73 protein-coding genes and 3 pseudogenes (1 of these 76 only partly in view) are annotated in these 97549 nt (G+C 50.6%); 68 read left to right on the plus strand and 8 right to left on the minus strand.

Annotated features, from left to right (window positions below):
- The 11 genes and pseudogenes from J2X61_RS15635 to J2X61_RS15685 form a co-directional block, all read left to right on the plus strand.
- A pseudogene (locus J2X61_RS15635) lies at positions 1–629 on the plus strand (ABC transporter permease) (its annotated part extends 127 nt beyond the left edge of the window); the annotation flags it as partial.
- 15 nt (positions 630–644) lie between these two features.
- On the plus strand, positions 645–1562 hold the full coding sequence (locus J2X61_RS15640; protein ID WP_310188948.1) for a carbohydrate ABC transporter permease: 918 nt from the start codon (positions 645–647) through the stop codon (positions 1560–1562).
- 290 nt (positions 1563–1852) lie between these two features.
- A complete protein-coding gene (locus J2X61_RS15645; RefSeq protein ID WP_274467643.1) occupies positions 1853–2161 on the plus strand; it encodes a hypothetical protein in 309 nt (102 codons plus the stop codon).
- Positions 2162–2163: 2 nt separating this feature from the next.
- Complete coding sequence (locus J2X61_RS15650) at positions 2164–3942, plus strand: ABC transporter ATP-binding protein (protein WP_310188951.1); 1779 nt, start codon at positions 2164–2166, stop codon at positions 3940–3942.
- Positions 3902–5764: an ABC transporter ATP-binding protein gene (locus J2X61_RS15655; protein WP_310188953.1), complete on the plus strand. Its 1863-nt coding sequence runs from the start codon at positions 3902–3904 to the stop codon at positions 5762–5764. Before J2X61_RS15650 ends, J2X61_RS15655 begins: the two co-directional genes overlap by 41 nt.
- 192 nt (positions 5765–5956) lie before the next feature.
- On the plus strand, positions 5957–7777 hold the full coding sequence (locus J2X61_RS15660; protein WP_310188955.1) for a cache domain-containing sensor histidine kinase: 1821 nt from the start codon (positions 5957–5959) through the stop codon (positions 7775–7777).
- A 52-nt stretch (positions 7778–7829) separates the two neighbouring features.
- Positions 7830–9050 carry an ABC transporter substrate-binding protein gene (locus J2X61_RS15665; protein WP_310188957.1) on the plus strand — a complete coding sequence of 407 codons (1221 nt, stop codon included), beginning with the start codon at positions 7830–7832 and terminating at the stop codon, positions 9048–9050.
- 5 nt (positions 9051–9055) lie between these two features.
- Positions 9056–10222, plus strand: a complete 1167-nt coding sequence (locus tag J2X61_RS15670) for a response regulator transcription factor (protein WP_310188960.1) — start codon at positions 9056–9058, stop codon at positions 10220–10222.
- Between the two features lie 125 nt (positions 10223–10347).
- Positions 10348–11655, plus strand: a complete 1308-nt coding sequence (locus tag J2X61_RS15675; RefSeq protein ID WP_310188962.1) for an ABC transporter substrate-binding protein — start codon at positions 10348–10350, stop codon at positions 11653–11655.
- A gap of 94 nt (positions 11656–11749) precedes the next feature.
- A complete protein-coding gene (locus J2X61_RS15680) occupies positions 11750–12631 on the plus strand; it encodes a carbohydrate ABC transporter permease (RefSeq protein WP_274467650.1) in 882 nt (293 codons plus the stop codon).
- Positions 12632–12729: 98 nt separating this feature from the next.
- Complete coding sequence (locus tag J2X61_RS15685) at positions 12730–13515, plus strand: carbohydrate ABC transporter permease (protein WP_396135456.1); 786 nt, start codon at positions 12730–12732, stop codon at positions 13513–13515.
- Between the two features lie 87 nt (positions 13516–13602).
- Here the strand turns inward: J2X61_RS15685 and J2X61_RS15690 are convergent, their stop codons facing one another.
- The gene (locus J2X61_RS15690) at positions 13603–13779 is read right to left on the minus strand and encodes a hypothetical protein (RefSeq protein WP_310188971.1); all 177 of its coding nucleotides are present in this window, start codon (positions 13777–13779) and stop codon (positions 13603–13605) included.
- A gap of 109 nt (positions 13780–13888) precedes the next feature.
- Positions 13889–15550 carry a cache domain-containing sensor histidine kinase gene (locus tag J2X61_RS15695; RefSeq protein WP_310188973.1) on the minus strand — a complete coding sequence of 554 codons (1662 nt, stop codon included), beginning with the start codon at positions 15548–15550 and terminating at the stop codon, positions 13889–13891.
- Between the two features lie 74 nt (positions 15551–15624).
- Here J2X61_RS15695 and J2X61_RS15700 point away from each other — a divergent pair, with 74 nt between their 5' ends.
- The 7 genes from J2X61_RS15700 (at position 15625) to J2X61_RS15730 (ending at position 24616) form a co-directional block, all read left to right on the plus strand.
- Positions 15625–17010: a response regulator transcription factor gene (locus J2X61_RS15700; RefSeq protein WP_274467654.1), complete on the plus strand. Its 1386-nt coding sequence runs from the start codon at positions 15625–15627 to the stop codon at positions 17008–17010.
- Between the two features lie 163 nt (positions 17011–17173).
- A complete protein-coding gene (locus tag J2X61_RS15705) occupies positions 17174–18655 on the plus strand; it encodes an ABC transporter substrate-binding protein (protein ID WP_310188975.1) in 1482 nt (493 codons plus the stop codon).
- Positions 18656–18748: 93 nt separating this feature from the next.
- Complete coding sequence (locus tag J2X61_RS15710) at positions 18749–19690, plus strand: carbohydrate ABC transporter permease (protein WP_310188977.1); 942 nt, start codon at positions 18749–18751, stop codon at positions 19688–19690.
- On the plus strand, positions 19687–20526 hold the full coding sequence (locus J2X61_RS15715; RefSeq protein WP_274467657.1) for a carbohydrate ABC transporter permease: 840 nt from the start codon (positions 19687–19689) through the stop codon (positions 20524–20526). Before J2X61_RS15710 ends, J2X61_RS15715 begins: the two co-directional genes overlap by 4 nt.
- Positions 20527–20553: 27 nt before the next feature.
- The gene (locus J2X61_RS15720; RefSeq protein WP_310188979.1) at positions 20554–22032 is read left to right on the plus strand and encodes a sulfatase family protein; all 1479 of its coding nucleotides are present in this window, start codon (positions 20554–20556) and stop codon (positions 22030–22032) included.
- Between the two features lie 216 nt (positions 22033–22248).
- A complete protein-coding gene (locus J2X61_RS15725; protein WP_274467659.1) occupies positions 22249–23208 on the plus strand; it encodes a bile acid:sodium symporter family protein in 960 nt (319 codons plus the stop codon).
- 40 nt (positions 23209–23248) lie between these two features.
- A complete protein-coding gene (locus J2X61_RS15730) occupies positions 23249–24616 on the plus strand; it encodes an MFS transporter (RefSeq protein WP_274467660.1) in 1368 nt (455 codons plus the stop codon).
- Positions 24617–24680: 64 nt separating this feature from the next.
- On the opposite strand, the gene J2X61_RS15735 is transcribed toward J2X61_RS15730, so the two are convergent.
- Positions 24681–26516: a PAS domain-containing sensor histidine kinase gene (locus J2X61_RS15735; protein ID WP_274467661.1), complete on the minus strand. Its 1836-nt coding sequence runs from the start codon at positions 26514–26516 to the stop codon at positions 24681–24683.
- 263 nt (positions 26517–26779) lie between these two features.
- On the opposite strand from J2X61_RS15735, the gene J2X61_RS15740 reads away from it, so the two are divergent.
- The 8 genes and pseudogenes from J2X61_RS15740 to hisD all read left to right on the plus strand — a co-directional run bounded on the left by J2X61_RS15740 (position 26780) and on the right by hisD (position 33769).
- Positions 26780–27724 carry an aldo/keto reductase family protein gene (locus J2X61_RS15740; protein ID WP_310188983.1) on the plus strand — a complete coding sequence of 315 codons (945 nt, stop codon included), beginning with the start codon at positions 26780–26782 and terminating at the stop codon, positions 27722–27724.
- Positions 27725–27747: 23 nt separating this feature from the next.
- Positions 27748–28644: an aldo/keto reductase gene (locus J2X61_RS15745; RefSeq protein ID WP_310188984.1), complete on the plus strand. Its 897-nt coding sequence runs from the start codon at positions 27748–27750 to the stop codon at positions 28642–28644.
- Between the two features lie 73 nt (positions 28645–28717).
- Complete coding sequence (locus J2X61_RS15750) at positions 28718–29230, plus strand: GrpB family protein (protein ID WP_310188986.1); 513 nt, start codon at positions 28718–28720, stop codon at positions 29228–29230.
- A 166-nt stretch (positions 29231–29396) separates the two neighbouring features.
- Positions 29397–30422, plus strand: coding sequence for an ROK family transcriptional regulator (locus tag J2X61_RS15755; RefSeq protein WP_274467665.1), 1026 nt, complete (start codon positions 29397–29399; stop codon positions 30420–30422).
- Between the two features lie 51 nt (positions 30423–30473).
- Complete coding sequence (locus J2X61_RS15760; protein ID WP_310188989.1) at positions 30474–31694, plus strand: MFS transporter; 1221 nt, start codon at positions 30474–30476, stop codon at positions 31692–31694.
- Positions 31695–31794: 100 nt separating this feature from the next.
- Positions 31795–32034 (plus strand): annotated as a pseudogene (locus J2X61_RS15765) (integrase core domain-containing protein); the annotation flags it as partial.
- A 43-nt stretch (positions 32035–32077) separates the two neighbouring features.
- On the plus strand, positions 32078–32458 hold the full coding sequence (locus tag J2X61_RS15770; RefSeq protein WP_310188991.1) for an aldo/keto reductase: 381 nt from the start codon (positions 32078–32080) through the stop codon (positions 32456–32458).
- A 23-nt stretch (positions 32459–32481) separates the two neighbouring features.
- Positions 32482–33769: pseudogene (gene hisD / locus J2X61_RS15775) on the plus strand (histidinol dehydrogenase).
- A gap of 399 nt (positions 33770–34168) precedes the next feature.
- On the opposite strand, the gene J2X61_RS15780 reads toward hisD, so the two are convergent.
- On the minus strand, positions 34169–34525 hold the full coding sequence (locus J2X61_RS15780) for a hypothetical protein (protein WP_310188994.1): 357 nt from the start codon (positions 34523–34525) through the stop codon (positions 34169–34171).
- A gap of 145 nt (positions 34526–34670) precedes the next feature.
- On the opposite strand from J2X61_RS15780, the gene J2X61_RS15785 reads away from it, so the two are divergent.
- The 32 genes from J2X61_RS15785 (at position 34671) to J2X61_RS15940 (ending at position 75008) form a co-directional block, all read left to right on the plus strand.
- Entirely contained in the window at positions 34671–35153 is a 483-nt protein-coding gene (locus J2X61_RS15785) for a DUF2975 domain-containing protein (protein ID WP_274467668.1), read from the plus strand.
- A gap of 10 nt (positions 35154–35163) precedes the next feature.
- Positions 35164–35379 carry a helix-turn-helix domain-containing protein gene (locus tag J2X61_RS15790; protein ID WP_310188997.1) on the plus strand — a complete coding sequence of 72 codons (216 nt, stop codon included), beginning with the start codon at positions 35164–35166 and terminating at the stop codon, positions 35377–35379.
- 11 nt (positions 35380–35390) lie between these two features.
- Positions 35391–36635, plus strand: coding sequence for a DUF4153 domain-containing protein (locus J2X61_RS15795; RefSeq protein WP_310189000.1), 1245 nt, complete (start codon positions 35391–35393; stop codon positions 36633–36635).
- Positions 36636–36886: 251 nt separating this feature from the next.
- Complete coding sequence (locus tag J2X61_RS15800; protein WP_310189003.1) at positions 36887–41380, plus strand: S-layer homology domain-containing protein; 4494 nt, start codon at positions 36887–36889, stop codon at positions 41378–41380.
- Between the two features lie 121 nt (positions 41381–41501).
- Positions 41502–42071 (plus strand): CBO0543 family protein, encoded by a 570-nt coding sequence (locus J2X61_RS15805; RefSeq protein ID WP_310189006.1) that lies wholly within the window; start codon positions 41502–41504, stop codon positions 42069–42071.
- A 173-nt stretch (positions 42072–42244) separates the two neighbouring features.
- Entirely contained in the window at positions 42245–43099 is an 855-nt protein-coding gene (locus tag J2X61_RS15810; protein ID WP_310189009.1) for an SDR family oxidoreductase, read from the plus strand.
- Between the two features lie 52 nt (positions 43100–43151).
- On the plus strand, positions 43152–43523 hold the full coding sequence (locus tag J2X61_RS15815) for an iron chaperone (protein ID WP_274467675.1): 372 nt from the start codon (positions 43152–43154) through the stop codon (positions 43521–43523).
- A gap of 314 nt (positions 43524–43837) precedes the next feature.
- Positions 43838–44065, plus strand: a complete 228-nt coding sequence (locus J2X61_RS15820) for a hypothetical protein (protein WP_274467676.1) — start codon at positions 43838–43840, stop codon at positions 44063–44065.
- A gap of 530 nt (positions 44066–44595) precedes the next feature.
- Complete coding sequence (locus J2X61_RS15825; protein WP_310189013.1) at positions 44596–46257, plus strand: sensor histidine kinase; 1662 nt, start codon at positions 44596–44598, stop codon at positions 46255–46257.
- A 38-nt stretch (positions 46258–46295) separates the two neighbouring features.
- Positions 46296–46925, plus strand: a complete 630-nt coding sequence (locus J2X61_RS15830; protein WP_310189015.1) for a response regulator transcription factor — start codon at positions 46296–46298, stop codon at positions 46923–46925.
- A gap of 391 nt (positions 46926–47316) precedes the next feature.
- The gene (locus tag J2X61_RS15835) at positions 47317–48060 is read left to right on the plus strand and encodes a YveK family protein (protein ID WP_274467679.1); all 744 of its coding nucleotides are present in this window, start codon (positions 47317–47319) and stop codon (positions 48058–48060) included.
- Complete coding sequence (locus J2X61_RS15840; protein ID WP_274467680.1) at positions 48044–48685, plus strand: CpsD/CapB family tyrosine-protein kinase; 642 nt, start codon at positions 48044–48046, stop codon at positions 48683–48685. Before J2X61_RS15835 ends, J2X61_RS15840 begins: the two co-directional genes overlap by 17 nt.
- 31 nt (positions 48686–48716) lie before the next feature.
- Positions 48717–49655 (plus strand): UTP--glucose-1-phosphate uridylyltransferase GalU, encoded by a 939-nt coding sequence (gene galU, locus J2X61_RS15845; RefSeq protein ID WP_274467681.1) that lies wholly within the window; start codon positions 48717–48719, stop codon positions 49653–49655.
- A complete protein-coding gene (locus tag J2X61_RS15850; protein ID WP_310189019.1) occupies positions 49624–50328 on the plus strand; it encodes a sugar transferase in 705 nt (234 codons plus the stop codon). Before galU ends, J2X61_RS15850 begins: the two co-directional genes overlap by 32 nt.
- A 23-nt stretch (positions 50329–50351) precedes the next feature.
- Positions 50352–51287 (plus strand): glycosyltransferase, encoded by a 936-nt coding sequence (locus J2X61_RS15855; protein ID WP_310189022.1) that lies wholly within the window; start codon positions 50352–50354, stop codon positions 51285–51287.
- A 5-nt stretch (positions 51288–51292) separates the two neighbouring features.
- Positions 51293–52633 (plus strand): O-antigen ligase family protein, encoded by a 1341-nt coding sequence (locus J2X61_RS15860; protein WP_274467684.1) that lies wholly within the window; start codon positions 51293–51295, stop codon positions 52631–52633.
- Positions 52633–53418 carry a WecB/TagA/CpsF family glycosyltransferase gene (locus tag J2X61_RS15865; protein ID WP_274467685.1) on the plus strand — a complete coding sequence of 262 codons (786 nt, stop codon included), beginning with the start codon at positions 52633–52635 and terminating at the stop codon, positions 53416–53418. Before J2X61_RS15860 ends, J2X61_RS15865 begins: the two co-directional genes overlap by 1 nt.
- Positions 53419–53467: 49 nt before the next feature.
- Positions 53468–54922, plus strand: coding sequence for an O-antigen ligase family protein (locus tag J2X61_RS15870; RefSeq protein WP_274467686.1), 1455 nt, complete (start codon positions 53468–53470; stop codon positions 54920–54922).
- Complete coding sequence (locus J2X61_RS15875; protein WP_274467687.1) at positions 54864–56231, plus strand: lipopolysaccharide biosynthesis protein; 1368 nt, start codon at positions 54864–54866, stop codon at positions 56229–56231. Before J2X61_RS15870 ends, J2X61_RS15875 begins: the two co-directional genes overlap by 59 nt.
- A gap of 27 nt (positions 56232–56258) precedes the next feature.
- Positions 56259–57095 (plus strand): glycosyltransferase family 2 protein, encoded by an 837-nt coding sequence (locus J2X61_RS15880; RefSeq protein WP_274467688.1) that lies wholly within the window; start codon positions 56259–56261, stop codon positions 57093–57095.
- Complete coding sequence (locus J2X61_RS15885) at positions 57079–58341, plus strand: glycosyltransferase family 4 protein (RefSeq protein ID WP_310189029.1); 1263 nt, start codon at positions 57079–57081, stop codon at positions 58339–58341. Before J2X61_RS15880 ends, J2X61_RS15885 begins: the two co-directional genes overlap by 17 nt.
- On the plus strand, positions 58310–59455 hold the full coding sequence (locus tag J2X61_RS15890; RefSeq protein WP_310189030.1) for a glycosyltransferase: 1146 nt from the start codon (positions 58310–58312) through the stop codon (positions 59453–59455). The genes J2X61_RS15885 and J2X61_RS15890 overlap by 32 nt, the downstream gene beginning before the upstream one ends.
- A 30-nt stretch (positions 59456–59485) precedes the next feature.
- The gene (locus tag J2X61_RS15895; RefSeq protein WP_274467691.1) at positions 59486–60586 is read left to right on the plus strand and encodes a glycosyltransferase; all 1101 of its coding nucleotides are present in this window, start codon (positions 59486–59488) and stop codon (positions 60584–60586) included.
- A gap of 4 nt (positions 60587–60590) precedes the next feature.
- The gene (locus J2X61_RS15900) at positions 60591–61922 is read left to right on the plus strand and encodes a UDP-glucose dehydrogenase family protein (RefSeq protein ID WP_274467692.1); all 1332 of its coding nucleotides are present in this window, start codon (positions 60591–60593) and stop codon (positions 61920–61922) included.
- 44 nt (positions 61923–61966) lie between these two features.
- Positions 61967–63337, plus strand: coding sequence for a sugar phosphate nucleotidyltransferase (locus tag J2X61_RS15905; RefSeq protein WP_274467693.1), 1371 nt, complete (start codon positions 61967–61969; stop codon positions 63335–63337).
- Between the two features lie 161 nt (positions 63338–63498).
- Positions 63499–64974 (plus strand): glycosyl hydrolase, encoded by a 1476-nt coding sequence (locus J2X61_RS15910; protein ID WP_310189034.1) that lies wholly within the window; start codon positions 63499–63501, stop codon positions 64972–64974.
- 19 nt (positions 64975–64993) lie between these two features.
- Positions 64994–67606: a discoidin domain-containing protein gene (locus J2X61_RS15915; protein WP_274467695.1), complete on the plus strand. Its 2613-nt coding sequence runs from the start codon at positions 64994–64996 to the stop codon at positions 67604–67606.
- A gap of 253 nt (positions 67607–67859) precedes the next feature.
- Entirely contained in the window at positions 67860–68813 is a 954-nt protein-coding gene (locus tag J2X61_RS15920) for an ABC transporter permease (protein ID WP_274467696.1), read from the plus strand.
- Positions 68814–68838: 25 nt separating this feature from the next.
- Positions 68839–69720 carry a carbohydrate ABC transporter permease gene (locus tag J2X61_RS15925; RefSeq protein WP_274467697.1) on the plus strand — a complete coding sequence of 294 codons (882 nt, stop codon included), beginning with the start codon at positions 68839–68841 and terminating at the stop codon, positions 69718–69720.
- A gap of 37 nt (positions 69721–69757) precedes the next feature.
- Entirely contained in the window at positions 69758–71263 is a 1506-nt protein-coding gene (locus J2X61_RS15930) for an extracellular solute-binding protein (RefSeq protein ID WP_310189037.1), read from the plus strand.
- A gap of 77 nt (positions 71264–71340) precedes the next feature.
- Complete coding sequence (locus tag J2X61_RS15935; protein ID WP_310189041.1) at positions 71341–72384, plus strand: glycoside hydrolase family 88/105 protein; 1044 nt, start codon at positions 71341–71343, stop codon at positions 72382–72384.
- Between the two features lie 356 nt (positions 72385–72740).
- Entirely contained in the window at positions 72741–75008 is a 2268-nt protein-coding gene (locus J2X61_RS15940; protein WP_310189044.1) for a helix-turn-helix domain-containing protein, read from the plus strand.
- 63 nt (positions 75009–75071) lie between these two features.
- Here the strand turns inward: J2X61_RS15940 and J2X61_RS15945 are convergent, their stop codons facing one another.
- Positions 75072–76877 carry an SgrR family transcriptional regulator gene (locus tag J2X61_RS15945; RefSeq protein ID WP_274467701.1) on the minus strand — a complete coding sequence of 602 codons (1806 nt, stop codon included), beginning with the start codon at positions 76875–76877 and terminating at the stop codon, positions 75072–75074.
- Between the two features lie 228 nt (positions 76878–77105).
- Between J2X61_RS15945 and J2X61_RS15950 the strand changes: the two genes are divergently transcribed.
- Positions 77106–78539, plus strand: a complete 1434-nt coding sequence (locus J2X61_RS15950; RefSeq protein ID WP_310189048.1) for a DHA2 family efflux MFS transporter permease subunit — start codon at positions 77106–77108, stop codon at positions 78537–78539.
- A gap of 51 nt (positions 78540–78590) precedes the next feature.
- Here J2X61_RS15950 and J2X61_RS15955 read toward each other — a convergent pair whose 3' ends face one another.
- Positions 78591–79169, minus strand: coding sequence for a TetR family transcriptional regulator (locus tag J2X61_RS15955; protein WP_274467703.1), 579 nt, complete (start codon positions 79167–79169; stop codon positions 78591–78593).
- A 149-nt stretch (positions 79170–79318) separates the two neighbouring features.
- Here J2X61_RS15955 and J2X61_RS15960 point away from each other — a divergent pair, with 149 nt between their 5' ends.
- The 4 genes from J2X61_RS15960 to J2X61_RS15975 all read left to right on the plus strand — a co-directional run bounded on the left by J2X61_RS15960 (position 79319) and on the right by J2X61_RS15975 (position 90365).
- Positions 79319–80170: an SDR family NAD(P)-dependent oxidoreductase gene (locus tag J2X61_RS15960; RefSeq protein WP_310189051.1), complete on the plus strand. Its 852-nt coding sequence runs from the start codon at positions 79319–79321 to the stop codon at positions 80168–80170.
- A 1305-nt stretch (positions 80171–81475) separates the two neighbouring features.
- The gene (locus J2X61_RS15965; RefSeq protein ID WP_310189054.1) at positions 81476–83962 is read left to right on the plus strand and encodes a hypothetical protein; all 2487 of its coding nucleotides are present in this window, start codon (positions 81476–81478) and stop codon (positions 83960–83962) included.
- Between the two features lie 16 nt (positions 83963–83978).
- A complete protein-coding gene (locus tag J2X61_RS15970; RefSeq protein ID WP_310189057.1) occupies positions 83979–88733 on the plus strand; it encodes a pectinesterase family protein in 4755 nt (1584 codons plus the stop codon).
- Between the two features lie 12 nt (positions 88734–88745).
- Positions 88746–90365: an S-layer homology domain-containing protein gene (locus J2X61_RS15975; protein ID WP_310189060.1), complete on the plus strand. Its 1620-nt coding sequence runs from the start codon at positions 88746–88748 to the stop codon at positions 90363–90365.
- A gap of 82 nt (positions 90366–90447) precedes the next feature.
- Here J2X61_RS15975 and J2X61_RS15980 read toward each other — a convergent pair whose 3' ends face one another.
- Positions 90448–90921, minus strand: a complete 474-nt coding sequence (locus J2X61_RS15980) for a GNAT family N-acetyltransferase (protein ID WP_310189063.1) — start codon at positions 90919–90921, stop codon at positions 90448–90450.
- Positions 90922–91479 carry a PadR family transcriptional regulator gene (locus tag J2X61_RS15985; RefSeq protein WP_274467709.1) on the minus strand — a complete coding sequence of 186 codons (558 nt, stop codon included), beginning with the start codon at positions 91477–91479 and terminating at the stop codon, positions 90922–90924.
- A gap of 177 nt (positions 91480–91656) precedes the next feature.
- On the opposite strand from J2X61_RS15985, the gene J2X61_RS15990 reads away from it, so the two are divergent.
- From J2X61_RS15990 to J2X61_RS16010, 5 genes are all read left to right on the plus strand, one after another.
- Positions 91657–92016 carry a hypothetical protein gene (locus J2X61_RS15990; protein WP_274467710.1) on the plus strand — a complete coding sequence of 120 codons (360 nt, stop codon included), beginning with the start codon at positions 91657–91659 and terminating at the stop codon, positions 92014–92016.
- 156 nt (positions 92017–92172) lie between these two features.
- A complete protein-coding gene (locus tag J2X61_RS15995) occupies positions 92173–92922 on the plus strand; it encodes a stalk domain-containing protein (RefSeq protein ID WP_274467711.1) in 750 nt (249 codons plus the stop codon).
- A 289-nt stretch (positions 92923–93211) separates the two neighbouring features.
- Positions 93212–94096, plus strand: a complete 885-nt coding sequence (locus tag J2X61_RS16000) for a carbohydrate ABC transporter permease (RefSeq protein WP_310189066.1) — start codon at positions 93212–93214, stop codon at positions 94094–94096.
- Positions 94093–94974 (plus strand): carbohydrate ABC transporter permease, encoded by an 882-nt coding sequence (locus J2X61_RS16005; protein ID WP_310189069.1) that lies wholly within the window; start codon positions 94093–94095, stop codon positions 94972–94974. Before J2X61_RS16000 ends, J2X61_RS16005 begins: the two co-directional genes overlap by 4 nt.
- 32 nt (positions 94975–95006) lie before the next feature.
- A complete protein-coding gene (locus tag J2X61_RS16010) occupies positions 95007–97043 on the plus strand; it encodes a beta-galactosidase (RefSeq protein ID WP_310189073.1) in 2037 nt (678 codons plus the stop codon).
- The last annotated feature ends 506 nt before the right edge of the window (positions 97044–97549 follow it).

The following is a 97549-nucleotide window of genomic DNA, read 5'->3' on the forward strand; positions in this document are numbered from 1 at the left end:
TCTGTCTGGTCGAGCTAACGAGCAGACGACTGTCCAGGATGTATCAAACGGCGATGCTCATGCCTTATTTTTTATCCTGGATTATCGTAAGCTACTTCGTTTTCAGTTTTCTGAGCTCTAGCAAAGGCTTGCTGAATCAGCTTATGAGATGGTTAGGGTTGGAATCCATATACTGGTATAACGAACCGAAATACTGGCCGTATCTATTCATTATCATTTATTTATGGAAATTTGTCGGATATAACAGTGTGATGTATTTGGCTGCCATTATGGGGATTGATCGTTCATTGTACGAAGCGGCCATGATTGACGGGGCCGGGAAATGGAAGCAAATTCTTCATATTACGCTCCCGCAGCTTTCCACACTGATGACGATTTTAACGCTGCTGGCCGTCGGAAAAATATTTTACGCCGATTTCGGGTTGTTTTATCAAGTACCGCGAAATTCCGGATTGTTGTATTCAACGACGAACGTTATCGATACATTCGTTTATAGAGGTTTGAAAACTACGGGCGAAATCGGTATGAGCACGGCGGCTGGATTCTACCAGTCGGTTGTTGGTTTTGTGCTTGTCTTGTTGTCCAATAACGTCGTCCGCAAGTTGAACAAAGACAACGCGTTGTTCTAGGGAGGAGGAGATCGTATGAATTCGAAGCCGATGAACATCCGCAGCGTTCATCAAGTATCGCCAGGGGTTAATATTTTATTGCATGTATTGGCTGCTATAATTGCCACTGCTTGCGTGTTCCCCTTCCTTTTCGTCATCATTCTTTCCTTCTCGGATGAGCTCACGTTGGCTCGCAACGGCTATCGGATTTGGCCGGGCAAGTGGAGTTTGGAAGCATACCGCTATATTATCCAAACAGGCGAAGCGCTGCTTCGGTCTTATGGCGTTACGATCTTCGTTACCGTCACAGGTACGCTGATCGGCGTGGCGATGACTACGCTTTATGCTTACGCGATAAGCCGCAGCAACTTTGCTTATCGCCGTTTTTTCAGCTTTTTCGCCGTTTTCACGCTGCTGTTCAATGGCGGCATGGTCCCGACGTTTATCGTCGTTACGCAGCTGCATCATTTGCAAAACACCGTCTGGGCGCTGATTTGGCCGATGGCGGTCAACGCCTTCAACATTTTAATTATGCGCACCTATTTCAGCACAATGGTGCCTGGAGCGATTATCGAATCGGGCAAAATCGACGGAGCGGGTGAATTTCAGATGCTAAGCCTGCTTGTGCTGCCGTTGTCTATGCCGGGGCTTGCGACGATCGCTTTATTCACGACACTCGCTTACTGGAACGACTGGTTTCATGCATTGCTTTATATTGAAGATCCCGAACTCGTACCGCTTCAATCGATGCTGATGCGAATTGAGACAAGCATGCAATTCATCGTGCAGAACGCTTCGAATTCTTCCATCAGTACGACGATTCTACAGAATATGCCTCAGGAAACGGCGAGAATGGCGCTGGTCGTATTGGCTACAGGGCCAATCGTTGTAGCGTATCCTTTTTTCCAACGCTATATCGTACAAGGTTTGACAATCGGAGCGGTCAAAGAATAACGCGCAATGGACGATTAATACGATGCAGGGAGCCGTTCACCATGAACTGCTCCCTGTTTCCATTCGGACTCTCATCCAAGGCTGCGCACATTGCGGCTATTTGTATGTACGTCACGCTATTTGAATAAACACATATTTTTGACGAAAAACACATGTGAATTTACGGGAAGTGCCAATATAATGGAGACTATCTCCCGACGGTTTTTTATATTGACATTTCGCATACAAATGTATACAGTGAAATTAAGTTTGATGTATACATTTGTATACGAAAAGGAGCGTGTGTATCCGTGAAGGATCCAGATGGCCGTATGAAAGGCGATAAGCATCGGGGTGGAGGCCATAAGGGGCGGCACCATCACCATGGTGCGCAAACTTTCCGCCGAGGCCGGGCACTCGAGTTTCTTGAACGGCTGAAAGTGAATCGTGCCACGATCAAGCAGCAGCTCGATGCGGCGGAGTTTCAAGAAATCAGGCCGATACTGCTTGGCGAATTAAAGGCAATTGAGAGTGTTATTGATCAGTATACGCAGCATTTTGAAATTCGAGAAATCGAAGGCGAAGAGGGTCAAGCTGAGGAAGAGGAAGGAAACCAATAGCCATGTGGGGATTAAGAGCCTATATCAAGCCGTATTGGAAGTTTATGATACTGGGGCCGCTTTTCATGATCTTTGAGGTGTTTTTTGATTTGCTGCAGCCTCGCTTAGCTGCACATATTGTGAACTTCGGGGTCGTCGAGCGCGACTTCGGCGTCATCGAACGCACAGGAATCACGATGTTTGTGGTGACGCTGCTGTCGCTCATCACAGGCGTAGGGTGCAACCTGTTTGCAAGCCGCGCTTCCCAGAATTTCGGAGCGGATATTCGTGAGGCTCTATTCACGAAAATCCAGTCCTTCTCGTTCGAGAACATGGATACGTTCAAGGCGGGATCGCTCATTACGCGCATGACGAACGACGTCGTTCAAGTGCAGAACTTGATGCAAATCATGCTCCAAGGTTTAGTCCGCTCGCCGAGCCTGCTCATTGGCAGCGTAGTGATGGCGATGCTGATGAATATGCGTTTGGGGCTAATTCTGCTGGGGACATTAATCGTCCTGAGCGCGGTCCTCTTCGTGCTCATTCGTTATTCCTCCCCGCTGTTTGCGAGTGTGCAAGCGAAGCTCGATGCCGTCAATACGAGAATTCAGGAAAATTTGGCGGGCATTCGGGTTGTGAAAGCTTTCGTCCGATCGGATTATGAGACGGAGCAATTTCAAGAGGTTAATGGCGCATATACGCATATTTCGATCAAAGCGGCGCGGTTCATCGCGCTGAATTCACCGATCGTGACGCTGATTATGAATGGCTGCCTGGTTATTATTTTGCTCTACGGCGGCAATCTGGTGTGGAACAGCTCTGTTCGGGTCGGCGATTTGGTCGCTTTCGTCAACTATGTGGCTCAGGTGCTCGCCTCCTTGCTGATGGTCAGCGGGCTGCTGATGAACGTCTCCCAAGCCAATGTGTCCGCTCGCCGGATTCAAGATGTATTGAAGACACAGCCGCGTATTGAGAGCGTGGAACAAGAAGACGTCACGTCGATTCCAGCGAAGCAAGTGACATTCCGCGATGTCTCGTTTTCCTACTCGGGGACGCCGGACGCCAAGAGCCTGGTGCTGCAGGGCATTCATTTGGAAGCCAAGCAAGGGGAAACCGTCGCCATCATTGGAGCGACAGGGTCAGGTAAATCTTCGCTCGTCCAATTAATCCCGAGGCTGTACGACGTGACGTCCGGTGCCATTGAGGTCGACGGACGGGATATCCGCGACATTCCGCTGAAAGCGCTGCGGAGCAGCATCGGCATGATCATGCAGGAATCGCTGTTGTTTACCGGCTCGATCCGGGATAACATCGCCTTCGGCAAGCCTGGCGCGACGCAGGAGGAGATTGAAGCAGCTGCGACAATCGCGCAGGCGCACGAGTTCATCGCGAAGCTGCCAAGCGGATACGACACGATGCTCGGGCAGAAGGGCGTTAACTTGTCCGGCGGGCAGAAGCAGCGCATCTCTATCGCGCGGGCGCTGCTCGTGAAGCCGTCGATTCTCATCATGGACGACAGTACAAGCGCATTGGATCTTGCAACCGAGAAGCGCCTGCGCACGGCGCTGAAGAAGCTGACTCAAGACAGTATCACCTTCTTGATCGCGCAGCGAATTTCGTCGGTCACGGAAGCCCAGAAGATCGTGGTCATCGATGAGGGGGCTATTGTGGGCAGCGGATCCCACGAGAAGCTGCTTGCCACGTGCGGAGTTTATCAGGATATATACAGATCGCAATTCGGCAGAGAGGAGGCGTCCGACTATGGCTATCGGTCAACCATCCGAACCTACACCAGTGAATAACGCGCGGGCGAATTTCGAACAAATGGGCTTCCGCCAAGGGCAGGGGCCGCATCATGGAGCGGTTCCCAAGGTGAGGTCCCACAACACCAAGGGCACATTGCTGCGGATTTGGGGTTATTTGAAGCAGCAGCGCCGGGCGTTGTGGATCGTTATTGCATGCACGGCGTTAACATCCGTTTTCATGCTGTTAGGTCCTTATTACATCGGTAAAATCATCGATGAATACATTGTACCGCAACATTTGGACGGTTTGGCTCAAATGGGCTTCGTTTTGCTTGGCGTCTATGTGTTGGGGGCCGTATTCACCTGGATTCAGCAGTACGTGGCCTCCAGCCTCTCGCAGAACACCGTTCAAGCGATGCGCCAGGACTTGTTCGAGCAGTATCAGCGGCTGCCGCTTCCGTTTTTCGATCAGCGGCGCCACGGCGAGCTGATGAGCCGTGCCACGAACGATATGACGAACGTGTCCAATACGTTGAATCAGACGGTTGTGCAGCTGATTTCCAGCGTTTTGATGCTGGTGGGCAGCTTGGCGATGATGCTGAGCTTGAGCCTCTGGATGACATTGGTCACGGTATTGACCGTTCCGATCATCGCTTTTTTGACCAAAAAAATTACCAAGTACACCCGCCAATATTTCTCGGAACAACAGAAGCAGCTTGGCGAAGTGAACGGCTTCGTTCAAGAGAACATTGCGTGCCTCAAGGTGGTGAAGGTCTACGGCAGAGAAGCCAAGTCGATCGAGCAATTCCGCGAAATGAATGAGAACTTGCGCAGCATCGGCGTGAAAGCCCAAAGCTTGTCAGGGTCCATGGGACCGCTCATGAATTCAATGCGCAACTTAAGCTTCGTGGTGATTGCGGTGTTCGGGGGCATTTTTGCTTATCATGAGATCATTACGATAGGGATTATCGTCAGTTTTTTGAACTATGCCAACCAGTTTAGCCAGCCGATCAACCAGCTCGCCAACCAGTATAATTTGTTTCAAGCCGCTGTGGCAGGGGCCGAGCGAGTGTTCGAAGTGCTGGATATGGAGCCGGAAACGATGGTGGATGCTGCAGGCGCGCGGGTGAAACCCATTCAGGGCGAGGTTATATTTGATCGCGTGAATTTCGGCTATAAACCTGATGTGGCGGTGTTGAAACAGGTCTCGCTTCACGCCAAACCGGGTCAAATGATCGCGTTGGTTGGGCCGACGGGGGCGGGGAAGACGACAATCATGAATCTGTTGACGCGATTCTACGACATTCAGTCGGGGCGCATTCTCATCGATGGGGAAGATATTCAGCATATGAACAAATCGGCGCTGCGCCGGCAGATCGGCCTGGTGCTGCAGGATGCGTACGTCTTCTCCGGGACGATTCGGGACAATATTCGGTACGGCCGTCTGAACGCCACGGACCAAGAGGTGGAGAAGGCCGCATGGCTGGCGAATGCCGACGCGTTCATCCGGAAGCTGCCGGCCGGGTATGACACCTATCTGCATGCGGAGGGCAGCAATTTGAGCCAGGGACAGAGGCAGCTGCTGACCATCGCCCGCGCGGTCTTGGCGGATCCGTCCATCCTGATTCTGGACGAGGCGACGAGCAGTGTGGATACCCGCACCGAGCTTCACATCCAAGAGGCGATGAAAACTTTGATGAAAGGCCGAACGAGCTTCGTCATTGCCCATAGGCTCAGCACCATCCGCGAGGCGGATCGGATTCTCGTGATCAACGACGGCGAGATCAAGGAGCAGGGGACGCACGAGGAGCTGCTCACGTTGAACGGCTTTTACGCGGGATTGTATCAGCATCAGTTCGCACAAGGAGAGGCAGGCTAGCACGCATATAGACGAATGAAAGCACTCAGTCTGAGTGCTTTTTTCTATCGAAAAAAATCGAATAAGGCAGTTATTCGTCGAAGGACTAGTTCGTAAGACGGATTTTGGCGAGTCCAGAAAGGGGATGGATAGAATCGGTAGAAAAAGGTAAATGACAATTTATTTTACACTTGAAGAATGGAGGTAAGCGCATTGCTGTGTCGCCCCGTTCCAATTTTCATTCAGCTGTTGGCCGGCATGTTCCTGATTGCCGCTATGGCGATCGCTCTTACGAACTTGCTCAATTACAGAATGACATCGCAGATCGTCCTCAATCGAACCGCAAGCTATACCCAAGAATCCGTGGAGCAGTTATCCGCCAAAATTGATGTTCTCCTGCGTCAATATGATCAAGCTTCGCAGATGGTCGCGTTCGATGAGAAAGTGCTGACGGTATTAAAAGCGGCGCAGGGAGCCGAACCCTCGGCTTCGATGGAGCTGAACCGCTATTTGGCTGAAAAGATACGCTACATTGCAGGGGACATGCTCCTGCATATCTTCGATCTGAACGGACAGGCCTACTCTTCGAATGAATCGCTGCAGCTCTTCTGGCGGCAGGCGGACGATGTAGGTGCGGTAAGCTGGTACAGCAAAATGGAAGCGCTTGACGGACACATGCTATGGGTGTATGGACCCGCCTGGCGTGACGGGGAGATCCCGGCGATCATCGGGGCCCGCAAATTAATGGACCCGTCACGGCTAACGCCGATCGGGGATGTGTTCGTGGTGTTTCCGGTCGATAAAATCAATCGCATGATCGGCGAAATGGGCCAGCGCATCGAACGGAAGGTGCAGGTGATGGATTCCATCGGCAACATCGTGTATTCAACGGTCCCGCGCGAGATCGGCACCGCTGCGGATGTAGGACTCTTCAGCAAGTTCGGAATGAATGCCCAACCGTTCTTCGAGTGGAAGACAAGGGAAGACCAGCGCCAGGTACTCGTGACCTATGCCAAGTCTTCTTACAGCGGTTGGACGACAATTGCTTACTTCAAACCGGAGGCCGTCAACAGCGATGCTTCGCAAATCTGGACGCATGCCTTGATCACGATGGGCGCAGGCATCCTCATTGCCCTGGCGTTCGTGACCTATTTCACCTGGACGCTGACGAAGCCGATCCGGCTGCTGGCCGACGGGATGAACCGCTTGCGCAAGGAGGGGGTCAAACCGATCGACAAGCCCTTCGCCAGCCGCGAAATCACCCGCCTGTACGCCAATTACAACGCATTGGTCGAGGAACTGGAAGAGGTCGTGGAGCGGCTGTCCGAACAGCAGATCACCGCCCAGTGGGCTCAGCTGGTCGCGCTCAAAGCGCAGTTCCGGCCGCACTTTCTATACAATTCGCTGAATCTGATTTACTGGACTATTGAAGACGAACGGTCGGACCAGGCGCAGACCATGACGCTTGCACTCAGCGAACTGCTCCGATATAGCGTTCACCCTTCTACGGATCTCGTAAGACTGGGAGAAGACTTGGAACAGCTGGATCGTTACTTGCTCTTGCAGCGTGCGAGGTACGGCCAGAAATTCCAGGTGAGCATTGAGGTCGAGGAGGGACTGGAACAACAGCGTGTCATTCGGCTCATCCTGCAGCCGCTTGTCGAGAATGCTTTCCATCACGGCTTGGAGCAGCAAGCGGAGGGCGGCTGGCAGATCCGGGTGCGGATCTACCGGCATGACGGCATGATGGTGTGCTCGGTCGAAGATAACGGCGTAGGCATGACGCAAGAAGCGCTCAAGGCGTTGGAATTAAGCATCCATCAAGAGAACGGCTTCGAGAAGAAGGGAAGGGGGATCGGGCTGATCAACCTGCATAAGCAGCTGCAGGCGTTTTTCGGGCCGAATAGCGGTATCAGCCTCTCCATAAGCTCTATGGGCGGGCTGCAGGTCATGCTGCTGCTGCCGCTTCACGCCTCGGAGATGGTTCCGGTGCCGCCGATTCTTTCCAAAAGAGGGGGTGACGGCGCTGCTTAACGAACGCTTTGCGCTTGCTATTCGGTTCATGACGTTGCTCTTGAGTTTCCTTATGCTAACCTCATGCGTCCCTGTAACGGCTATGCCTAATATAGGCGAAAGCACGTCCAAGGTCGTTAAATTGCGGATATGGCTTTGGCCTGGCAGCGGACTGGAACGGCTCGTGAAAAAGTATACAGCGGAGCATCCTGAGGTGGATGTGGAAATCGTCACATTTCAAATTAATGATATTATGCCTGGACTCATGACGGCATTCGCAACTAAATCGGATACACCGGATCTGGTTCTGCTAGAAGCGTCGCAGCTGAATCAAGTAAAGCGCTTCCAAAGTAAATTTAACAATCTCTATGATTACGGTGATGAGAGGGAGCACTTCCTGGAGTGGAAATGGCGTCAAGGGGAAAGCAAGAATGGCGGCTTCCTCTTCGCGATGCCGGTCGATATCGGTCCGGTCGCCCTGGCGTACCGCCGTGATTTGTTCCAGGAGACGGGGCTTCCGACAGATCGGGAGGAGGTCGCCAAGCTGCTGGATAGCTGGGAACAATTGGAGCAGGCAGGCTTGCTCATCAAACAGAAGACGGGCGCTTACCTGTTCGATAATTTGGCCAACATGTTTATGAGCTACTTGAATCAGTTCGACGGTCATTATTTGACACCTATGGCAAGCGAACTCGATCCGCATGTGAAAGAGGCATGGGACCGTGCCGTCCATGTCCACAAGCTGGGGCTGAACGCGGGCGTTCAATCGCAATCCTCCGCTTGGGCGGAAGCCGCAGTAAAAGGCAAATTTGCCGTCGTTCTGGCACCTTCCTGGCTTCATGGGACATTTAAGAAAATTGCACCGGCGACTGCGGGTGTCTGGGACTTGACGCGGGCTCCCGGTCTGCCCTCGAATTGGTCGGGATCCTGTTTGGCCGTTCCCCAGACGAGCCGGAATCCGCAGGCGGCGTACGAGCTTGCACAGTGGTTGACGGCACCGCCTCAGCAGCTGGACAATTTCATCGGCAGCGGGAATTTCCCTTCTACGCCGGAATCTTACTCGTCGAGAGAGTTTCTGGAAGTGCGGGACCCTTTCTTCAACGAAGCGCCTGTCGGCCAAATTTATTCCTATACGGCACTTCGCTACCAAGCGGCGTATGATGATTTCGAATATGCCGGGATCGAACGTTTGATTAAGGACGGGCTGCGGCATGTTGAAGCCGAAGGGGCCGATCCGGAGCTCACGTGGAAGAACATCGTCCGCCAATTCGAAAAGATGCGAACAGAAAGGTGATGTGGATGTTTACAGTACTTGTAGTCGATGATGAAGCCAATGTGCGCCAGCCCGTATGCCGGACCCTCGCTCGCTTCGATGGGATCGGTGAGGTGCTGGATGCCTCGAACGGAGTTGAAGCGATGACCGTGCTTACGGAGCGGAATGTCCAGCTCCTCATTACAGATATCCGCATGCCGACGGCGGACGGCTTGCAATTGGCGCAATTCGCCCGGGAGCATTCTCCGGAGACCGATGTTTACGTATTGACGGGACATGCGGAGTTCGATTATGCGCAAAAGGCGATGGAGCACGGAGTAACGGCCTATTTGCTCAAGCCGTTGTCCAAGGCCAAGCTCCAGGAGGTGTACGCCGCCTCCTATGAGAAGCACCGCCGCCGGTTAGCCTCCGAACAAGTTAGCGTCATTCGGGAACGAGCGCTTCTGGAGAAGCGTCTGCACGATCTGCTCCAAGGCGTTCCGGTTCCAACCTTCGACGCAGGGTTAATTCCACCCTATGAGAAGGTGATGCTAGTATCCTTCTCAACGAAGGACTTAAGATCGCTGGGAGAAGCTTCCGTGCGCTATTTTATTCGGGAATGCGCGCACGAAGCATTCAGCCGTCTGGGAACGGCCGCCGTTTGTCTGGAAGACCGTCTTGTTACGGTGGTGCTCTTTGCAGAGAAGTGCGATCAGGCATCTTGGGAAAGGGAAGTGCAGGAGACGGCCAAATGGATGGCGGCGAAGCTGCGGATCGAGGTGAAGACGGGGTACGGGGGTACGACCAAAGACATCGGGGATCTCAGCTTGATGTATATTCGCAGCATGATGAGCCTGGGCTTCACCGAAATAACGCGCAAAGAAAGCGGCGGCGAATCGTTCCCGCCAATCATCCGGGCGCTGCTCGGGTATGTTCACAAGGAGTTTGCGGGAGCTGCGAACCTCTCTGATTTTGCCCAGCAGTACCAAATCAATGCGAATTATTTAAGCAATCTGTTTCACCAAGTAACCGGGATGACATACACTCAATACTTGACCCAGTACCGGCTGACGGAAGCCAAGAGATGGCTGCGGGAAACGAATTTGAAAGTGTACGAGGTGTGCGAGAAGGTGGGCTACAAGGATCCGGCCTATTTCAGCCGTATTTTCAAAACATGTGAAGGCGTAGCCCCGGGTGTCTATCGAGAACGTTGACGGAACTTACCTAATTTAAGTCCAAGAAATCGAAGATGTGTTACCTATACGGTACGGCTATCCCTGTTTATACTAAATGTAAGGGCTTTCTTGATAGGCTCGAAATTTGAAGGGAGCGTTTGTCGATGAAAAACGTATCAAAGGGTAAGGCCATAGGTATGCTAATGGCTTCCGTCCTCCTTCTTAGTGCTTGCAGCAGTGGCGGAGGAACGCCGGATGCAGTCAAAACGGATGCGAAAGCAAACGATGGCAAAAAAGTACAGCTGCAAATGTGGTTTTGGCAGGGGGCTTCATTCGAAAAAATCATCCCCGAGTTCAATCGCACACATCCGAACATCGAGATTATTCCGCAAATTTACAAATGGGAGGACGCTCATAAAAAGCTTCTGACCGCTATGTCCGCCGGATCGGGGGCTCCTGATATCGCGATGATCGACATTTCGCAGATGGACCAGTTCTTGAAATATCCGGATAAATTTAACGATCTGAATACATTTGGCGCCAAGGATTTGGCGAAAGATTACCTGGAATGGAAGTGGAACCAATCGAAGGTTGGCGATAAGCAGCTCGGGCTGCCTACGGACATCGGTCCTATGGTGCTTTATTACCGCCAGGATTTGTTCCAGCAAGCCGGATTGCCCTCAGAGCCGAACGATGTTGCGGCCAAAATCAAGACATGGGACGACTTCCTGGCTGCCGGCAAAACGCTTAAGGAGAAAACGGGCGCTGATATTTTGTCCAACCCTAATGAGTTATTCGGCGCTATCCGCGACCAAGGCGATGAATTGTACTTCGATAAGGACGATAAGCTAATCATCGAAACGAATCCGCAAGTGAAGAAAGCGCTGGATTATTTCAAGAAGGCTCGCGATATGGGGATCGCCGGCACTTATGACCAGAAAAATGCGCTGCAGGAATATTCCGCCGCCCTGAACTCCGGCAAAATCGCAACTTACATATCGGCGGCGTGGGGCCGTGGGCACGTCGAGACGCGCGCACCTGATACCAAAGGCAAATGGCGGGCGGCCAAAATCCCGGAAGGCACAGGCAACATGGGGGGATCGTTCCTCCTGATTCCGAAAGAGTCGAAATACGCGAAGGAAGCTTATACCGCCATCACATGGATGCTTTCTCCGCAGCAGCAGCTTGAAGTTTTCAAAATATCCGGTAATTTCCCGTCAACCCCTTCCATTTATGGGGATAAGGCTTTCACGGAGACAGGCTATGAATTCTGGGGCAACCAGAAATTAGGCGTGCTGTACTCCGAGGTGGCAAAGGACGTGAAGGTGCAGCGGAAAGGACCGAATTATCAAACGGTTGCGGATATCATAGGGGACGGCATGCAGGCCGTAGCGGTGGATAAAACGAAGGATCCCGATAAAGAGTTCTGGGCGCTTGTCGAGAAGGCCAAGACGAAGCTCAAAAATAAATAGCAGCCGGCAGGCGGCAAATCGGTTATGCCCGGCAGGGTGATAGGAGCCCATTTGCCGCCTTATGGGATACTCGAACAGGATTGGAGTGGAGCCGATGAACAAATTCAAAGCCCATCTGGCGCCCTACGTAATGATTTCTCCGTTTTATATTCTTTTTATCGTGTTCAGCCTGTTTCCCATCTTATTTTCGCTGTATCTGGCTTTTCATTCATGGGACGGGCTGGGACCGATGGAATTTGTAGGGTTCCGTAATTTCCGTAATTTGCTGACCGATGATCCGGAGTTCTGGAAGTCGGTAGGCAACACCTTCATCATTTGGTTTCTTTCCACCGTACCGCAGCTTTTCGCTGCACTGGTGATCGCATTTTTGCTTAACGCAGCTTTCATGCGGTTTAAGGACTTTTACCGGGCGGTTTATTTCCTCCCGAATATTACTTCGATCGTGGCCGTTGCGATTATTTTCGGCTCGTTCTTCGGCAGCCAATTCGGTCTTATCAACGGGCTGCTGCAGGCCGTAGGTCTGCCCCGGATCGAATGGATCAATGATCCGTTCTGGGTGAAGGTGGCCATCTCGCTCATGGTCATTTGGCGCTGGTCGGGTTATAATGCCATCATTTATTTGGCCGGTCTGCAGAGCATTCCGAATGATTTGTACGAGGCGGCTACCATTGATGGCGCCAGCCGGACGCAACAGTTCATCAGCATTACATTGCCGCTGCTGAGGCCGATCATCCTGTTCACCGTGATCCTCTCGACTATCGGCGGGATGCAGTTGTTCACGGAACCGCTGATCCTGGTCGGCAATACGGGCGGAGCGACCAAAGAAGGACTGACGCTTGTGCTTTACCTGTATAATCAAGCTTTCGGCAATCAAATGTTCGGATATGCTTCAGCCGTTGCATGGATGCTCTTCTTGATCATCGGCATCTTCTCATTCGTGAACTGGAAATTCGTCTCAAGAGGGGAGGGAGTCTGATGGTTGGGTCGTCTTCCAAAGTGTCCATCGGTCAAGTAATCACAGCAGCATCCGTGAAGAAGACAAGGGCGCCAGGCACCTTCTGGCTCCATTGCGCGATGGGGATCGGGGCGCTTCTCTCTCTATTCCCTTTCTACTGGCTGCTCGTCATGTCGACGGCGACGACTGCGGATATGTTCCGTTTCCCGCCTCGGCTTCTGCCAGGAGACCAATTGCTTGTGAATATTGGGAAGGTTCTCGATCATGTAGGTTTTTTCCGCTCCTTCGGCAACAGTCTCATCGTCGCAGGCGTACATACGCTGCTGGTTCTGTTTTTCTGCTCCTTAGCGGGGTTTGCCTTTGCCAAGTTTCAGTTTCCAGGCCAAGCGCCATTGTTTTTCTTTCTCTTGGCCACGATGATGGTGCCCCAGCAGCTGGGCTTAATCCCACAGTTCATTATTATGCAGAAGCTGGGCTGGATCAATGATTTGAAAGCACTCATCGTCCCAGGGGCGGCCAGTGCATTTGGGATCTTCTGGATGCGGCAGTATACGGCCTCCGTCGTGCACGACGAGCTTATCAATGCCGGCCGCATCGACGGCTGTAACTCCTTCAATCTGTACTGGCTGGTAGCGCTTCCTGTGCTGCGGCCCGCTCTGGCGACACTCGGAATCATTACCTTCCTAGGTTCGTGGAACGATTACTTGTGGCCGTTAGTCGTGATCTCGGTGCAGGAAAAGTTCACGATTCAGATGCTGATCGCTTCTATGAACGGTGTTTACAGCACGGATTACTCAATGGTCATGGCAGCTACCTTGATGGCTACTTTACCGCTTATAATTGTGTTCTCCTTGTTCAGCCGTCAGTTTATTGCCGGGCTCATGCAAGGGTCCGTGAAGGATTAACGGGTTCATGTCCAAGAGGAAGCAGCGGCCGTTGCACGAGAAGAACCTCCGCCTACACAACCGTGTAGGCGGAGGTTCTTCTTCCTGCTATTCATTATTCACTATGGGCCCAAATGCGGCACGAATCAGCTCCAGCTGGCCGGGGATGCCGGTATCGATGAGAATGACGTCTTGCTCATCCCACAGGACCGTGGGGATGTAAGGATTGCTGTTGGTTGCCGCTCCTAGCGGAATCGTTGTAATGCCTGCGCCCAATTGAACCAAGTCGAACACCGCCTTATCAAGTTTGGTTACTCTCTCAATATTCCTCCGCTCCGGTGGAAAAACAAGCCCCTGTTGGCGGGAAGCGTTCGGCTAGTTGAACAATTTCAAGTTAGTTAGCATCCGCAAGGAGCGGAATTTGAAATTCCACGATCGTTCCTCCGTCAGACAGCTTGGAAACATGCATCCTTACCGAGTCGCCGTAGGAGAGCACGAGCCGTTGGTACACATTGAACACCCCGGTGTGCTCATGAAAATAAGGGTCGCCTTTGACGAGCTCTCCGCTAAGCATCCTGTTGAGCTTCTCCAAGTCCGCATCACGGATAGAGATTCCTGTGTTCGCAATGCGGACGACAAGCCCGGCGTCCTGCCGATGAATGTGAACGGCTAGTGTGAATTCGTCCGGCTTCATGGCTGGGGTCCAGCCGTATTTAAGGGCATTCTCGACGAACGGTTGGATCACGAGCTTCATAACCGGCACATCCATAAGCTCCGGGCTGACATGCCATTGGCACGGGACTTCAATGCCGTTACGGTAGCGGTGAATTTTCAAAAAGTGCGTAACAAACGCGATTTCTTCGCGCAAACTGGACCAGCCCTGGTCACTCCTCGCGTTATATCTCATCATGCGGGATACGCTCTGCACCATACTGCGGACCGCTTCGCCGTTCAGCTTCATGGCCAAGGATTCGATCGTTTCCAAGGTATTGAACAGAAAATGCGGATTGATTTGCGCTTGGAGCAGCAGCAGCTCTTTCTCCTTCTCCTTCACCTTGGATTCGTACAGTTGGTGTTCGACCCGCCGCAGACCGGAGATCAAGGGAAATGCAATGAAACAGGCGGCAACAATGCTGAGGAAAGCGATGAGCAGCGTCCACAGTCTGGATTCCTTCACGCCCTGCGCTATGGCATCGAAGGGGGTCAACAGCACCATCTGCCAGCCGGAGGGAAACATGTCTTGCGCGATAACCTCGAAGTGTTCACCCTGGGATTCAAACAAGAGCTCTTCACCCGGTGCTCCTCCTGTTTGAAGCGCAAGATGGAGATCGTCATGAAGCGCGCCGGGAAGCGGTTGTTTGGATATGATGTGTCCGCTAGCGGGATGGTATAATACAATTTGACCGTCGCCTGCCTCATAACTTCCATTCACGAGGGTTCGGAAATGCGAGGCTTTAATGTCAACGATTAACCATGCCTCAATTTCTCCGCTGATCAAGTAAGTGACCGGCCTGATCAGAGAGAGGCTTTCCTGCGGATTGCCCAGCGTATAATCGGTTGGATGAACCTGGCTCAGTACCGGCTTATTTACGGATACCGCTTGCTGAAATAGCGGATTCGAAGTAAAGTCATAGGTATAATTCATACTTTTCTGATTGGAATTATATAATATCTTACCTTCCCTATCATAATAGACGATGCCCTCAATTTCCGGATGGGATTGGAGCAGCGGGTCGAGCTTGGGCCGGAACGTCAGAATGCTGCCGGCTTGGCTGACGATATCGTCCTTGGGAATCTTGATGTACTTCTGGAAGCTCGAATCAATTAGAAGCGGATCCAGCGCTTGGTTGATTTCTTGAAGGGATTGCGAGACTTCTCTCGCAGCATAGCGGGCGAATTGCGATGATACCGCAGACGAATGAAGCAGGCTGGAGCGCACCATTTGGTAATGCCAGCTCAGACTGGCGAGCAAGATCGGGACGATCGTCATAATAAGCACGATCACTAGTATTTTGTATTTAAGCGAGAGCGGCAGAGCTCGGAGCGGGCTGCGCATCGTGCATTCTCCTTCCGGGGCATGAGATGTATTTTGTTATTTTACAATAAAACATACAGACAAGGTGGATTCATATGAAAATTTGCGTAGCGGACGATGAGCAGGAAGTTCGGCACAGCATCGTTGTGAAATTATCGGAATCGCACCCCCATGCGAACGTATTCGATGTAGGCTACGGGTTAGAGGCGTTGGAGCAAATCAAGCTTATACGTCCCGAGCTCGTCTTCCTGGATATCCGGATGCCTGAACTGGATGGCCTCGATATGCTGGCGAAGGTGATGCATGCGCTGCCCAAGACGAAGGTCGTCATGCTGACCGGCTACAGTCACTTTGAGTATGCGAAGAAAGCGGTGCATTACGGCGCCTCCGACTATTTGCTTAAACCCGCCGATGTCGATGAATTAAAGCAGCTCGTGCATACGGCCTATGACCGATTGTCCGAGCAGCTGGCCATTGAGCTGAGCGGCGCTCTGCAGGGCGGTGGCCAGGGGACAACGAAGATTCAGGGGACGTTCTTTGGTAACGTTTCTCCATGGTTTGATGACCGGGTGCCGAAGTCGATTGTATTTGAGGACGGCTCGAATCATACCGAATCGCATCCCAACGCCATATGCGGATTTGATTGCCAAGGGCAGAGAGTCCTGATTGTTCCGGCGGAGCCGGCTTACACAGGGGGGAGCTTCCGGGATTCGGGCGAGCTGTCCCGGATCTGGCCGGTGGAGTGGAAGGCCTGGGAGACGAAGCGCTTTTACGGGAACGGAGCGTTGCATAGCGGACGCTACAGGTCGAATGCGGATTCGGCAGGCGGCTGCAGGCTGAGTGTTGTCCGAGCGGTGAAGACAGCGGACCGGGAGAAGCTGGATGAAGCTTTGTCCGTATGGATGCAGGAGCTTCAAAGGCTTCAGGCCGATGTGGTTCGGGAGGAATGCGCGAAGCTCGTTACGCTGCTCGATTCGGACTTAACCGAAGGGCAGACCTTTCGTATTCTGGAGCACGGTCCTAAGGAGAGTTGGCTCCGGGAAGCGGAGCGCTTTCCGAGCTGGCAGGAGCTGAAGACCTGGTTGCTGGAGTGGGTGATGAGGCGGTTCGATCAATTGCATCCGGCCTCCGTCACGAGAGGCTCCGCGGACTGGTTCGATAAGGCGCTCAGTCTTCTGGAGCAGCGCGCCGATATGGACATCACCTTGGAATCGCTGGCGGCGGAAGCCGGTGTGCACCCGGTCACCCTAAGCCGAATGTTCAAGCAGCAAACCGGATTAAGCTTTATCAGGTACTTGACCAAGAAGCGCATGGAGAAAGCGAAGCGGCTGCTGGCATCCGGCGATCAGCCGATTACGAAGCTGGCCGAAAGCTTAGGTTATCAGGACCATCGTTATTTTACTACTTTATTTAAAAATGAGTGGGGGATGACGCCGGGGGACTTCCGCAAATTGCATGGTTCGGGCTGCGGGAACAAATAAACGGCTAAAAAATTCACCTGCGGGCTAAATTTTTCTCGCTGTTAACAGCTTACGGATGCCGTATGATGAAATTGCATTAAAACCAAGTATACCAATATGATTTTAATGGATGTCTACCGGAAAACCGGCGATGCAAAAACTTTTGTCGGAGGGGTTAGGATCTATGAAAAAAAGAAGATTAACCGGTTTGGCTTTGCTGCTAGCCGCAGGCGCGGCGATCAGCGGCTGCTCGAATAACGGGACAAGCGCGGCGGATCAGAAGATTGAAGGACCGAGCAAAGAGCAGGTTACGATCAAATTTTGGCACCGCTGGCCGGAGTCCCAGCAAGCCTTGGAGCAGGCGATCCAAGAATTCTCGCAAAAATACCCGAATATTAAAGTGGAGCTGCCGGCGATCGCCTCCTCCCAATATTCCACCCAGCTGCAGGCGGCTGTAGCGAGCAATGACCTGCCGGATATTTTCGCTAATAGCAACGCGGTTCCCGTCGATCAATTAAACCGTCTTGGCCTCATTCGCGATATTGACGATGCGGTACAGGGCTATAAGGATAAGTTCTATGAGGGCACTTGGACCGAGGGCTTCACCACGTTGAACGGGAAGGTGTATGCACTGCCTCATTTCACACCGCGCCGTTACGCTCACGTACTTTATTACAACAAGAATGTATTGAAAAACGCCGGCTTATCCGAGAACGACGTGCCTAAGAGCTGGGATGATTTCGTTAAGGTCGGGGCCAAAATCAAACAAAGCGGCAGCGACGTATATCCGTTAATTTTGGGCATTAAAACCGACTGGCTGGTGAGCGGTTATTTGGGGCAGATGGGGACGGCGATTAAGCCGGAGGTTGTTCCCAATGACGGCTTTAATCTGAAAACAGGACAATATGAATTCGATTCGCCTGGGTACGTGGAGAGCATTGAGTTTATTAAAAAGCTTCAGGACGAGAAGCTGCTTCATCCGAACAGTCTGGTCATCGATTACAGGGAAGCGTCCAGTCTGTTTGCCGGAGGCAAGGCGGCCTTCGTCATCGACGGCACATTCCTGTCCTCGGAGCTTCAGCAGAATAACAAATTTAATGATTTTGGCGTTGCACCGCTGCCGACGAAGGACGGTAAGCCACAATATTATGCGTTCCAGGGGGAAACGAAAGCGACGCTGCATGTAAGCAAGAACACGAAGCATTATGAGGAAGTCAAGCTGTTCCTGCAGTTCTACATGGATCGCTATTACGCCAAACAGCTGGAGCTTGGCATCGAGGGGTCACCGATTATTGAACAAAACAAAACGGTCAAGATCGACAACCCCCCATTCGTTGAAGCACAGAACATTCAGGATAAAACGTTTATTCTCTCGCCTCATCCGTACACGCGCACCCGTGCAGCGGTTCAAGTGAATACGGAGCTCAACGGGAAGAAGCCGAAGGAAACGGTCGGTAAAATTATGGAAGGATATTTGGCGGGGCAAGTGAAGGATGTGAAGGCCCAGCTGTCACAATTGACTGCAGGCTATAACAAAGCGCTGCAGGAATCGATCGACAAGGTGAACAAGTCCGGAACGCCCGTGCGGCAGTCGGATTACCAATTCCCTAACTGGGTACCGTTTCAGCCGTATTCGACAGAGAAATATAACGAGCTGAGCAAATAAGCGCGAGCCAGCAAGCAGGAGGGCAGCGGCAAGGCTTACGCCCGAGACTGCCCGAGAACTGCGGCCGGCTGCAGCCCGGAAGGAGGAACATCCGTGAGTCGCACTGCATCCATGATTCGATGGCCGGCTTCCCGGCGGACGCGAATCCGTTACCTGTGGGCCTACGTACTGATCGGTCCGCAGGTCATCTTTTTCCTTGCATTTACCGTGTATCCGATCGTGATGAGCTACGTGTATTCTTTCTATGAATGGAGCGGATTCGGTCCCCTCGAAAACTTCATCGGTTGGGATAATTTCATTAAGCTAGTCCATGAACATGCGTTCTGGAATGCGTTTCGCAACAGTATGATCTACATGACGGCCAAGACGTTGATTCTGATGCCGACTTCGCTCTTGCTCGCACTCATTCTGAACCGGGCTTTGTTCAAAGGTAAGGTCATTTACCGGACGGTGTACTTTTTACCGGTCGTAACGACCACGTCGACGGTGGGTATCGTGATGAAATTCATTTTCGGCAACGAAAATGCGTTGGTCAACGAGGTTCTGATAGCGCTGGGAGCCCTATCCGATCCGATCCCGTGGCTCGGTCAGGCCGGTACCGCCATGCTCGTTCTGATCCTCATCGGCTCGTGGAAATTTTTCGGCATGGTGCTGGTCTACTGGCTCGCCGGGCTGCAATCCCTGCCGAAGGACGTTTACGAGGCGGCGAAGACGGACGGGGCGAACGGACTGCAAACGCTGCGGTATATTACGCTTCCGCTGCTGGCGCCGGTCGCCGCCGTGATTCTTTTGCTGACGGTGGTCAACAGCATGCATGTATTCGATTTAGTCAAAACGTTAACGGGCGGAGGGCCGTTCTACGCGACCGAGACAGTGGATCTGTATATTTATAATTTCGCATTCAGCACAAGCGGCTTCCCGCAGATCGGCTATGCGTCGGCGGCGGGCATTGTATTTGGCGTTGCGATATTCCTGTTGACAGCGCTTCTCGGTCTCCTCGCGAAGCGGCTGCAGCGGTCAGGAGGCAGGGGATGATAACAAGACACAAAGCTCGTCTGGCGGATGGTTTGCTTCATATCGTGCTGACGGTCCTCGGCTTCATCTGGATTTATCCTTTCATCTGGATGATCTTCTCGTCTCTGAAGACGAATCAGGAGTATATCACTTCGGGGTTGAAGCTCCTACCCGCGTCTATGCAGTGGCTGAACTATGTGCGCGCATGGAAGGTTGGCCACTTCTCGGATTACTTCATCAACTCGGTCATCGTGACGGTGTCTACGGTCGCTATCGTTACGCTGCTGTGCATGTGGACCGGCTATGCGCTCGGGCGTGTCCAATTCCCGGGAAGGAAGCTGCTCGTGGTTGTCTTCAGCGCTACCATGTTTATACCTAAGGGATACACCATCATCCCGGTATATATGATCGTGAAGCAGTTGGGCCTTCTTAACACGATGCCCGGTATTATTTTGGCCGAATCGTCCGGCGCCCATGTGCTGTTCATTCTCTTGTTCATGGCTTATTTCCATGGCTTGCCCAAGGAGCTGGAGGAGTCCGCGGAGATGGACGGAAGCGGGTTTCTGCGGATCTTTTGGCAGATTATGCTGCCTCTGTCGAAGCCGATTATCGCGACAACGATCATTATGCAGTTCATATGGACATGGAATTCGTTTTTTGTGCCGCTCGTCTTTACATTGAATAAACCCGAGCTGCGAACGCTTGCAGTCGGTATGTTTTCGTTCGCGGGCGAGCATACGATCGATTGGTCCGGTATGGCTGCCGGCGCATCCATTTCGCTGGTGCCCGTCATCTTTGTCTTCATTGTATTCCAGAAATATTTCATCGAAGGTATTTCCGGCTCAGTCAAAGGCTAAACAATTTAACCAAGGAGGCTGCTCGATATGAAGAACAAACCGCATATTGTCATTTTCAATCCTGACCAGTGGAGGGGGGACGTCCTCGGTCATGTCGGGAACGCTGCGGCGGTAACGCCGGTGCTCGACCGGCTGGTCGAAACCGAGGCCGTTTCGTTCCGCAGCGCCTTTTGCCAAAATCCCGTATGTACGCCGAGCCGATGCTCGTTCATGAGCGGCTGGTATCCGCATGTCCGGGGGCATCGCACGATGTTCCATATGATGCAGCCGGATGAGCCGGTTCTGCTTCGCACGTTGAAGGAACAGGGCTACTCCGTATGGTGGGGCGGGAAGAACGATTTGGTGCCTGCCGAGAACGGGTATGACGATTACTGCGATATCAAATATAACCCAGAGAAGCAGCCGCGCCCGGAAACGAACCTCCATGGGCATGATGAGTGGAGGGGCGAGCCCGAAGGGGACAATTATTACTCCTTCTACGCCGGCAAGCTGGAGAAAGACCCGGCTGAGGAAGCTTATTATGACAACGACTGGGCGAATGTGCTGGGGGCCATCGAATTTATCAAGAATGCTCCTGCGGACCAGCCGATTTGTCTTTATCTACCCTTGCTTTACCCTCATCCGCCTTATGGCGTGGAGGAGCCTTGGTTCAGCCGGATCGACAGGCAGAAGCTGCCGCCAAGAATTCCTGCACCCGGTAACTGGGACGGCAAGCCAAGTCTGCTTAAGGGGATTTACGAACGGCAGCATCTGCAAGCGTGGACGGAGGAACGCTGGGACGAGCTGCGGGCGACCTATTACGGGATGTGCGCCCGGGTGGATCATCAGTTCGGCTTGCTTCTCGATGCTTTGAAGGAAGCCGGCATATATGACGATACGGCGGTGTTCTTCTTCTCCGATCACGGCGATTTCACGGGAGATTACGGGCTCGTGGAGAAAACTCAGAATACGTTCGAGGATACGCTAACCCGGGTCCCCTTCGTTATTAAGCCGCCGAAGCACATTCCCGTCGTACCGCGTGTCAGCGAAGCTTTGGTGGAGCTGGTCGATTTCCCCGCAACGGTCGAGGCTCTGCTTGACTTGAAGCCGGAGCATACCCATTTCGGACGTTCGCTTCTGCCGCTACTGGCCGGAGAAACGGATGAACATCGCGACGCGGTCTTCTGCGAAGGCGGGAGAATTCACGGCGAGACTCACTGCATGGAGAAGGACAGCGTCGCCCAAACGACGCCAACCGGCTTATATTGGCCCAGAGTGGGCTTGCAGCAAAGCGAAGGGGCGGAGCATACGAAGGCTGTCATGTGCCGCACCCAAACGCACAAGTATGTGAGGCGGCTATATGAAACGGATGAGCTTTACGATCTGGTAAGCGATCCGGGCGAAACGCTCAATCGGATCGACGATCCTTCCTATGCCGGCGTTCTTGCCGAACTGAAGGACCGGCTGCTGACCTTCTATCAAGAAACGGCGGATGCGGTGCCGCATAAGACAAATCGGCGCTTTTAGCAGCGGTACACAAGGAGAGTCTTGCACAGGGATGCAAGGCTCTTCTTATTTGGTGTAGAGTAGAGAGGAATAGGTATATAGGTGTTACCTATAAGGTCTATATCGATCATATATTAGACGAATAAAGCTTAGTTGTCTTATTATGTACTAATATTCATCCCGCGGCAGCGGCTGCAATATGAATTGTACATTACATCATAAGTGAGGACTGAAAGCATGAACACTGTTGCAAAAGTAAGTAGTTTTGTAGGAAGAACATTTTCGGTGTGGGTGATCGTTTTCGCATGTCTGGGATTTTTCTTCCCTCAGGTATTTATACCGCTAAAGGGTTATATCTCGATTTTTCTAGGCATCGTCATGTTCGGGATGGGGCTTACGCTGTCATCCGCTGATTTCCGTGAAGTATTCCGCCGTCCGCTTGAAGTGTTAATCGGCGTTGTCGGCCATTATATGATTATGCCCCTGCTCGCATACGGGCTGGCCATTTTGTTGAAGCTTCCCCCTGAAATAGCTGTCGGTGTCATTCTTGTCGGCTGCTGCCCAAGCGGGACTTCCTCCAATGTCATGGCGCTGCTGGCCAAAGGGGATGTCGCACTTGGCGTTTCCATCGCTTCCGTTTCCACGTTGATCGCACCTCTGGCAACGCCTGCGTTAATCAGCTTGCTGGCAGGCCGCTGGATGCCGATTGACGGCGGAGCTCTTATTAAAGACATTTTGATGGTTGTTATTTTCCCAATTATTCTTGGTGTTATCGTCAAAAGCTTGTTTAAAAAGCAGGCGGAAGCAAGTGTGCTTGCACTTCCGCTCGTTTCCACTGTGGCGATTGTCATTATCGTCGCAATCGTAGTTGGCGGCAGCAAAGCCAAAATTGTGGAAAGCGGATTGCTCATTTTTGCGGTCGTTATTTTGCACAATGGTCTCGGGTATTTGTTGGGGTACTGGTTCGCCAAGCTGTTCCGCATGAATTACAGCAAACGCAAAGCCGTTCTGTTCGAGACAGGCATGCAGAATTCGGGGCTAGGCGCTGCATTGGCATCGGCTCATTTCAGCCCGATCGCTGCGGTCCCAAGCGCCATCTTCAGCGTATGGCACAACATTTCAGGATCGCTGTTGGCGACCTGGTTTGCGCGCCGCGCTGAGAAAGCGGAGATGAAGGAAATGAACTCCGCTACGTAGAACATGTACTGCTTCAGTAGAGTAACCGGGAGGTAGGATCATGACTGTCAAAGAAACAGCGATGAAACGAAAAGAAATATTGCTTATTACTGCGGTAGCTCTCGGCACTCTGCTGAATCCTCTGAATACGACCATGATTTCGGTCGCTTTGGCCCGTTTGCAGGAAGATTTCCAGCTTACATTCGCTGATGTATCGTGGCTAATCTCCACTTATTATTTGGCCAGCGCGATCGGACAGCCGCTAATGGGCAAGTGGAGCGACTTGTTCGGCCGCAAGAAAGTGTTCATGCTGGGGCTGCTGCTCGTCACCTTATCGTCGAGTCTCGCTCCGTTGTCCCCCAGCTTCGGTTGGCTGATCGGATTTCGGATCATTCAGGCTCTGGGCAGCTCGGCATTGTTCCCATCCGGTATGGGCATGATTCGCAGTCAAATCACGTCCAATCAAGCGAAGGCGCTCGGCATACTATCGATATTCTCAAGCACTTCCGCGGCATTCGGTCCCTCGCTTGGCGGATTCTTGTTGCATTATGGCGATTGGCCGCTTATTTTCCTCTGCAACTTTCCTTTCATTATCGGTTCATTCGTGCTCGCCTGGAAACTTTTCCCAAGAGATCCGAAAACGACAGGACGTGCGGCGGATATGGATTGGTGGGGGGTAGCGTTATTCTCTGCAACGATCTTCATGTGGTTGCTGTTCTTCTTGTCTTTGGCAGACCGGGTAAGTATATGGGAACTCTTGGTTGGGGTAGGATTGTCAGTCCTGCTGTACCGGTATGAACGCAGGCATAGCAAGCCCTTCATCAATGTTACTTTCTTACGGAATAATATGACGGTCACCCGTATTTACGCCCAGTTCATTTTGACGAATATAGCCTTCTATTCCATTATGTTCGGTATTCCGTCTTATTTGCAGCGTGTTCAGAAGATGGACCCGCAGCAAACAGGCCTCGTGATGCTGTCGATCGCCGGCGTCAGCGTATTGGTTACGCCCTTGGTCGCCCGGTGGATCGACCGCTCCGGCTCGAAGCCGCCGCTAATCGCCGGCACAGCTCTGGTCGTTGGAGGAAGCCTGCTTCTGCTAGTCATCCAGGACCAGGCGAGCGCAGTGACGATCTTCCTGGTGTTATGCGTGCTGGGGATCGCAAACGGCTTTAATAATTTGGGGATGCAGACAGCGCTCTACCATTTCGTAACGAAAGAAGAAACCGGCATTGCCTCGGGGCTTTTCATGACTTCCCGGTTCATCGGTACTATTCTTTCATCCAGTTTACTCGCAGCACTCTTCGGCAAAAACATTACGACCCCTCATCTGCACAGCATGGCATGGACATGTGCGGTCCTTGGATTGCTAATGCTTGCCCTGACGGCGCGAATGCCAAGCGGGAATGTACACAAAGCGGTTGAATGACAGCAGCATAGAATAGTCAGAAACAGGGAGCAGATTGCCGCGCGGCAGCAGCTCCCTGTTTTTTTCAATTGGAGATAGGCAGGGTCACTTCAATCCTCGTGCCTTTGTTGATTTCACTTTCAACATGAATGTTCCCGGAGTGATTCTCGATGATTTTTTTACTCACCATGAAGCCCAATCCGGTTCCTTTTTCTTTGGTCGTATAGAAGGGTTGTCCTAATTTGGAGAGAACTTCCGGAGGAATTCCGCAGCCTTGGTCGGTAATACGGATCACAATCTCTTGATCATGATCACAAAAGATTTCAATCGTTATTTTACCGCCTTCCGGCATGGACTCGATGGAATTCTTGATAAAATTGATGAAAACCTGTTTCAATTGGTTTTCATCACAATACAGATGCGTAGCGCCCGGCTTGAATTCAAACGAAAATTGAATATTGTTAAGGTTCGCTTGCGAATCCAAAAGTGTCATCACCTGGCTTAATAACACCCGGATATCTTTTCTCTCATACTTAATCGATTGCGGTTTGGCAAGGATCAGCAGTTCGCTTAGAATCAATTCTATCCGTTCGATTTCGGAGGTGATGATATCATAATATTTCTGTTTCTCTCCGAATCCGGATTTCATGAATTGGATGAACCCTTTGATGGAGGTGATCGGGTTCCTGATCTCATGGGCGATCCCTGCAGCCAACTGCCCAGCTACCGTTAACTTTTCAGAATTTTGCAGGTGATCTTGGGCAATTTTCCACTCTGTAATATCCCTGATGGTGACGGACCACCCCAATTGATTCCCTTTACTATCGAGTGTAGGCGAAGCGGTTAAAATGACATTCAAAGCTTCCCCGTTTTTACGTTTACGGATCGTATCGACGCCGATGATCGGCTGTCCGCCTTTCACTTGTTCACGCAAATGCTTGAACTCGTCGACACGATCAGCAGGAATGAACGGAAGTTTATGCAATTCGGTGCCAACGACCTCTTCCTTAGACCACCCGAATATATGCTCGAATGCTTTGTTAACGCGTTGAACAACACCATCGGAGTTGAATAATAGAATGGCATCCGCATTATTTTCGATAAAAGACTCCAATTGCTCTTTTTTCGTTTGCAGCTCCTCTTCCGCACGCTGGCGATCCGTGACGTCCCGGCATATGCCAGTGATCCCGATAATCTCACCAGACCGATCTCGAAGCGGGGATAACGTCGCTTCTACCTGGATGAGAACTCCGTCTTTTCGCTCACGGGTGGTTTTCAAACCCACAACCGTTTCTCCCGCTTTTATATGCTGATGGACGTTGTCTATGGAAGCTTTGAGATGGTCAGGGATAATAGGCAGCTTCTTGCCTGTAATCTCTTCGGCAGACCATCCGAATAATGTTTTAAATGCAGGATTGACTTTTAAAAGGGTATCCTCTCTATCTATCATCCAGATGGCATCCGCATTGTTTTCAATGAAGGACTCCAATTGCTCTGTTTTCGCTTGCAGCTCCTCTTCGGCACGCTTGCGATCCGAAATGTCCCGACATATACCTGTGATGCCGATGATCGTTCCGGCACGATCGCGAAGCGGGGATAACGTGGCGTTCACATGGATGAAACTACCGTCTTTTCGCTGACGCGTGGTTTCCAAGCCCACAACCGTTTCTCCCGCTTTGATCCCTTGATGTATCTTATCCATTGAAGCTTGGAGAAAGTCAGGAATAATGGGCAGTTGCTGCCCCTTTATCTCTCCAGCAGTCCATCCGAACAGCGTTTCGAACGCAGGATTCACTTTCATAAGGATCCCCTCAATATCGATGATCCAAATGGCGTCCGCATTATTTTCAATAAAAAACTCCAATTGCTCTGTAGAATATTCGAATGCTTGAGACAATATTTCTGCTTGAGAGAAATCCAAACCAGACAGCCCCCTAATCTACACTAGTTTCCTTTAAATGAATTGGACAAAAGAAGTGAGATTCCTTTAAATGGACGGATGTGTCATTGTAATCGCCAAATCGCCAACCTATCGTGCAAGCAAGTGATAAAGTAAGTTACATCTAGGTAACTTACTTTCATTCTGGATATTATGTGAGAAATTTTTCACTACTTTCATTTAATCATATACGATTGCTATAATAGTAGAGCCTGAAATTGAAAATATTAGGAGGTAGCACCGAAATGAAATATCGTAAATTAGGGCTTTCCGGATTAAAAGTCAGTGAGATCAGCTTGGGTAGCTGGTTGACTTATGGCGGGTATGTAGAACGTGAGAATGCGGTCAATTCCATTCATAAAGCTTATGAATTGGGGATTAATTTTTTTGATACAGCGAATGTGTACGAGCGCGGTGAGGCGGAGAAGGTCGTCGGCGAGGTTCTGAAAGCGTATCCGAGGCACTCCTATGTGCTGGCGACCAAAGTCTTTGGCCAGATGGGCGATGGGCCGAATGACAGGGGGCTTTCCCGCAAACATATTTTTGAGCAGCTGCATGCGAGCTTAAAACGGTTGGATACGGATTATGTGGATGTATATTACTGCCACCGCTTTGATAAAGAAACACCGATCGAGGAAACGCTGCGTGCGCTGGACGACCTCGTCACACAAGGCAAAGTGCTCTACGTCGGCGTGAGCGAATGGACGGCAGCCCAAATGGCGCAGGCTTTGGCTGTGGCCGATAAGTACTTGCTGGATCGAATCATCGTCAATCAGCCTATTTATAACCTTTTCAACCGGTATATCGAGAAAGAAGTGATCCCGCTTGGCGAGCAGCAAGGAATCGGTCAGGTGGTTTTCTCGCCGTTGGCACAAGGCCTGCTGACAGGGAAATACAAGTCCGTTGCCGATATTCCGCAAGATAGCCGGGCGGCGAAGCTGGACAATTTCCGCAAAGGTCTCACAGAAGAGAACATCGCGAAAGTGAATCGGCTTGAAGCTGTGGCCGCAGAGCTGAACATGTCCATCGGGAACTTGGCGCTTGCGTGGATTTTGCGTCAGCCTAATGTGGCTAGCGCACTGGTAGGGGCAAGCCGTCCGGAACAGGTGGAAGAGAACGTGAAAGCCTCTGAGATCACCTTATCCGCTGATGTTCTGGAACGCGTAGAAGCGATAATGACTAATTCGTAAGCTGAAGGAAGGAGTCAGTCATCATGGACAAACGGGCTTATGGCAAGACGGGCATGCAGGTTAGTGTTCTGGGCTTCGGAGGCGCAGAGATCGGGTTCTCGGGTGCATCGCCGGACAGCGTGGATAAGCTGCTGGGCCGTGCGCTCGATGCCGGCCTTAACGTGATCGATACCGCGGAATGCTATAACATTAGCGAAGAGTTAATCGGTCAAGCGGTCTCGCACCGGCGTGACGATTACTATTTATTCACCAAATGCGGCCATGCGTCGGGGCTTGAGCTTCCGGACTGGGACCCGAAATTGTTGGAGCTGAGCATCGACCGCAGCTTAAAACGCTTGAGAACGGAATACGTAGACGTCATACATCTGCATAGCTGCTCGGAAGCCATCCTTCGGCGCGGTGAGGTGATCGAAGTGCTGCAGCGTGCGAAGGAACAAGGGAAGACGCGTTTCATCGGCTACAGCGGCGATCATAAAGCCGGCTTGTATGCGGTTCAATCAGGCGCATTCGATTCGCTGGAAACTTCCATTAACATTGCGGATCAGGAAGCCATCGAATTAACGATTCCTGCAGCCATGCAAGCAGGCATGGGCGTCGTTGTTAAACGGCCGATTGCCAATGCGGCTTGGAAGACGGGACAGAGGCCGGATAGCAGCTATCATCATACCTATTGGGACCGGCTGCAGCAGTTGAACTACGATTTTTTGCAAGGTGAGCTGAATGAATCTGTAGCCACCGCTTTACGATTCACGTTAACGGTACCGGGTGTCCACACCGCCATCGTCGGCACAGCGAATCCTGACCGGTGGTTGGCCAACGCCAAACTGCTTGAACAAGGTAATCTGTCTCAAGAAGCTTATCAGGCTATTCGCAGCAGATGGCAAGAGGTTGCCCAGGATGATTGGATCGGTCAAGGTTAGACGGCGAAGAACAGACCCGCGTGTTTGCGCGGGTTTTTGATGTGTGGCGAGTAAGGACCGGAGGGGACACGATATGGCCCAGGAAGTTACGATTCAAGAATATACGCCCAAATGGCTGGAAGCGTATGAACAAGAGCACAAGGAGATCCGCCTCGCTTTACAAGACAAAGCCGTTTCTATCGAACATATTGGAAGTACCTCGGTAGTTGGATTACCTGCTAAGCCCATCCTGGATATTGCGGTTGGCGTGAATCGGCTTCATGAAGCAGACTCTTGGATAGAACCGTTAAGTAAGCTCGGTTATGAATATGTTCCGAAACCGGAGTTTCCCAACCGCCGTTTTTTTCGTAAAGGCGAATGGAGAAAAGGGACACATCACCTTCACGTCTATGAGGTATCCGGTGTGGAATGGGCCCATAACCTGTTATTTCGTGATTACCTTAGAACCCATCCTGACAAATTATTGGAATATGCGAATCTGAAGAAGCAGCTTGCAAGCTTATATTCGGAAGATAGAGCGCTTTATACGGAAATGAAAGCACCTTTCATCCAATCCGTCATCGAATTGGCGAAGCAACTCCATTGATAGAGGCTAAGGCAACCGGCGATATCGGTTGCCTTTTCGCGTTTTAAACGGGATCTGTTGGGGATGGAGGCATTGCTCTCGGAGGCAACTTCTGCTAAGATAAACTAAACTTATTAAAATGCTTTAATAAGTTCGACACGTTTTTTGAAAAGAGGCTCTGATCGACATGACCAATACGTTTAAAACGCCGAAAGAGATGAGGGAACCGCTGATTTACCGTATCCGCGCAGGGCTTATCACAATGGGAAGCGCAACGAAAGCAGAACTCAGTCAGCGGTTGGGAATCAGCTTCCCCACGATCAGCAAGTTTATGGCTCAGATGGAGAAGGACGGAGAAATCCGCTATACAGGCGATGATGATTCCAGCGGAGGCAGAAGAGCCAAACGGTATGCGTACGATCCGGAATACATGTTGGGGTTGGCGGTTTTTATTGAGAAGAACGAGACGAATTATTCGATATTTAACTGTGTGGGAGAGGTTAAGGAGCAGGGAACGAAGCCAAGTGTCCTACAGCAAGATGCGGATCTGCTTGCGGACCTTATCGAAACGCTGATCGAGAAATATCCAAGGCTTCGTTCCATTGCGATCGGGGTGCCTGGCGCCGTGAACAATGGGAAAATTATTTTCATCCCGCCGTATCAGCATTTCGTTAACTATGATTTGAAAGAAGAGTTTGAATCCCGGTTTCAAATACCGGTCGTGGTCGAAAACGATATGAATGCCTCGGTGCTTGGCTATGCGTCGAACTTCGAAATCGAGAACGAATCGCTGATTTATTTGTATTTCGGGCAGAACGGGCCGGGCTCCGGCATTATGATCAATGGCGATGTCGTGCGAGGCAGCACATCTTTCTCGGGTGAGATATCCTTCGTGCCGCAGTACGATAATCGCTCCTTCGCTCAAGCTCTGCAGAGGGAAGCGGGCGATGGCCGGCTTGTCTTGGCCGGAGACAACCAGATCGATGCGGTCGCCCGCTTAGTTGCCGCATTCGCCGCCATCCTTAACCCTAGGGCGGTCGTTTTTTGCGATGATGAGGTGGATGAAGCGCTTCTGAACAGGATTGCGGACAGAAGTGCAGCCTATATTCCGCGAGAACATTTGCCATTGCTCCTGATGAGCGATTGGCGGCAGGACTACTTGACCGGTTTGGAGCAATTAGCGCTTAATCTGATGATTACGGATTGTTGCTAGAATTCAGATCTTAAGTCCAATCCCAATAAATGTCTGCGAAGGAGTGTTACAATGGCAACCGTGTTCTTAATCATCATTTATGCGGCATTCATTAGCCTGGGAATTCCGGATTCTCTGTTGGGTTCGGCGTGGCCTGTGATGCGGTCCGACATGGGAGCTTCCTTCGGCTTCGCGGGAGTCTTGTCCATGATTGTGGCCGGAGGGACCATCGTGTCCAGCCTGCTCAGCGGGAGTCTGGTGCGTCGAATAGAGACCGGTAAAATTACGCTGATCAGCTGCTGTCTTACGGCAGGCGCTCTGCTCGGCTTCGCTATGGCGCCGTCGGTGGTCTGGCTTATCGTTGCCGCCGTTCCGCTTGGCATCGGCGGAGGGGCTATTGATGCGGCGCTTAATCATTATGTAGCTGACAATTATAAGGCTCATCACATGAACTGGCTGCACTGCTTTTGGGGAGTAGGGGCTACGATAGGGCCCATCATCATGTCATTTTATATGCAGGAACATTACTCTTGGAGAGAGGGTTATACGGCGGTATCCATCATCCAGTTCTCACTAGCTGTCCTCTTGTTGGCTACACTTCCCCTATGGAAACGTGTTGCTGCAATCAGGAAGACGGAGCAGCCGAACAATGTGCCTCCGATAGGTGATGCCGGACCCGAACGGATAATTGAAGACAGTGCCCAACATGCTAACGTGCTCCGGATCAAAGGGGTTAAACATACGCTCTTCGCCTTCCTGTTCTATTGCGGGGTTGAATCCACGGTAGGATTGTGGGGGGCTAGCTATCTAGTCGGGGCCAAGCATATGACAGCCGAGACAGCTGCCGGGTGGATTGCATTGTATTATGGCGGCATCACACTTGGAAGGCTGGTAACCGGCTTTATTACCCTGAAAATCCACAATCGCGTGCTGATCCGGTCCGGTCAGATCATTGCCCTTGCGGGCGGTATCATGGTGCTGCTTCCTCTGCCTCAACTTTTCATGGCAGGGCTCATTTGTATCGGACTTGGGCTTGCCCCCATCTATCCCGGTCTGCTTCATGAAACGCCGGCGCGCTTCGGAAGGGAAAATTCCGCCAAGCTAATGGGATATCAGATGGCTGTCGCCTATACGGGAACCACCTTGCTGCCTCCGCTCTTCGGATGGCTGGCTGCTCGGACGGATATTGCTTTATTCCCGATTGTTGTGCTTGCTTTTACTGTTCTGATGATGATCTGTGCTGAGAAAGTAAATCGTCTTCTGAGCAAGCAAACGTATTCTGGCATCGGGTAATCTCCAACGTAACGGATCCGCAGATCGGCGGTAGAGCGTTCCGATGAAAAGCCATCTCGCGGCTGCTCTCCTGCCGCCATCCATACAGGCTAACACGAGTCAGTATGCGTCCATTACGTACCAGAAGCGTCTTCGTAGCTACAAGATGAAAGGAAGCATGAGTCGTAAGGGAAATTGTTACGACAACGCTTGCATTGAATCTTTTCATAGCATTTTGAAGAAAGAACTTATTTATTTAAACAAGTTCAAAACGCGGGCAGAAGCGAAATACAAGATCTTTGAATACATCACCTGTTTCTACAATGGAAAAAGAATACATTCTTCCATAGGGTACCGGACGATGCTCGGCCGCATGGCGAGAGCCGATGGTGCTCGACCGCCGGATGTTTGCGAACGGAACCTTCGCGCGGTTAAAGGACTCGAACAAGCGGTTATTCGTTCGCAGTATATATCTGCAGGGATTATTCTTCAAGAATCCGGCGGGGTTGGAGGAGCGGCTCAAGCCTGCGGCGCCTTGGCTTGCCCGGCTGCAGGCCTATGCCGAACAGGAAGGCATGACCGTGGCGGAGCTTGCTTTCTCCTACATTCACCATATGCCGGGGATTGCCAGCATCGTCTTCGGCGCAGAGTCGCCGGAGCAGGTTCACGAGAATATAGCACTTCTTCGCACGAAGGCCATTCGGGAGCAGACGCTGCAGGAGATGGCGCTTGCGTTCGCCGAGGTGCCGGACTACGTAATCACGCCGTCCCGTTGGTATAATTGAATGGAGAAATATGGGAGGTAACTATGGCGAAGTATGTGAAGCAGGGACAAGTTCAGGCCGGGTATACATGCATGGAAGATGCCGTCTATAAGACCGTTAGAGACGTCATTCAGGACGTCGCGGCCAACCAAGATGCGGCCGTCCGCAAGCTGTCGGCGCAATTCGATCAATGGTCGCCGGAGAGCTTTCGCTTGAGCGAGGCACAAATTCAAACAATCATCGCCCGTGTGCCGGACCGGGTCAAGGACGATATTCGCTTCGCGCAGCAGCAGGTGAGAGGATTTGCGGAGAAACAGCTCGCAACTATGCAAGACCTGGAGGTCGAGACGCTGCCCGGCGTCATCCTCGGCCATAAACACATCCCGGTCAGCAGCGTCGGTTGCTATATTCCCGGCGGGCGCTATCCGATGGTCGCCTCCGCGCATATGAGCATCTTGACGGCGAAGGTCGCCGGCGTCCGGCGCGTCATGGCTTGCACCCCGCCGATTAAGGGGGAGATCCCGGCGGCGACGATTTGCGCGATGGCTTATGCCGGCGCAGACGAGATTTACGTGCTCGGAGGCATTCAGGCGATGGCCGCGATGGCGCTCGGAACGGAGACTATCGAGCCCGTCGACATGCTGGTCGGACCGGGCAACGCCTATGTCGCCGAAGCGAAGCGCCAGCTCTTCGGCAAGTTCGGCATTGACCTGATCGCGGGTCCGACGGAGGTGCTCGTTATCGCGATCATACCGCTGATAGCGAGATGGTGGCCGTCGACCTCCTCGGGCAGGCCGAGCACGTGCCGACGTCCCCGGCGGCGCTCATTACGACCTCCGAGGCGCTTGCGCGAGAGACGCTGGTCGAGATCAAGAAGCAGCTGCTGACACTCCCGACCGCCGACGTTGCGGGTGCGGCCTGGCGGGACTATGGCACGGTGCTCGTCGTGGATAGTAAGGAGGAAGCCGTTCGGGAAGCTGACAGGCTCGCATACGAGCATGTGGAGGTGCTGACGGAGGATCCGGTTTATTTCCTGGGGAATATGAAAAACTATGGCGCCTTGTTTCTCGGACCTGAAACGAATGTCGCTTATGGCGATAAGGCGATTGGTACGAATCACACGCTGCCGACCAAAGGCGCAGCCAGGTATACCGGCGGCTTGTGGTAGGCAAGTTTCTGAAACCTTGCACGTACCAGCGCTGTACGGAAGAAGTGAGTCACTTGGTCGGCTCGTACGTTTCGCGGCTGTGTGAAATTGAAAATTTCATGGGCCACAAGGAACAGGCGGATCTGCGGGTACGGCGTTATGGCGGCGGGCAGCAGATGGTGTAATTCCATATGGTGAGATGAGGACGACTGTTATTCCGGGAACGGGATAGCAGTCGTTATTTTTTTCGTATGAAGGGTAGAAGGGCTTTCAACGAAAGCCAGGATGCACGAAATACGATCCTAACCCATCACCCGTAACTGGAATTTCTCCTTTTAAAACTTCGAAAACCCCCTCTCACTGACGCGATAACTGGAAATTCTCCTGCTAATTCCGCCAAATTTGGCGCATTTATCCAACTCGTATTGCTTTTAACTGGAGACATTCCTGCTATTCCTTCTGCAAGAGAGTTAGGTTGCGGAATAACGGGAGTTTTTCCATGTATCGCTTGGCGGGGGGCGGAGTGCTGGATGGGTAATCCGTTTTGACAGTCGGCAGCCGATTTAAATTCCATAAGGTGGTAATTAGACGACTGTTATTCCGAGAACGGGATAGCAGTCGTTATTTTTTGTATGGAGGGTGGAAGGGCTTTCAACGAAAGCCAGGATGCTCAGGAAAGGAAGGAGCTCCTTACCTCGGATCACCCATAACTGGAATTTCTCCTTTTTTAAACTTCGAAAAACCCCTCGCTCTGACGGGACAACTGGAATTTCTCCTGCTAATTCCGCCCAATTTGCTGCATTTATCCAATTGGTGTTGTTTTTAACGGGAGATATTCCTGCTAATCCTTCTGCAACAGAGTTAGGTTGCGGAATAACAGGAGTTTTTCCATGTATCGCTTGGCGGGGCGGAGTGGTGGACGGTCGATCGATGGGTTTCACCTATGGAGGACGCGATACAAGCCTCTATGTTAGTTGGATTGCTTTTTATTGATAAAAACATAATTATATTCGGTAATTATTTATTGATAAACGATAAATAATATGTTAAATTAAAAATCGAAAATAACGATGTGAGGTGGTTTTAATGAAACGGGGAACAACTCTCTTTCTGAAGGCAGCGCTGGTTCTGATTGGTCTGCCGGTAATTGCGCTATGCATATTTGTAGTGCCCAAGATCGGAGAATTTGCGGCAGAATTGTATCCGGACATGGCGTATTTGAAATATCTCTTTTACATGGATTTGTATGCAACGGCGATTCCTTTTTTCTATGCGCTTTATCAAGCCTTTCAACTTTTGAACTATATCGACAAGAACAAGGCTTTCTCGGAGCTATCCGTACAGGCTTTGAAGAGCATTAAACACTGTGCCGTCGCATTCGGCATGTTGTATGTGGTGGGGATGCCGCTCCTGTATCTCCTTGCGGAGAAGGATGATGCCCCAGGTATCATCTTGATCGGATTGGTCTTGATTTTCGCGTCTATGGTGATTGCCGTTTTCGCCGCTGTTCTCCAGAAGCTTCTGCAAGAGGCTATCGATATTAAATCTGAAAATGATCTGACGGTCTGAGGTGAGTATAATGGCGATAATCATCAATGTTGACGTGATGTTGGCGAAGCGGAAAATGAGTGTAACGGAGCTATCGGAGCGGGTGGGAATTACGATGGCGAACCTGTCCGTATTGAAAAATGGAAAGGCCAAAGCCATTCGGTTTTCGACTTTAGAGGCGATTTGTAAGGCTTTGGATTGCCAGCCTGGAGATATTTTGGAGTACAAAATGGATGACGATGAATAGGGGGATCGCATATGGAAATTAGCCATTTCATTACGAGCAATATGGCCAATCCTCATGAATTGGAGCGAATGTTCAGGAAAGATCCTGAAAGTTTCAAAAAGTCATTCTCCAGCGTATGGGAACAAAATCCGGATTCGCAAGTTCTTGCCGTCTGGCATGAAAGACTGAATTTCAAGGAAACGAAGGCAGGGAAGACTTCTATCCTTCAAAAAGATTTCGTATCGATGGGCATATTGGCCGTTCTGGCCGGATTGGGCAGCAGGATTCTTTTTCAATTTGCCGAACAGCAAACGATTGCGCCTGTGAACCTTGTTTTTGGGATACTTCCCTTTATTGCCGCCTTTTTTGTATACAATAACCGGGCCGGCAAGCATGTGCTGTACACTCTTGTCTCGCTGTTCCTGGTCTCCGCTTTCTATTTAAATATGCTGCCATTAGAGCAGAAAGATAGTATTATTCTGGTTTACCTGCACCTGCCCGTTTTCCTATGGGTATTATTAGGCCTTGCATTTACGGGGAATGATTATGGCAGAGGAAGCACGAGACTTGCCTATCTGAAATTTAACGGGGAATTCTGCATCCTCTACGCCTGTATGGCTATCAGCGGAGCGCTGCTGACGGGCTTAACCATGCAGTTATTCAGATTTGTCGGAATGGATATATCCGAGTTCTATTTTCAAAATGTCGTTGTGTTTGGCGCTGCCGCTCTCGCTGTTGTGGCTGCCTATCTGGTATCGAGGAACCTCAAGCTTTATAAAAATATAGCGCCGTATATAGCCAGGATTTTTAGTCCTCTTGTTCTGGTGACCCTGTTGGTTTACCTAGGAACGGTGATCTGGGTTGGGAAAAATCCGTTCCTGGACCGTGATTTCCTTCTATCCTTCAACGGCATTCTGCTAAGCGTTTTGGCCGTCACCATTTTTTCCATTACGGAAAGCGGGACGGATGAGCGAAAAAGCATTTCGGATTACATTAACTTGGCCTTGATTATTCTTGCCCTGGTCATCGACAGCGTGGCTCTGTCAGCTATCGTGTTCAGGCTTTCGTCGTATGGGATAACGCCCAACCGGCTTGCAGTGTTAGGTATCAACATCTTCATCTGGGCGAATTTAATTTGGATTATGCTCGCCTATTCGCAGTATCTGCGGAATAGAACCGGACTTTCATCGGTTCAGGATGCCGTTACGAAATATTTGCCGATTTACGGACTATGGGCGGCGATTGTTACATTTATTTTTCCGTTAATATTTGATTAGCCAAAATGTCATTTCAGAACAGAGGCAGCCGATCTATGGATCGGCTGCCTTTTCTATTGAAGAAACTTGAGGGAATATGCCCTCTGTATCTTATCTTTTCACACACATATACGAAATTCTGCCCATGATATCGAATTAACCGCATTATGCAGACAAGCTTCATCTGATATACTGACGGAGCACGAGAATGAAAGGGGTTTCATAGGTGTATAAGCGATAAGAAGTTAAACAAAGAAGGAGGCAGTATGCTCATGTCAAAGCACAAAAAGTGGTTTCATGCAGTTGTAGCGTGTATGATGCTTGCAGGTTTTTTTCTTTCGCCGCTCTCGTTTAAGTTAACCGCGTCGGCAGAACCGGCCATCCAACTTGCGGCGGCGCCTGCAGCGATTTATCCGTATCAACAGCCTTCGAAATATGCGGCTTCGGCCAACTATAAGTTAAAGGCTAACGGAGTCGAGATCCCGGTTGTTAAGGCGTATAACGATTATGATTATGCGAATTTTTCGGCATCCGGGGGACCGATTACGTATGAATTGACGATTCTGAATACGGCCAAGGTTACGGAATATGCAATCACGCCTAAGAAGTTAGGGATCAAGGCCGATAAGGTCGAAGGGACAACGTTAACCTTCACGACTTCGAAGGATGAATATTTAATCGTCATGATGAATGGGCGGACAACCAAGATTGTCATTGCGGCAGATCCGGTAGAGACGGATGTTCCTGCCTCTTCGGGAGATGGCATTTATAATGTGACGCAAGCTCCTTACCGGGTAACAACGACAGGAGATAAAACGGGGGTAGCCGAGCGAACGGCAGCCATTCAGCAAGCAATCGACGATGCTAGCAGCTATGGGACAGCTCGTGGAAATGGCGTTCAAGGGATTGTCTACATTCCGGCGGGTGAGTACTATATCGGTAACTTGGTGCTCAAAAGCAATACAGCGCTTTATATGCAGCCGGGGGCAGCTTTCATCGGAACAGGGAAGACGGCTGACTATACGGAACATTGGTTCAAAGATTCGATGGGACGACCGGCGACTTGGTGGCTTTCTACGGCATTTGATTCCAACAATATTAAAATTTATGGCCGCGGTACGCTAGATGGGAACGGGGCCGCACTAGCAGCAGATAAAAGCACCAACAATAAAGGGATGATAAACAATCTGGTAGTGCCAATTGCTACTGCCAATTTCAAGATGGATGGCGTTCTCATTCGCGAATCTGCTGCGTGGGCTGTTATGCCCGTACGCTCGAACGATTTGGAATTCACCAATTTAAAAATGTTTAACAGCCTTGGTATGGGCGAAAATGACGGAATCGATATCGTTGAATCGCAAAACGCCGTCGTCAGGAACGCCATTGGCATTTCACTCGATGATCCGTTTTCGACAAAATCATGGAAAGAAGATACCGATATTGCGTCAGGAAAAGTACCTTGGCCTGGTAAACCGGAGCCCGTCAAGCATATTTTATTCGAGGACGCTATTGCTTGGACGGCGTGTTATGGCTTTAAAATAGGCCAAGGGGTTATGCAGGATCAAGAAGACATTACCTTTCGAAACGGAGTTGTGTATAAGGCTGCCGTTGGTTTCGCCATCCACCACAAATATGGAACAGGCGCAGTCCGAAATGTCACCTTTGAGGATATGGATGTCGAGGATATTAGCGGTAAAAATGAGGATAACAGCGCTTGGATGACATTGTTTACTGTGAATGGCGGAGACATTGGTGTCGGGCCTATTGATGGGGTAACGGTAAGAAACATAACCGTTCGCGATGCCGGTGAAAGCTTTGCGAAAATCAAAGGGCAGGAAGGGGCGCCGATTACAGGGCTTACATTTGAGAATGTGTATATGCCTGGGAGCACAACGCCGGCAAAAACGCTGCATGAAATGAATTTCCTGGATAGAGAGTATCAAAGCGGTGTCACCATTAAACCCGTGCAGGAAACCGAGCCTAGACCACGAACAAATTACGCATTAAATCAGCCGGCGGTCGCATCATCTAATGACACATCGGTAGATACGGCGCCACTGGCTTTCGACGGGAATTTAACGACGCGTTTCGGATCCAAGCGTGGAGTTGATCCGGGTTGGGTATACGTTGATTTGGGGGAAAGCAAACGAATCAATGAAGTTCGGCTCTATTGGGAGGCAGCTTACGGAACAAGCTATCAAATCCAAGTATCCGATGATGCTCAGAATTGGAGAGACGTCTACAGCACAACAAGTGGAAAAGGCGGCCTGGAGAAAATAACATTTAATGAAGCGAATGCCCGTTACGTGCGAATGTACGGTACGAAAAGAGCGACACAGTATGGATACTCGCTATGGGAATTCCAGGTTTACGGGCCAGAGGTACTAGCAGACAGTATTTCGCTTAATAAGACATTAAGTAAGATGTTAGTTGGCATGTCTGAGCAGTTGACGGCTGCGATACTTCCCGAAGATACAACAAACCAAAAGATCATCTGGAGCACAAGTAATGCCAAGGTTGCAACTGTGAACAGCCAAGGTCTCGTCACCGCGATCGGTGAGGGTACGGCTAAGATTACTGCTGCGACATGGAGTGGCGAATTAAAGGCGACTGCGGCGGTTACGGTAACGAAAATAGGTACTCCGCAATTGCAGTCTGTCATTGCCGGAGATGGGCATGCCTTTCTGAACTGGACGACGGTAGAAGGAGCGACGGGATATAAATTATACGCAAGCCCGATCCGCGGCTCGTATGGAGCGGAAGCAGCATCCGTCAGCGATGCCGTTTACAGCTATAAGGTTGAAGAGTTGACGAATGGCACAGCGTACTATTTTGTGGTTAAAGCCGTCTATCCGGCAGGGGAGAGCAGTGCTTCCAATGAAATAGGCGCAACTCCGCAGATTCCATTGCCTGGTGCTCCTACGCTTGCTTCAATTATTCCCGGCGATGGGCAAGCGCAGTTAAATTGGCTGCCTGTCGATGACGCAACAGGATACGTCATTTATCAAAGCAAGGCATCCGGTACCTACCAGACAGAGACAGCAACCGTAAGCAGCTCCGTCTATCGTTATGATGTTAGGAATTTGACGAATGGAACAACCTATTATTTTATGGTGAAAGCAATGAATGGGAGCGGAGAGAGTCCTGCCTCGAATGAAATCAGCATCACGCCGGCTGCTCCGATGAAGGCTCCGGGTGCACCGACAGGGGTTAACGCGGTAGCTCAGGATGGCCGAGCCATCATCACCTTCACTGCACCTTCGGACCATGGAGGCAGTCCAATTACGCGGTATGAGGTTACATCCTCACCAGGAGGGTTTACCGGAATCGGCGCAGCGAGTCCTATTACCATTCCAGGTCTGATCAATGGTACATCCTACACGTTTACCGTCAAAGCTTTCAATGAAGTGGGCGCCAGTCCGGACAGCCAAATTTCGAATGCAGTGATCCCCTCAGCGCCTGATGTAAAGGACAGTAAGGATAATGACTCGCCTATTGCTCCTGTAAACCCAAGGAATCCTGCTCCTGTTCCTCAGAAGGATACAGAGCTTGGTCAAGAAATAGCAGCCAATCTGAATGGTCAAACGATTACAACTTATGTCGTTGATGCTAAGCAATTGGACGAAAGGCTGGCAGCTGAGGGAGAGCGGGCACGGATAACGATTCCGGTGAGTGCGAAGTCTGATGTAATTGTCGGCGAGCTGGATGGCCAGATGGTCAAAATTATGGAGAATCAGCATGCCGTCATGGAACTGAAGACGGAAAAGGCTGCCTATACCTTGCCCGCGCTTCAGTTCAATATCGATGCGTTATCCAAAGAGATGGGCGAGAGCGTAGCTCTACAAGACATCAAAATACGTATCGAGATTGCCACACCGACAACGGATACAATGAAATTCGTGGAGGACACTGCTGCGAATGGGGGGTTCAAACTTGTTGCCCCGCCGGTCCAATTTCGTGTGAAGGCTCTGTATGGCGATAAAACAGTTGAGATTACTCAATTTAATGCCTATGTGGAGAGAATGATTGCCATCCCGGATGGGATTGCTCCAGACCGGATTCTCACCGGAGTTGTTATTGACCCGGACGGGAACGTACGGCATGTACCGACTAAGATTGTTTTGGCGGATGGCAAGTATTATGCCCTGATAAATAGCTTGACGAATAGTACCTATACCGTCATTTGGCATCCTGTTCATTATACGGATATAGACGATCATTGGGCGAAGGATGCTGTAGCCAGTATGGGGTCGCGGATGATCGTCACTGGTTTCGAGGATCAACAGTTTCACCCTGATCAGGAAATGACACGCGGGGAGTTTGCAGCTATCTTAGTTCGGGCTTTGGGCATCCAATTACCAAACTATGCGGGTTCTTCCTCCGATGTCGGACCATCGGATTGGTACAGCAGATACATTCAAGCTGCATACGCTTATGATTTGATCGATGGATATGAAGATGGTTCGTTCCGTCCGCGTGATACCATCACACGCGAACAAGCTATGGCTGTCATAGCCAAAGCTATGAAGATTACGGGAATCGGTGCGAAGCCTCTGAACGAGAATCAAACGGAAATTCTCCTGCAACCATATATGGATATGAAGGAGATTTCGGAATGGGCAGTGAACGGAGTGGCCGACTGCCTGCAAAAGGAAATCGTAGTGGGCAAGAGTCAGCACTCGATCGATCCCAAAGCATTTATCACAAGAGCTGAGGTTGTGGTCAGTATCCAGAGGCTTCTGCAAAAGTCAGAGTTGATTTCATAATTTAAGGTTGGCAATTAAAGGTGGTGATACATATTTTTGTTTAGCATGTTTCATAATAAGAAACATGAATTTAAGTTTGAAATGCATAGGGTGAATAGAGATGCCAAACGAAATAGAAGAAATGAACATCCAAGAACACCGGATGGAGCTGGACTGGTGGCTGCAACATGACATCTTCTCGTTTCAGTGGTGGATTATCGTCATTGTCAATGTGCTGTTTGTCGCGCTGCTGCTCATCTTTATGGATCGAAAAAGAACACTCCTCACAGCATTGGCATTCATGACCAGCTTTGTAATTATCGGAATGATCGACCAAATCGGCAAGTTTTTCGACTTGTGGAGATATCCGCATCAGCTAGTACCATTTACCGAGAACTTAAACACTGTTGATTTTTTCGTGGTACCTTGTGTCATGGCGTATATTTATCAGAAGTTTGGGGCTTGGAAGTCCTTTCTGATCGCTGCTCTCGTGGCTTCGCTCGTCATTTCGTACGTCGGCGAACCGATCTTTGTCGCTCTTGACATGTATGAGCTGGTGAATTGGTCCTATTGGAAGTCGTTCTTCGTATTGGTGCTTATTGCGATTCTTGCTAAAGGATTCGTTGATCTGTTACAAGGTAACAGGCTGCAGTTCAATGTCGACCGGGAATTGGTCATCGATTTTCAACATAGAAAGAAGAAAATTAGATAAATGGATGCAGGGCTGCCGGCGGGCAGCTCTGTTTTTATTGTAAAGCAAGATATAGACTGCTATGTAGAAAGTTTAATTATAGTGATTAACTCACTTGTGGCCCATGAAAACAAAGACTATGTTAAATCTATAACTCAAGTAGTTGAGAAAAATGAGTTGGAGGTGATCGGTCGGTGAAGATTATTGTAACAGGAGCAACAGGTCAATTAGGAAGCAGCGTTATCCAACATCTGCTTACCAAGGTGCCGGCAAGTCAAATTATTGCGGTTGCACGAAGTCTTGATAAAGCCGCAGCCCTTGCTGGACTAGGAATTGAAATTCGTCAGGCAGATTATAATATCCCTGACTCTCTTCACGATGCGTTAAGAGAAGGAACCAAACTGCTTTTTATCTCAAGTTCGGAGAAGGATGACCCGCTGCGCGTCGTTCAACACGCCAACGTTGTCAAAGCAGCCCGAGATCTTAATTTAAGGCATATTATCTATACAAGCTTCGCTTTCGCCGAGGATAATCCATATGCTTACGTTCATCTGGCTACGGAGTATGCGATTCGCACTACGAAAATTCCGTACACGTTTTTGCGTAATGGAGGTTATATGGAATTTTTCGTCAACCCGTTACTAAAGACTTACATGAAGAACGGATCAATCCTTACAAATGCTGGTAACGGGAAAGTGAATTCGGTTAGTCGCAGCGATTTGGCTCTGGCCGCGGCACATGTGTTGACCGAGGAAGGACATGAAAATAAGGAATACACGCTCGTTTCCAACGACCCGTGGAATTTTGATGATTTGGCTAACATCCTTTCGGAAGTCACTGGTAAAAGAGTTATCCATCAGTCGGTTTCTTATGAAGAAGTGAAAAGCAGGCTTGTTCATACCGGTATGCCGGAAGCTTTTGCTGAAGCATCGGCCTTTATTTACAAGACCATTGCAGATGGGAAGATGGAGAGAACAAGTGATGATTTGCAAAAGCTGATTGGATTTCACACACCACTGAAAGAACTTGTCCTTAAAGCTTTGCAATAAAAAATAGGGTGTGGTCATATAAGCTTCATATTTCTTGTAGGAGGAAACAACAATGGAAGTTTTCGCAGAATACTTGGCGCGTATCGATAATCCGCAGCATCGGACCAGAACGGAAGAGATTTTGACATGGGTATCTGAGAAATTTCCAACGTTAATGCCCAAAATTGCCTGGAATCAGCCGATGTTTACCGACCACGGCACATTCATTATCGGCTTTAGCGTAGCCAAACAACATGTGGCTGTCGCGCCGGAGAAGGCGGGCATGATTCATTGTTCGGCCGACATCGTACAAGCAGGCTATACGTACACCAAGGAGTTGGTGCGTATCCGGTGGGATCAACCGGTTGATTTCTCATTGCTTGAGAAAATGATCCGGTTTAATATTGCGGATAAAGCCGACTGTTCCACCTTTTGGCGGAAATAAACGGTATGCATAAAGCGAGCGGATAACCCTGATGCTGCAGCATGGGGTTATCCTTTTTTATGTACGCTGACTAACCTGCCAATATCTAAATTTCAATTTCTCATCTCTCCTTAATGGGTAATACTGGAATCATTAACCATTTTTATCCACATACTTGGACGCATGAAAAAGGAAAAAGTTTCTAAATATCATGATTTGTATTCATTAATTCCCAAAAGTAATTCCTGACGGACGATGGCTTAAGCCATAAAGCGCGAAGCGGAGCCGAATTACTATGTTAGCATCGAAATGAATCTAACTTGGGAGTGTAGGCTATGGAAGGTGAAATTAATTTGGCTTTGGAAAAAATCGAGCAGCTGAATACGAGAAGCCAAAGAGCGATGATGGAGTTAATACGCAAAAGTTTGAAAATGAACGATGACGAGTTTAATAAAGAGCTGTTGTTAGCCTATGCACATCAGAACCCGGTACATATTCTGGAGATTGCCATCGCCCTGAAATATGAAGAGATTATTAAAGCTTTGCCGGAGCAGTATGGTTAGAAGGGCATCCGGATGTCTTATCCCTCATAGGCTTAACAGTTCGCAACCGTCAGGGGCATCCTGACGGTTTTTGGCATGGAATTGCTTCATCTGCAGCCATGTTATCGGGCTCATATATTTTCTCATGGTGTTCCATGCATGTCATTAGGTTGAGAGGAGCTTTCTTGTAATCCTAAACGAGTAGGAGGCAAAAAAGGTTGCAGGGGAGGGAAGCGGAAGCTAATTTTTTTTCTTTTCAAATTTTCATAGGAATTTTATGGTTCTTAAGAATGATTTTCAATATGGTCTATCTAATCCCTTGTACAATTTTTTGGTGCATTTGGCTAGGACTAAGTAATCAAAAGACATAGACCGTAATTCCTGTCATTCGATATTTTACCTAATTAAGAGACACAAAACTACAAATGAAACGAACTGTATAGTCATATAGTGCACTTTTGACTGTAAGAATTTAACTGCTATGATTATGGTAAACTTGGGTATTGTTGAAGAGACCACATACAAATTTCGGTTAAAGGATGAATGCACAGATGGTAAAGATGTTCTCAGGTGAGAGTCGTGTCTTTTACCTGTACAGGTTTATTTCGCTTGCTGCAACTTCGTTCGTGTACGCCATCGAAGATCGCGGCCCACCGTTAGGTACCAAGTTCGGCATCATTCTGATGCTTTTCATCTTTGCTGTATGGGTGACGAACAGGTATATCCAGAGCGGCAAAGCCTCTCGCACAATTCAAATAACCGTAGGCTTGGAAATGGCAGGGATGATCGTCCTCCATCTTCTAAGCGGCGGTATGGACAGCCCGTTCCTGTGGTGCGTATTCAACCCAGTCTGGATGGCTGCCAGCCATATATCCTCTGCCATCTGCTGGTTGATGATGCTGAGCTACTTCGCATTCATGACCGCATATTCCTACTTTGTCACCAATGACCAAATGCATGCCTTAGACACGATGTTACTGAACGATCATCGGATGTATCTTGCACTATTGTTAATGACGCTTATCGTTCAGCTAGTCGCCAATGTCATCAACAGGTTGGAGGCGGCGAACACGCGGACGACAGAAACCATGGAACATATGAAATCGCTGTTTCAGATCGTGGAAGCGGCAACGCATAGCGATTCCGAGTATTTGAAGATTGTGTTTGCCGAATTCGCGTTGAAATTGACCAAGGTTAAAATGTCCTTCTTTTGGGATGCCGGCGGGAGCCAGCGGCACAACCGCCTAATCACGCAAGGTGTCACGCCCATAGTTACCGGTTCTTCTCTATCTGAGGTACTTGACTTGCACGAGATCAAGCTCAGACAGCTCGATGGCTGTTCAGGGATAAGTCTGGCGGAATATGGTGATTTCCTTGTCATTCCCGTTAAGTTGCCTACCCGGTTATGGGGAGTGATGGGGGTTACCATGGAGCAGTCCGGCTGGGGCAAGGACAAGGATGGGCATGGCGAACAGCTGAGCTTTCTATCTGAGCTATGTTCCGTCATTTTGGAGCGGCACGAGCTGGAGCGGATGGAACATCAAATGATGATTACCGAGGAACAGAATCGAATTGCCGATGAGATGCATGACAATGTTTCGCCGTACATGTTCGGAATCGTCTATGCCGTGCATTCGCTGAGCCGCAAATGGAAAGACATTACCAAGGACCAGATCAAGGAACAGCTGCAAATTATCCAAGAGTCTTCCGTAGCGGCCTCTCAGGAGCTTCGCTCCACGATTTATAGTCTGAGTACCCGGAAAAATGGGTCCGATGACTGGATGGCAACGGTCCGCTCTCACCTGGACAGCATGTCCAAACTGCACGCCGTAGAAGTGAAACTGCAAGTGACAGGAGACGCTCAATGTCTGCGCGTCCAATATCAGAAGGCGTTGTACCGAATCATTTCGGAATCCGCCGGCAATGCCATTCGACATGGACGAAGCACACTCATCCAGGTAGATCTCAGCATTAAGCCGGAGGAGGCGGAGCTTGCCATATCGGATAACGGAGTTGGCTTCAATGTGAGAGAACGGCTGTCAGAGCACAGTGCAGTCGGACTAGGTATCCATAACATGCAGCTGCAAGTTCAATCATTAGGCGGAAAGATCCGTATTCAGAGTACGGAAGGTAAAGGCACGCATATTCAATTGTCCCTCCCATTTCAACCACAGGAAGATAAGGCATACAGCGAGCTTGAGATGATGGGCTAACAAGATCAAGCAGGCTATTCCCATTCTAACGAAAGCAGGTGGAACCTTTGAAAGTTGTTATCGTAGATGATCATCCGTTGGTACGTAAAGGATTGTCAGCTGTGCTAAGGCTTGAAGCAAACATCGAAATTTCTGGTGAATCGGAAACGGTGGAGCACGCATTGGAGTTAATCGAGCAAACGAAACCGGATTTGGCTATAGTGGATCTGAAGCTGGGCAATCGCTCCGGTCTTGAAGTGGTTGAGAATATTAAAGATAAAGCATGCCGAAGCATCATTCTGACTTCATCGACGTCGGAGCAGGATGTGCGAAGAGCGGAAGCAGTAGGTGCGGACGGATATGTGCTCAAAGAAGCGCTGCCGGAAGAACTGCTCTTGGCTATTAAGTTGATTTTCAAAGGGAAGAAGTATTACGATCCGGGTCTCATGGAGATGTTGTTCAAGAAAGAGGAGGAAGACAACTTGAGCAAGCTAACACCGAAGGAGCGGGAAGTGTTAATCGGGCTCGGAGAGGGATTGTCCAATCAAGGCATGGCCAAGAAGCTAATGGTTACGGAATTTACGGTCAAGAAGCACGTCAGTCAAATTCTGAACAAGCTGAGCGTCAACGATCGTACACAAGCGGCTTTATTAGCGCAATCCAAAGGGTTGGTCAGCGGCTTTCAGTAAGCCGTTCCGACCCCCTCTGGTACCAAAGTATACCATCGCTTTATTACATATAGCCGCAGGTAGATACACCAAATATACCCCAAAAATTATAATATCGGGTAATATCATAATTCTGGGAATTCATTTAGTATTTGACTATAACCAAATAAAAGACAAAAAGCGGCATTCTTCATTCCTTTTCTGATGGTAGAGTGCTCAATTGGCTTGCATGCCAGGCTAACGCCATCGAATTGAGATTGCAGAATGCTCTGATTAAAGGAGTGATTGAATGTCGTTTCGATAGGTGGGGAGGAAACAAATAAAACGCTTTCATTACAAACATCTTAACTGAAAATTGTGACAAAAGCAAGACAATTTCTTGAGTGCGAACTATTATTTTCGGGAGGGTGCCATGGAGAAATCTATCCTAGATTACTTTGTGCTCATTCGCAAAAAAATGTGGATGATTGCGCTGTTCGTTCTTCTCTCGTGTCTGACCACCTTCTACGTCAGCAAAACTTTTGTTGAGCCTGTTTACAAGGCGAACACACAAGTATTGGTAAGCAGCACGTTTAAGAGTGAAGAAACGATTGATTTGAATGATGTGTCAATGAACGTGAATTTAGTTGAAAGCTATAAAGAAATTATCAAGTCGGATCAGATCGTTCGGAAGCTTCTGCAGAGTCATCCGGAATTCGGCATGACGCAGAAGGAGCTGCTGAAGAATCTGAAGGTGACCTCTACGGATAAAACGCAAATTATCAAGATCGAGCTCGAAGATCACAGCTACGAGAAAGCGGTGGCGGTGACCAAAGCTCTCGCAGACACATTTATCAGTGAAGTGCCGGCGTTGATGAATATGAACAATGTGAAAATATTATCCAGTTCGGATACGGCTGTTAAGCCTTTGCCGGCGAATTCGAGCATCGTAATCAACTTGGCGCTCAGTTTTATTATCTCGGCGATGGCAGCCATTGGCGTATTCTTCTTTTTCGAAAATATCAACGATACGATCCGCTCTGAGAAAGAGGCCGAGCTTGTTGTGGGGCTGCCGGTTCTTGCTTCGATCGGGACGATCAAAAAGGGCGGCGTAACCAGGGCTTCGAGGGCGCGTGGCAGAGAGGTAGGGGAACAAACCTATGTTACAGCTAAGTAATATGCTTGCGGCTGAATTGAATCCTCTGTCGCCGGTATCCGAGTCTTATCGCTCCTTGAGGACGGCGGTGCGCTTCAAGAAGGTAGTGCCGGCCGATCAAGGCATGGGCATGGTGCTGATGGTGGCATCTCCCAAGGGGCAAGAAGGGAAGACGACGACGCTTGCCAATCTGGCGGTGACTTATGCGCAGGAAGGCAAGTCGGTTGTGATCTTGGACTGCAATTTGCGCCAGCCGGCGCTGCATAGTTTATTCGGCATGAATAATACCAAAGGTCTGCTCCATTTCCTTCAAAAGGGGCTTGACTTGGACGATGTCATCACACCGACGGGGATCATCGGACTCGATCTTATCGTGGCTGGCGGCCAACCGGTAAACCCATCGGAATTAGCGGGCTCCGCCCAGATGACGGACCTGATGAACCAACTGAAGCGGCGGTACGAGGTTATTCTCATCGACTCGCCGGCAACGCTCGATTACACAGACGCCAGCTTGCTTGCGGAGTACAGCGACGGCGTACTGCTGGTCGCCAAGAACGGTAAAACGAAACGGGAATGGGCGAAACAAGCGAGAATCCAGCTCGAGCAGTCCGGAGCCCGGATGCTGGGCATGGTTTTCCAACAATAATTGAATACGTACTTCCAGGAGGATGAGAAGGATGAAAATGGTGAAGAAAGCAATTATTCCGGCTGCGGGGTTAGGAACGAGATTTCTTCCTGCAACGAAAGCGATGCCTAAAGAGATGCTCCCCATCATCAACAAGCCGACTATTCAATACATCGTGGAAGAAGCCATAGAGTCCGGCATCGAAGATATTATTATAGTGACCGGTAAAGGGAAGAGAGCGATCGAGGATCACTTCGACAATGCTTTCGAGCTTGAGAGCAAGCTGCTGGAAACCGGGAAGCTGGAGCTCCTGAAAGAAGTGCAGCGGTCGGCCAAAGTAGAAATCCATTATATTCGTCAGAAAGAACCCAAGGGACTGGGGCATGCCGTCTGGTGCGCAAGAAGGTTCATCGGGAATGAACCGTTCGCCGTGCTGCTCGGTGACGATATTGTCGCAGGGAAGGTTCCTTGCTTGAAACAGCTGATTCAACAGTTTGAATTATCAGAAAATTCAGTTATCGGTGTGCAGAAAGTGCTGCCGGAGCTTACGAATCGTTACGGTATCATCGATCCGGGCGAACAGAATAACCGCCTATACCAAGTGAAGGATTTTGTCGAGAAGCCGGCATTAGGTACGGCCCCGTCCAATCTTGCCATTATGGGGAGATATGTGTTCACGCCCAAAATCTTTGAATTTCTGGAGCTCCAGGAGAAAGGCGCCGGCGGCGAGATTCAACTGACGGATGCGATTCAGAAGCTTAACCAAATTGAGCGTGTCCTTGCCTACCAATTTGATGGCGTTCGTTACGATGTCGGTGAGCGGCTCGGCTATATTCTTACAACGATGGCTTTCGCATTAGAGAGTAAAGATCTTCGGCTGGATGTGTTGGAAGCCATGGCTTCGCTGCTGATTAAGGAGCAATATGCACCTGTATTGAAGCACTTGGGAGGTGAAGATTATGAGCTTGCGCGAACTGCCGGAGGAATATGAGTACGTAGGAACAAGATCTGGCTATTATTCTTCCGCCGCCACGAGATTGCAGGAACGGAAGCGGATAACCGCCTATTCCTTCATGAAGCGCGTAATGGATATTGTCCTCTCTCTGATAGGTCTAATCTGCTTGATGCCGTTATTTGCGGTAGTGGCCATTATGATCAAGTTGGAAGATCCTAAAGGCTCCGTCTTCTTCAAACAAAATCGGGTCGGCAAGCATGAAACCTTGTTTCCCATGTATAAATTTCGCTCGATGGTAGCTAACGCGGAAGAGCTGAAGCAGCAATTAATGAGCCAGAATGAAGTCGAAGGCGCCATGTTCAAAATGAAGAACGATCCACGCGTAACACGGATCGGCAGAGTGCTGCGCAAAACGAGCATCGACGAGCTGCCGCAATTGTGGAATGTGCTTCTCGGCGATATGAGCTTGGTCGGACCTAGACCGGCTTTGCCAAGCGAAGTTAGCGAGTACACATCGTATGACAAGAAGCGTTTGGCGGTAACGCCCGGCTGTACGGGATTATGGCAAGTGAGCGGACGAAGCAACCTAAGCTTCGAGCAAATGGTTGAGCTGGATTTGACTTATATCCGCGAGCGGAGCATTCTTTTTGATTTGAAAATCATGACGAAGACCGTTACGGTCCTTCTCGGCTCCAAAGACGCCTTTTAGACAAATAGGAAAGGAGTACCGCTATGGTGCATATTCAGCCGGAACCAAGGGTATCGATTGTCATCTGTACCTATAATCGCGCTGATTTGCTTCGGATCACGTTGGATGCGCTGCCTGCCTTGGCTGCAAGAGATTTGGCCGAGATTTTGATTGTGGATAACAATTCCACCGATCATACGAGCGATATCTCCATGTCGTTCGTGGAGCGGCATGCCGGGGTTATGCGCGTTCGCTATATTTTTGAACCGACCCAAGGCTTATCGGCTGCGCGCAATAGGGGGATTCGGGAGGCTAAAGGCGATATTGTCGCCTATCTCGATGACGATGCGGTTCCTTGTCTGGAGTGGATTCGCACGATTGTGGACACCTTCGATCAAAGGCAGGATGTTCATGCCATCGGCGGCATCATTCGTCCGAGGTTCGAAGGCGGGAGGCCGCCGTGGTTGATTCAAGCGTTAGAACTTCCCTATACGATTGTAGATCGGGGAGAAGCTGTACATGAATTTCCGGTAAACAAACATCCTTTCGGTGCGAACATGGCCGTACGCAAATCGTTTCATGAGGCCTATATATTTCCGACAGACCTAGGAAGGAAGGGAACGCTGCTGTTGTCCGGTGAGGAATCATGGCTTTTCGAGCAGATGAAGAAGGAAAGGAAGACGATTCTGTATCAGCCCGCCATGGTTGTCGATCACTTCATTCCCGCTAGCCGGTTAACGAAGGAATGGATCCTGCAGCGTTACTATTATCAAGGCGTGACGAACGGTTCCATACGTCAAGGTTGGTTGGGGCAGCTCAGCTTGCTCGGGAACGTTGCTTGCCGGATGCTCTATATCGCTGCAAGTGCTTTATTAGCACATACGGAAGGAAGTAAATTACTGCTTGCATGCCGCATGCAAAGTATTAAGGGGACACTAGCCACGATGCGTCATCGTGTGAAAGTGCGATTGACAGGGTGAAAATCATGATGCCGGATCGTTCCCTGCAGCTTCGGAAACCGTGGTATTACGCTGCGGTCTACGTGCTGCTTGCAGTGATGATGGGCATTGCAGCTGCCTATCAGCCTGTCATCAGCTTCTTGGGAGTAGGCTTGCTTGTGTTATGTTTGTATGCCGTCTACCAACCGGAGAAGATGAGTTATCTTGTCCTGCTCTCAACCGCCATATCTGTGAATTACATTGTGGAAGCGAATGTCCCCGGGTTGGAGATCCTTTCGCTCTACAAGCTTGGGATTCTCATACTGCTGGTTCCCGGCCTATTGCAGAACGGGCTTCGATGGAAGTTCGCCTCTCCGATTGTGGCGATTGCCTGCATGCTGTTCCTAACGCTCTTTTTCTCGGAATGGCATCCACGGCTGACACTTTCGATCACGTTGAAAGCATTCATCGGACTTACGCTTCCCTTCTTTTTTCTCATGATCAAATGGAAAGAAGCAACGGCGCAAAAGCACATCCGTATCATCTGCCTGCTTCCGATTGTCAGTGTGGCGACCGGGGCTATTCTTCAGTTGGCCCATCTGTATCCGTTTCTCAATGTGGAGTTCACGGGAGCGATTCGGGTGCAAGGGGCGAATATTGCCCCCCATTTGGCGATGCTGGCTTTTCTAGGCATTACCATTGCTTTAATGGAAACCAAGCGTAATCCGCTGACCGCCAAATTTTATTACGGTACGCTTGCGGCGAACTTCGCCATTCTCATCGCGACGGGCACCAGAGGACCTATACTCGCCATGCTGGCCATGGCCGCCTACTATTTCTTCGATATGGTCCGGGACTATATCAAGGGCAAGCTTATCTTATTGATTCCGCTGCTCTGTTCCTTGGTACTGATTGGCGGGGCCGTCTATGTGCAGTGGGATAATATGACCAAACGTTCATTCGAACGCCAAACGGGCACAGGCATCGACCTATCGGGAAGGACGGAAGCATGGAGTTATTTCTTAAAAGGAGTGCAAGATTACCCGCTCACGGGCAGAGGGCTCGGTGCGGTTACTGTAGCGAATGACGGGAGCTTGTATGCCGGCTTCGTGGTCCCGCATAACGAATACATACGCTTCTATTATGATTCCGGATATATCGGTTGTATCCTGTTGTTCCTGTCTTTGCTCGTTTTATTTCGAATGATTCACCGCATTATACCGCAGAGAATCAAGGTTTATTACGGAGCCTTCATCCTGGCGTTCTTCCTGTACTCCTTGTCGGATAACACGTTGTCCACCGTTCAATTCATCATTCCGTTCTGCTGGTATTTGAATTGTTTATATATTCTGTCGACGACAAATTCGAAAAAAGAAGAAGTGATCTGATGAGTAGAGTGACTATGTTCGATGTTCATTTTGACAATTATGATTTTCTGGACTTATTAGCCTACATGGATGAGGTCATTCGCCAGAATCAACATTCTTACATTTTAACCTGCAATGTCGATCATTTAGTGAAGCTCAGAAAAGATGCCGAGTTTCAGAAAGTATATTCGGATGCGGGGGCGATTGTGGCGGATGGCATGCCCATTATTTGGGCTTCGAGGATGCTGCGTAAACCGCTGAAACAGAAGGTATCCGGCTCCGATTTGTTCGCCAAATTAGGCAAAGCTTTCGCCGATCGGCAATATAGGCTTTTCTTCTTAGGCTCAGCCGTCGGCATCCCGGAGCAGGCTGTCAAAAATCTGAAGCTCGTATTTCCCAATCTGAATATCGTCGGCTGCTATTCTCCTTCCTATGGCTTCGAGAACAAAAAAGAGGAGAATGAACACATTGTGCAAATGCTGATCGATACGCAGCCGGATATCGTGTTCGTCGGCGTAGGTGCGCCAAAGCAAGAAAAGTGGATCTATCAAAACTATTTGCAGTATAAAGTGCCGATATCGATCGGCGTCGGCGCCACGTTCGATTTCATCTCGGGTACGGTCAAGCGGGCTCCGCATATCATGCAGAAGACAGGCTTCGAATGGTTTTGGCGGCTGGCGCAAGAACCTAGAAGGCTCTGGAAGCGTTACTTGGTTCAAGATGCGATGTTTGCGGTCCTGCTATGGCAAGAGATTGTCAAGCAGTTCAAGCTGAAACGGGAGGGGACGGGAATCAATAGTGGATGATTTCGGCAAAATAAATAGGCTTCCCTGGATCCTGTCAGGAAGCAATCGGATGACGATGCTGTTCGCCGGGATGGCGTTGGTCGTCTCCGTCGTCATCGGTTATGCGGCGGCAAACCTGAATCCTGATCTCAGCATGCAAATTGCAATCCTGTCTGCGCTGCTATTTCCTGCATTCGTACTGGCTTTAATGGATTCACGGCGCTTAATTCCGTATATGCTGCTGGTTTGGGTTATTTGTCCGGAGATCCGAAGAATTCAGGATTGGGCGGAAGGCACGTATCATTCTGTCTCGCTGTTGAGCATAGCACCTCTGTTAACCAGCGCTGTGCTTATCATTCCGATTCTGTCCAAGTTTCACCAGATGGAATCCAAAATGTATAAGCTGCTGATTTATTTGGCGGTCGTGCTGCTGTATGGAAGTTTAATCGGCATCACCAAGAACGGGAGCGGAACCTTCTATGATTTGGCGAACTATGTGATTCCATTGCTGTTAATCCCGTATGCCGCCTTATCCAATTTCGATAACAAATCGCTGGACCGACTTGTTGTAACCTTCTCTAACACAGCCATTTTAGTTGCTGTGTACGGCATTATTCAGTACATCGTCGTCCCCCCTTGGGACTCGTTCTGGATGAATCACGTGGAAATGACTTCGATCGGGCGTCCCTTTCCCTTAGAAATCAGGGTGTTCTCAACGCTGAATTCCCCTGGACCTGCGGGAATGTATATGGGTACGGCGCTGGCGCCAATGATTCTGGAGAAAAAGTGGCGGGGACCGCTCGGCTGGATTGGCGTCATCTTGGTTACGGTCGGGCTGCTGATCACGTTAGTCCGGTCAGCTTGGGTCATGCTTTTCATCGATATTGCGATTTATACGGCCGTGTCGGCAGGCAAACAGAAGTGGAAGCTGATCGCTCAATTAACGGCCGTTATTGCCGCCATGTATATCATTATTCCTAAGCTGCCTGGGGCTGAGGGGCTCATAGCCCGGTTGGATACGATGACCGCGATCCAGGAAGACCACTCGTATAATGAAAGACTTGATTTCTTCCATACGGTATTCCCGATGATGTTCTCTACGCCGCAAGGATTAGGGCTGGGCAGTATCGGTGTCGGAACCAAGCTCAGCAACGATGGTGCATTAGGGGAATATGGGATTTTCGATAATGGATTTGTTGCCATCTTTCTAACGTTTGGCATTCTAGGAGGCTTTGTCTTCCTGTGGGCGTTATGGCTTGTCACCCGTTATTTGTTGGCTCAGAAGAATCAGCCGGGTGGGATTACCGCTTACGGCAAGCTGGGACTTTCCGCTTTGCAAGGAAGTATCGTTTGTCTTGTATTTGAGAATGGGTATACGGGCTTGAAAGGCTTTCTGCTGTGGATGATCGTAGGCATCGGCATCATGGCGCATCGAACGGTCGTTCAAGAGAGGAGGCATATGCCAGATGCAGCAGCCAGTCAACTTGAAATTGGTTCGCATAAAGCCACTGTTCGGCTTCATTAAGGCTTTCTTTTCGAGCAAAAGTCATTTGTCATCTTCCGTCAAAACGATGTTTATCAGTGTGCTTATCTTATTGATCAATATGCTTACGGGCATACTTACGGCACGATTTCTTGGACCGTCCGGCCGGGGGGAGCAGGCGGCTATGGTGTTGTGGTCACAATTCCTGGCTTTTAGTTTCACCTTCGGCTTGCCTTCCGCCATTATTTACAACGTGAAAAAGAACATGAAGGATTCCGCCAAGCTGTATTCGACCGCTGTACTCATGGGGCTGTCAGCAGGCTTGCTGGCGATGTGCTTAGGAATATTGGTTCTGCCTTATTGGCTCCGTTCATATTCGGACAACGTCATACTTTTCTCGCAATGGTCCATGGTGATCGTACCTCTGATCGTCTTGTCGCAGATTAATAATGCGATGATGCAGGTAAGAGGCGAGTATAAACTTTTCAATCGTCTGCGGTTCCTTATTCCGCTAAGTACGCTCATCGGCCTTGTCCTGCTAATTGTTACCAAGACCATGACGCCTTACATGTCAGCAGTCGCTTATCTCGCTCCGGCGGTTCCCTTTTACATATGGACGACTGTCCGTTTGCTTAAACAGTACGAATGGGTGATTAAGGATGTTTTTCACTCCTTTCAGACGTTGATCAAATATGGGATTGGTTCCTACGGCAACGATCTGATGGGCAATGTCTCCTATTACATCGATCAGATTGTTATTATCGGCCTGTTGAATCCGGCGGAACTTGGGCTGTATGCGGTAGCGGTGAGCTTGTCGCGTGTGGTGAACATTTTCTCGACATCGATTATCGTCGTGCTGTTCCCGAAAGCTTCGGGATTGCCCAAAGAACAAGTGGTTGAAATGACGTTCCGTGTCTATAGGATCAGCACCTGTGTAGCTTTGTTTTGCTCCCTGATGATTATGCTGGTTGCTCCCTTCGTCATGCCGCTCTTGTATGGACCTGATTTCAAAGAAGCTATCAGCGTGTTTCGCATGCTTCTGCTCGAAGTGTCCATCTCCGGCGGAACCATGGTCTTAGCTCAATCGTTCATGGCCTTGGGTAAGCCGAAGATTGTTACGATCCTGCAAGGCTTAGGGCTGCTCATCGTCATCCCTTTGTTAACGGTACTGATTCCGAAGTTCGGATTAGCCGGAGCGGGAATGGCCATTTTGTCATCGGGTATACTGCGATTCATCTTTATTCTAATTAACGTTAAATTCACTTTGAAAACGAGACTTCCAAGATTATGGCTGAATAAAGAGGATGTTCGTTGGTTACTATCAGCAATATCAGCGTATAAAACCAAGTAATTGGACATTGGGGGAGGGGCGAACGAAATGAGTCACTATCGTGACGCTGTGGGAGTGAATCGAATTTCTGTAGTCATCATTGCGCAAGACGATGAATCGAGAATAGCTAATGCGATCGCCTCCTGCAAGCCTTTTGCAGACGAAATCGTTGTCGTCGACGGCGGGAGCAAGGACGGAACCGTCCGGGTTTCCAAGCAATTAGGCTGCAAAGTGTATGTGAACGCTTGGCCGGGTTATGCCAAGCAGCGTATATACGGCAGCGATCGCGCCGCCTATGACTGGATCTTCGTCATTGATACGGACGAGGTGGTGAGCGAACAGCTGTCGGCCTCGATTCAGAAGCTGAAGAGGGAATTGGCCGATCCGTCCAAAGCGTACTCGGTTCTGCGGATCGGAGACTTCCTCGGACGCTGGATGGGGAAAGGCGAGAAGCTTGTCCGACTGTATAATCGTACGCAGATTCAATATAGGGATAGCTTGGTACACGAAACGCCGGATGTGGCGGGCGAAGATATCATATTCGTGCCGGGCGTACTCTGGCATTACGGTTTCCGCAGCATCCACGATCATCTTCAGCGCTTTAATAAATATACCGACCTGGAAGCGGAAGGCTCGGTAGCCATGGGCAAAAGATTCAGCTTGCTGCGGATGCTCGTTCGTCCTCCCTTACGATTCGTGCAGAAATATATCGTTCATGGCCTGTATAAGAAAGGGGTTCCCGGATTTGCAGTAGCTTTCTTCTGGGGTGTGTACGAATTCCTCATATGCATGAAACAATACGAGCTTGGACTTGCCCGCAAACGTGTCAAGCAGTCCCAAGACGGGCCGATCAAGGAGGGAAAAGCTTATGCAACCCTACAATAATTTGCGGATTCTGTGCACCGGAATGGGCTGGCCGTCCGCTCAGCCCGGCGGTTTAAATACGTATTTCAAGCATATCTGCGAGAGCTTGGCCAACCGTCATGAGCTTGAAGCTCTGGTATGCGTATCAAGCAAGCCGGAAGTGGTCGGACCCCTGCGCGTCACTAACGTCGCCAGTCCCGATTGGAAATTAAGCACAAGGCGCGATGCGTTCCGCATGTATGCGGCAGAATGGATGGATCAGCAGCGCGTTGACGTCGTATATGCACACTTTGCTCCTTACAGCATAGGTGTGGCGAAGGAGGCGAAGGCGCGCAATATTCCGGTTGTCATGACCTTCCATGGTCCCTGGAGCGAGGAAATAAGGCTTGAAGGGAAGGGGCTTAAGCATCGCTTCAAAACAATGGTTGCCAAAAGTTGGGAGATGAAAGCCTACCGGTTGGCGGACGCCTTCATCGTATTAAGCGAAACGTTCCGTGATATTCTTCATCGCCAGTACGGCGTCCCGCTGTCCAAGATCCATATTATCCCCGGAGGAGCGAATGTCTCACGGTTCAAACCGGCTGCGGATCGTTCGTCAATCAGAGAGAAATTGCAGCTGCCTGAAGGGAAGACGATGGTGCTCACCTTGCGGAGGCTGGTCAACCGGATGGGGCTCATTCAATTGCTGGAAGCTTGGCGTGAGGTTGCCAGCGCAATGCCCGATGCCGTGCTGTTCATCGGCGGCAAAGGTCCGCTGCGGGAGGAGCTGGAGAGCCGGATAGCTGAGTATGGGCTGCAGTCAAGCGTCCGTTTGCTGGGCTACGTCCCCGACAATGAGCTTGCCGAGTATTATCAAGCTGCGGATCTGTTCGTCGTCCCTTCTCAAGCCTTGGAAGGCTTCGGTTTAATTACCGTTGAGGCGATGGCGGCCGGCGTTCCGGTCATGGCTACTCCGATCGGCGGGAATCGTGAGATTCTTGAGAAATTCCGGCCCGATATGCTGTTCGCAGGCAAAGACAGCGGAGACATCGCCTCCGGATTGCTTCGGATCTTAAAGCATCCTGAACGGTGGCCGGGGAGCGAGCAGTGCAGAAGCCATGTGCTGGAGCATTATACGTGGGAGCGCGTATCTCAGCAGGTGAACGAAGTGTTTCATTCGGTTATCGACCTTCATCCGCATGCGAGTGGCGGGAAACAATCGGTTGAAGCGATGAGGAAAGGAGGACGGGAACAAGATGAGGGTAGCTTATCTGGATCATACCGCTAGATGGAGCGGGGGGGAAGTCGCGCTATATAATCTCATAACGAATTTTGGCGAAGCCGTGGATCCGATCGTGATTGTAGCCGAAGAGGGAGCGCTGGTCGATCGGTTAAGAGCCAAAGGAATCGATGTTCGCGTTATCCCTCTTAGCGATAAGGTGCGCAACCGCAATCGGAATGCGGTGAATGTCCAAGCGATATCGGGTGCTATGGAGCTCCTGAGCTACGGGAGAAAGGTAGCCAAATTACTCAAAGCCGAGAAGGTTGCCTGTGTACATACGAATTCTTTGAAATCCGCTTTCTATGGAGCGGTAGCCGCCAAATGGGCAGGTATTCCGCTCATCTGGCATATTCGGGATCATATTGGAGTTCCCTATCTGAAGCCGATCGTTGCGCAGGCGATTCGCTGGATGTCCCGCTTGCTGCCGAATGGGGTCATCGCCAATTCCAACTCTACTTTGAATGCTTTGAACTTGCCGAAATCCAAGAAAACCCTAGTCGTCTACTCGGCTTTCGCGAATTCAAAGATCAAGGCGGTACCGAAAGCGGAGAAGGCATGGCGTAAGCCCTATGTCGTTTTACTTGTGGGCAGGCTTGCGGAGTGGAAAGGCCAACATATTCTGCTCGAAGCGGCCAAATCGTTTCTTCCTGACGAGCAGGTTCACTTCTGGTTGGCCGGGGACGCCTTATTTGGCGAGGATGCTTATAAGAAACGCCTGCTGCAGCAAATTGCAGACAATCAGTTGACTAATGTCACCTTACTGGGCCATGTGGACGATGTGCAAGGCTTGATGCAGAAAGCGGACCTGCTGGTGCATACCTCGATCACGCCGGAGCCTTTCGGCCAAGTGATTGTGGAGGGCATGGCAGCCGGTTTGCCGGTCATTGCTTCCAATGAAGGCGGTCCGACCGAGACCGTCGTACATGGTGAAACAGGGCTTCTCATTCAGCCGGGTGACCCGGTCGTCCTGACGGATGCCATTCGCTATCTGCTGGAGCATCCTGAAGAGCGGCGCAAAATGAGCGAGAATGGCCTCAAGCGCGTGGAGCAGCATTTTGTCATCGAACGAACGGTTACCCAAATCACTCATTACTATGCAGGCTTCATTGCGAACTCGTGATGATCCCATAGTGAGTAAAGGATGGATCAAATGAAAATAGCAATTGCGCATGATTATTTGGTTCAAATGGGCGGAGCCGAAAGAGTTGTCGAGGTCTTTCACCAAATGTATCCGAGTGCACCCATTTATACGACCATGGTAAGCAACAATCGTCTGCTCGATGAGCTGCGGGATGCGGATATACGGGCTTCCTGGCTGCAGAAAATGCCCGGAGGAAAGAGCCATTTCAAAGGCATGCTTCCGTTATACCCGCTTGCGATCAAGGATTTCGACTTCCGGGAGTTTGACATTGTGCTTAGCTCAAGCAGCGCCTTCATGAAAAGTATACAGGTGCCGAAGCATACGTTTCATCTCTGTTACTGCCATACGCCGATGCGCTTTGCTTGGGATTATGACACTTATATGGAACGGCAATCCAAATCCAACGTGATGAAGGGCCTTTTGAAGATATATATCAATCAGCTCAAGCAATGGGATCAAAAGACGTCTGCGAATGTGAATCAGTTTATTGCCAATTCCTCCGTCGTGAAGAAACGGATTCGCAATTATTATCATCGCGATGCCGATGTTATTTTTCCGCCGATCAATACGAGCCGCTTTCACAGCTCACCGGTCATTGACGACTATTATTTGATCGTCTCCAGACTGGTCTCCTACAAACGAATCGATCTGGCCGTAGAAGCGTTTAATCGAAACGGGCTGCCCTTGTACATCGTGGGCGAGGGTCCCGATCTGGTCAGACTGAAGGCGATGGCCAAAGGGAATGTTCGATTCCTCGGAAGATTGGATGACGGTACAGTGACCGAGATGATGGCGCAGTGCCGGGCGTTAATTTTCCCGGGCGAAGAGGACTTCGGCATTACGCCCCTGGAGGCGAATGCGGCGGGAAGACCTGTCGTTGCGTATCAGGCGGGTGGCGCGCTGGATACGATCGTGCCTCATGTGAACGGCGTGTTCTTCAAGCGCCAGGAGGTGGAGGATCTGCTGCTCGCCATTGAGGAAGTGGAGGATCATGCTTGGAACGTGAAGCAAATCGTTCAGCACGCGCAGAAATTCGATGAGAAAACATTTATGGATAAATTGAAAAATTACATGACAAAAGCGTATCAACAATTCAGAGAGGGGCAATGATTGTATGGATATTGCAGTGATCGGAACGGGTTATGTGGGATTGGTCTCCGGGGTGTGCTTCGCGGAAACGGGCAATAACGTGATCTGTGTGGACCAGGATATGCGGAAAATCGAAAAACTGCAAAATTTGATTTCCCCGATCTATGAACCCGGCATCGAGCCGCTCATGGAGAAAAATCTGCATGCCGGCCGGCTGGCCTTTACGACGGATTTGGCTGACGCGATCGGCAAGTCGCAGCTCGTGATTATTGCCGTAGGTACCCCTTCATTGCCTAATGGCGAGGCGGATTTGTCTTATATCGAGCAGGCGGCTGCGGAGATTGGCCGAGCGATGAACGGTTATAAAATCATTGCCACGAAAAGCACGGTTCCCGTAGGTACGAACGAGCATATTCAATCGATAATTGCCATGAATACGCAGCATGCTTATGACGTCGTATCCATTCCGGAGTTTCTGCGGGAAGGTTCAGCCATTGAAGATACGCTGCATCCGGACCGAATCGTCATCGGGCTTGATAATCCGAGTCTGGCCGAACCTCTCACGGAGCTGCACCGTGCGTTCACCGAGCAAATTTTTGTCACAAGCATCCGGAGCGCAGAGATGATCAAGTACGCATCGAACGCTTTCTTGGCTACTAAAATTTCGTTCATTAATGAAATCTCTAATATTTGCGAGAAAGTGGGCGCCGATGTGACGGAGGTTGCCAAAGGGATGGGGCAAGACAAGCGAATCGGCTCTTCCTTCCTGAATGCCGGTATCGGCTATGGAGGGTCTTGCTTCCCCAAAGACACCGACGCCTTGATTCAAATTGCCGGCAACGTCGATTATGAGTTTCAATTGCTCAAGTCCGTCGTGGAAGTGAATAAATCGCAGCGGTACAAAGTGATTGCCAAGCTGGAAGCGTCTCTGGGACCGCTTAGCGGCAAAACGGTAGGCATTTGGGGATTATCCTTCAAGCCGAACACGGACGATATTCGTTATGCGCCTTCGATTGAGATCGTTGAAACGCTGATCCGGGCAGGAGCAAGGCTGAAGCTGTACGATCCCATCGCCATGGATAAGTTCAGAGAGCGCATCGATCATCCGGCGATTCAATGGTGCGAGACTGCCATGGAAGCCGCTGGCGGCGCCGATGCGCTTTGCTTGCTGACGGATTGGGAGGAATTCAAAGCTGCCCCGTTGTCACAGCTCATTTTCATCATGGAACAGCCGATTCTTATCGATGGCCGCAATGTGTACAGCCAAGAGCAGATTCAAGGAACCGGGCTCAAATATTATTCCGTCGGACGGCCGGACTTGGTTGGCGTATCCAAGCCCAAAGCTCTCGTCAGATAACCGGCTTGCATCATTACCAATAAACCGAATGGAGCGTGGTATACATGAAATTGATTCTTCTTTCCGGCGGGTCGGGGAAACGGCTGTGGCCTTTGTCCAACGATGCCAGATCCAAGCAATTCTTGAAGGTGCTTGAGGATGAGCAAGGCAGAGACGAGTCCATGGTTCAACGTGTATGGAGACAACTGAAGCATACAGGTCTTGGCGAGGATGCGTACTTGGCGACGAACCGCTCCCAGGTTGAAATGATTGTAAGCCAACTCGGCGGAGAAGCTCCGCTGATTATCGAGCCAGAGCGGAGAGATACGTTTCCGGCCATCGCCCTCGCAGCCGCCTATATGTATGATGTGGAGAGTCTGCCGCTCAGCACCGTGATCACGGTACTGCCCGTAGATCCGTACGTCGATGAAGCTTTCTTTCAGAAAATTAAACAATTGGAAGAGGTGCTGCACGAAACGGAAGCCAATTTAGCGTTAATGGGGGTCGTGCCGACGGTTCCGTCTGAGAAATACGGCTACATCGTTCCATCGGAGGAACGTCTGGAAGGGACCGAGGCGCACGCCGTCCAATATTTCTTCGAGAAGCCGAACCGTGAACAGGCGGCTGTCCTCATCGATCAGAAAGCGCTGTGGAATTGCGGCGTCTTCGCATTCCGTCTCGGCTATCTCATTGAAGTCATGATGGATAAAGGAATCCCTATTCAATATGAGGAAATGATTCGAAACTATCATAAATTAACGAAAATTAGCTTTGACTACGAAGTCGTCGAGAAGGAAGCCAGCATCGTCGTGGTACCCTACGACGGTTTTTGGAAGGATTTGGGAACTTGGAATACCCTCACGGAGGAAATGGGACGTTCCCAAATCGGAACAGGCATCGTAACGACAGATTGCGAGAATACTCATCTGATCAATGAGCTCGACATCCCTGTCACCGTGATCGGCATCCATGACGCCGTCGTTGCCGTGAGTCCGGATGGCATTCTAGTGACGAACAAGTCGGAGAGCCCCCGCATCAAGGAAGTGATGAAAACCATCGAACACCGGCCGATGTACGAGGAGCGCAGATGGGGACGATATCGCGTCATCGACTACGTCAAATACGCTGAGGACAATGAGGTGCTGACGAAACGAATTCTTGTTCACGCCGGTAAAAATATCAGTTATCAGCTGCATTATAAACGTAGTGAAGTATGGACTATCGTGAGCGGCGTTGCGGATATTATCATTAACGATAAGCTATATCAGGTGAAGCCTGGCGATGTTGTGCGGATTCCGGAAGGAACCAGACATAGTATACGGGCCATCACGGATGTTGAATTTATCGAGGTTCAAAGCGGTTCCGATCTGGTCGAAGAGGATATCGTTCGCATATGTATGGACTGGAAGGACATCTCCCTTCACCAATTTATTTAAGTTTTGTTTTGAAACAAAGAACCGCCTTCTGTTCGAATTGGGGAATGGAAGGCGATTCCTTGTTTGAAGGCATAGCTGTATGTAAGGTTTGTGCCGATATATATTTTATATTTTATTTATTCAAGAAGATGGTGAATTCTATTGTGGCAGAGGCGGGTGTAATGAAGAAGGTGGTTTCCTTATTGTTCGTGCTCTCTTTACTATTTCAACCGCAAGCTACGGCGTCGGCTGCTCCGGTCAACCCGCAAGCGTCGGTTGAAGCTAGGGAAGTGCTGCATCAATTATATGCCATCTCGGGCATAAGCACGATTAGCGGGCAGCACGATTACCTGGAAAGTCCGGATGAAATGACGAACCGTGTGAAGGATTGGACAGGGAAATATCCCGGACTTCATGGCTATGAATTCGGCGGGATTATGAATCAATCCGCCGGTCAACTGGCGGCGTTAAGACAAAAGGTTGTGAACAGCGCCATCGCCTGGCATCAGGCCGGCGGGCTGGTCACGCTATCGTATCATCAAAATATTCCCGGTACATGCCTATGTTGGTCGAATGTGCAGAAGGAGATGAGCCAAGCGGATTTCGACAAGTACGTAACCCCGGGCACTCCCCAATATACGAAACTGCTTGCCGATTTGGATGAAACGGCGGCTTATTTGGCGAAACTGAAGGATGCGGGAGTTCCCGTGCTATGGCGGCCCTATCATGAGATGAATGGGAATTGGTTCTGGTGGGGCCAGAAGGACAACTTCTCGGCGCTCTGGAATATCATGTACGACCGATTCGTGCGTGTGCATAAGCTGGATAATCTGCTCTGGGTGTGGAGTCCCAATGCGCCCAATGCGCATGCCGACCCTTATGAGGCCACATATCCGGGGGCCAATAAAGTGGATGTACTGGCGGTCGATATTTATAATAATGATTACCATCCGGATTATTATCAGCAAATCGTGCGATTGGCAGGCGGCAAACCCGTGGCGATCGGCGAGAACGGTGAGCTGCCAAGTGCGGACGTATTGAAGAATCAGCCCCGATGGGCCTATTTCATGACCTGGGGCAAGATGCTGAGTGAAAATAACCATAAAGAGGAAATCAAGTCGTTCTACTCGAATTCGAATATTCTTAGCAGGGAATTTTTCCGGACCGGGCCTATCAAACAGCCGCAGATACAACCGGTATTGCCGATATCGCCGGCGCCAGTAACGCCGGTTAGAAGAAACGGATTGCGGGGCGAATATTTTGATAACAAGGATTTGACCGGGCTGAAGGAGACGAAGACGGATACCCAAATAAATTTCAATTGGTCTAAGTCAGCCGCTTTGCCATCTTTGCAAGCAGATACGTTCTCCGTGAGATGGACGGGGAAGCTCGTACCCGCTTATACCGAAACCTATCAAATCTCGTCCGTTAGCGACGATGGGATTCGTGTCTGGGTGAACGGCAAGCTGGTTATCGACAGTTGGTTTAATCAGAGCTGGGTGGAACGAACCGGAACGATTGAACTTACCGCAGGTGTACCTGTTGACTTGAAAGTCGAGTATTACGATAATCTGAACGGTGCTGCTGTCAAACTGATGTGGAAGAGCCCTTCCCAAGCCAAAGAAATAATTCCAGCGAATGTCTTATTACTACCATGAGGGTTGAGAGGTGTCTAACATGATGAGATATGTGATTATGCCATCGGCTTTGCTGATCTTGCTGCTCTTGATCTCGGCTTCGAATAACAATGGCGCGTCGGCAAGATCAGAGGTGGTAAAGGTGATGGCACAATCCAATCAGCTTGGCGATGAGATCTGGATGTTAGGCGAACCGAACGATTCCTATTCCGAGTTTGGCCAAGAAAGCGGAGCACAGAGACGCTACACGGAAGTTACCGGCACCAGTCAGCCGGAGGTGTGGGGCTCGGTACCGCAAGGACTTAATAAGTCGTTGAATCCTGAATTGACGATTCAATATACCTTATCGGAAATCCCAAAATACGGGGTGCATTTCCGTGTGAAGATCATGGATGCGCATAAGTCCGTTCCGCAGATGGCGGTATTTTCCAATCGCATGCTTTCCGGGATTATCCAGATTGCAGGAGTCGGAGGGACGACTAGCTCCTATTCCTATAAGAAGTTATATGAACTCTATATTCCCAAAGAGCAGCTTCAGCTGGGGATGAATGAATTAAAGCTGTCGGCGACAGGCTGCCTGTACTGCAGTTCCGACGAGAATAAATTTCTATGGTGGAAATGGGATTATCTTTCGCTGGATGCGCTCGCGGCGCCGGCCGAAGAGCCCATTCATGGGCGATACGTGGAATCCGGCACGAAAGTGAGCAATTTGTCCTTTTATTACGACCAAGGAGCCGTCAAGCATCTTCCCTATGTATTGAAATGGCTGGGCATTGCGTATAGCGGCAATGTCATGAGAGTGGATTGTGCAACGGATGTCAAAGCGGGATGTTCCTCCATAAAGTCTTATTACGAAACGCTGCGAGAATATAACACACAAGCGGTTGCCCTTCATTTGCATACCGGAAATGTGAAGCTGCAAGCGGACGGAACCTTGCCGGCGGATGCACAGAACAAATTGCAGGACTATGTGACGCAGTACGGCTCCATGTTCCAATATTATGAGATCGATAACGAACCAGGCTTATTCAACCGCTCGAAAAGCGTGAACCTGGCTATTGCCGAGTGGCTCAAAGCCAACCTGCCTGAATTGGCGCCGCATGTGAAAACCGTCGCCCCGGGTTGGGCGTACGCGCCTGTATACAGCATGAGGGCATGCAGGAATCAAACCTCGATAAGCAGTCCGAGCTGCGGAGATCCTGACGGATGGGAAGGGGATCCGAACCAGCGGCTGGAGCTGGAAGAGATAACGGATTTGACGAACGGGCATGCTTATGGGACCTCTTATGTTAACAATAAAGATGGCAGCTTTGTAGAGAATCTGCGGACTTTCGGCGGCTCCGAGGACGGTTTGCCGAAGCCGATGTTGAATACGGAGTACGGCACCTCGGACAGCCATGAAGATCCCGAGGCGTATGGCGCGGCTGAGCCGCATTCAGCCGTCTTTGACCGCATTATGAGAGCTCATATCGGATATGCCGATATGTTCATGCAGCATGCGGCGTTCTACCCGCAGTATGCGTTGTTTGATCCAGGCGTCGATTTGAATACGCAAAATCCCGCACAGATGAGAATTTACAGGAATTCTCAAGAGGACGATTCGCGTGTCGGGGTGATGCGGCGCTTGAATCTGGCCTATGCAACGCATGGGAAACCGCTCGTTTACGAAATCACCAATAAGACGGAGTTAATGGATAAGCTGGTATATATCCGCAGCGTAGACACGTCGACCTTGCCTGCGCTTCCGGGATCGGGAGGGAAGTCGGATAAGATCTTGCTCAATTTCGTCAATTTCGAATCGACGGCTCAGACCATCCAGGTCAAAGTAACGATGCCGGATGCCGCAGCGTACATAGGCGAGAGGTTCGGTTCTGGGGAAACCTATGATGCGGCTCGAAGTTATGTCAGCGGCTTACAAGCAGCGCCTGAGCTGGAGTTGAAAGAGACGTTAGGACCGGGGGAAGCCGTCCAATATATTCTGACCCGAGCCGATCAGGTGAAGCCCGCCGCGCCGGCATGGATTGATGCTAAGCCCGTAAGGAATCATGCGATAGCGTTGAGCTGGGAAGAGTCCGAAGAGGGATATCAACACGATATTCTGCGTAAACCGGGCTCGGGTGAGGAAGGTTATAAGGTGATAGCCGAACAGGTGCCGGGTACCGAGTATGTAGATAAGGATACGTCGGCAGGAAATAACTACGTATATCAGGTTCGAATCTCAGGGACGGAGCAAATGTCACAACCGGCAGCTGCAACGGCTATGGATAGCGTTGCATTAGACCGGACGGCGTGGGAGGTTGCCAGCTCTTCCGGTAAGCCGCAGGGGGCGATAGACGGCAATATTTATACTCGCTGGGATACAGGAACAGCGCAAGCTCCCGGACAGTATTATCAAGTAGATATGAAAAGCGCTTCGACAATCAACCGGATCTTGCTCAGGACCGAAGGTTCGCCTAACGATTATCCGAGGTTTTATGATGTATATCTGTCTATGGATGGAGACCATTGGTCTCCATCCGTAGCGTCCGGAACTGGCTCCAGCTATTTGGACATCCGTTTCAGTCCGCAGGCTGCGAGATACATCAAGATCGTTCAGTCGAAGAAAGCGGGAAATTATTGGTCCATTCATGATTTGCAGATATATGGCACATGAATGGCAGGATGGGAACACATGAGAAGAGGTCTTTGAATAACGGGGAGATGCAGAACCTGCTGCATCTCCCCGTTATTTGTGTTATGCAGCAAGCAATGACAACGAGCGCAACTCATGACTGCGCGCCCTAACCGGCACCGCAAACGCTTGCTCCGGACGATCTGAACAAGTAGGGACTATCGACGGCAAACAAAGCCCTCCCGTATAGTGGAGCTACAGTTTCACAGCCCTACGCTGAAAGGAAGGAAGCAGCATGCAAACAAGTATAAAAGCACAAGTCGCTGCGTCAACGGCTGCGAGGTCGTCGACAATGATGGGCAGACTCGTGCGCAACCGATGGCTTTATTTCATGGTCCTCCCCGGCCTCTTGTACTTTCTCATTTTCAAGTACTGGCCGATGTACGGAATCTTCATTGCCTTCAAAGACTATCAGCCGTTTCTCGGCTTCTGGGATAGCCCGTTCGTAGGATTGAAACATTTCGAGCGTCTGTTTAGCGATTCGAACTTTCTCCTGCTGTTTCGCAATACGCTGATCTTGGCCACGTACAATATTTTATTTTTCTTCCCGCTGCCGATCGTGATTGCACTCATGCTCAACGAGTTAAGGCATGAATTCGTGAAGCGGACCGTTCAAACCTTGGTGTACATACCTCACTTCATGTCCTGGGTTGTTGTGGTAGGGGTCGCTTACATCTTCCTGACGACGGAAGGCGGTATCGTGAACGAAATGCTGGTGCGGTACGGCGGAGATAAAATTAATTTTCTGGTAAGCAACGAATGGTTCCGGACGGTCATTACGGCCGAGGTGATCTGGAAAGAAACCGGCTGGGGCACGATTATATTCCTAGCCGCGCTCGCTGGCGTCGACACGCAGCTGTATGAAGCGGCGCGCATGGATGGAGCGAATCGATTCCGCCAGCTGTGGCATATTACTTTACCGGCTATTCGCAGCACGATTGTGATTTTGCTTATTCTGCGGCTGGGCCATTTCCTCGATACCGGGTTCGAGCAGATCTTCCTGATGCTGAATGCCATGAACCGCGAGGTCGGGGAAGTGTTCGACACGTATGTTTATTCCGTAGGAATCAGCCAGGGACAGTACAGTTTCAGTACGGCCATCGGGTTGTTCAAGTCGATCGTCGGTTTGATTCTCGTCGTTGTCTCCAATTATTTGGCCAAGAAATTCGGCGAAGATGGTATTTACTAGATTAGAAAAGGAGCGTTGAACCGCTATGCCGCTCAAGCCAAGCTGGGGCAGCCGAATCTTCGATGGCGTGAACATCGTGCTGTTGATCGCGTTCGGTTTGCTGACCGTAATCCCATTCATTTATATCGTTGCCGGCTCGTTCGCTACACAGAAAGAGCTGCTGACGCGCGGGTTCATCTTATTCCCGACGGAGTTCACGCTGGATGCGTACAAGTATATTTTCTCCACCCAGACGCTGGCCCGAAGCCTATTCGTGACGATTTATATCACGGTCGTCGGAACGCTGATTAACATCTTCTTTACCTGCTTGATGGCCTATCCGTTAGCTCGGAAAGATATGGATTTCCGCAAGCCGATCCTGATGATGGTCGTCTTCACGATGCTGTTCGGCGGCGGAATGATTCCTACATTCCTTGTGGTGAAGCAGTTAGGTATGATCAACTCCTATTGGTCCTTGCTTATACCGGGGGCGATCAGCGCCTTTAACTTGATTATTATGCGCAACTTTTTCCAACAGCTGCCGGACGGCTTGGAGGAATCCGCCAAGATCGACGGCTGCAACGACTTAGGCATCTTTTTCCGCATCGTGCTGCCGCTATCCATGCCCGCGATCGCTACGTTTTCGCTCTTTTATGCGGTAGGGCATTGGAATACGTTCTTCAACGCGGTGCTGTATATCAATGACAATACCAAATGGCCGATTCAAGTGCTTTTGCGCCAGATTGTGATTCTGGCATCGGGCGGAATCGGGGATTCCACCGCGATGGATGCGGATTATGTCGCTCCGCCGGAGCAGTCCGTGAAGATGGCTGTCATTGTGGTTTCTACTCTGCCGATCCTGCTTGTATACCCGTTTTTGCAAAAGCATTTTGCCAAAGGGGTTCTGCTTGGCTCCGTGAAGGGTTGAGATATAATTGTATAGAGAACAAGGGAGGATATACGAAATGAACAGAAGACATCAGAAGACAATGGTGAAAGCCGGAGCTTTGCTAACGACCGTGGCGCTCATGATGACCGCTTGCGGCGGGAAGGATCAAGCCGCTTCCCAAGGCGCCGCCGGCGCCAATCAAGGGCCGCTGCAGCTAACCATGATGCTGCCGACATATAATCCGGAGCAGATGCCTGCGGACAGCTCGGTGCTTAAAGCGATCGAGGAGAAGACGAACACGAAGCTTACGGTGTCGTGGGTGCCTTCCTCCTCTTATTCCGATAAATTAAGCGCGACCGTCGCCTCCGGCGAGCTGCCGAAAACGTTCGTAGCGCTGGAGCCGAAGGCTTCCAATATCGTTAACGCAGCCCGCAGCGGCATGTTCTGGGAGGTTGGACCGTATCTCAAAAGCTATCCGAACCTGAGCAAGATGTCGGACATCGTCCTGAAGAACGTATCGATCGACGGCAAAGTTTATGGCGTGTACCGTGAGCGGGATCTGGCCCGATTCGGCTTGATGATTCGTCAGGATTGGTTGACGACCTTGGGCTTGCAGGCTCCGAAAAACGTAGATGAGCTGTACAACGTTCTGAAGGCTTTTGCAACAGGAGATCCGGATAAGAACGGCAAACAGGATACGATTGGACTTGCCGTAGGGATGCAGGGGAACAATATCGCCGGATTCAAAGATATTCTCGTCTATATGGGCGGTCCGAACGAGTGGGAGGTACAGAACGGCAAGCTTGTACCGGCACATATGACGGCAGCTTATTTAGAGACAATGAAGTTCTACAAGAAATTATATGATGAGAAACTTATTAACCAGGACTTCGCACTCGTTCAGGACGGCCGGGCTGTGATGAATAAAGGGCAAGCGGGCCTATGGATCGATAATATGCTGGATGGCAAAGTGATTGAAGATAACGTGAAGAAGGTCGACCCGAATGCCAAAATTAATCTCATCAACCGTATCTCCGGTCCGAATGGCGAGAAAACTCGCGCGGGCGCCGGTTACCTGGGCATGTACGTCATTCCGAAAACGAGTGTGAAGACGGAAGCGGAGCTCAAGCAAATTCTCGCGTATTTCGATAAAGTATCCGATAAGGATATTCAAAATCTGATGAAGTACGGCATTGAAGGAAAGCAGTACACGGTTGAGAACGGCAGCTACAAACAAACGCAGGATGCGAAGCTCAAATCGGAAATTCTGGACGGCAATCAGTTCATGATTATGCAGGATCAAGTGGTCAACTATGGCAACGAGTTGGAGAAGCTTAGCACGAAGCTGTTCCAGGACAATGCAACAATCGCGCTGGCGAACCCCGCCGCGCCGTTCATCTCCAATACGGAGATTGAGAAGGGCAAGGAGCTTTCGAAAATCATCGCGGATGCGACGGTAAAGTTCATCATGGGCGCGATCGGGGAGAACGAGTGGAAGCAGACCGTTGATAAATGGCTGCAAAGCGGCGGCAGCAAGGTGATTGAGGAAATGAATGCGGAATACGCCAAAGTAGCGAAGTAAGGCGGCAGCAGGATGAGGGAAGGCACGCTGGGCGTCCTTCTCTCGTTCTTCATAACACGAGAAAGGATTTAAAGAAGATGCCTCAATTAGTATTTGACGAAGAGAGGATCCTGTCGGTGATCGACCGGGTCGTAGAACGGACGTATAAGATGGATTTTAGCTGGGATTGGCCTGGCGGAGTTGCCTTCTATGGCGTTTGTGAAGCTTATGGGGCTACAGGCAAGGAGCAGTACCTGAGCGGGCTGCAAGCTTGGGTGGACGAGAATCTCGAAGACAAGCTGCCGAAGCTATCCGTCAATGCGGTATCCATCGGCCATTCGCTGCTCACCCTGTACGAAGTGACGCAGGATCCCAAATATTTGGATACGGCGAAGGAAATGGCGGAATTTTTGACACATGAGGCCGTCCGTTTCGACGAAGGCATTTTCCAGCATACCGTCAATTCGGAAACCTACAATTTCCCCGAGCAGGCTTGGGTGGACACGATGTTTATGGCCGGCTACTTCTTGCTCCGCATCGGAACCTTGCTTAACCGTCCGGATTACGTCGAAGACGGGCTCAGGCAGTATCACGGACATGAGAAGTTCCTGCAGGACCCGGTGTCGAATTTGTATTATCACGGATGGGATAACATCGTGAAAAACAATCTGTCCGCGATCCATTGGGCGCGCGGCAATTCCTGGGCGGCGCTCACGATGGCCAGGGCGCTCGATCTGGTCCCCGTTACGCATCCGTCCTTCATGATCATCGACGGTTCGCTTCGTGACCAACTGAGTGCGCTCGTCCGCCTGCAGGATGAATCGGGGCTGTGGCATACGATCGTCGACGATCCGGGCTCTCCGCTGGAAACGTCGGGATCGGCGGGCATCGCCGCCGCCATATTATCGCGCGGCCGTCTGTACCATAAGTACACGCAGAAATCGATCGACGGCATTGTGGCGCGCATTGCTGCAGACGGCACAGTAACCGGCGTGTCGGCCGGGACGGCGGTCATGGTGGACGCGGAAGGCTACAGGCAAGTGCCGGATAAACGCATTCAGGGCTGGGGACAGGGACTGACGCTGGCCTTCCTTGCCTCGCTGCTGAATTCGCAGAGAAATTCGTTCGGCAACGGCTGCTAATCGCTGGTAGATGGGGCTGACGAGCTCTCCATAAGGAACGCAGATGAAGAATGCATATCTGCCGCCCTTGCGGAGGGCTTTTGCTATTCTTTTTTTTGCTATTCAATACGCCTAATAACGCCTTAACAGCAACCAGTGACAGTGAGTGCAACTAATGACTGTACGCGGCAGAGCGCGGGAAGTAAGGGATTTGCTGAGGGTGAGCAGGTACTGAATGCATCTGAACATGCAGGGACTATCGACGGTAATCGTACTGTCCCTGTATGATAGGAAGCACAGTCTTCGGCCGCATGGCTAAATCCAGAGTTTTCATGTAAACTCTAAGTACTGTGAAGGAACTACATCTTGGAGGCATTATGCGATTTCGGTCTTCGTCTTATTTATTGAAGCTTATGTTATTATCCATCGTGATCGGAACCATCCCTGTGATTGTGCTGGGCACCTTTGCTTATTATAATTCCTCCCGCACCGTGCAGGAGAAAGTGAACGAAAGCAATAAGCAGCTGTTGCAGCAGATGCAAATGCGCGTCGAGCAGACGCTGAAGACGATCGATAATTCGGCAACGCAGCTGCTGCAGTCACCTGTCGTCACCGGCGCTTTCGAGAAAGAGATTTCCAATCGCGATTTCGAAATGGTGCATGAGCTGTATGAAGGCATTTCCCTGATTCAAACCTATGAGCTCGGCATCAAGGAAGTTTATTTGTACAGTCTGAACAAGAAATGGATTGTGACCAGCAAAGGGGTTAATGAATACGCCTCCCCGGACTTCGGTCCGCAATTGGAAGCCTTTTCCCGCAAGCCGGGAGGATCCTTCTGGGCGAGCAGATCGGGCGATGAGCCAAGCTCTTATGAATCCATTTATTTCGTGAAAAAGTATCCCTTTAATTCCACTCAGCCGACCGGGATTATCTGTGTGAGGCTGTCATCCGATGTAATGATGGAGCCGGAGGCCTTCCAGAACGATAAGCTCGGCAGCACGTTCATCATGGATAGAGATTTCCACATTATCGATCATCGCGACCGGGGACAATTGGGGACGAGCATGGCGGATCAGCCCTATCTGAAGCCGCTTCTCGAGGCGCAGCAAGCTGTCGGGCAATATGCGGCGGAGCTGGACGGAGAAGCCGTAACGGTTACCTACCGGAATTCACCTTATAATGGGTGGAGCTACGTCTCCGTAGCCTCAACCGAGCAGGTGAACGCGCAAAATAAATGGATCGGCTGGATCACACTGCTTGTCTGTATCGTTATTCTGCTCGTGACGCTCTTCCTTGCATGGTTCGGGTCCAAGAGAATGTACAGTCCGATTCAGACTTTATATACGGCGCTTGCCGGCATACCTTCCACGGTTGATGAGAAGAAGCCGACCGGGGAGCTTCAGGTGATCGGGGAGCGGGTCGACTATTTGATCAAGAATCAATCTCTCATTATGAATGAACTCAAAGGCCAGCAGGTGCAGCTCAAGGAATTTTTCATGCATAAATTGTTCAGCGGGACGATCCGTCCGGCGGATTTCGAAGAAAAGCTGAGCCTGTATGGTGTAGAGAAGCTGTGGCCGGTCATGTGCGTAGTTGCCATTCAGATCGACACGTTGAAAGATACGAGGTACGAAGAAGCGAATCGGGATTTGCTCATGTTCGCGATTAGCAATATCGTCGGCGAGCTGGTGCTGGAAGATCAGAGGCTGGTGCCGATTGTCCTGTCGGACTGCCAAGTGACCTTGATCGGCTCCACCCATGAGGGAGCGGACTTCAAGGAGCTGATTTTCAACTTATCCGATGAGATTCAGAAAGCTGTTTTTCAATATTTGGAGATCAAGGTGAGCGTTGGCATCAGCAGTTCCTTTAGCTCGCTGGCGAGTACCCGGCAGGCGGTACATGAAGCGATGACCTCCTTACAATACAGAGTCGGATTGGGTCAGGAGTCGATCCTGTTTATTGAAGATGTGCAGCCGCAGAAGAGCAACATGTACATGTTCCCGCAGGAAGCGGAACAAGCCTTGTTGGACGCGATTCGCTCAGGGGACCTTACGCAGGCGGAGCTGGCTCTGAAGCATTTCATCGGAGAGCTGTTCCAGCCGCATACGCAGCACCGGGACTATCAGCTGTCCTTGATGCGGCTGTTGGTCGACCTTCTCAAATTCGGACAAGAATTGTCCATTCCGCTGGAGCGGATTGCCGAGGATGAAGCCTCCTTGATTCAATCCTTATCCAAGCTGCGGGATGTGGAAGAGATGGAGCAGTGGTTCTGTTCGATGTTCGTACAGCCCTACATCCGGGAGTTGGGGAGCCGCCGCGAGTCGCAATTCAAGCATATTTCGGAAGCGGTCATCGATATGATCCGGCGGGAGTTCGATTCCGAGCTGACGCTCGAGAATTGCGCTTCCCGCATCAATTATCATCCTCATTATGTCAGCCGTGTTTTCCGTCAGGAGACGGGTATTAATTTCGGCGATTACTTAACACAGTACCGGATCGAGATGTCGAAGAAATGGCTGAAGGAGACCGATCTGAAAATCGTAGAGATCGCCGAGCGCCTGCAGTATAACAACTCCGCCAACTTTATTCGTTCCTTCCGCAAGACGGTCGGCATGACGCCGGGACAATACCGTGAAGAGGGATAGACAGCACAATGCCGCCTCATCGTCGGTTCATGATGAGGCGGCATTGCGGCGTTATACCGGACTTTATTTCTCCAGCCATATATGTTTGAAATCAATCCAGCCGTTCGAGTTGAAGGAAGCGCCTCTGACCGAAGGGTGCAGGTAGGTGTTCAACCGCCGGTGATGCAGGAAAATGATATGGCCTTCTTCGCGAAGGCGCGTCTCGATATCGCGCATATGGCTTCTGCGGTCTTGTGCGTTCTCGGCACTGAGAGCCCGATCAATCTGCTCCAGAATCCAGCCTTTGAGCGAGGCTGCCAAATAGGTGCTGGACACGCACTCATCATGCTCATACATGTCGATCTCGCATACGTCGTCCTCAGCCAGAATGATACCGGAAATCGTGAAATCGGCACTGGAAATGACGGCCGGGTCGGCCACCTGGGACCAATTCGCCAGAAACAGGTCGACGCCGATACCGAAATGATTCATCCGTTCCGCAATCCATCGCCCGTCCCGTTCATACTTCTCGTGCACGACTAGCCGCAGCTCGGTGCCGTCGTAGCCCGAACCGGCTAATTCCCGGGCGATTTCTTCGGCTGAAGCCGTCTTCCGCTCATATTGATTGCTGTCTTCCGGACGCAACGAGTAGGCAGGCAGCACGCGTTCTCCGCCCAGTTCCGCTTGCATCGCGACAGGATCGAGCAAGAGCCGCACGGCTTTGCGGAAAGCGTCGTTCTGGGTCCATCCCGGCTTATTCCCGTTCCAGGTCAGCATCGTACAGCCGTTGCACAAGCGGACAAGTGACTGCCAATCCTCTTCCGGGTTCTGTTCTTGCTCCGTTGTGTCGCCATCCTGCGTCTGCATGACGGCGGGCAAGCCGATGGTAGACATTTCCCGGCAGTCCTCCGGCATAATGATAATATCGACGCCATCGAGGTAGGGTCTCCCGGCATAATAGGAAGTATGGGCTCCTAGCTTAATGCGATGCGGCGAAAAAGATTCAAGCTGGAACGGTCCCGTTCCCGAAGGCAGCCGCCAATAATCGTCTTCGCGGAGACCTCCCAAATCCAGCGGCAGGATGGAAGCGGCGGCCGCGCACAGGAAACGGTCGAAAATCCGATTCGGCTGCGCGAGCACGAAACGGACGGTACGCGGCCCCGTCGCTTCCACAAGCTGAAGATTTCTCATCATCCAGCGATTCGGCATGGTCAGCGAGCGCAGCCGTTCGAAAGTAAAGACGACGTCCTGGGAGGTCAGCTCACGGCCGGAATGGAACAAAACGCCTTTGCGCAAATAGAATGTCCATTCCATGGCTTGTGCATCGGCGTTCCAGGCATGCGCAGCGCCGGGAACGATCCGATGGACGGTTTCGTCGTAAGTGACGAGACGGTCGAAGATTTGCCGGATGATGTGGGAGTCGAAGGCATAATTCACTTTACCGGGATCCAGTGTCTGGACGCTCCGGTAGACGGGAAAGCGAAGCGTGTCGCATTCAATATGGCCTTCCACGGATTCCTTCTGATAGCCGAACGTGCCCTTCAACCATTCGATGAACTTGATCTTGGCTTCGGTTCCTTCACCGTAGGTGCCGAGCACTTCGAATGAGGTGCGGTAGTCGCCATCCGCGGCTCTGGACGTTGCCAGGCTCAGCAGGAAGCTTTCCTTGCCGATCTTGAAAGCGATGTGCGAGCGATTGCCGCGGCCGCGGCCCGGCAGCCAGTCGATCAGATCGTCTTCTTCCAATTTCTTCAGCACAAGCTTGGCGTTCCTCGGCGTGCAGTACAGAGCATCGGCCAGCTCCTCCAGCGATGCTTCTACAGGTTCGCCATTTGCGTTCTCACCGCCGAAACGGTCGTATAAAGCCAGATAGCGTTCAGCTACCAACATGCCGATCTCCCCTTTGGCTGCAACGAAATGCACAGTATCACAGTAGCTTATAGAAGTATAACATGTAAGAAATTCCCGGACTACAGGAGAAATGCGAACTTGTGTTTATAAAAAATTAATGGTTTGGATATTGACATATGGGGCTTTGAGCACTATTTTTAACAGATAGCGGGCTTATCTGTTCGCATAGATATAGATATATATCAGGAGAGGAAAGTGGAGTGGATTATGAAACAATATAATACGCGAGCCATTATGGCATCGCTGCTCATTTGCGGCTTCATCGGCATGTTTAGTGAGACGGCGCTGAATATTGCGATAAGCAACCTAATGGACGTGTTCCAAATCTCAGCCGCAACCGCACAATGGTTGACGACGGGGTTCTTGCTGACGCTCGGCATTCTCATGCCGATGACAGGTCTGCTGCTGCAATGGTTTACGACAAGACAGTTATTCGTCTTCTCGCTTGGAAGTTCGATTGTAGGTACGTTGATTGCGGCGGTAGCCGTTAATTTCGAAATGCTGATGGTCGCACGCGTTCTGCAAGCTATCGGCATGGGGTTACTGATTCCCCTTATGTTCAATACGATCCTCGTTGTGTATCCCCCGGAGAAACGCGGGGCGGCAATGGGCTTCGTCGGTCTCGTCATTATGTTCGCGCCTGCAACCGGTCCGACGGTGGCAGGTATTCTGATCGAATATTTAACTTGGCATTATATTTTCTGGTTGTCCTTGCCGTTCTTAATTATCGGATTGTTCGTAGGGTTGAAAAATTTGGAGAACGTTACGGAGGTCACGAAGCCGCGCATCGACGTGCTGTCCGTTGTCTTATCGACAATCGGCTTCGGCGGTGTCGTATACGGGTTCAGTAAAGCGGGCGAAGGCGAAGGAGGCTGGGGCAGCCCGATAGTGATCGCTTCGATCGTCATCGGTCTCATCGCTCTCGCATTGTTCGTGGTACGCCAAATTACCATGCGCGAGCCGATGATGAACCTGCGGGTGTTCAAATACCCGATGTTCATCGTAGGTTTGCTAATGGTATTGTCCTGTATGATGATCATCTTATCCAGCATGATCATTCTGCCTATGTATCTTCAGAACGGGATGAAATTATCGGCGTTCTCCGCGGGCCTCATGCTCTTGCCCGGCAGTGCCTTGAATGGGATTCTGTCGCCGAGAATGGGCAAATTGTTCGATAAATACGGGCCGAAATGGCTTGTTATTCCGGGTCTTGCCATCGTAGCCGCGATGTTATGGTTTTTCTCCGGCATTACGCAGGCATCGTCTATCGCCTTCATCGTCGCGCTGCATATCGGTCTCATGGTCGGTATTTCCATGGTGTGGATGCCTTCGCAGACGAACGGCTTGAACCAGCTTCCGCCTGAGCTGTACCCGCACGGCACGGCGGTCATGAACACGCTGCAGCAGGTTGCCGGCGCGATCGGCACGGCTTTCGCGATCAGCATTCTGACAAGCGGCATGGAGAGTTATTTGCATAAATCGTCCGCGCCTACGGAGCTGAAAGAGGTCGCCAACGCCATGACCTTCGGTTCGCAGAACGTGTTCATGTTCGCGATGATCGTGACGTTGATCGGTTTGGCTATGGCCTTCTTCATCCGCCGCGTCGTTGTCAAACATGAGACTATGGGATCCATGCATTAAAGTTCATAAGCAATAAGCAAGCAGCAGCTGCCTTGGCAGTTGCTGTTTTTTTCATTCCGGCTGCTTATTCGCCTCAGCAATCAGCTTGACGGACATGGCGATTCCGTCCCTGAGCTCGTCCGGCTGCTTGGCGGATTCCGGGTCCAGAGAGGGGCCGAAGGGGTTCGTTGCCGTCCAAGCGGTAGCGAGAGCCATGACTACCGTCATGATAAAATTCGGGGAGAAAGCATCTCCAATGAGGCCGCTGCTTTGCGCTTTTGCTAGCTGTACGATTTTGGCATCGTGTGTCGTGCTGCGGACGTCCGGGCTGTCGGCTTTCTGTTCGAGACTGAACCAAGCCATCAGCCGCATGAGATCGGGATTCGCCATCGTGAAGTCGAAGACGCGCGCCGCGTAGCCTGGCAGATCTTCAGGCGTGAACACGAGTTCTTCATAGACGCGCGTGAGATGCATTTGAAGGACGGTCGTGAAAAGCTTCTCCTTGCTCTCGAAATAGATGTAGATCATATTCTTGTTGCATCCGGCTGTTTTGGCGATGCGATCGACGCGTGCCCCTGCAATGCCGTATGCTGCGAACTCCGTCTTGGCGGCCTCCAAAATGCGTTCGCGTGTCGCCTCTGCGTTGCGCACGGCGGTTCCCCCTTTTTCTGCTGCAATTTGGGAATACTATATCATGAACAAACTTGGGTTGACAAACCGGTTAGTTAGCCCTATATTATTACTAACCAGTTAGTTAGTTATGAGGACTGGAACTATACAAAGAAAGAAGGCATGTCATTATGACACAGCACACTTCTGCAAATACATCCGGTGCAACTACTGCTTCCGCTCCCGCTCACGCCACCGCTCCTGCTCATGCCTCCGCTCCCGCTCCCGCCTCCGCCAAAATTGCCATCGTTACGGGTGGAGGCCGCGGTTTGGGCCGCAATACGGTTTTGAACCTCGCTAAGCGGGGTATTGATTCGATCCTGACTTATAAATCCAATAAAGAAGAAGCCTTGAAGGTCGTTGATCTCGTGAAGGAGATGGGGCGTAACGCCATAGCTATTCAGCTTGACACGGGGAATGCGGGATCTTTTGAAACGTTCGTAAAGGATGTCGGTCAAGCTTTGGCAGACTTGGGGGCCGAGCGCTTCGATTATCTCGTCAACAACGCAGGTATTTCGCACCACAACTCGTTCAGCATGACGACGGAAGAAGAGCTAGATAGTTTGTACAAGGTTCATTTCAAAGGCGTGTTCTTCCTTACGCAGAAGCTGCTCCCGATTATGCGGGATGGCGGGAAGATCGTGAATATTTCAACAGGCTTGACGCGGATCATCATGCCAGGTAGCGGCGCTTATGCATCCATGAAGGGAGCGATCGAGATCTTGACCCGCTATATGGCGAAGGAGTTGGGCGCGCGGGGAATCGCCGTCAACACGGTTGCGCCGGGAGCGATCGCGACCGATTTCAGCGGCGGCATGGTGCGCGACAATCCCGAGTTGAACAAGCGGATCGCCGAGATGACCGCACTCGGCCGTGCCGGCGTTCCCGACGACATCGGGCCGATGATTGCTTCGCTGCTTTCCGACGACAACCGCTGGGTTAACGCACAGCGCATCGAGGTCTCGGGCGGGATGGCGATCTGATCCTTTAGAAAATCCTCTTCGCCGGTACAGGCCGGTCGAAGGGGATTTTTTGATAATTTGCGTGCTTGCGGCAAAGAATAATAATGTCATAGTTGCCGACCGGACTGGGTATCTGCAAGCTTGCAGAAGATGGTTGCGGTAAGGCCGCTTAATGCTGTTTCGAGCGATAGATGCGAGTGAGCGCTTTTAAGCAGCGAAAGCGGAAATATAGTGCGTTATTTTGCCCCAAACCGCCTATTCGGGGGCCGATGGGGAAATACGATCCGCTATTTCGTAGATTTCCTTGTAGAAGAGAGGAAAAATGATGAAATAAAGGCCTGTATTTCCGTCCGATTCCTCAAATCCACCTGATTGTTGGAAATAAGGTATCCTATTTCCTCTCAGTGAATGAAGTGTGGAAGGTGGAGGTGAGCGGGCAAATTGATGGAATCGTCTATGATTATGAAATGAATCCCCTATGATGAATTCGAAAAAATATTGTATCTTGTATTAGCAGCCACATTCTCTATAACTCACGAGGCTATCCATAATTGTAAACGCTGCCAATTCAACGCCGCTTGAACTGCCCATCCACATATATCGCTTCTAAGTCGTGCGAATCTAACTTGCTTCCGGTCCATGAAGTGCTGAAAACCCGCCGATTGCTTTACGATAGCTCAACGCCTCACATACATAAATACCTTCTGGCTCATAGCCTTCTTATACATGCAATGTTTCTAAGTTAAGGCTTGCGTTCAACGCTAGACTTGATGCTCAATGATTAACGCTCACATTCACAGCCTCACTCACACGACTCAACGCCTCACATATACGTTAACACTCATAACCAGCTTGTAATGTTCTGTCATAAGGTCGCACGAAACGCTCATCTTGATGCCCCACATCATGCCCATACACCACGGCCAAACACATGCTACACCACGCCAACATTATGCTGACATCATGCCCATACACCACGTCCAAACACATGCTACACCACGCCAACATTATGCTAATACACCATGCCCATACGCCACGACCATACACATGCTACACCACGCCCACATCATGCTCACGTCCATACACATGCCATACCACGCCAACATCACGCCAACATCACGCCGACACCATACCGACACCACGTCCATACACATGCCACACCACGCCAACATCACGCCAACATCACGACCATACACATGCCACACCACGCCCACGCACTAAAAGCAAATACAGCTCCCGCTCGTTACAGCCGTGAAAGGGGTGATAGCCGTCCACAAATATCTTTGATTGTTAGAATGATTGAATTCAATGGAGGTGTCTATTACCTTGCGTAAAAAGCGTAGTCAGTTCGGTTTAGCATTATACTTTACGCTGCTTCTCAATCTGCTCATGGTTCCTATGGAACAGGTGCCATCCGTATCGGCGGAAGACGCGACAAGTGCATCAGTCACGGACAACACTTACACACCCGTTGCGATCTTCGACAAAGACTTCTCTGCGACGCCTCTCGGTTTAACGGGATCGGATCTCGGCTTTGACTACTCTTCCTACACCTCAGGCACAGCTTCGGCCCTCATTGAAGCAGACCCGTACACAGGGACGCGCGCCCTTCATTTGAAATCCAACGGGATTGTCACGGATGGAACCTTGCGGAATGAATTTCAAATTAGCAAAACCTTCGGGGAGCCCTATACGGGAACGATCTCCACGGAAATTACCTTCATGCAGACCGGCACGAGAAAAGACGATCGCATCCTTCAATTATTCCCATCCCTCGGGAGCACATTCATTGTAGGCGCAGGCATAACGGCCAAAAGTGGCTTGGGATACCTCTTGTCGACAGCACCTTCAGGCTCTTTAGGCCAATATGAATTGGGCGAATGGCATACGATTAGGCTGGATATAAATACGGCAGCCCAGAAATACAGCTTGTACTACGACGGTAATATCGTACAGGCTCGAAATAATACGAACAGAAATCTTCCCAGCTTCAATTTGAAGAGGTTGGTCATTGCGGCTCCGGGCACCTCAGGCGATCTCTGGATTCGCGGCATCAAAGTGACGCACCAACCGTTCATGCCGGAGCCGCCAGCGCCGAAACTCGTTTCCTCCGGATCACGCAACTCGCGGGTGATGTGGACATCGGAACATTATTCCTACGCTTCGAAGTATCGTGTCCGCATCAAGCTGAAAGGCGAAGCGAATTGGAGACCGATTGGGAATGCGACTACTTTCTATAGAGATTATACAGGAACGAATCTGATCCCCGGGTCCGATATTAACGCTTATTACGATACCGCCAAATCGGCATCAACACCGCTCGTCAACGGTCAAACGTATACGTTGGGTTTGTCAGTCGTTACTCGCGATGAATCAGGCGTTTACAATAACGGGGTTCCGCGGGATTTTGAAAGCCCAATAACGGAATTCGAAGGTACGCCCTATGCATCGACCCCGGTTCCGACTTCCGATACGAGTGTGATTGAACAGTTGACTTCCTATGCGAATTATTACGGCTATCTATGGAAAGCGATGAGAGGGTTACAAATCGGGGATTATCCCTTCGCGGATAACAGCATCATTAAGTTCGAACAAGTACCGGACAAATATGCCAATATGGAACGAATTGTTACCACCTATAAGGACGTCATGAGATATCCGAACGGTGCAGACGGTGCAATCCAAAATCAAGTCATCGGGTTTCAAGTGAAAGACAAGACGACCGTTTATGTGGCCATTGATAAAAATGCCGCTCTACCGGCATGGCTGTCCGATTGGACGAACACCGGCGATGCGATCAAGCTGGCTGGCGTTTCGGGCGGATATACCTTCCCAATTTATAAGAAAAACTTCGACATTGGCTCATCTGTACTGCTCGGCTACAATGACTACACGAATTATGATCTTGGCAAAAACGCCGGCTATTTTGTCATGGCAGAGCGAATGTCAACCGGATTGCGGCTGAATTGGAACCCCGATGATGAATGGGTGAACACACCGGCCTATACGTTATCCGGGTCCGTTAGCGAGAGCGTTTACTTATCGGTGTATCAAAATAAAAAGCCTGTCGCTCTGCCAACGGGAGGATGGATCGGAGCCGGTACATTCAAGTTCGATATCGACCTGACACCAGGCGCGAACCTGTTTGAGGTCTATGCCAACCGTGCACAATCCGCATTCTCCGATCAGGTCGAGGCCACCGTCAATCAGGACCTTGTAGTGCCGGAAATTCGCATTGCAGCGCCGCCGGCGACAGTCAGAGATGCGGTATACACATTAGAAGGCTCTTTAAGCAAAGCAGCCCAATTATCGATCAAATTAAATGGAGAGAGCGTCGTGGAAGCCGTCTACCTAGGGGCGGACCAGGGGTTCTCCTATCCATTGACGCTGCAGGAGGGGAGTAACGCCATTGAAGTGTCCACCATAGATATGGCGGGCAATACGAACCGAATCAGTTACAAGATGACCTATCTATTCTGGGCAGGCCAAGGCGCTGTGTATGATACGAGTGGAAATGCTATACATAAGTTAACGGGCTCGCAGGACGTTTATGCAGAGAAGACAATCGTTAATTCGACGGCTGCCATGAAGAAGCTGACATTTTGGTTCGTTCTGTATGACGGGAACAATACGATGCTGGACTTCACATCGGCCGTTGCCGAGCTGAAACCGGGGGAAACCAAATCGCTGGGAGCAGGTTTTACACTGCCAGCGCAGGTCAGCGCATATAAAGTGAAAGTTTTCATATGGGACAGTTTGAACAACGTCATTGGCCAAAGTCCGTTAGCGGAAGAACTCGTCGTGCAGGAATAAGGGAGGAGGTTGTGCAATGAAGAAAGCCCTGAATGTGGGGATGATTTTGCTGCTATTGCTGCATGTATGCCTGCTCGCAGCAGCGCCGGTTGCAACGGCTGACGAACCGAGTCGATCGGCGTCATTGGCGGCACCTGCTGATGTCGCAGCCATCGCTTATGATGGCAGCGTAGAGCTGTCTTGGTCGCGAGTACCGGGTGCAGATTCCTATTCGATCAAGAGAAGCACGGTCAGCGGCGGTACATATACAACATTGACCGGCACGTCGAATACCTCATACACGGATACAAGCATTACGAACGGCACCATGTACTACTATGTGGTAACGGCTTTGAATGCTAGCGGAGAGAGCGCCTCCAGCGAGGAAATCATCGCGAACCCTGCGATGGTACTTACCGTTGCCCAGAATGGTACCGGCGATTTCTCCAGCATTAGATCCGCTCTTGAATCGATTCCAAGCAATAACGCGTCCCGGAAAATTATTTATATTAAAGAAGGTTCGTATAACGAGAAAATTACGGTTACAGCGCCTTACGTATCCTTAATCGGTGCAGGCAAGGACAAGACGCGGATTTTCTACAATGATAATGAGTTCACGCCAGCCTCTGCAGGAGGGACGGCAACCTTGTCTGTATTGGATACGGCCACGGTTACGGTCGGCGGAACGAAGGATCGGGCGGACGGCACAAGAACGATAGCCAATAATTTTTATGCAGCTAACTTGACGATTGAGAATTCGTCGGATGTGTCGAAAGGCCGGGCCTTAGCGGCGCGTGTCATTGCGGACCAGGTTGTATTTGAGAACGTGCGTTTCGTGGGGTATCAGGACACGCTCTATACCGGTGTCACCTACTACGATAAAACGAGCAGGCAGTATTACCGGAATTGTGAAATAAGGGGATCTGTCGATTTTATTTACGGTCCGGCAACGGCGGTTGTATTCGACCGTTCCGATATTGTGAGCATCAACGGCCCTTCACGATCCGGAGGCTATATTACCGCAGCAGCAACGCAGAATCCAACCGGCGATGTTCCCGGTATGGTGTTTCTGAATTCCCGCGTATTGAAAGACGGTACGACGCAGGGCAAGCATTATTTGGGCCGCCCATGGCAAGATCAGCCTACCGTACGTTATATCAACACGTGGATGGATGATCATATTCACCAAGACGGTTGGAGCGAGATGACGGATCATCTGACCTATTATTACTCCGAGTACAACAGTACGGGGCCAGGAGCAAGTCCATCTACGCGCAGGCTGGGGAGCGATACGGATTCAAGCCATTTTGCGATGACGGCTGAGCAAGCCGGACAATTTACGATCTCTCGTATATTTGGGGGATGGGATCCGAGCCGGCGGGTGATAGTGCCTAAACTGTTCGACACCGTAGTACCTATCCAGGATCCGGCACTCCCAGACGGAACGCTGGGTTCGTATACGAAGCCCATTCTCATGTACATGGAAGTCAGCGGTCAAGCTCCTGCGGCGAACCGGGTACAGTACCGTGTGGATGACGGACAATGGGTGTTCTACACGACAGAATTCGCTATAAGCTATCCGGGGACACACGTCATTGACTACCGGTATGTGGATGCACTGGGAACTCCAGGTACCAGCAAACAAGTAACCGTCAAGATCGACCCGGCGGAAAAACCGCGAACACCTGCGTTTCCAGGCGCCGAAGGCGGAGGCATGTATGTAACCGGAGGCCGTGGCGGATCCGTCTACGTCGTCAACAATCTCGACGATTATGCGGACGGAGCTGCGCCGATTCCGGGATCGTTCCGCGATGCGATCTCCCAGCCGAACCGGACGATTATTTTCAATGTCTCCGGCACCATCCACTTGGCTAGGCCGATGACGATCGGCCAGCCGAACTTAACGATAGCCGGACAGACGGCACCGGGCGACGGCATCGCACTTAGCGGCTATGCGGTGAAAGTCGGCAGCGGCACAAGTACGGAAGGCGGCAATATCATTGTCAGATATATTCGATTCCGTGGCGGCGAGTCATTGTTGGACGATACGTTCAACATCACGGGTGACAATGTTATTCTCGACCACGTTTCCGGCAGCTGGAGTACGGACGAACTGTTCTCTTCAGAAAACAACAAAAATTTCACCCTCCAATGGAGCTTCATAACGAACAGTTTGAATCACTCGATTCATACGAAAGGACCGCACGGCTACGGCGGCATTTGGGGCGGATCGAACATTACTTTTGCTCACAATCTCATTGCCAATCATATTAACCGGAACGTTCGGTTCGCCAGAGCGACGGATATTGTGAACTACCCTCAGAAGATTGACTACAGGAATAACGTCATTTATAACTGGGGGGGCAATACGGCTTACGGCGGGGAAATGGCATCAGGGATTAATATGGTCAACAACTATTATAAGCCAGGGCCTAACACGTACAGCGCATTCAGCCGAATTATCGCGCCATCGGCCGGGGATGCCGGCGGGGGAGCCTTCTACGTGAACGGAAACTATATCGTAGGCGATCCTGAAGTATCGGCGAATAACTTGGTGAAGAATGCGAACGGTTCCTACAAAGCGATAAACCCCGACTCCACGTTCACACTCAAAACGACGCCGTTCATCCTTCCGGATGCGAACAATCCGGTTGGCGGACCGACAACCACATATCCTGCTGAAGTTGCTTACGAGAAAGTGCTGCTTCATGGCGGGGCTTCGCTCCCGAAGCGGGATTCGCTGGATGCCCGGATCGCAGGCGAAGTGAAGAACGGGACCGGAAGAACGGTGAACAGCATAGCCAACGACGGCGGCTTGCCAGAATTGTTGTCGGCTCCAGCGCCGGCGGACAGCGACGGTGACGGCATGCCGGATGCATGGGAAGCGGCCAACGGCTTGAACGCCGGCGATAACGGCTTGGATGCGGCGGGCAAACCGATCGCCGGCAACCAGAACGGCAGCTTCGGGGATGCGAACGGGAACGGGTATACGAACATTGAGGATTATATCAACTCCTTGGCCGAAGCCGCTGTTCCGCTTAATCCTGTCGTTACGATCGAGACACCATCTATGCATCAAGCTTATTCCCTGCGCGATCCGATCTCTATTCGAGCGAGTGCGGCAGGGGGATCGATTGCCAAGGTGATTTTTTATGATAGAGATCAGCCATTGTTCGAGGATACGAGCGGACCTTTCGAGTTTACGTGGGAGAACGCTCCGGAAGGCCAGCATTACCTATATGCGAAAGCAGTGGATAGCCATGGCGTTATGACGTTGTCAGAGCCTGTCATCGTATATGTGAACGGCCCTGAAAACTTGGCATCCTGGACATCTCAAGATATCGGCTCTGTGAAAATTCCCGGCACCGCCAGCCTGTCCGGCCAGGTGATCAAGGTGAAGGGATCCGGTGAAATCAATCTCAGGGGATCGTCAGACTCCTTCCATTATGTTTATACGCCGGTCAAAGGGAATTTTGAAATGTACGCCAATGTGGCCTTTGATTCGGAGTATGACGAAGATGTCAAAGTCGGGTTTATGCTGCGCGAGAGCTTGGAGCCGTCATCGAAGGCAACCGGGGTTTTCCTGTCAACGGATCCGACCGATGATTTCAGTGTGGATACGAGCGGCAGGAAGATCTCAGTCATTAACCGCAGCCAATCCGCGGGCTCTTATCAGGAGCAGCTTCTCCGCAGCGCGAGCCTGAAGGCTCCGTATTGGATCAAGCTCGAGCGCAAAGAAAATAAAGTTTCGGGATACATTTCGAAGGATGGAATCGATTGGTCACTCGTGGCTTCCAATGAGGTCGCGTACGGGGAAACGGTGTATGCCGGCATGGCGGTAGACGGGGCCAAATCGACAACGAACATTGATTATTTAATGGCCGGCACGTTTACCGATTTGCAATTTTCCGCATCGCCGCAGTTTACCGTTGACAATCAAGCCAGTGACACATCGGAAATTCCGGATTATACAATTACAGGTAGTGTAAAGGATCGTGTGAAACTATCGGTCGTGAATAACGGTGTTTCGGTTACGGAAGCCGTCTATGCGGAAGCGGGACAAAGCTTCTCGAAGAAAGTCACCTTAAACGAAGGGCTGAACACCATCGTCGTAACCGCTTCGAACGAGGAGCTGTTCGGCCGGGTTTCCAGCTCGAAGACGATTGTGGTCACTTACCGGAAAGAGGCTGTCATCTTCACGCCTTCCGTCGATGTGCCGCAGGTTACGCATTCGCCTGACTACTCGTTTATGGGCAGCTTGAACAGGGATGCCGCTGTAACGGTGAAAATTAATGGCAACGTCGTTCACGATCATGTGAAAACCGCCCAAAATGTAACGTTCACAGTACGAGCTGAACTGCGGGAAGGGATGAACGTCATTGAAGTATCCAGTCTGGACGATTATGGGAATGCCGGTGTGCAAACGTATCAGGTGAATTATGTGAAAAATTGGGGAGAGCGTTTGTTTCTGGTGAAGGACGTAACACTTAGCGATCGTGCAGGCAATGCGCTTCCTAACTTGATCGCATCCGCCGATGTCGTCGCAAGCGTAACGGTTCGGAACAATTCGGCCGTCACCCAGCACGGTGATCTCCTGATCGGATTGTTCGATAAGCAAGACCGGATGGTCCGATATGCCTGGGTGTCAAGCTCGTTCGATGCCGGTGAAGAAAAACAAATGCAATCCATCCTAAGAATACCGGATCTTGTCATTGGTTACAAAATCAAAGCCTTTGTTTGGGACAGCAAGTCAAGCCGCATGAAAATTTCCAACGAAGTCATCATTCCTTAAGGAGGAATATGCTTGATAAGCTTGCGAAGATGGACGATCGTATTACTGGCCGTCTGGATGTATGCAGGAACGTTGATATCGTCAGCGTCCGCAGGAGCCGCTCCGGCTGAGATCCATGCCGCCTATGACGAACGCAGCGGTCAAGTGACGATATCCGGCGTATGGGGCGCGGAGCAAGGAGCCCTCGTTGCCGTGCATGTCATCAATCCGCTGAACCAGCTGGATGTTTTGGACCAGACGACAACGGGCGCAGACGGCTCGTATCAATTCAGCTATGTTTTGAAGCGTCGAATCGCCGGCATTTATTATGTCAATGTTAGCGCGCAGCATGCGGATCAAACCGTAGGCACAGTCTTTGAAGTGAAGACGGATCCGACGGATCCTGATCCAGGGCACGGGATTCCCCCGGCTTCAACGGCCAGTTCAGGCGGGGGAACACCTGCTGCTACACCTGATATGACGATAGATCCTGTCACCGGCATCGTCACGGCTTCACTGAGAGAAGCTCAGGTGGAGCAAGCTATTACTGCAGGCGATGGCGATTTGGTCGTTGAATTTCAGCGTGCCGAGGGTGCCAAGCAGTATGTGCTGCATGTACCGGCGAGGATGTTCGGAGCGGGCTCCGGGCATAAGCTCACGATCGTCACCGAGTTCGGATCGGTCACAGTACCAGGCCGCATGCTGAGCAATATCCCTCTCGATTCGGCGGAAGAGATCGGTTTTGCCGTTGCGCTTGCGGATACTAGCCAATTGCCGGGCGATATCCAACGGCAGATCGGCAGTCGGCCGGTTATCGCATTCAATGTGACAGTCGACGGCAAAGACGTCACTCTCGATAATCGCAATGCGGTTGTTCAAGGGGCGATTCCGTATGAACCAACGGCAGAGGAACGGCAGGACCTTGAGCACATCACGGTATGGTATATCGATCCTGCGGGTCATGCGCAAGCCGTTCCGAGCGGCCGATATGACGCAGAGACTGGGATGGTTCGGTTTACTGCTTCGCATTTCAGCTCTTATGCCGTTGTCTACGCCAAGAAGAGCTTTGCCGACCTTGACGCAGCTCCTTGGGCGAAGAAGCCGATCGAAGTGATGGCGTCCAAAGGGATCATTGCCGGCGTGTCGGATACGTCTTTTCAGCCGGCTGCGCATGTTACGCGCGGTGATTTCATGATGCTGTTAACGAAAACGTTCGGTTTTAACGCCGAGGTTACGGCTAATTTCAGCGATATTCTGCCGTCAGATTACTATTACGAAGCGGTGGGAATCGCGAAACAGCTTGGATTGGCTGAGGGCGTGCAGGAGGGCTCGTTCAATCCCCGCGATGAAATAACGAGACAGGACCTGATGGTACTGCTTTCCAGGGCGCTCAGCCAAGCGGGGATCACCGCTGCCAAGGGTACGGCAGAGGATTTGGAAGCGTTCAGCGATAAGTCGGATGTGGCTGCGTACGCAATCAACCACGTGGCATCGCTCATGAAAAGCGGCATCGTCGAAGGCAGCGGAAGTCTGCTGAATCCGGCGGGGAATGCGACCCGAGCGGAAGCGGCGGCATTGCTTTACCGGATTTACAGCAAGCTGCTGGCACCGGGCCCGGCTTCAGGCGATCCTGATATTCGACTTGGAGCGTGAGAATGAATGTTGTTTAAAATCCCCCTATCGGGGGATTTTTTTTGTGCTCGGTTTTGTGCTCGGAATTGCGGGCGGAATGGATCTACAGGCTTTTTTCATAGCAGTCAACGACTTTGCCGATAGTGGACATTTTGGACTCATAATATTGAAAACCTAGCGAAAGCCAAAAGCTTTTGGCGGCTTCATTCTCAGGAATGACGCCAATGCGCACCGCATGCTTCCCTTGCGTGATCAGGAGGCCGGCGAACTCTGCAAATGCGGCTTTGCCCAACCCTTTGGCTTTCATCTCCTGGTGGATCATCAGCAGGCCAAGCCATGGATAGCCGTCCTTCGGATTGTGCACGATATATTGCAAAATCCCGACGCTGCGTCCATCCAGCTGGATGAGCAGGCTGCCTTGTCCGGCGGCATTCAGCTCCTCTTCGAGTTCTTCGTAGGTGCGGGCCGGATTGCCGTTCTCAAGGATGTTATAAGCCGAATTCGAGTTCACGATACGGTAGATATCTTCCAGAATCGCCGGCGATGCCGGGACTAGAACCAAATCGTGTTTGAGCATTTAGTTCGCCTCTTGTTTTCTCAGTTTTTCAATAACTTGCTGACACCACTTGATATAGAGCTTCTCATATTCAACGCCGAATTCAACGACGGATATGCTGGACAGGAGAGGATCGCGCGGATTCAAGGGATCGAGAATTTGGTTAAGCTCGTTTAATTTCTCCGAATAAACAGCTAATTTCTTCTCATGTTCCTTCTGTTTCTCCTCGAACCGGGGAAGCATGTCAGCCGATTCAACAAGCCAGGAGTTGTATGCCTTCAAAAGAAATTCATCCTTCATCGTCTCCGGTTCGGTAGGCTCGATTGTCCAGCGAATCAGCTCTTGCCGCCCGCGCTCTGTAATGGCATACACCTTTCGGGCGGGACGATGATCATTCTGCTCTACGCTATGGAGAAGCGCCAGTCCTTCTTCCTCCATTTTCGCCAATTCCGGATAGACTTGATTGCTTCCCGCTTTCCAGAACGGGCCCATCCTGCTGTTCATCTGCTGCTTGATATCGTATCCGCTAAGCGGCTCCCGTGCCAATAAAGTAAGCATAGCATAACGAATAGAACTCATATGATTTCTCCTTTAAGCATAATCAGGTTCACTTAACTATATATCCGCAGGTTATTTTAAGCAAGAATTACATGGGTTAAATTTAACCTATATTTATATTGACCTATAAATAATCATGTGTTAATTTTATTATATGTTAAATTTAACCTATTGAAGTTTCGAGGGGAGAGAATGAATATGGCAAAAGGTTCACTTATCGTAGGTTGGGGAGAAATCATTCCGGGTCGTGAGAAGGCGGCGCAGGCAACGCTCAACGATGCGATGCAATACTGCACCCGATTGCAGCAGGAGGGTAAGATCGACCGTTTTGAGGTCGTCGTTCTCGAGCCGCATGGCAGTGATCTATGCGGTTTCGTTCTGATCACAGGGGACAAGGAAACCGTCGCGAAGCTGCGGACGGAAGAAGAGTTCGTCTCGGTGATCATCGGCGTGCAGCTGGTGCACCGCAATGTCAGAGTGGTGGGCGCTTATACAGGAGCTGAATTGCGAGGCTTGTTCGGAATGTGGGATGAGCAAGAAGAGAAATTGCTGGCTTAATCTATAATTGGATTCAAATGTATTAAGGGTGTCCCCATAGTCATGAATATGGCTATATGGCTTGGGGCGCCCTTATTTGAATTTCATGAAATAAAAAGGAAAATTTGGTAATATGGATGTGTGAACCGCCAATGGATCCGGTAGAAGGAGGATGTTATGCATAAGAAAAGTCTAAATAAGATCGCACTGCTAACATGCGCTTTGTTTGTTACAGTAATCTCGACCACAAATGCGGATAACCTAGATAAGATTATTAAATCTCCAGTGACGCTATGGTTAAATGACAAAGAGCACAGTCTGTCTAATGAATTTGACTTATACAATATTAACGGTAGTACTTATGTGCCTCTTCGGGATATTGTGGAACAATTAGGTGGGGCTGTTTATTATGATTCAAAATCATCCAATATTTCGATCCATTTACCGAAAGCCTCCGAGAAATATTCTTCAACGAGTTCGATTCATAATTTTGACGACTTCACACTCGAATTGCATTCATCCAAAAGTAGCTATGAAGAGAACGAAAATATGAATATCTGGGCTTCTTTAACCTATCGAGGAGCTGAAAAAATAGATTTCATCCATGGCTCTCCGGCACTTAGTTTCTCAATTACAGATCAAGATGGAGTTAAAGAAGGGGGGTATACGACTGCGTCAGCAATTAAAACTGAGTTCGATACCGGTAATCAGGTTACAAGCGATTTTCCATTGCGTACAATTTTAGAATACAATTATCGAAAAAGCGGGAAGCCAGATTACAATTTGTTTCTAGCAAATCCGGATTCCGATCCATCTTACTTACCGCCAGGAGATTATTCCATCAAAGTAAATGCAAGTTTTTTGAAGGGTGAAGGCATAGTGAATCAAAAAAATGCAAATGCAGAAATAAAAATAACTGTCAAATGAAATAAGATGTGTGAATCCCCCATCGTTTTGTGCGGCCTACGAGATGCATGAACCGTGAGACGGCGATTCATCTGATTCAATTAGAGACAGCCACCCTTCTGGGGTGGTTTTTTGTATTTGAAGTTTTTCCTTGCATACGATTACATACACACAAAATTTATCAATCGAAAGCACAAAATATATCATGTGAAAGCGCGTCCAACCTCTCTACAATTAGGCTTACAAAGAAGCAAGATCACAGGGGTAGGCACTGCATCCTTACAACTGGATCTAGGAATGAGGGAAGCACATGAGCAACATGATGCAAAAGAGAGTGCTGATATTTTCTTTTTTGGCACTGCCGATCGGACTGCTGCTGTTATTTCTGATTTATCCGACGGCGAAGCTGATCCAATACAGTATGACCGACTGGAACGGGATCAGCAGGGATCTGCACTTCGTAGGCATGGAAAACTATTTGAAAGCGTTCATGATGTCGCAGGTTTGGCAGTCGCTTAAGAACAACTGGCTTTATTTTATTATCCATGCCCTGCTGATTCCCATTGAGATCTTGGTGGCCGTTATGCTGAACGCCAAGATGAGAGCCAGCGAATTTTTTCGCTCGATCATTCTGCTGCCGTACATTATCAATGGTGTAGCGGTGGCTTACATTTTCAGTTATTTGTACAACCCGGTGAACGGGCCGATTAATGAGCTGCTGACTGTCCTCGGCTTGGAGAGCTGGATTCACAATTGGCTCAGCGATGCGAAAATAGTTAATTATTCGCTGGTAGCCATCTCATTGTGGCGGTTCGCCGGGTTTCATATCGTTCTGTTCCTGGCAGGCGTGCAGTCCATTCCACATGATTTGTACGAGGCTGCAACGATTGACGGAGCTAACAAAATGCAGCAAATCCGCTATATCATTCTCCCCGGCATACGCCGTGTCATCGAAATTATTTTGTTCTTGAACATTCGTGGCGCTCTTCAGGTGTTCGATATTCCTTTTCTCGTTACTCAAGGCGGTCCGGGTAATGCCAGCAGTACGTTCACGATTTTCACAATCAACACGGCATTTAAGTTCAACAGTTATGGTCTGGCATCCGCAATGGCCATCATCTTGATGATCATGATCATCGTATTCAGCTTCATTCAAAACTTATTGATCCGCGAGAAGGGAGATAAATCGTCATGAGCATGTCCCATACGGAGATTGCTTCCAAGCCTGTCAAAATGGGCAAAGCTGCGATGCGGTCCCTCCTCGGCAAAACGCTGTATTATGCCGTGCTAACCGTCATCACTTTGATTATTTTCGTCCCGCTGCTTGTCGTTGTATTCGCTGCATTCAAAACATCGCCGGAGCTCGCCGCCAGCTCGCCGTTCTCGCTCCCGAAGGCGTGGTCCTTCCACAATTTCGCCGTGGCCTTCGAGAAAGCGAATATGCTTGTCGGCTTCATCAATTCGCTCAGCATTACGGTTTCAAGCGTGGTGATCAATGCGATCCTGGGCGCGATGACGGCTTTCGTACTGAACAGGTTTAATTTCCGCTTCAAAAAGACGATCTTCCTCTTATTTATAATCGCGTCGGTCGTGCCATCGTATACGACGGAAGTGGCCCGTTTCCAGACCATCAAGTCGCTTGGTTTGTATAACACCTTGTTCGCACCGCTCATTATTTATGCAGGAACGGATCTCATGCAAATTTTCATCTACTTGCAGTTTATCGAGAAAATCTCTAAGCAGCTTGACGAGAGCGCCCTCTTGGACGGAGCTTCTTATTTCCGGATATTCCGCTCCATTCTGTTCCCCCTGCTGCTCCCGGCAACGGCTACACTGGCGATTATTAAAGCCGTAGATATTATGAACGACATGTACATCCCATACTTGTATATGCCATCCAAGAAGCTGAGTACCTTATCGACTGCTTTGATGACATTCGTAGGCGAACGGGCTACGTACTGGAACGAATTGTCGGCCGCCATTATTCTCGTTATGCTGCCAACCGTACTGATTTATCTGATTCTGCGCAAGTTTATTTTTGCCGGTTTAATGGACGGAGCGATGAAAGAGTAGCATCTACAACTTATGTGTAGGGAGGAATATCGATGATTAACGAGAAATTGCCGTTTATTTACTATGGCGGCGACTACAATCCGGACCAGTGGCCCGAAGAAGTGTGGCAGGAAGATATGAGATTGTTTAAATTGGCTGGCTTGAACATTGTGACGCTGCCAGTTTTCAGCTGGGCGAAGCTGCAGCCGGCGGAGGATACTTACGAGTTCGGCTGGTTGGACCGCATCATCGACACGGTTGCCCAAGAAGGTATATTCCTTTGTCTGGCTACTTCTACGGCGGCTCAGCCGGCCTGGATGTCGCACCGGTATCCGGAAGTTCTCCCCGTCGATATCGACGGCAGAAAGCGCACGCACGGATCCCGGGTCAATTTCTGCCCGAACAGCCTCGTTTACCGCCAGTTTTCACAGCGATTGGCCGGCAAATTGGCGGAGCGATACGGCAACCATCCGGCGCTGGTCGTATGGCATATCGGGAACGAGTACGGACCTCATTGTTATTGCGATGCGTGCGCAACGGCGTTCCGGGTTTGGCTGCGCAATAAATACGGGTCTTTGGAAGTTGTTAACCGTGTATGGAATTTGAGCTTCTGGTCGCATACGGTTTATGATTGGGAGGAAATCGTACCGCCTACGCATTTGAACGGCAATGACAAATGCTTCCAAGGCATCGCTTTGGATTATAAGCGCTTCATGTCGGATTCGATTATGGCCTGCTACCAAGGGGAGTATGACGTCATTAAACGGATAACGCCGGATGTTCCCATCACGACGAATATTTGGGGGCTGTTCAACGGGTTGGATTTGAAGAAGTGGGCCGAGCATATGGACGTTGTTTCATGGGATAGTTATCCGCAAATGAATGAGCCAATGAGCAACGTAGCGATGCGCCATGACTACATGCGGGGATTGAAGGACGGTAAGCCGTTCATGCTGATGGAGCAGACGCCGAGCCAGCAAAATTGGCAGCCGTACAACAGCCTGAAGCGGCCGGGTGTAATGAGACTTTGGAGCTATCAGGCAATCGCGCACGGGGCGGATACGGTGATGTTCTTCCAACTGCGCCGTTCCGTCGGGGCATGCGAGAAGTATCACGGGGCGTTAATCGAACATGCAGGTCATAAGCATACGAGGGTTTTCAGAGAGTGTGCGCAATTAGGGAGGGAGCTCCACGCGTTGGGGGACACGATTCTCGATTCGGTCACGGATTCCAAAGTTGCGCTGCTGTTTGATATCGACACATGGAATGCCGTCGAAATGACCAGCGGACCGAGCGTCGATCTCGATTATTTGAAACAAGCCCAAAAGTATTACAAAGCTTTGTACGATCTGAACGTCAGCATCGATGTGATCAGTCCGCTCAGCGACTACTCCAAATACAAGCTGATTCTTGCGCCTGTCATGTATATGGTGAAACCTGGCGTTAGCGAGCGGTTGAAAACGTTTGTGAAGCAAGGCGGCACGTTCGTCACTACGTTCTTCAGCGGCATTGTCAATGATAACGATCTCGTCACGCTTGGGGGCTATCCCGGTGAATTGCGGGATTTGCTCGGACTGTGGGTAGAAGAAATCGATGCGCTCCAGCCGGAGATGAGCAACCGAATCGTGGTGCCTGCCGCTTTCGGGGAGCTTCAAGGCGTATACGAATGCGGGTTATTATGCGACTTGCTCCATTTGGAAGGAGCGGAAGCGTTAGGCGTATATGGTCGCGACTTCTATGCGGGCATGCCGGCGGTTACCGTTAACCGATATGGGGAAGGGGAGGCCTACTACGTGGCTGCCGACCCTGAACAATCGTTTCTGGATCAGTTCAGTCAAGCGATATGCGAGCGGCTGCATTTGCTGCCCGTGCACCAAGCGCCTTATGGCGTTGAGCTGGCTGCCAGGCATAAAGACGGGCGTACGTTCACCTTCGTGTTGAATCATAATCCTTATGAGTCCACTGTTGCGCTGCATGCGCAGGCAGGGCCTTATAAGGATCTGCTGACTGAGCGGATCGTTGAGAGCTCGCTGCAGCTTGAGCCGTACGGGGTCGCGATCTTGGAAACGGCGAATTCGCTAGGCGAATGAAGCAAAGAAGATGTCCCGAGGCCTGTGGCTAAGGTGACATCTTTTTTTTGTGTGCTTGCATGGCGGAGCCGGGCGCGGGGTCCCGCGGGCGGAGCTAACGGACACAGAAGCCGCTAATTGCGCGGAAACCACCGCAATACGGAGCTAACGGACACCAGAGCGCTTATTTGCCGGATTTCGGGGCGAAATCGGGCTGGAAAGCGCAAATAGCGGCGCTGGTGTCCGTTAGAAGGTGGAAGCGGCCCGGGATCCGCGAATAAGGTCCGCTGTGTCCGTTAGCCGGCCGGAGCCGTGCCGCGCAAAGGGCTTTGCGCCCAGCCGGCGAGCCGCCGACCAGCGAGCCAGGCGCGCGGCCCCGCGGGCGGAGCTAACGGACACAGAAGCCGCTAATTGCGTGGAAACCACCGCAAAACGGAGCTAACGGACACCAGAGCGCTTATTTGCCGGATTTCGGGGCGAAATCGGGCTGGAAAGCGCAAATAGCGGCGCTGGTGTCCGTTAGAAGG

This window comes from Bacillus sp. 3255 (assembly GCF_031456485.1).
Classification (GTDB): domain Bacteria; phylum Bacillota; class Bacilli; order Paenibacillales; family NBRC-103111; genus Paenibacillus_E.

Coding starts and splice junctions, on each gene's coding strand:
- J2X61_RS15640 (WP_310188948.1), top strand. CDS start 645: ATGAATTCGAAGCCGATGAACATCCGCAGCGTTCATCAAGTATCGCCA.
- J2X61_RS15650 (WP_310188951.1), top strand. CDS start 2,164: ATGTGGGGATTAAGAGCCTATATCAAGCCGTATTGGAAGTTTATGATA.
- J2X61_RS15655 (WP_310188953.1), top strand. CDS start 3,902: ATGGCTATCGGTCAACCATCCGAACCTACACCAGTGAATAACGCGCGG.
- J2X61_RS15665 (WP_310188957.1), top strand. CDS start 7,830: ATGCTAACCTCATGCGTCCCTGTAACGGCTATGCCTAATATAGGCGAA.
- J2X61_RS15670 (WP_310188960.1), top strand. CDS start 9,056: ATGTTTACAGTACTTGTAGTCGATGATGAAGCCAATGTGCGCCAGCCC.
- J2X61_RS15675 (WP_310188962.1), top strand. CDS start 10,348: ATGAAAAACGTATCAAAGGGTAAGGCCATAGGTATGCTAATGGCTTCC.
- J2X61_RS15680 (WP_274467650.1), top strand. CDS start 11,750: ATGAACAAATTCAAAGCCCATCTGGCGCCCTACGTAATGATTTCTCCG.
- J2X61_RS15685 (WP_396135456.1), top strand. CDS start 12,730: ATGGGGATCGGGGCGCTTCTCTCTCTATTCCCTTTCTACTGGCTGCTC.
- J2X61_RS15695 (WP_310188973.1), bottom strand. CDS start 15,550: ATGCGCAGCCCGCTCCGAGCTCTGCCGCTCTCGCTTAAATACAAAATA.
- J2X61_RS15700 (WP_274467654.1), top strand. CDS start 15,625: ATGAAAATTTGCGTAGCGGACGATGAGCAGGAAGTTCGGCACAGCATC.
- J2X61_RS15705 (WP_310188975.1), top strand. CDS start 17,174: ATGAAAAAAAGAAGATTAACCGGTTTGGCTTTGCTGCTAGCCGCAGGC.
- J2X61_RS15715 (WP_274467657.1), top strand. CDS start 19,687: ATGATAACAAGACACAAAGCTCGTCTGGCGGATGGTTTGCTTCATATC.
- J2X61_RS15720 (WP_310188979.1), top strand. CDS start 20,554: ATGAAGAACAAACCGCATATTGTCATTTTCAATCCTGACCAGTGGAGG.
- J2X61_RS15725 (WP_274467659.1), top strand. CDS start 22,249: ATGAACACTGTTGCAAAAGTAAGTAGTTTTGTAGGAAGAACATTTTCG.
- J2X61_RS15730 (WP_274467660.1), top strand. CDS start 23,249: ATGACTGTCAAAGAAACAGCGATGAAACGAAAAGAAATATTGCTTATT.
- J2X61_RS15740 (WP_310188983.1), top strand. CDS start 26,780: ATGAAATATCGTAAATTAGGGCTTTCCGGATTAAAAGTCAGTGAGATC.
- J2X61_RS15745 (WP_310188984.1), top strand. CDS start 27,748: ATGGACAAACGGGCTTATGGCAAGACGGGCATGCAGGTTAGTGTTCTG.
- J2X61_RS15750 (WP_310188986.1), top strand. CDS start 28,718: ATGGCCCAGGAAGTTACGATTCAAGAATATACGCCCAAATGGCTGGAA.
- J2X61_RS15755 (WP_274467665.1), top strand. CDS start 29,397: ATGACCAATACGTTTAAAACGCCGAAAGAGATGAGGGAACCGCTGATT.
- J2X61_RS15760 (WP_310188989.1), top strand. CDS start 30,474: ATGGCAACCGTGTTCTTAATCATCATTTATGCGGCATTCATTAGCCTG.
- J2X61_RS15770 (WP_310188991.1), top strand. CDS start 32,078: ATGTTTGCGAACGGAACCTTCGCGCGGTTAAAGGACTCGAACAAGCGG.
- J2X61_RS15785 (WP_274467668.1), top strand. CDS start 34,671: ATGAAACGGGGAACAACTCTCTTTCTGAAGGCAGCGCTGGTTCTGATT.
- J2X61_RS15790 (WP_310188997.1), top strand. CDS start 35,164: ATGGCGATAATCATCAATGTTGACGTGATGTTGGCGAAGCGGAAAATG.
- J2X61_RS15795 (WP_310189000.1), top strand. CDS start 35,391: ATGGAAATTAGCCATTTCATTACGAGCAATATGGCCAATCCTCATGAA.
- J2X61_RS15800 (WP_310189003.1), top strand. CDS start 36,887: ATGTCAAAGCACAAAAAGTGGTTTCATGCAGTTGTAGCGTGTATGATG.
- J2X61_RS15805 (WP_310189006.1), top strand. CDS start 41,502: ATGAACATCCAAGAACACCGGATGGAGCTGGACTGGTGGCTGCAACAT.
- J2X61_RS15815 (WP_274467675.1), top strand. CDS start 43,152: ATGGAAGTTTTCGCAGAATACTTGGCGCGTATCGATAATCCGCAGCAT.
- J2X61_RS15820 (WP_274467676.1), top strand. CDS start 43,838: ATGGAAGGTGAAATTAATTTGGCTTTGGAAAAAATCGAGCAGCTGAAT.
- J2X61_RS15825 (WP_310189013.1), top strand. CDS start 44,596: ATGGTAAAGATGTTCTCAGGTGAGAGTCGTGTCTTTTACCTGTACAGG.
- J2X61_RS15835 (WP_274467679.1), top strand. CDS start 47,317: ATGGAGAAATCTATCCTAGATTACTTTGTGCTCATTCGCAAAAAAATG.
- J2X61_RS15840 (WP_274467680.1), top strand. CDS start 48,044: ATGTTACAGCTAAGTAATATGCTTGCGGCTGAATTGAATCCTCTGTCG.
- galU (WP_274467681.1), top strand. CDS start 48,717: ATGAAAATGGTGAAGAAAGCAATTATTCCGGCTGCGGGGTTAGGAACG.
- J2X61_RS15850 (WP_310189019.1), top strand. CDS start 49,624: ATGAGCTTGCGCGAACTGCCGGAGGAATATGAGTACGTAGGAACAAGA.
- J2X61_RS15855 (WP_310189022.1), top strand. CDS start 50,352: ATGGTGCATATTCAGCCGGAACCAAGGGTATCGATTGTCATCTGTACC.
- J2X61_RS15860 (WP_274467684.1), top strand. CDS start 51,293: ATGATGCCGGATCGTTCCCTGCAGCTTCGGAAACCGTGGTATTACGCT.
- J2X61_RS15865 (WP_274467685.1), top strand. CDS start 52,633: ATGAGTAGAGTGACTATGTTCGATGTTCATTTTGACAATTATGATTTT.
- J2X61_RS15870 (WP_274467686.1), top strand. CDS start 53,468: ATGACGATGCTGTTCGCCGGGATGGCGTTGGTCGTCTCCGTCGTCATC.
- J2X61_RS15875 (WP_274467687.1), top strand. CDS start 54,864: ATGCAGCAGCCAGTCAACTTGAAATTGGTTCGCATAAAGCCACTGTTC.
- J2X61_RS15880 (WP_274467688.1), top strand. CDS start 56,259: ATGAGTCACTATCGTGACGCTGTGGGAGTGAATCGAATTTCTGTAGTC.
- J2X61_RS15885 (WP_310189029.1), top strand. CDS start 57,079: ATGCAACCCTACAATAATTTGCGGATTCTGTGCACCGGAATGGGCTGG.
- J2X61_RS15890 (WP_310189030.1), top strand. CDS start 58,310: ATGAGGGTAGCTTATCTGGATCATACCGCTAGATGGAGCGGGGGGGAA.
- J2X61_RS15895 (WP_274467691.1), top strand. CDS start 59,486: ATGAAAATAGCAATTGCGCATGATTATTTGGTTCAAATGGGCGGAGCC.
- J2X61_RS15900 (WP_274467692.1), top strand. CDS start 60,591: ATGGATATTGCAGTGATCGGAACGGGTTATGTGGGATTGGTCTCCGGG.
- J2X61_RS15905 (WP_274467693.1), top strand. CDS start 61,967: ATGAAATTGATTCTTCTTTCCGGCGGGTCGGGGAAACGGCTGTGGCCT.
- J2X61_RS15910 (WP_310189034.1), top strand. CDS start 63,499: ATGAAGAAGGTGGTTTCCTTATTGTTCGTGCTCTCTTTACTATTTCAA.
- J2X61_RS15915 (WP_274467695.1), top strand. CDS start 64,994: ATGATGAGATATGTGATTATGCCATCGGCTTTGCTGATCTTGCTGCTC.
- J2X61_RS15920 (WP_274467696.1), top strand. CDS start 67,860: ATGCAAACAAGTATAAAAGCACAAGTCGCTGCGTCAACGGCTGCGAGG.
- J2X61_RS15925 (WP_274467697.1), top strand. CDS start 68,839: ATGCCGCTCAAGCCAAGCTGGGGCAGCCGAATCTTCGATGGCGTGAAC.
- J2X61_RS15930 (WP_310189037.1), top strand. CDS start 69,758: ATGAACAGAAGACATCAGAAGACAATGGTGAAAGCCGGAGCTTTGCTA.
- J2X61_RS15935 (WP_310189041.1), top strand. CDS start 71,341: ATGCCTCAATTAGTATTTGACGAAGAGAGGATCCTGTCGGTGATCGAC.
- J2X61_RS15940 (WP_310189044.1), top strand. CDS start 72,741: ATGCGATTTCGGTCTTCGTCTTATTTATTGAAGCTTATGTTATTATCC.
- J2X61_RS15945 (WP_274467701.1), bottom strand. CDS start 76,877: ATGTTGGTAGCTGAACGCTATCTGGCTTTATACGACCGTTTCGGCGGT.
- J2X61_RS15950 (WP_310189048.1), top strand. CDS start 77,106: ATGAAACAATATAATACGCGAGCCATTATGGCATCGCTGCTCATTTGC.
- J2X61_RS15960 (WP_310189051.1), top strand. CDS start 79,319: ATGACACAGCACACTTCTGCAAATACATCCGGTGCAACTACTGCTTCC.
- J2X61_RS15970 (WP_310189057.1), top strand. CDS start 83,979: ATGAAGAAAGCCCTGAATGTGGGGATGATTTTGCTGCTATTGCTGCAT.
- J2X61_RS15980 (WP_310189063.1), bottom strand. CDS start 90,921: ATGCTCAAACACGATTTGGTTCTAGTCCCGGCATCGCCGGCGATTCTG.
- J2X61_RS15985 (WP_274467709.1), bottom strand. CDS start 91,479: ATGAGTTCTATTCGTTATGCTATGCTTACTTTATTGGCACGGGAGCCG.
- J2X61_RS15990 (WP_274467710.1), top strand. CDS start 91,657: ATGGCAAAAGGTTCACTTATCGTAGGTTGGGGAGAAATCATTCCGGGT.
- J2X61_RS15995 (WP_274467711.1), top strand. CDS start 92,173: ATGCATAAGAAAAGTCTAAATAAGATCGCACTGCTAACATGCGCTTTG.
- J2X61_RS16000 (WP_310189066.1), top strand. CDS start 93,212: ATGAGCAACATGATGCAAAAGAGAGTGCTGATATTTTCTTTTTTGGCA.
- J2X61_RS16005 (WP_310189069.1), top strand. CDS start 94,093: ATGAGCATGTCCCATACGGAGATTGCTTCCAAGCCTGTCAAAATGGGC.
- J2X61_RS16010 (WP_310189073.1), top strand. CDS start 95,007: ATGATTAACGAGAAATTGCCGTTTATTTACTATGGCGGCGACTACAAT.